The sequence below is a fragment of the Maritalea sp. S77 genome, assembly GCF_049801075.1.
GTDB lineage: Bacteria > Pseudomonadota > Alphaproteobacteria > Rhizobiales > Devosiaceae > Maritalea.
Genome location: NZ_JBNAGG010000006.1, coordinates 56461 through 147500, shown reverse-complemented (window position 1 = coordinate 147500; position 91040 = coordinate 56461). Strand labels below are relative to the sequence as shown.

Genomic DNA, 91040 nt, shown 5'->3' with positions numbered 1-91040 from the left:
AGCCCATTTTCAAAAAGATGAACTTTTTTTGACATACCCCACAAAACCCCCGAAATCCGGGCGCTTTATCTCTTCTTTTATACCGACAATCTCCGCTGAGTTCAAATGACCCCCATTCCACGCCCCAATCGACTGATTTTTGCCTCATTTACCCAGCAAAAGAAGAGCCACTTTAGGGCACTCTATATATAAGAGCTCACATGAGTTTGCGCCCTGCCTCAAATATGTGCCATATAAAAGCGCCTAATTTGCGTAGCTAAAGGAGCGGACCGCGTGACACCTGTGCAATTCAAACAGCATAAGATGCTTTTGAAATCTGCTGGCTATCGCGATGCCCCAGCGCTGACACTCAATTCACCCAATGGCCACATGCCCCACGGGCGCGAGATTTCGCTCTCTTGGTTGAGCGGCACGATTCTAACCGGCGTTACTGGCGTCCTGCTTATGGCCAGCGCCCTCTATGTCTCCTTTGACGGGCGCGGCACATTTGCGACCCCCTATTCGGCACTAGGACCGACCACAGTAGAAGACAGCGCTCCAAGTTCAGACGGCAAGCTTGTCACCAAAAAGACCGACCGTGTGCGCCCGGTGGCGGCAACCCGGTCTGATCGTGAAATTATTGAAGCCAGCATTCGCGAAAATGTTGACGGCGCCGATCGCATTCGCCGCCAACCGTTCGAGCGCATCAAAGCGACATTGGCCACTTCTGCTACGGCGCTTTCATCCGACATCCCTAGATATGACCCGATTGCGCTGCTGCGCAAAAATCAGCCTGTCGCACTAGCGGAAGATGCACGTACCATTAATACTGATATTTATGGTGCCGAGGTTGAAGGCGAGGTCACTGTTAAAGAGGCGAGCCTCAATATTAATGTGGCTCCCGCCCCAGCTATCAATGACCAGCTGGCCGCCGAATATGTGCGGACCACTGTTGAAGGCGCATTTTCCGGCAGTGATTCTATCGCGTTGGCCTATGCGCCAGAGAATGTGCCGGGCCTGCGAGAACTCTCCAGCGCATCTGAAGGCTTCACGTCCGTTGCACAAAACGTATCCGTTGTGCCGAAATCGCCAGCGTCCACCAACGAAACTGCGCGGACCGAGCGGATTATCTCAGTTAAGCAAACATCTCCCATCGCCGATGTGTTGGCGAAGAACGGTTTTACCAAGCAAATGTTGACCGCCATTGAGCGGACCATGCGTTCAGTAAACCCATCCACGGAAGTGCGCGAAGGCTTCCGGATGCGAATTTTGTTTGGCCTCGAGCCGGGCACGGAAACGCAAATTCCCTATCTGCTCAGCCTTTATAATGCCGATGAGCGCCACCTTGTGACCGTGGCGCGTACGGACCAAGGTCGCTATGTGCTCGGCGCGCCGCCTCCTGGCATTGAATTGCCCGAAGAAGATACCGAAGAGATTAACGTGGCAAACCTGCCATCGCTCTATCGCTCAATCTATGAGACAGGCCGCAAGATCGATCTGAAGGACTCAACGATTGAGCGAATCGTTGCAATGTTTGCCTATGATTTGGATCTCACCAAAAAGATCTCACCAGGTGATCAGATCCAGTTGTTGCAAACTGAGCCAGATGCCGAAGGCCATAGAGAATTACTTTATATTGGCCTGCAGCTTGCAGGCACCGAACGGCATATGTATCGCTTCCAGACCGATGATGGCGTCGTCGACTTCTTTGATGAAAACGGCCAGACCGGCAAGAAATTCTTGATTCGTCGTCCACTCAAAGGCGGCGGGCGGTTGCGCTCTAACTATGGCTACCGCATCCACCCCATCTTTAAAACGCGCAAGCTCCACTCCGGTGTTGACTTGGCGGCGCGGACAGGCACACCGATTTACGCGGGTGGCGATGGCGTCGTGAAACGTGCCCAATGGGTTTCAGGCTACGGCCGATATGTTGAGCTGAACCATGCCAATGGCTATCAAACCGCTTATGCCCACATGAATCGCATTGCTGATGGCATGAAGCCCGGCGTGCGGGTGCGGCAGGGCCAAGTGATTGGCTATGTGGGCTCCACCGGCTATTCAACTGGGCCGCACTTGCACTATGAAATCAAAATCAATGGCCGCACGGTTGACCCGCTTGGCGTGCGCCTCCCACGCGATAAATCATTGCCGAACCAATATCGCCCGAAGTTTGATCAAACCATGGCGCAGATCAATGATCTGATGGCCCGCGAAGCAAGCACCCCATTTAATGTGGCACAGGCCAGCCGCTAGGCCATCAATTCGGGTTTAAGAGGCGATGTAATCGCGCAAAGCGGCGGCTTCACGCTCGGCCTGCTCAATCTTGCGCTTCACAATATCGCCGATAGAAACCAAGCCGATAAGCCGATCGCTTTCTACCACAGGCATATGGCGAATGCGCCGCTTGGACATGGTGCCCATCACTTCATCAACGCTAATTTCGCGGGAACAGGTAAACGGATCGCGCGTCATGCATTTGGCCAGATCGCTTTCCAACGCCGCCGCGCCATGCTCGCGCAACCGCCGCACAATATCTCGCTCAGACAAAATGCCAACAACCCGATCACCAGCGCCGGTGATCACCACCACGCCAATATTGTTCTCACCGAGCATACTCACGGCATCAACGACTTTCGCCGCTTCTGACAGTGTGAACACTTTGCCGCCCTTTTCCTCTAAAATATCGCCAATTCGCATAGAATCCTCCTCATCCAGTGCGTTACTCAAAAAATCTTTTTAAACTCTATTTAGGCTTCAATGATGACGCAAAAGCATGGGCCTTGGCAAACCAAGGCGCCATGGCATCAATGTCCAATTGAAGCGATTTGGGCACCCGCACATAATCGCGCATCACTGCACCATATTGCACAAAGTCCCCGCTATCATATTGTCCGCGAAAATCCGCCTGATCCGCCTTGTCCAATCGAATGCCCAATGTGCCATCCTTTGCTAGAAGGCTGAACATATGTCCGTTGACGGAGGTGTAAGGTGCGGTTTTGCCTTTGCGCTCAATATCATCAAACCGTTCGACCAGCCGATCGAACGCGGCCAATTGCTGTTCTGGTATCTCAACTTTGGTCGATTTACCCATCCGGTTCCGCACTCCTTACCCGCAAGAATATGACGAATCGCGAGCGCGTGCAATTAGACTATTGCTTGGCCCAATCGCTTGACTTGCCGTGGACCTGTTTGACTGGCCCAAAACACAAAGCCAATTAACACAGCCTGATAAGGCACTCGAACCAACAAATAGGCCGGGCCCATTTCTGCCCCGCCAAACGGCGCATAAATTAGTGCCGCATAAACATTGGCTGGGAGAAAACCAAGCAGCATGGCCATAATGGCCAATCCGGCAAGCCGCTGCACCTTGGGCACCAAAACAGCCAACCCCAATGCAATTTCCAAAACGCCCGTCAACACCACTATTTCCACGCGCAACGGCAAAATCTCTGGTAGCATGGACGCCATTGCTGCGGGATCAGAAAAATGCGCGCTGGCGGTCATCATCAAAAAGTGTGCAATGCCCACGCGGCCCCAAAACTGCGGCATGATTGCCCGGCCAATGTTCGCCTGCCGGCACAAATAGGCCAGAAATGCGGGCCCAATCAACACGCCCGTGAGAAACAGCAGATTTTTAAAGGGCGACAACACCGCCCCAACTTCAGTTAAAAACATCCTCATACCTCGCAAACTCAAGCCGAGCTTGCGAGGTGCCGTGAAATTGCCACCTGTTAAAGTGCCCATTCGCCAATGGTCAAAATCATTCGTGATTCAAAAACACCCATTGGCGTGACGTGAGTTTATTCCTCGCCCTCAGCCCAAACCGCCAACACATTGCCGCCCGGCTCCTTGAATTGGAAACGGCGCCCGCCGGGAAATGAAAAGATCGGCGCAACAATCTCCCCGCCAGCCTTTTCAACTTCTGCCAATGCGGCGTCTAAATCATCAGCCTTCAGAATCACCAAAGGTTCTACTCTCGATTCGGTTCGTGACAATCCACCTGTGACGCCAGCATCGCGAATTTCAGAATAGTCTGGGCCATAATCGACGTAAGACCAGCCAAAAGCCTTTTCAAAAAATGACTTGGATTGCTCAAATTGCTCTGATTCAAACTCGATATAATCAATCTCTAACTTCATCAGACCTTCCTTAACATGTTCTTTATTTGTTCTAGTCCGAACCTTTCCCGGAGTCAATCTGGCAGCACAAACACCGCCGACACCAATTGGCGCAGCGTTAAATGTGGGGCACGAGGCGCAAACGGTCTCGGTCACATCGAATTAATAAATGAGACAATCAACGCCTCGTGCGGTTGGTTTTTGCACCTTATCTTGAGGGAACCGGGATGCTGACCCAATAGTCCCGCAATCTCAATGGATTGGCCCTCGGTGTCGGGCGGATATCAAGACAGGCGACAATGATTGCGTCCAAACATTGCCCCAACCTCTCCCCCATCGCGCAAACGATGCGCCGTCACTGCCCGTCAGCAGCCCACACGGCCAAAGGAAGATACGCCCATTATATATCTACCCCAGCACCCGGGGATAAGTTTATGCAATTTTTTTGCAACGTCGAAAATTACATATATATTTCAATGATCTAGAATTTCGCACTTTTTGCCAACCGGGAATAAGTATGAGTTTTGCATCATGTCTTGTTCCTGCAATCGGTCATCCAGCGCGAGTGCCGAGTATCCTCAGCCACAAAGTGATGGCGACAGCATTTCCCCATTGACAGTTAAGAAAAGAAAAGCTGCAATTAAGCATTCTTTTAAATGAGATTTGGGAGGTTTTAATGTCGAGATGGGTAACATCAACGCCTGATAGAGGGCGGGATTTTTCAGCAAAAGCTGAAGGGGAAGGCAGCGGCAAAAAGGACGGCGCAATTGACCGCATTGCCAAATATGTACCTGCAGAAGTTTTGGCGGCATTCACTGCGCTCTATTCCGCATTGATTGCCATGGCCCTAAGCGATGGCGAAAAACTGATCGGTGCAGCCATTTTGATTGCTGTCTTTTTTGCTGTCACCATCGCCTATGTGATCAAAAACACGCCAGACAGTGCCAGCAAAAAAGCCCATTTGGCGGTGACCCCGCTTGCTTTCCTAGCTTGGGCCTACGCAATTTCTTCGGCAGTGCTGGGCGACTATTATCTGCCCTTACTGGCATTCGTGGCGCAGGTCGTGGTCATCGCTCTGTCGATTATCGTTCAGCCGGGCGACTAGGCAGAAATTGGCAAAAAGAAAACCCGGCACATAAAGCACCGGGCTTCCTTCATCGTTGAGGAGGAGGTTTAGTTTATTGGGCGGCGTCGGGCACCTCATTGTGGTCAATGCTGGTGCCATCGACAGTGAAGGCGAGCTTGTCGCCTTCCACATCTACAGACACGCGTTGACCATCAACAATCTTGCCGCTCAAAATTTGCTCGGCGAGCTCGTCTTGCAGACTGCGTTGGATCACCCGCTTCAAAGGCCGCGCCCCATAAGCTGGATCATACCCTTCATTGGCAATCCAATCACGCGCGGCAGGGCTGAGTTCAATGGCAATGTCGCGCTCATCAAGCAATTTGCGCAAGCCTTTCATCTGAACATCAACAATGGCACCCATATCGGCACGGGCCAAACGGTGGAACAATAAGATCTCGTCCACCCGGTTCAAAAATTCGGGACGGAAATGAGATTTCACACTATCCATCACTTTGCCGCGCACCAGATCAACCGATTCGCCTTCTTGCTGATCAACAAGATATTCTGCGCCAAGGTTTGAGGTCATGATCACCAGCGTATTGCGGAAATCGACCGTGCGGCCTTGGCCATCGGTCAAGCGCCCATCATCAAGCACTTGCAGCAAAACATTGAACACATCCGTGTGCGCTTTTTCGATCTCGTCAAACAAGATCACCTGATAAGGTCGACGGCGAACCGCTTCGGTCAACACGCCCCCTTCATCATAGCCCACATAGCCTGGAGGCGCACCGATCAATCGGGCGACGGAGTGCTTCTCCATAAATTCAGACATGTCCAACCGCACCATCGCCGTCTCATCGTCGAACAGGAAATCGGCCAAAGATTTGGTCAATTCGGTTTTACCCACGCCGGTTGGCCCGAGGAACATGAAAGAGCCGATCGGGCGATTCGGGTCTTGCAACCCGGCACGAGAGCGGCGCACCGCTTTCGACACGGCGGCCACCGCTTCTTGCTGGCCGATCACCCGTTTGCCCAACTCATCTTCCATGCGCAGCAGCTTGTCGCGCTCGCCTTCAAGCATTTTGTCGACGGGCACACCAGTCCACCGACTAACCACATGTGCGATATGCGCAGGGCTAACCACTTCTTCCAGCATCGCTTCGGTGACATTGTCAGCTTCGGCATCATCTTGTGCCTCCGCAGCAGCAATTTTTTGCTCAAGCTCGGGAATAACGCCATAAGCTAACTCACCAGCACGCGCCAAATCGCCTGCCCGCTGGGCATTTTCAAGTTCAGTCCGCGCGTGATCCAACTCTTCTTTGAGTTTTTGTTCCGCACCTAACCGATCTTTTTCCGACACCCAACGCTGATTCAACGCACTGGCTTCTTCTTCCAAATCAGAAAGCTCTGCTTCCAATTTCTCAAGCCGCGTTTTTGAGGCGTCATCGGTTTCTTTTTTCAACGCTTCACGTTCAATCTTCAATTGAATGATGCGGCGGTCCAACTCATCCAACGCTTCGGGCTTGCTGTCCACCTGCATCCGCAAACGGGCAGATGACTCGTCCACCAAATCGATGGCCTTATCCGGCAAAAACCGATCTGTGATGTAGCGATTCGACAAAGTAGCGGCAGAGACCAAGGCGCTGTCAGAAATCCGCACCCCATGGTGCAGTTCATATTTTTCCTTCAGGCCGCGCAAAATCGAAATCGTGTCTTCCACGGTGGGCTCGGACACAAATACAGGTTGGAAACGCCGGGCCAAGGCCGCGTCTTTTTCAACATGCTTTTTATATTCGTCCAACGTGGTGGCACCCACACAGTGCAATTCGCCGCGCGCCAAAGCAGGCTTCAGCAAATTCGACGCGTCCATCGCGCCGTCGCCTTTGCCCGCGCCAACCAAAGTGTGCATCTCATCAATAAAGAGGATGATTTTCCCCTCTTCCGACTGCACTTCATTGAGCACCGCTTTCAACCGCTCCTCAAACTCACCACGATATTTCGCACCAGCAATCAGTGCGCCCATATCAAGGGAAAGGAGCTTTTTGTTTTTCAGGCTTTCAGGCACATCTCCATTGATGATTCTGAGGGCCAAACCTTCGGCAATCGCAGTTTTACCCACGCCCGGCTCACCAATCAAAACAGGGTTATTTTTGGTGCGGCGGGACAATACCTGCACTGCACGACGGATTTCCTCGTCACGACCGATCACAGGGTCCAAACGACCATCGCGCGCATCTTGCGTCAAATCGCGGGCATATTTCTTCAAGGCATCATAGCCATCTTCCGCGCTTTGGCTGTCAGCCGTGCGGCCTTTGCGCAAATCATTGATGGCATCGTTTAGGCCATTAGCGGTGACGCCGCCCGCAGCCAAAACTTTGCCGGCATCCGTGTCTTTTTCAATGGTCAGCGCCAAAAGCAACCGTTCCACGGTGACATAGCTATCGCCCGCTTTATCCGCAGCCTTTTCGGCTGTTTCAAAAACACGCGCCATTTCGCGGCTCAAATAAAGTTGGCCACCATCACCAGAAACAGAAGGAATTTTCTTCAGCGCAGCTTCAGTTGCTGCATGGACGGCTTTCGGATCGCCGCCCGCCCGCTGAATCAGGCCAGACGCCATACCCTCATTATCGTCCAAGAGGACTTTCAAAAGGTGCAATGGTGAAAATTGCTGGTGACCCGCAGAAAGGGCGCCAGATTGGGCAGATTGTACAAAACCGCGTGCCCGCTCGGTATATTTCTCGATATTCATATCTCAACTCTCCATTTCTCGCCCATCTCAATCCGCCTAAAAAGCACGGGTTAAAACGTCTCGAAGCGTTGTTTGTTTCAACTTATCCTAAGGCGCCCACATTTGGCACGCCGGACTGTTGAATTAGATATAGGTACGCTTCGATGGGAAAAAAGAGCCAATGAGAAAATAAAGCGCTCTTTTCGCTCCCTTTTTAGAAAAAATGGGTAATGCCGCCAACAACAACCATGGCCGCGCCTAGCTTAAAAATCCAACCTGCAATCTGTTGTTGGCGATAGCCTTTTTGGCCTTTTTTCACCTCTTCAAAATTGCCCAAAACCGGCACTTTAGATGGGCCATCTTTAAACCCACCGCCAATCATATGCATCACGCCTCCCGCAAGGGCGACGATCCAACCGATCATAAATAAATTAAAGCCGTTGCTCTCCAACGGGGCCAGCAATGTTTCAAACATAATAATCTCAACTAAATTAAGGACGCCCCAGTTTACCGCGCTTCAAGGCAATGTGCCAGCCATTGGCAGAAATACACATATGCGTTAATATATCGCCACACGAATAGGTGGATGGATTAGCATGAACCAAATTTCCCCAATCCAGTCATCAGCGCGCCAAATGGCAGCCCCCAAAAAAGTCGCCATCTTGATCTATGACCAGCTATGTACGTTTGAATATGGCATTGCCGTGGAGATTTTTGACACGGTCCAATCCATAACCGCGCCGCTTTATCGCTGCGAAACCGTGCCCATCGAATCAGGTGAGCTGCAATTGGCCGGCGGGTTGCGCACCTCTTGCCATGCGCAATTGGATGATCTTTCTTCATTCGATCTCATCATCGTGCCCGGCTGGCCGCCACATAAAGTGATATCGCCCGAAATTGCTGACGCGTTGCAGGCCGCCATGAAGGCTGGTGCCCGTTTTATGACCATCTGCTCGGGTATCTTCTTGCTGGTGCGGGCCGGATTAACCCAAGGCAAAACCATCACCACCCATTGGCAATATATTGATCAACTAAGCGCTGAGGCGACCAACGCAAATGTGGAAGAAAACGTCCTTTATTGTGGGGATGCACAAATTATGAGTTCGGCTGGCTCCGCTGCCGGGTTCGACCTTGGACTGGAAATTGTGCGGCAAGATTTTGGCACCAAAGAAGCGAATCGTGTTGCCCAGAGACTTGTGCTGCCCGCACACCGAGAAGGTGGCCAAAAGCAATTTGTGCCACGGCCCATCGCCCACCCGCAAAAGGGAGGCCTGGCCAAGCATCTTGATCAGGTGCGGCAACAATTGAATGAACCATGGTCGGTGACGAAATTGGCCGCACTTTGCCACATGTCTGAGCGCACTTTGATGCGCCGTTTTCAAGAAAGTGTGGGGCTAAGTCCTAGCCAATGGCTTAATCGGGAACGTGTGTATTTTGCCCGCACCTTGCTGGAAAAAGACCATTTCACCATGGATGAAATTGCCCAAAAGGCAGGCTTCAACACGCCGGAAACCATGCGCCACCATTTCCGCACCCAACTGAAAATCAGTCCGGCGCGCTACCGTGGCCAATTTTTGGCAAAAATAAAGGACGGATAAACCGTCCTTCTTTTATTCTGCAGCTGCAGCTTTTTTGGCAGGCACCTCTTCGGCCACGTCATCGCCCACACTCAATTTGGGCTGGGGCGCATCGGCCAAATCGCCTTCAGCGACAGGCTTGCGACGAGGACGCCGCGCCCGCGGCGCGCGTTTCGGCTTTTCCTGCGCATCTTCATCATTTGCAGCGGGCTGCTCCGAAATCGCTTCTTCCTTAGAAGTGGTTTCTACCGCATCCTGCTCTGAAGACGTTGCTTCGTCTGACTTGTCGTCAGCATTCCGGTTTTCTGCATCACGGTTTTCGCCATCACGGTCTTGCCCGCGATCCTGCTCTTCCCGCTCCCTGCGCTGCTCTTGCCGCGCCTGATTCTGCGCTTGAGCTGCAGAAATGATCCGGAAATAATGCTCTGCATGCTGGAAATAGTTTTCGGCCATGACGGAATCGCCAGAAGCCTGCGCATCGCGCGCCAGCTGCACATATTTCTCAGCAATATGGGAGGCATTGCCACGCACCTTCACATCGGGTCCGTTGCTCTCATAATTACGGGAAAGCGGATTGACGTTTTTCCGACCGTTACCACGGCCGCGTGAACGCTTATTCTGTTGTCCAGGTCTCATACGATGACTTCAAACTTTTCTTAACTTTGCACCGAAAAAAAGCACACTAATCCGTAGCTATCACCCGCCCCAAACCTAGTGTTTGGATGTGACATCGATCGGTCGCTATATGCCGGCTGTCCAGCTCGCTGGGGGCAAATCCACCTTAGATTTTTAGGTAAAATATTGCAGTCAATGAATGAACATCAATCCCAACGCGCCTCTGCAACCTATATGCTTCGGAAAACTTTTCCAAGTGAAAAATTTTCACAAACGCACCTTATGCAGGCTTCTGCCCTATTTCACCAAGAAATCTGGGCAACTCTATTGTGCCCAGAAAGATCTTTGAAAAAGGTTACTTGCGTGGCCCCGGCCGATTTTGCAGCTTTTTCCAACTGGTCAGCTTGCCGAAAACCAATTTCAAACAACAGTTTGCCCAGAGGTTGAAGGTGAGTCCGCGCCACCGCCAAAATCGCAATATAGGCTGCCATGCCCTCCTCTTCCGCAAACAAAGCAGCATCTGGATCAAAAGAAAGTGCATCCGCATTCATAAGGTCCCGCTCGCTTTGAGCAATATAGGGTGGGTTGGACACGATCAGGTCAAAACGCTCGCCGTTTGGCACGGGGTCAAACCAACTGCCTGCCAGCAAAGCCAAGCGCTTCTCAACCCCATGGGAAGCTGCATTTTGGGCGGCCATGTCCAATGCCCTTGTCGCGATGTCCGTCGCCACACCAGAAATATCAGCACGTTCATGCAAGATGCTGATGGCAATACAACCTGTACCAGTGCCCAAATCGATAAAGTTTCCGCCTTGTGGCAGCAAGTTGATGGCATGATCGACCAATAACTCAGTTTCAGGCCGTGGCACCAATGTGTCTTTATTGACGCCAAATGAGAGGCCATAAAATTCCGCCCGCCCCAAAATCCGCGCCACGGGTTCATGCGCCAAGCGGCGCGCGCCAAATTGCGCCATCAGCGCCACAATTTCGGGCGGCACAAGGTCACGCTCTTTCGAAATCAATTGGGCTTGGTCAAGGCCCGCCGCCGCACACAATAACAGCCGGGCATCAAGCGCAGCGGTTTCAATTTGGCGTTGGGCAAATTGCTGCCGCCAATTTTGGCGCAACTGCCCAAAGCTAATCTCATCCATTTCAGGCTGATCAATTATTGTCTTCATCCATTGCCGACAATTGCGCGGCCTGATTCTCGGTGATCAGGGCATCAATCATCTCATCCAGCGCTTCACCAGCAATCACTTTGTCCAACTTATAAAGCGTCAAATTGATACGGTGATCTGTCACCCGGCCCTGCGGAAAGTTATATGTCCGAATACGTTCAGAACGATCACCGGAGCCAACCTGATCGCGCCGCGCTTCCGCCCGGGCGCTATCCCGCTCTTGCCGTTGCATATCAAACAGGCGTGCCCGCAAAACCTTCATCGCGTTGGCGCGGTTTTGGTGCTGCGACTTCTCAGATGAAATCACAACAACGCCTGTCGGAATATGGGTGATGCGCACCGCACTATCGGTAGTGTTCACGTGCTGGCCGCCGGCCCCGGATGCCCGCATCGTATCAATGCGAATATCTTCGTTGCGAATTTCAATGTCGATATCTTCCACTTCTGGCAACACGGCCACGGTGGCGGCGGACGTGTGAATGCGGCCACCAGATTCGGTTTCCGGCACGCGCTGCACCCGGTGCACACCAGATTCAAACTTCAAACGGGCATAAACACCATTGCCCTTGATGCTGGCGACAATCTCTTTATAGCCGCCCATATCGCCTTCACTTTCCTCCATGATCTGGACTTTCCAGCCATTGAGTTCAGCGTGGCGTTGATACATGCGAAACAGATCGCCCGCAAAAAGCGCCGCTTCATCACCGCCCGTGCCAGCGCGCACTTCAACGATAACCGATTTATCATCAGCCTCATCTTTTGGCAGCAGCATCAAGCGGATTTCTTGCGTCAGCTCTTCGATTTTGTCTTTCAGCTCATCGCGCTCAAGCTCGGCCATCTCGGCCATTTCCTTGTCGCCCGACGCCAAAATCTCATCGACCCCCTCAAGATCAGATTGCGCCGTTTTAAACTCGCGAATCTTATCTACATAGGGCTGCAGATCAGAATATTCCTTGGACAGCTTTACATAGGTTTCAGGATCGGGATGAGCAGCCATCTCGCCTTCAACCGTTTCAAAACGGTGCAACAAAGCATCCAATTTTTCTGCAGGTAGTTTCGCCATAACAGCTTAGACTTTCATTTAAAGGGGTAGATGTTGGCGGTCAGCCAAATCATAAATCAAATCGCGAATGACCAGCGGATCACCGCCCTCATCCAACGCGGCGCATATTTGCCCGCGAATGGCTTGAAGATCAAGAGACAAGACAAGTTCTTTGATCTGCCCAATGGAGGACGCAGCCATGCTCAACCGATCAATACCAATCGCCATCAGCGCCAACGCCTCAATCGGACGCCCGGCCAGTTCGCCACACATGGTCAGCGGCACATTATGCCTTTTTGCAGCATCCGCAACATGTTTGAACGCGCGCAAACGCGGGATTGCAATTGGATCATAGCGCCGCACCACCCGGGCATTTGCCCTGTCAGATGCAGTGAGGAATTGCACCAAATCGTTCGACCCGATGGAGACAAAATCCGTCATGGGCAGCAAATGATCAAGCTCGAACAACAGCGACGGCACTTCAATCATCGCGCCAAAACGCAGCTTGTTCGGTCGCTTATAGCCAGCATTGTCCAATCGACTCAATTCGACATCCAATACTTTGCGTGCCTCACGGAACTCTTCCGCGTCAGTGACCATCGGCACCAAAATATCCAAATCACGACCATTTGCTGCCTGCAGCAAGGCGCGAATTTGCGTGCGGATCAATCCTGGCCGATCCAGCGCCAGCCGCAGCGAGCGCCAGCCCATGGCCGGGTTCTCTTCGGCTTCGGCCCGCAAATAAGGCACAACCTTATCGCCACCAATATCCAACAAGCGGAACACAATCGGGCGGTCGCCCACCAAAGCCATTGCCTCATGATACAGCTCAACCTGCTCAGCCAAGCGCGGCAGTTTAGAGGCGATCATAAATTGCAACTCGGTGCGGAAAAGGCCAATGCCTGCCGCGCCCGTTTCTTCAATCGCAGGCAGATCCGCAATCAAGCCCGAATTGTGCAACAGGGTGATTTCAGCCCCATCACGCGTGATGGAAGGCTTGTCGCGCAGGGCGGCGAACCGCTCTTGCCGCTTGGCGCTCATGCGCACCTTATCGGCATAGGTCGCCATCACATCTACAGATGGACGCAAATGCACAATGCCTTGCTGGCAATCAAGGATCACATCATCGCCCGTCTCGCACATGGCGGCAATGTTTTCGACCTGGCCACACACATTCAACCCAAGCGAGCGCGCAACGATGGACACATGGGCGGTCATGCCGCCTTCTTCCAACACCACGCCGCGCAGCTTGCGCCGATCATATTCGAGCAGTTCCGCTGGGCCCATATTCCGCGCCACCAAAATGGCATTATCTGGCAATTCATGGCCAAACACCTTGGTGCCGCCGGTAAGCACCCGCAGCAAACGGTTGGCCAAATCATCCAGATCGTGCAAACGGTCACGAATGTAAGGATCGGTTTGGCGCATCATGCGCGCCCGCGTGTCGTTCTGCACGCGCTCAACCGCAGCTTCCGCCGTAAGACCCGCGCCCACCGCTTCGCGCAGCCGCCGCACCCAGCCCCGGTCATGGGCGAACATGCGATAGCTTTCAAGAATTTCACGATGCTCAGACCGCGCCTGCATGTCACCACGATTGAACATATCGTCAATCGTAACCCGCATGGTGCGAATGGCCGATTCAAGGCGCTCTTTTTCCTGATCCACATCCTCGGCAACAAAATTGGTCACCACAACCCGCGGATCGTGGACAAATACTTTGCCCAAAGCAATGCCATCCGTATAGCTCGACGCTTCCAGAGAACGCGGGCGCCGCAGTTCAATTTCCGACCCCGGCGTGATCAAGCTGTCAAATTCGGTGGTTGAGACCATTTCCGCCAGCAAGGTGGCAGTGGTCATCAAGGCTTCGGTTTCATCTTCGCGGTAAAGCCGGCTTTCCACCGACTGAACGTCCAACACCCCAAGGGTTTGGCCCGCACGCAACACCGGCACGCCCAAAAATGACAAATAGGGATCTTCACCCGTTTCAGGGCGATAGGCAAAGGCAGGGTGGTTTGGCGCATCGGCCAGATTAAGCGACATGGCTTCGGACGCGATAAGACCCACAAGGCCTTCGCCCAAACGCAAGCTGGTTTTGTGCACCGCTTCACGCTTCAAGCCATGGGTGGCAAACAGTTCGAGAGCACCGTCATCCCGCAAGACGTAAAACGAGCACACATCGGCCCGCATACTGTCCGCAATCAATTCAACAATCTTATCCAGCCGCTCTTGAATGCCCAATGGCTCTGCCATTGTTTCGCGCAATCTGCGCAGCAATTCACGCGGGCCAGCTATTGTATGTGCCATCCGCCCTCAACCCGCCGAAACGAGCTGCCTTTTTGGGCCAAATTGGCTATGCCTCTTCTATATCCAAGCCATAATAGGTGTGGAGTGCCCGCACCGCCAATTCGGCATATTCTTCCTCGATCAACACGCTGGTCTTGATCTCAGATGTGGTAATCAATTGTATATTTATGCTCTTGTCAGATAGAGCGCGGAACATAGACGCCGCAACGCCTGCATGGGACCGCATCCCCACCCCAATAACTGAAATTTTGGCTCCGCCTTTGGAACCGGAAATCGAATCAAATTCTAAACTTGTCTCCCCCGCTTCTTTAAGCACCGTCATGGCCTTGTCAAATTCAGCGTCAGGAATAGTAAAGGTGATGTCGGTGGATTTACCGTCATCAGAAATGTTTTGCACAATCATATCCACAACGATCTGCGCATCTGCCAACGGGCCAAAAACGGCAGCCGCCACGCCCGGATTGTCTTTCACGCCACGCAGGGTGATTTTCGCCTCTGATTTGGCGCAGGTTACACCGGAAACAATTTGCTTTTCCATAATCTCATCCTCATCACACACCAACGTGCCTGGACCCTGCCAGTCGCCATTCTCACCCAAAGGCGGCACTTGATCGGGGTCATCAAAACTTGAGCGCACCACAAGACGCACTTTTTTCGCCATCGCCAATTCTACTGAACGGGTTTGTAGCACTTTTGCCCCAAGGGAGGCCATTTCCAGCATTTCTTCAAAGCTGATCCGTTCAATCCGCTGCGCCTTTGGCACAATGCGCGGATCGGTCGTATAAACCCCATCCACATCCGTATAAATATCGCACCGATCTGCTTCCACCGCCGCAGCAACCGCCACCGCACTGGTATCAGACCCGCCGCGCCCCAAAGTGGTGATCCGGCCATGCGGCGACACGCCTTGAAACCCGGTGACCACACACACAAGCCCTGCATCCATACGATCAAACAGCAGCTTGGGGTCAATGTTGGTGATCCGTGCTGATCCATGCGCGTCGCTGGTCTCGATTGGCACCTGCCATCCGGCAAATGACCGGGCTGGCACACCCATCTCTTGCAACACGATGGACATCAAACCAGCGGATACTTGTTCGCCAGAGGCGACCACCGCATCATATTCGCGCGCATCATGCACCGCCGCCGCTTCGCGCGTCCACGCCACCAGCTCGTTGGTTTTGCCAGACATGGCGGAAACAACAACACACACCTTATGGCCTGCATCAACTTCACGCTTCACATGCCGGGCCGCATGTCTAATCCGCTCAATGTCGGCCACCGAAGTGCCGCCAAATTTCATCACAATTGTCGCCATGGCGCGCAGTTCCTAAATTTATTGTGCCCGATTGGCGTTGACGTGCCTCGGGTTGAGCTTGCGCATTACCAGCCCCGCGCCGACAATGCTTGCGCGCGTCAATTGCCATAAACTGGCGTTTTGATCAACTAAAACGGCGTCAAATTCGCGATTCGGGTACGATTGAAGCCATTTGTCATATTGACACTTGGCAAAATGTGACTGATTGATCCGAAAGCGTTCGGCACACCGTTTTGCATGTGTCGAGATAAAATTACGCCAATAAAGGACAGGAAAATGGCCCAAACAACCATCCACCAAGATGAAGTTGAACGCTTCAACGCCATGGCAGATGAATGGTGGGACCCGAAAGGCAAATTCAAGCCACTGCACAAATTTAACCCCGTGCGCCTGTCCTACATCCGCGAACAAATGATCAATCATTTTGGCCTCGACCAAACCGCCCGCGAACCCTTTAAAGGCCTGCGCCTATTGGATATTGGCTGTGGTGGTGGCTTGCTGTGTGAGCCCATGAAACGGCTCGGTGCCGATGTTGTGGGCGCCGATGCGGGCGAGAAAAACATCAAAATCGCGCAAATTCACGCAGAACGCTCAGAACTCGACATCGACTACCGCGCCACCACGTCAGAAGCCCTCGCCGAGGCCGGCGAGCAGTTTGATGTGGTGTTGAATATGGAAGTGGTCGAGCATGTGGCAGATATTGAGCTTTACCTCAAAAGCTGCGCCCAATTGGTAAAACCCGGCGGCCTGATGTTCGTCGCCACCATCAACCGCACCTTCAAAGCCTATGCCCTCGCCATTATCGGCGCGGAACATATCCTGCGCTGGCTGCCCAAAGGCACCCACTCCTACGACATGTTGGTGACCCCGGAAGAGATCACCTCCAACCTAAAACGCAGCGGCATGCAGATCAAAGATAAGCTGGGCGTGAGCTATCACCCCCTTGAAGATGCCTGGAAAAAATCAAAAGATATGAGCGTCAATTATATGATGCTGGCAGAGAAGCCCAAAAGCTAAACAAGGCCCAATATTCAAAAGGAAATTCGACATGAAAATTGCCAATATGAACTGGATGGATGTCGAAGCCTATTTGACGACGGACGATCGAGCCATTGTGCCGTTGGGCAGCACGGAGCAACACGCTTACCTGTCTTTGAGCACCGACAATATCTTGTCCGAGAAAATTGCCGTGGATGCGGCGGAACCATTGGGCATTCCCGTATTTCCAGTGCAGGCCTATGGCATCACGCCGAGCTTTATGGCCTATCCCGGCACCGTCACTTTGCGCATGTCAACGTTTTTGGCTGTGGTGCAAGACATTTTGACCAGTCTGCGCCAAACAGGATTTCGTCGGATCATGCTGCTGAACGGGCATGGTGGCAATATACCCGCAGGTAGTGCCGCATTGGAATGGATGGGAGATAATCCTGAGTGTAGCGTGATTATGCACAATTGGTGGATGGCCCCCAAAACCATGGGCAAAGTGAAAGAAATCGATCCGGTAGCCTCCCACGCCTCTTGGATGGAAAATTTTCCTTGGACCCGCTTAGATGGCGTCGAACTCCCTGCGCACCAAAAATCGATGGTGGATCTTGATCAATTGCGGCGACTATCGCCCGCCAAGGCGCGCACCTTGCTTGAGGACGGCAATTATGGTGGCTGCTATCAGCGCAGCGATGAAGAGATGAATATCATCTGGCAAACCGCACTTGCCGAAGTGCGCGAGCTACTCGATGGCAATTGGGCCGACCTCTCGCGATAGATTTCGTTGTCTACGGATAATCTTGGTGCAAGCGTGGTTGCAGCATAGAAACTATTCTACCTCAGCCAGCGTACTGCTGAAATGGAGTGCGGCAAATCTCAAGCCGTGCTAGTCTAACCGCGACACACTTTGTGCGGGCGCGACCATATGAGAAAGATCATTTTTGGCATTTTGCCGCTGCTCGTCGGCATTTTTTTCATCATGCTGGGCAACGGCATGCAGTTCACGCTTGTGGGTGTGCGCGGCGATATTGAAGGCTTTTCCGCAAGCGCGCTGGCGGTGGTCACCTCAGCCTATTTTGGCGGCTTTTTAATGGGCGCGCGAACCGCACCCATTATGATCCGCCGCGTCGGCCATGTACGAGTGTTTGCCGCGGTGGGCAGTTTTATGTCTGCCGGGCTGATCGCTTTAACGCTGATTGTTGAGCCGTGGGCGTGGATTTTGCTGCGCGTGCTGATCGGGTTTTGCATGGCGGGCATTTATGTCACCGCCGAAAGCTGGCTCAATGCAGAGGCCACGAACCAGAACCGCGGCCAAATATTGTCTATCTATATGATAGCTCAAACGCTTGGCGTGATTGGCGCCCAAGGGCTGCTAGCGCTCGGCGACGCGGCAACGGCATCGCTATTTATCGTCGCCTCCATTTTGGTGTCGATTTCATTCGGGCCAATCCTGTTGTCCGTTTCTCCCACGCCCGCCACCGAAACGTCGCGCCCCATGCCGCTGCGCGAACTTTTCCGCGGCTCCCCGCTCGGCACCGTTGGCATTTTCTTTCTTGGCACCATTTACGCGACCCAAGCCGGGATGAGCCCTGTCTATGGCGCGCAAATTGGGTTTTCGCCACCGCAAGTTGCCCTGTTCATGGCCATGCTGTTCACCGGCCCGCTGCTGATGCAAGTGCCCGTGGGGTGGATATCTGACCGGGTGGACCGGCGCTATGTCATTTTTGCTACGTCGGGTCTTGGCGCGATCTTTTGTTTGATCGGCGCAACTTTGGGCAACCAGCAACCCGCACTTTTGGCCATCGCCTTTCTATCTGGCGGCGTAACCATGCCGCTTTATGCCCTACTGCTGGCTTATGTGAATGACGCGCTGCCAACTGAAGACATGCCCGCAGCTTCCGGCGGACTTTCGCTGACCTTTGGCCTGGGGGCCATAATGGGTCCACTGGCCGCAGGTGCCGTCATGCAGATGTTTGGCTCCCAAATGTTCTGGATCATGCTTGCCACCACCTGCCTATGCATCACCTTGTTTGCGCTCTATCGGATGACACAAAGCACAGTGCTGCCGCCCAGCGAAACGGAAAGCTATCTCGCCGTGGTACCGTCGGCCTCGCCTATTGCTGTGGAAGCCGCTGGCCAGTGGGTGACGGAGCAGGCAAGTGAGGAGAACGAAGAGTGAGGGAATGGGCTTAGAGTTGCATCGCCCAATGCCACCGCGACATGGATGACCGGATCAAGTCCGGTAACAGTGTGAGAGTGGGGTGCTTCGCCCTGCACAGCACAAAAACGGGGCACCCAATGGTGGGGGTATCGGGGTAGTAAGCGCAACGAACGACGGCGGCGCGTAAGAAATGCCCTAATTATGCTCTTCCGGCAGGCGCGGTAGGGGCATAAAATCAATTTCATCTTCAATCAATGAAGTGACTTCTTCAGCGGTGGCTTCACCGTAAATACCACGCTGTTGCTCCGTATCATCGGCCATTTTGCGAGCTTCTTCAGCGAACCGATCACCCACATATTCTGCTTCGCTTTCCACCTTTGAGCGCAAGCGACGCAATGCTTCGCGCACTTCTTTTTGCTCAGGATGTCCGGCAGATAGGGCCATGGTTTTTTGAGGGGCAGCTTCTTCTCTTTGATTGGACTTTTTGCCAACAGCAGGCGCCATCAAAGCTTTATTCACCTCACGCGTGCCGCAAAGTGGGCATTCCAATACCCCTTGCTGCGCCTGCGCATCATAGGCGTTCGCATTTTTGAACCACGCTTCAAATTTATGATCATTCTCGCAAATGAGCGAATACTGAATCACGGAAGTTCACCCTTCAAAAAAACAACATATTTTGTTTATGACATATGTCGGTTAACGCTTAACGAAAATTCCCGGCGATTGGCAAGTGTTGGCAACCGCATCCGGGCTTCTTTTATAAGGTTTAAATCAAGCGGTGCAATAATCAACCCCGGCTCCGTATCGGCCTTTTCGGCCAAAACACGGCCCCACGGATCAATGATCACCGAATGACCATAGGTGTTGCGACCATTTTCATGGGCACCGCCCTGCGCCGCTGCCACCAAAAAGCTGCCCGTTTCAATCGCCCGCGCCCGCAACAACACGTGCCAATGGGCTTCGCCAGTCGGCACAGTGAAAGCAGCAGGCACAGCCATCAAATTGGCATCAGCTTCCCTGAGCGCGGCGTATAGATGCGCAAAGCGCACATCATAGCAAATCGAAAACCCGAGATTCAGCGCCCCCACCGGGGTCACCACCGCTTCTTCGCCGGGACGATAATTGTCGCTTTCGCGATAAGGCTCATCCCCTTCAACATCCGCATCAAACAAATGAATTTTGTCGTATGTGTCCAGCAAGTCGCCATTGGGCGAAAACAGGAAGGAACGGTTGAACAACCGCCCGTCACCCGCCGGCACGGCCATGGAACCAATATGCAAGTAAAGCGCATTATTGCGGGCAATATCGGCCAACGCATTGAGCGTTTGCGCAACATTTTCATCGGTCGCCCAAGCGTCCAGCTGCGCACGCTTTTCGGCAAACATCACCGACATTTCCGGCGTTTGCAAATAGATCACGCCCTGCGAAGCGGCCGCTTGTGCCGCCTGCGCAATGGCATCAATATTTTGATCAACCTGAATAGAGCTGCACATTTGCAGCGCGGCTATCTTCATGGGTTTCACCTCAATTAAGAGGCGGCACGATCCTCAAGCAATGGGTCTAGTTTGCCCGCGCGATCTAGCGCCACAAGGTCATCATAACCGCCAACATGATATTCATCGATAAAGATTTGCGGCACAGTTTGGCGTCCACGCGCCCGCTGAATCATCTTTTCCCGCTCTTGCGGGTGCCCCACCACAGTAATCTCGGTAAAGCTAGCGTCCTTTTTGTTCAACAACGCCTTTGCCGCCAAGCAATAGGGGCATGTCGGCGTTGTATAAAGCTCAATCTTAGGCATATCTCACTTCTCATACTGTTGGTTTGCGCCAATCAGGGTTGGGAGGTGACCCGCGCAAAACAAATAACATCAACCTGACTGATATAATGGGAACGAAGCAATTTGGCTAGAGCTGTGATCGTGGCCCCGGTTGTCATCACATCGTCAACCAAAATGATACGATCGCTCGAGCGCTTGGCCAACGCCTCTTCATTCACCGCAAATGCCCCGCGCACATTTTGCGCCCGCGCTTTGGCCGAAAGCCCCACCTGTTGCCGGGTGGGTTTGATGCGCTTGATCATACTAAAATCCACAGGCAAACCCGCATGTTGCGCCAATGCGCGGGCCAACAGGCCAGACTGATTGTAACGCCGCGTCAATTGCCGTCGCCAATGCAACGGCACGGGCACCAACACCCCCGGTTGAGCCCAAAATTCTGGCGCAGCCTGCGCCATCATTCCAGCGCAAAATCGCGCCATATCGTGGCGATCACGATATTTCAAATGATGGACAATTTCCCGCGCTTTGGCGTTAAACTGCACCGCATAGCGCGCCCGATCAAATGCGGGCGGCTGCGCCAAGGCCTCTGCGCTTTTTGCACCAGCGCCAAGATCCATGGCAAATGGCAGCCCCAAAACCGGGCACAGCGGCGCGGTGATCGGCGCGAGTTGGGCCCAGCAAGGGCCACACAAATGCTGATTGTCAGAAATGGGTGCATCGCAGGCTAGACACACTGGCGGAAAAACCCTATCCAACAGCGCAGGCGGCCATGCTTTTAGCGCACGGCCAAGCCCACCCATTTCGGCGCGCAATCTGCCTATACCGGTCCAACGCCCTGACATGAAAGGTCTTCCAATGGCACAAAATAATCAGGTTAAAAAATTGTTTGATCGGGAGCTTATTGCAAAACGCCTGAACAAGGCCAGCATTTTTCAAACCGCCAGCGGCCCCGACAATTTCATTGCCGAATTGATGATCAATGATCTCAAAGACCGTTTGATCACCATCACCCGCACCTTTGAGAAAGCCTTGTTGCTCGCGCCGCATCCTGACTTTTTCGCCAGCGACATTGCCTCGGGAGAGGGCGAAATTGCCTTTGAGTTTGGCCTGACCTTGCCCGTCAAAAATGCCGATAAATACGCGGTTTACGATCCAGCGCATTTGGATTTACCGCACAAAAATTATGATTTGATCGTCTCATTGGCCGATTTGCAAATGCTTGACGATGTGCCAGGATTCTTCGCTCAAGCTCAACGCAATCTCAAGCCAGACGGGCTGTGCGTGGTGGCAACGCTTGGCGGCGATAGTCTCACCGAATTGCGGCAAGCCTGGTTGAATGCCGACATCGCACATTCCGGCGGGGCCTATGCCCGCGTGGCCCCTTTTATCGACATTCGCGATGGTGGTGCTTTGCTGCAACGTGGTGGGTTCGCATTGCCTGTTAGCGATCTGGAACATCATGTGGTGCGCTATAGCCACCCCATCGCATTGATGGAAGAATTGCGCCAGTTTGGCGCGTCCAACCCGCTGATTGATCGCCCGAAAAATTTTGTCAGCCGTAGCTTGCTCGGCAAAGTGGTTGAGGAATATGCCACCCAGTTCACCGATGATGATGGCAGATGCCGCGCCACGCTTGATCTGTTGTGGCTGATGGGCTGGACCCCGCATGAAAGCCAGCAAAAACCGCTGCGCCCCGGCAGCGCCACAAAGAGTCTTAAAGATGTGCTCGGCGATAAATCAGATAATTAGCTCGAGGCAACTGCGCTCGTAAATGATGTTGAGATATAGTTGAACATATCGCTCATCTGACCCGACATGGTGGTCACAACACCAACAATAACGGTAGAAATAAGCGCAGCGATCAGGGCATATTCGATAGCGGTTGCACCGCTCTCATCTGCAATAAACGCTTTCAGCATGCCCAGCTCCCGCCATTCTTCTGCCCTACAGTAGATCGCACAAATGGGCGATCAATGGTTCATCCGCCGGAGGCATATCATAGTCACGCATTTTTTGCGGACGCACCCATTTAAGCGCCTGATGTTCCAACGCTTGCGGGGTGCCTTGCCATTTCCGACACACGAACAGTGGCATCAGAAGGTGAAAATTTTCATAAGAAAAGGAAGCAAAAGTCAGCGGTGCAAGACATGCTTCTTGCGTTTCAATCGCCAATTCTTCACGCAGTTCGCGGATCAGCGCTTCTTCAGGGCTTTCACCTTTTTCCAGCTTTCCGCCGGGGAACTCCCAAAGGCCACCCATATTTTTATCTGCCGGACGCTGCGCAATCAAAACGCGCCGATCTGCATCGATCAGCGCGCAAGCCACGACGCATAATAGCGATTTATCAACACTCACAAACTCAGCCCACCCTAACTCTTTTTCTCAGCTTCAACATAAGCGCCAAAATTATCCAAAATCGCTTGCCATCCAGCGCGCTGCATTTCCTGAGAATTTTCCTGCTCTGCATCGAAGGTTTCAACCACTTTAACTTGGCCATCAATAGCGCTGAAAAGCACTTTCACTTCACGGCCATCTTCAAGCACATAGTCAATCAATTCATGCGGAATGATTTGGACATAGGTGCCAACAAAATCAAAACCCATGCTGCCATCTTTGGCTTCCATGCGTGATTTTTGTTGCCCGCCTTCGCGCAAATCAACTTCTGCGCTAACCGTGTGCCAATCATCAGACGCCGCATTCCATTTCACAATGTCATCTGGATTATTCCAAGCACTCCAAACGGTTTCAATATCGGCTTGGATTGTCGTTTCAACCGTGATCTTCATGATGGGTCTCCGTCACTGAATTAGCTACGATAATCCCCATTGATGCTGATATAGCCATGGGTCAGGTCGCAGCTGTAAATTGTTGCTTTGCCATCCCCTAGTCCCAAATCTACACCGATCTCAATCTGATCATTTTGCATATAGGCAGAGGCATCTTCTTCCTTATAACGAGGAGAGCGCTGCCCCAGTTCCGTCAATAGCAAGTCGCCAAAGCGAATTTGCAATTTATCGCGATCAGCAGGTTCGCCCGCTTTCCCCACGGCCATCACCACACGTCCCCAATTGGCATCTTCCCCCGCCACAGCGGTTTTAACCAAAGGCGAATTGGCGATTGAACGGGCGATCACATCGGCGCTCGCATCAGAAACTGCGCCTTCCACCTTCACCGTGATGAGTTTTTGCGCCCCTTCACCATCGCACACAATTTGCAATGCCAAATCATGCAGTACCGCATTCAACGCATCCCCAATCAAAGCGCAGCGCGGGTCGCTTATGTCATTGATCGGGTCAATATCGGCCTGCCCGGTGGCAAACAGCAAACAACAATCTGATGTAGACGTATCACTATCCACAGTGATGGCATTAAAGCTAGCCGCATTGGCAGGCTTCAGCAAGGCGTTCAACACCTCAGCCGAGATCGGCGCATCTGTGAACACATAAGCCAGCATCGTCGCCATATTGGGAGCGATCATGCCGGAGCCTTTGGCAATGCCGGAAATATTGATATCAACACCGTCCACATCCAATACCGCACCTGCGCCCTTGGCGTAAGTATCGGTGGTGCGAATGGCGTTGGCTGCGGCCTCATAGTCGCCAAGGCGGTCCTCATTCAATTCCCCAATGGCGTCCATCATCGGCGCCGGGTCAAGCGGCTCACCAATCACGCCGGTAGAGGAAATGAAAATTTCTTGCGGCGTGCAGCCAATGAATGCAGCCGCAGCTTGCGCGGTTTTCTCAACCGTTTCAGCCCCCACTTTGCCCACAAAGGCATTGGCATTGCCCGCATTGACCAAAAGGCCGCGGGCAGCACCAGAACCAATATACGCCTTACACCAATCAATTGGCGCCGACGCACATTTTGAGGTAGTGAACACCCCCGCCACCTGCGTGCCCTCACATAGCTTGGCCAGCAATAAATTATTGCGGCCCTTATAGCCGATCCCGATCGGGGCGGTGAATAAATCAACCCCTGCGACCGGGTTCAGTTCAGCAAATTGCTCGGGTGCCAATGGCGAAGTGCTCAATTCCATCTAAAGGTCCTATTCCACAATCTCGATGGTGATTTCTGCTTTGTTTTTCGCAACGATGTCTTCAAACTTTTTCGCCAAAACGCGCTGACGCACTTGCTGGCCAACTTGCGCCAATGCAGGTGGTTCGGACTTTTTGCGATCTTCGAGCTTAATCACGTGCCAACCAAATTGAGACTGCACAGGTGCAGAGATGTTGCCCACTTCTAGCGCATTTGCAGCTTCGTAAAATTCCGGCACCATTTCACCGTCAGCAAAATAACCAAGATCACCACCTTGCGCCCCAGATGGGCCAGTGGATTTTGCTTTTGCAGTTTCTGCAAAGTCAGCGCCATTGTTCAGCTCATCCACAATGGCTTGGGCTTCTTCTTCAGTTTCCACCAAAATGTGACGGGCACGCAACTGATCCTGACCTTCAAAATCTTTGAAAATCTCATCATATTCTGCTTGCACTTCTTCATCCGTGATGGATTTGGCCACAACGTCTTCCAAATATGCCCGGCGCAGCGCACGGTCTTCCAAATAGGCTTTGCGACGCGCAAACACTTCACTGTCCGCCATGCCTTCATCGCGCGCAACCTGTGCCATCACCTTCATGTCCACCAGCATTTGCACCACAAATTGGCGACGTTGTTGTGGAGGAATTTGTGCAATGTCCTGCCCCAAATCTTCAATGGCATAAACAAGATCAAGCTCGGTGATCTGCTCATCGCCGACTTTGGCAACAACTTTGTCCGGGTCAAATTGCGGCGCTTGCTGTTGTGTAGCATCTTGAGCCAAGGCACCTGAAACAGCATAGACCGAACCAACGGCAACAACCCCTCCCAAGACAAGCGCAGAAGTAAAGTTTTTCAGTTGGTGAATCATTCCGGTCATATGACGTTCCTTTTGTTTGTGTGACCGACATTTTCGGCCAGATACAATCAGTTGTGAGGTTTGCGTGATTTGTGAAGCGTTGACAAGACACTTTGCCAGCACTACATCTCCCAACGCCGCTTTTTAGTGGCTAAATGTGGCATTTGATCGTGCGGCATTAGAAAAACGAACACATTCCTGTCGCCTTAAGGGCCTAAAACCCGATTTTAAGGCATCAATAAGGACATTTGTCATGGCGTTAGCTGCACTGGCTAAAAAAATCTTTGGTTCTGCGAATGATCGTCAGGTCAAAAAATATCGGCCACTGGTCGATGCGATCAACGCATTGGAGCCTGAAATCGCAGCGCTGAGCGACGATGAACTGCGCGCGAAAACGGAACAATTCAAACAAGAATATAAAGATGGCAAATCGCTAAAAGACCTTTTGGTCCCCGCTTTTGCTGTTGTTAGGGAAGGTGCCAAGCGCACACTTGGTCAGCGCCACTATGATGTGCAGCTGATCGGCGGCATGGTGCTGAACGACAATTCTATCGCAGAAATGCGCACCGGTGAGGGTAAAACCCTTGTGGCCACCTTGGCGGTATATCTCAACGCGCTCGCCGACAAGGGCGTGCATGTGGTGACCGTCAACGATTATCTGGCCAAGCGTGACGCGGAATGGATGGGTCAAGTCTATGGCTTTTTGGGCTTAACCACTGGCATCATTGTTCATGGCATTTCAGAAGACCAACGCCGCGCCGCATACGCAGCAGATGTGACATATGGCACAAACAACGAGTTTGGCTTTGATTATCTGCGCGACAACATGAAATATTCGCGCGAGCAAATGGTGCAACGCGGCCACAATTTCGCAATCGTCGATGAGGTGGACAGCATCTTGATCGATGAGGCGCGGACACCATTGATTATTTCTGGTCCGTCCGAAGATCGCTCTGACCTCTACATCAAAATCAACGCCCTAATCCCGTTGGTGGAAGAAGGCGATTATGAACTTGATGAAAAGCAACGTTCTGCCACCTTCACCGACCAAGGCATTGAAAAGCTGGAAGAGGTGCTGCGCAAAGAAGAATTGATCAAAGGTGAAAGCCTTTATGACACGGAAAACGTGTCAATCGTGCACCACCTCAATTCTGCCCTGCGTGCCCACAAGCTGTTCACCCGCGATAAAGACTATATCGTGCGCAACAATGAAGTGGTGATCATCGACGAGTTTACGGGCCGCATGATGCCGGGCCGTCGCTTTTCAGAGGGCTTACACCAAGCCCTTGAAGCCAAAGAAGGCGCTGAAATTCAGCCCGAAAACCAGACCTTGGCGTCAATCACCTTCCAAAACTACTTCCGGCTCTACAACAAGCTTGCAGGCATGACCGGCACAGCCTCAACAGAAGCCGAGGAATTTGCCGATATCTACAAACTGAATGTGGTGACCGTTCCCACCAACCGCGAAATCTCTCGGGTGGATGAGGAAGACGAAGTTTACCGCACCCAAGAAGAAAAATATCAGGCGATCGCTAAAGAAGTGGCCGAATGCCAGAAGAAGGGCCAGCCGGTTCTTGTGGGCACAACTTCGATTGAAAAATCTGAGCTTTTGGCCAGCATGTTGGAAAAAGAAGGCGTGAAAGACATCAAAGTCCTCAACGCCCGCCACCATGAGCAGGAAGCGCAAATCATTGCTAACGCGGGTATGCCAAATGCCGTGACCATTGCCACCAACATGGCGGGCCGCGGGACAGACATTCAGCTTGGCGGCAATTTGGAAATGCGCGTTGACATTGAATGTGGCGACCTTGAAGGCGAAGAGCGCGACAAAAAGATCGAAGCCATCAAAGCCGAGATCGAAGACTATAAGCAAAAGTCACTCGCCGCTGGCGGCCTTTATGTTGTGGGCACAGAGCGCCATGAATCGCGCCGGATCGACAACCAGTTGCGTGGTCGTGCTGGTCGTCAAGGTGACCCAGGCCGTTCGAAATTCTACTTGTCACTGCAAGATGATTTGATGCGGATTTTTGCGCCAGAGCGCATGGAATCCATGCTGACCAAATTGGGCTTGGAAGATGGCGAAGCCATTTCGCACCCATGGGTATCGAGTGCACTTGAGCGCTCGCAATCTAAAGTGGAAGCGCGCAACTTCGACATTCGGAAAAACATCCTCAAATATGATGATGTGATGAATGATCAACGTAAGGTGATCTTCGAACAACGCTTGGAATTGATGGACGATGACAATGTCAACGAAACCATCACCGAGATGCGCCACGATGTGGTTGAAGATATCATCCAGCGCTTTGTACCTGAACGTGCTTACCCCGAACAGTGGAACACAAAGGGCCTCAACGAAGCCGCGAAAACTTATCTCAATGTCGATGTGCAAACCGACAAATGGGCTGAGGAAGAAGGCATCGACGTGGCCGAGGTCACTGAACGCCTGACCCAAAAGGCCGACGAAGTGGCAGCCGCCAAAGCCGCACAAATCACGCCAAACATCATGCGCCAGATTGAGAAGCAACTCTTGCTGCAATCTTTGGATGGTTTGTGGCGCGAGCACTTGGTGACACTTGATCACTTGTCAAAAGTGGTTGGCTGGCGCGCGATTGCCCAACGCGACCCACTGAACGAATATAAGCAAGAAGCTTACGAATTGTTCCAGAACCTGTTGGACAGTCTGCGTGAATTGGTGATCACCCAGATCAGCCATGTGCAGCTTCAACAGCCTGAAGAGCCTCAAATGCCGGAAATGCAGGAAAGCCATATCGATCCGCAAACCGGCAAAAATGAAGTGGGCGACGACAGCGACTTGAACATGGACAATTGGGGCAAAGTGCGCCGCAACGATCCATGCCCTTGTGGGTCTGGCAAAAAATATAAGCATTGTCACGGCGCTTACTAAGCGACCCAATGCAAATATCTGAACTCAAAAGGCGCTTTATTCAAAGCGCCTTTTTTGCCTTGAGGGAAAGCCAATGACCGCTACAGATTTCGATAAGCTCGCAAAGATCTATGAAGCCGAAAAAATCAGCCCCTGGAACGATCTTTATGAACGTCCAAACTCGATCCAATTGATGGGCGAAGTTGATGGGTTGACGGTGCTGGATGCAGGCTGTGGCGGCGGCAAGCATTGTGCCGATCTGTTGGCCAAAGGCGCCACAATGCACGGCTTCGACATGAGCGAAAAAATGCTCGCCTTCGCCAAGGATGCGCTGGGCGATCAGGTTGAGTTCAAAGTAGCGGATTTATCGCAACCATTGCCCTATCAAGAGGGCCAATTTGATCGCATCTTGTGCGCCCTCGCCCTGCACTATTTGGAACATTGGAGCACACCATTAAGCGAGTTTTATCGCGTGTTAAAACCCGGCGGCAAAGTGGTGATCTCTACCCACCATCCCTTTATGGATCACGCGCTGGCAGGCGGCGAGGCTTACTTCGCACACACACTCATTGAAGACAGTTGGAAAAAACCTGATGGCACGCTTTATGTGTGCTATTGGCGTCGTCCCCTAACGCAAATGATGGACGAGATAAAGGCAGCAGGCCTAGAAGTCGAGACCATCCAAGAGCCTATGCCGGTGCCGGAAACAGAAGAACAATTTCCAGACGCCTATAAAAAGCTCACAACCCAACCGCGCTTTATTTTCTTCGTGCTGAGAAAGCTCAGCTAGCTATTGCGCAGACGCGGCGGCCGCTTCTAAATCAGCGATCACGATCTTACGCATTTTGAACATGGCCTCTGTTGCCGCTTTCGCGACCACAGGATTTTCATTGCCCACCAAGAAGCCCAATTGTTTCGGGATCACCTGCCACGACACACCAAATCGGTCCTTCAACCAGCCGCACATGCTCTCCTTGCCCCCATCAGCCAAAAGAGCGTCCCAATAGCGATCCAGTTCAATCTGATCATTTACTTCGATGAAAAAAGAAAAGCTTTCGCTTTGCGGATATTTTGGGCCACCATTTAACCCCAACACCTCTTGTCCGTTCATGCGCCACCGCACCATAATCGGCTGATGGCCACCCTCGGGTGTCGGCGTTGCTGGATGCAACATTTCCGCATCGTCAAAAATTGAACAGTAAAAGCGCGCTGCCTCTTCCGCGTTATGGTTGAACCAAAGGCAAGGTGTTGGTCTCGGCATCTTGTCACCCTCAATTGTGAAGGCTGAATGATAGGCGAAAATCGCGCCAGCGCCAATCATGTCGCCCGCCCGAGCTAGCGTGGATCGAAACGATATTCTTCAATATGTTGCTCAAGCGCGCCCACATCAGCGATTGGCGCGGGGTTAAAAATCGCCATACGGCCCACCATTTGAACCTTGGTCGCAAACCGTTCCACAATTTGATAATACGGCCGATCTTCATAATCATCAAAAACGATCACGCTATTGGTCGCCCCCTGCAAAGCCTTGATCGCTTTGAGAAAACAGGCAACACGAAAACGCCCGTCAATCAACACAAGGTCCGGCGCTGTCTCAAACGCCGGGAAATCGGAGTAAGCGTCGAACTTTGCCAAACGCTTTGCATTTGGTTGCCGCAACCCTGCTGGGAACCCCCAGCTCGCGGTGATGCCGATATCTGCATGTTCAACGCGCTGATTGGCTCGTGCCAACCCGGCCCGTTCAATCGTATTGCGCACACTGTAGCAAAAACGAATATCGCTCTCTTTGCTGACAAAGTTCAAACCCAATTGCGCGGCCGCATAGGTGCTGCCACCACTGCCAAATTCAACATAGTTTTTGGCTCGTTTGAGCTGACGTAAGAACCAACTGGTTGAGCTGTCTTGGTCAAAATAGGGCGCAGTGCCTGTCGTAAACAAAAACGGCGCTGTAAGGCGTGGATCTAGATTAAGCCCCTTCACGACACCGTAGAATGCTGATGAGCGAAACCGTGGTGATTTTATGAAGATAGACAATGAACACGGTTCCTCAAACTGGGTAACACATCCGTCTCAAACCACGGATTGCGCCGCAACCAAATATTGTTGCGCGGGCTAGGATGCGGCAAAACCATATGGCGAGGTTCAAATTCACGCCAATTCTTCACCGTATCCGTGAGGGTTTTATATGCACGTCCGCCCAAATGATAGTCAATGGCATAGGCACCAATAACGATGATCAATTCCAGCTGATCCATTTCTTGGAAAATTCGATCATGCCACGTCGCGCGACATTCTGGCCGGGGTGGCAAGTCGCCGGATTTACCCGTGCCCGGAAAGCAATAGCCCATCGGTACAATGGCGAATAGATCAGGATTGTAAAATTGATCCCTATCGACCCCCAACCATTCGCGCAATCGATCGCCGCTTTGATCGTTAAACGGCACCCCCGTCTCGTGCACGACGCGGCCCGGCGCTTGCCCTGCAATGGCAATTTTGGCCCTTTTGCTCAGTTGCACAACTGGCCGCACCCCATGGGCCAAATGCGGCAAACAAAGCGTGCAGGCTGCAATTTCTTTTTTTAGGCATTCAACCATCAATAATTTTTGTTTCCCTTTGCAATTAGGGACAAACTTTCCCGTCAAAAGACTGGTCACACGCGTTGTACTTTGCCATCATGCGCGCAAATTGACAAAGGAAAGTGGCAAGTTGGGAGCCCCCTTGTATGACGCTCGATCAAATCATTCTGTTCAGCCTGTTTTTCCTGGTTTTTATCGGACTGCTTTGGGGGAAATGGCGTTATGATCTGGTCGCATTCACCGCACTCATTGCGGGTCTGATTGCAGGCGTTGTGCCCACAGAAATTGCCTTTGAAGGATTTGGCCACCCGGCAACGATCATCGTTGCTTTGGTGCTTGTGGTGTCTCGGGGACTAACCAATTCCGGCGCTGTTGATTTGATCACCAGATCAGTGATTGACCATTCCCGATCCATTGGCATGCACATCACCCTTTTAGGGGGCATTGGCGGCATTCTCTCTGCCTTTATGAACAATGTTGCCGCACTGGCATTGTTGATGCCTGTTGATATTCAGGCGGCCCAAAAGGCTGGCCGCACACCCGGCCAAACGCTCATGCCCCTGTCCTTCGCCACTATTTTGGGCGGCTTGATCACCTTGATCGGCACGCCGCCCAACATCATTATTGGCTCTTTCAGGGAAACCGCATTGGGCGAACCTTTCGGTATGTTTGATTTCGCGCCGGTGGGGCTCATCGTCGCCATTATCGGCATTGCCTTTGTCGCCACAATCGGGTGGCGACTTATCCCTGAACAAAAGAAAAAGAAAAACTCACCAAAAGATTTGATGGAGCTTGAGGGCTATGTCGCCGATCTGGTGGTTGCTGAAGGCTCGTCCGCAATCGGCCAGCAGGTCAAAGACCTCGATGCCATTGCAGAAGAAAATGACTGTATCATTTTAGGGCTATCCCGTCGTGGCAAACGCCTCGCGGGCCGCGCACGCAACGAAGAAATTAAAGAAGGCGATTCCTTAATCATCGAAGCCACTCCAGCAGCCATCAACGCACTGGTGGGTGCGCTTGGCCTTCAATATCAAGGCCAAGCCTCGTCGTCCAAAAACGCCCTTTCCGGCGATCTGGTGCTGGCCGAAGCCGTGGTGGGGAACGACAGTCGCCTGATCGACCGCACGGCCATGAATATCCGCCTTCTCTCTCGCTATGGCGTTTCGCTTTTGGGCCTATCGCGGCAAGGCAAAACCCAGCGCGAACAGGTGCGCAAAACCAAACTGCAAGCTGGTGATATCTTGCTGTTGCTCGGTCCGCCCGATGCCATCGACGATGTGATCCCGCGCATGGGCTGTTTGCCATTGGCAGATCGTGGCTTGCAGGTCACCCAATATGAACGCGCCGGGCTGGCCATTGGCCTTTTCGCAGCAGCGCTGATCGCTGCGAGCATTGGCTGGCTCTATCTGCCCGTTGCCCTAGCGCTGGTAGCCGTGGTGTTCGTCTATACCGACATTGTGCCCATCCGTGAACTCTATGACACCATTGAGTGGCCCGTGGTGGTCCTTTTAGGATCGATGATCCCCCTCGGTAGTGCATTAGAAAGTTCAGGCGGCACGCAATTGATCGTCAATGGCTTGGCCGCAGTCACCGCAGACCTGCCCGCATGGGTAGCATTGACGCTGCTGATGATCGTGACCATGACACTGTCAGACGTGCTCAACAATACCGCCACAGCCATTGTCGCCGCTCCCATCGCCGTGGGCTTGGCCAGTCAAATGGGCGTCAATCCCGATACATTTTTGATGGCGGTCGCGATCGCGGCAAGTTGCGCCTTTTTGACCCCCATCGGCCATAAAAACAATATGCTGGTGCTTGGCCCCGGCGGCTATTCCTTCGCTGATTATTGGCGCATGGGCTTACCGCTTGAAATCCTAATCGTGGCCATATCCGTGCCCGCCCTCTTGGTCTTCTGGCCATTATAAAATTTGCTGAGGAGCATTTATGAGTGAGACAGAATTTGAACCTGCATTGATGGAAGCGGTGCGCACCCTCAACAATGAACATGAGGTCGAAACCTCATGGTTGGAACCTGAGGATTTGCAGAACCTTGTTGACCGCGCTTATTTCGTAGAAGTGGTGGACGAAGCAGATGCATTCCTGATCGCCATGAATGAACTCTCCGCTCATGACGGCATCAACTATGCTTGGTTTAATGAACGCTACGATCAATTTGTCTATATTGACCGGATTGTCACTGCCGGCCGCGCCCGTGGACAAGGCCTTGCCAAAAGTCTTTATGAAGCACTGTTTGAAGCTGCAGCGGCAGATGGGCAAGAGATTGTGGGATGCGAAATCAATCGCGAACCTCCCAATCCGGGATCGGAAGTGTTCCACACCAAAATGGGCTTTGAAATGATCGCGGAGCGCGAACTGACTAACGGCAAAACTGTCGGCTATTGGGTTAAAAAAATCAGCTAAGATTTAATTGCGCGCAGGCGGTGTTGGGGCGTTCGGATCGGTTTGCCCTGCACCATTATCGCTGCTGTTGTCTCCGCCGCCGAACAAGCTGCCAAACCAACCAGTGATCTTTTCGTTTCGCTCTTCAAGCGCCTGCTTGGCTTCAACTTTCGCCTGCGCTGCAGCTACCTCATCCAACTTGGCCTGCTTGATATTTGCCCGCGCCTCTTTAAACGCAGCTTCGTCCTGAGCCTGTCTGGCTTTTAATGCTGCAACCACAGTAGGGTCCAAGGTGGATGCGCCACACGCCCCGGAACGGTTAAAGCTATAGTCGCCTTGGCACACATCCCATTTCGGCTTGGTCTTGGTGATTTCGAAAATATCATGGCCTTCTTTGATATTTTTCCAAAAATCCATGTGTTCGCTATTGGCGAATTTCGCCAGATTTTTGCCATTCATGCGGAATGGATAAACCTGCACCTGCACAGAACGATTGCCGCCCTTATGGCTTTCGCGCACCAAGGCATAAATCTCGCCAATCTGATCGTCTGTCATGGCATAGCAACCGCGCGACGAACAATCACCATGCACCATCAAGTTTGAACCTGTGCGCCCGTGCGAGCGGTCAAACTTGTTGGGGAAGCCCAAATTGAACGAAAGGAAATAGTTTGAGCGCGGGTTCATATGCCCCGGCGTCACTTCATAAAATCCTTCTGGAGATTGACGGTCACCTTCGCGGAATTTCGGGCCAACTTCACCAGACCATGCGCAAATTTTGTAAGAGCGGAAAAGCTCAAATTTGCCGGAAGCTTTCACCTGTTTCCACACTTCCAATTCGCTCGATTGCTTGAAAATGCGGATGATCATCGGCGCGCCGGGCGAAGAACCCATGCCGCTTAGCTTCGCTTTGGTGAAGGAGGAAAGAGGGATATTGCCACGATCTTCGAACCCGGTGGTACACGCCGCCAGAATAAAAAGCGATGACAACAAAATCATCAATTTGATGCTATGCAATGCCTTAGCCACACAAAGTCCCCGGATAAAATGTGAGGCCGCTCCCGATTGACGGCCTCTACACCAACTTATTGGTAAATTCTTTACACTTAATTTGGCGTAAACGTGAAGCAAATGCACGCCTCACCGACATCACAATCAAGTGAGTTTTGAACCAATAGACAGGAACTTTTCGCGCCGCTCTTCGCGAATTTCCAAGCGGCCCTTGCCCTCATAGCTTTTCAAGAATTTACGCACCAAATTGCCAGTGGCCTCGATCACCTGTGCGGAATGACGATGCGCACCGCCCGCAGGTTCTGGCACGATATGATCAACCACACCAAATTTCAGCAAATCCTGCGCGGTGATTTTCATGGAGTTCGCAGCCTCTTGCGCCTTGCCAGCATCGCGCCACAAAATTGAAGCAGACGCTTCTGGTGAAGCCACAGTGTAGATTGAATGTTCAAGCATCGCCACTTTCGACGCAGCAGCAATCGCAATCGCGCCGCCTGAACCGCCTTCACCGGTGATCACGGCCATATTAGGCACGCCCAACTGCAAGCACATCTCTGTTGACCGGGCAATTGCTTCGGCTTGACCGCGTTCCTCAGCGCCAACACCAGGATAGGCGCCAGCCGTATCCACCAAATATAGCACCGGAATATCGAACCGGTCGGCCAATTCCATGATGCGCACAGCTTTCCGGTAGCCCTCGGGCCGCGCAGATCCAAAATTATGCTTGAGACGCGATTCCGTATCAGAACCTTTTTCGATGCCGATCACCGCAATGGACTGTCCGTCAAAACGGCCAAAGCCAGCTTGAATAGCCGCATCTTCTGAGAATTTGCGATCACCCGCCATCGGCGTGAAATCCGTGATCAGCTCTTTGACATAATCCACAAAGTGCGGGCGCAACGGATGGCGCGCAATTTGCGTTTTCTGCCAAGGTGTCAATTTGCTGTAAATATCGCCAAGTGCTTCATCGGCGCGTTCCTGCAGCCGCTTGACCTCATCTTCAATTTCGACCGCCTCACCGCTTTGCGCGAGCGATTTCAACTCTTGTACTTTTGCCTGCAAGTCAGCGACAGGTTTTTCAAACTCAAGATAAGATTGCATATTTACCAGCTTTACTATGTCCGTTTTGCGCCCTTCGCGCCATTTGGCGCGGAAAGTGGCGATTTGCCCCTAAAATGTCAAGCACCCAAAGGCGTCGCGTTCAACTCTTCTGCGCCAAAGGATGGTGTTTTTCAACCAGCTGCGTCAAGCGTTCATCCAATATATGGGTATAAATTTGCGTGGTTGAAATATCCGCATGGCCCAGCAGCACTTGAACGACCCGAAGGTCCGCGCCTCTTTCCAACAAATGTGAGGCAAAAGCATGGCGCAAAATGTGCGGTGATATTTTCGACGGATCAATGCCTGCATCAATCGCGATCTGCTTGAGTTCACGCGCAAAAACCTGCCGCGCCAAATATCCCTCTTTGGTGTTGGCGGGAAACGCAAAACGCCCCGGCGGCAGCTTCTTTAAATAGGTCAGTAACGCATCTTTCGCCCCATCATTGAGGGGCACCATGCGCTCCTTATCACCTTTGCCGCGCACCACCAGCATCGAGGCATCTTTTACAATGGCTGAGCGCAACAAGGCCACAAGCTCTGAGACGCGCATACCCGTGCCATACAAAAGTTCCAGCAACACAAAGTTACGCTCGGCTTTGAGCTGTGCCTTTGGCGACAGGTTCGGTTGCGCCATCGCCGCCTCCGCGGCTGCAAACAGCTGATCCACTTCTTCAATGCTCAAAGTTTTGGGCAAGCGCTGCCCCGCCTTTGGCGCTGGTACAATGGCCGTGGGATCATCCTTACGTAAATGCTCTGCGACCAAAAACCGATGAAATTGTTTGATGGCGCTTAAATGCCGAGCCTGTGTAGTGGCGGCAAATCCTTGGCTTTCCAAACCCATTAAATAAGCCTGCACCCCATTGCGATCCACATCGTCAACAGGCGTGCGCACCCGCGCCAAATGGCCAACATATTGTTCTAAATCGCGCCGATAAGCTTCAAGCGTATTCTGTGCCGCGCCGCGCTCAGCGCTCATCATATCCAGAAACAATTCTAAATATTGCCCGGCTTTATCGCTCATTATGTGTTGTTGCCAAATAAATCTCGAGCGGGAATACGCTCGGTCATTTCCCGTGGGGCTGGGTCTACAAACACGGTCAACGCCACCATGGACCCAAAAACCAACGCCGCCAAAAACGCTAAAAACACAATAAACCTAATCAAGGTCGGCATATCGTCACCCTCCGTTGGCCTCTTTTTCGCCCATTTAGCGCGCAATTTCAAGAAATTACCCGCATCGTGCTTAAAACAGCGCCCACGGGCCTTGCAACAACAAGACTTGACATTAAACCCAACAAATGGCTTCAAACACGTGAACGGATAAGGAGACAAATGTGGACGACGGGCTGACCAGCACGGATGTGAACAAAAACAGCAAACTGGTCAACCAAATGCTTGGCACCAAGCCAATTGTGCTTATTGGTTTGATGGGTGCTGGCAAATCCACTGTGGGCCGACGGATTGCCCAATATCTCAACCGCCCCTTTATCGATAGCGATAGCGAAATCGAAAAAGCAGCAGGCATGCCCATCCCCGATATTTTTGAAACCCACGGCGAAGATGAATTTCGCGCTGGCGAGGTGCGGGTGATCTCGCGGCTGCTAACGGAAAACAATAATGCTGTGATCGCCACTGGCGGCGGTGCGTTCATGAATGAAGAAACCCGCAAAAATATCGAAAATCACGCAGTCTCCGTTTGGCTGGATGCAGACATCAACTTGCTTTTTGAGCGCGTATCCCGTCGCAACACCCGCCCGCTATTGCGCACCGCAGACCCTTTCGGCACGCTAAAAGCGCTTTATGATCAGCGCAATCCCACCTATGCTCTGGCCGATGTGAAAGTGACCTCTTTTGACGGCACCCACGAAGCCGTCGCGGCCAAAGCCATTGATGCATTGGCCACTTACCTGAACGCCTAACGCTCGAGAAGAAACCTATGTCGACCCAACACGCCCCAGAACCCATTATTGTGCCCATCGATTTGGAAGATCGCGCCTATGATATCGAGATCGCGCCCGATGTGCTTGATCGTCTGGGTGGGATTTTGAAGCAAAAATTTCCGGGCGCTCGATTTGGCGTGATCACTGATTTGAATGTTGAAAAGGCCCAATGGGAACGGCTGAAAAAAAGCCTTGAAGCCAATGGCTTGGACTATGCAATCATCTCTATCCCTCCGGGCGAAAATGCCAAAAGCATGGCCCGCCTAGACAGCGTGGTGTTTGCCCTGCTGAAAGAAAAACTAGAGCGCAACGACATTATTCTCGCCTTCGGCGGCGGGGTGATTGGCGACCTCGCAGGGTTCGCTGCTGCCATTATGCGGCGCGGCATGGATTTTGTGCAAATTCCCACCTCGCTTTTGGCGCAGGTGGATAGCTCAGTCGGCGGCAAAACCGGGGTAAACTCCCCCCACGGCAAAAACCTCATCGGCGCATTTCATCAACCGCGATTTGTAGCGGCAGATTTGGGTGCACTCGAAACCCTGCCCGAACGCCAATTTCGCGCGGGATATGCCGAAGTGGTCAAATATGGCCTGATCGATGATGAAGAGTTTTTCTTCTGGTTGGAAGCAAACCAACCTGAAATTTTCGAGGGCGGCCCAGCGCGCGCCGAAGCCATTGCCCGCGCGTGCCGTGCGAAGGCCCGCGTGGTCGTGGCAGATGAGCGCGAACATGGACAGCGTGCCCTGCTCAATCTCGGCCATACTTTTGGCCACGCGCTTGAAGCCGCCACGGGCTATTCGGATCGATTGATCCACGGCGAAGGCGTCGCCATAGGCATGGCACTGGCCCACCGCTTCTCCACCAAGCTTGGCCTATCCAACACGCAAGACGATGAGCGCGTGGTGGCCCACTTGAAAAAAGCGGGCCTACCGACCAAGTTAAGCGACATTCCGGGCGAGCTGTCCTCCACTGAGGAATTGCTGAACCATATCGCGCAAGACAAAAAGGTCTCGCGCGGCGCATTGACCTTTATTTTGACAAAAGGCATCGGCAAGGCTTTCATTGAACAAAATGTCAATCCTGACCACGTGTTTGAATTCTTGAATGAAGAACGGCAAAAATGACCGAGTTAACCCTGACCTTTTGGATTTCTGTTGGCGCCATCATTGTGCTGCTGGCCCTATCCGGCTTTTTCTCTGGCTCTGAAACCGCACTGACGGCGGCCAGCCGTGCGCGCATTCACCATTGGGTGAAAGCGGGAAAAAGCGGTGCATCCATCGTGGAGAAATTGATCGCCGATAAAGAACGGCTGATCGGGGCGCTCCTGCTGGGCAACAATTTGGTCAACATCCTCGCTTCATCTTTAGCAACCAGCGTGTTGATCTCGCTGTTCGGTGACACTGGCGTGATTTATGCCACCTTGGTGATGACCCTTCTGGTCGTCATCTTCTCAGAAGTTTTGCCAAAAACTTGGGCCATTTCCAAACCCGATGAATTCTCATTGGGCGTCGGGCGTTTCGTGCGCCCCGTGGTGCTGATTTTTGCACCCATCACTTTTGCCATCCAAAAGCTGGTCAATTTGCTGTTGCGCATGTTGGGCGCCCGCTCAGAAGATGATGAATATGGCCTCACCGGTCATGATGAGTTGCGCGGCACGGTGGACTTGCTGCACCGCGAAGGCGAAGTGATCAAGAACGACCGCGACATGCTGGGCGGCATTTTGGATTTGAGCGAACTTGAAGTGTCTGACGTGATGGTGCACCGCACCAAAATGTTGGCCTTTGATGCCGATCTGCCGAAAGAACAATTGGTGCAGGACATTTTGGAAAGCCCTTACACCCGCATTCCATTGTGGCGCAATGATCAGGACAATATTGTGGGCATCGTGCACGCCAAGGATTTGCTGCGCGCCTTGTTCCGCGCAGGCGGCGACGTGGAAAAGCTCAACTTCTCAAAAATTGTTTCTAAGCCATGGTTCGTACCTGATACCACACCCGTGCAGGCGCAACTGAACGCCTTCTTACGCGAAAAAGCCCATATCGCCATGATCGTGGATGAATATGGCGAAGTGGAAGGCTTGCTGACCCTTGAAGATATTTTGGAAGAAATCGTGGGTGAAATTGCCGACGAGCATGACGAAATCATGGAAGGCGCGCAAAAACAGCCTGACGGCAGCTATATTGTTGATGGCTCCGTGCCGATCCGCGATTTGAACCGGACATTGGATTGGCACCTACCGGATGAAGATGCCAACACCATTGCTGGTCTAATCGTGGAAGAAGCCAAAATGATCCCGGAAGTGAACCAAGTGTTCACCTTCCACGGCTTTAGATTTAAAGTGCTGAAGAAGGAACGCAACCGGATTACGGAAATCAAAATCATTCCGTAAAACGGGACTATTGCTGCACTTTAATCACAAGGGCATGTACCTGCTCGACCAGCTCTTCCGCCAAACAATCATTGATGGCGCGATGCTGCTCCACACGGTTTTTGCCCTTTAAACTTTCGGCGCCAATAATCACCCGAAAATGAGTTTCGCCGCCTTCGCGCCAACCGCCATGACCACGGTGATGCTCAGATTCATCGATCACCTCGAGATGTTGCGGAGAAAATGTCGCATTTAATTTCGAAATAATCGCATCTTTTACCAACATAGGGGTTTTTCTCTTTTCCGTTTTTGCGCTAAAAGGGTTCCCCCTTCATAAACCAATTGAGCTGAGAAATTGCAATCCAAGCTGTTCGATAAAATTCGTGTCAAGAAAAGAGCCTCTTCTGCCGCAAAGCCAGAAGATGATTCACCACGCTGCGCATGGAAAGGTTGTGAGGAACCCGGCACCCATAAAGCGCCCAAGGGGCCAAACACACCCGGCCACCACCAATTCTGCCTGGCCCATGTGCGCGAATATAACAAAAATTACGACTTTTTCTCTGATCTGGGCGACGACGAAATCAAGGACGCTATGACCGATCGCTCTGGCGGACGTCCCACTTGGGATGTGCGTGGTGGCAACCCAGCCCCCAAAAGCGCCAGCGATTTGCCCCCGCGGACCAAAAAGAAAAAGCGCCACGATCCGTCAAATGTGTTTGCCCGCTATGCCCGCATGCAAGGCAAGTCCGGCGGCCCAAATCGTTCAGCAGACCGCAAAGTGCTTGAAGCAGATCGCAAAGCGCTTGAAATGCTTGGCGTTGGCCCAACCGACGGCCCAGACACCATCAAAGTCGCCTATAAAGATCTGGTGAAAAAGCACCATCCGGACATTAATGGCGGCGACAAAAGCTCGGAAGAGCGTTTGCGCAATATCATCACCGCCTATAACCATTTGAAAGCCAAAGGGTTCGTTTAACCACATTAGCCCCTTGGGTGCGCCACAATTTGCTGTTATAGAATTCTCAACTAAAACCTTACCCGCCATTTTCGGCACTATGCCGTGCTTCGGCCAGACCTGACGAAGGCATCCGCTATGACTGAACAAACCGCTCCATTGCCAGATACCGAATATAATGTTCGCGAAACTTTCGGCATTGATACTGACCTTGTGGTGAAGGGCTATAAAGAACGCACAGAACATGTGCCGCCGCTTGACCCCGACTATTTGTTCGACAAGGCCACAACATTGGCCATTTTGGCTGGGTTTGAACATAATCGCCGCGTGATGGTGCAAGGCTATCACGGCACGGGTAAATCAACCCACATCGAGCAAGTTGCAGCGCGTCTGAACTGGCCTTTGGTACGGGTAAACCTCGATAGCCACGTCAGCCGGATTGATTTGGTGGGCAAGGATGCGATCGTTTTGAAAGACGGGAAGCAGATCACTGAATTCCGTGATGGCATTTTGCCTTGGGCATTGAAAAACAATATCGCCATCGTGTTCGACGAATATGATGCAGGCCGCCCGGATGTGATGTTTGTTATTCAGCGCGTTTTGGAAGTGTCTGGTCGCCTGACCCTGTTGGACCAAAACAAAGTGATCGAACCTCACCCTGCGTTCCGTTTGTTCGCAACCACCAACACCATCGGTTTGGGCGACACTTCAGGCCTTTATCACGGCACACAACAGATCAACCAAGGCCAAATGGACCGTTGGTCCTTGGTGACCACGCTGAACTATCTGCCGCACGAAAAAGAAGTGGGCATTGTGTTGGCCAAAGCCAAACAGTTCCAGAATGAAGAAGGTGAGAAAACCGTGTCTAATATGGTGCGCTTGGCCGATATGACACGTCAAGCCTTCATCAATGGCGACCTGTCAACGGTGATGAGCCCACGGACTGTGATCACTTGGGCGGAGAACACCCAGATCTTTGGCGATATCGGCTTCGCGTTCCGCCTTACCTTCCTCAACAAATGTGATGAGTTGGAACGTGCCGTTGTGGCGGAATTCTATCAACGTGTATTTGGCACCGATCTTCCAGAATCTGCGGCCAATATTGCGCTGAGCGCCTAACCGCAAATCCAAAGAGGCACCATGTCTTTATCCGGGAAAAAGCAAAACCGGGCCGACCCGACCGCCAAGCTGAAAGAAGCCATTGGCGCCACGGTACGCACCGTTTCTGGCGAACGCGAATTGGAGGTGGCCTTCACCTCCGACCGGCCGCTTTTGACCAAAGACAAAGCGCGACTGGCAAACCTGCCCCGCGTGCCCAAAGCAGAAGACATTGCCATAGCACGTGGACAAGGCGACGCCATGTCCATGCGTTTGGCTGCCCACGACATCAAAAAACACAATCGCTATGCACCGCAAGACCCCGAAGCCCGGGCCGTTTTTGATGCGCTCGAGCAAGTGCGTGTGGAAGCCCTTGGCGTTGAACGCCTGCCCGGCATGAAAGACAATTTGTCTGCCATGCTGGAAGACAAAATGTTTCGCGCCAACTATTCCAACATCAAAGACATTGCGGACGCGCCATTGGCCGAGGCCATGGGGCTGGTGTTGCGCGAAAAAATCGCAGGCATGAAAGTGCCGCCCTCCGGTGAAAAGCTGGTGGATTTTTGGCGCGATACGATTGAGGAAAAAGTTGGCGATAGTCTCGACGATCTAAGCGCGTATTTGGATGATCAGGTTGAGTTTTCCAAACTGACCCGCAATGCGTTGCGCAATCTCGACATGATGATTGATGCCGACCCCACCGATTTGGACGGGGACGAGGACGAGAGCGGCGAAGACGCAGATCCGCAAAACGCACCGGATGAGAACGCGGATAAGCAGGATGGTTCCGCGGATCAAGAAGAAATGGAAATGGACGCCGAGCAAGCGCCTGGCGACACGGAGGAAGAGGGTGAGACCGAAGGGCAGGATGCCAGCCTTGAGGAGACCGAAGAGCAGGAAGCCCCGATTGAACAGGGCGACGACGCGGCCAACACCCCGCCACAAAATGACATTCCAGATCAGTTCCGCAATATGCCGGAATATAAGATCTTCACCACCAAATTTGATGAAGTTGTGGGCGCGGCAGAGCTGTGTCCGCCAGAAGAGCTCGCCCAATTGCGCGCCCTGCTCGACAAGCAACTGGATAGCTTGACCGGCGCCGTGGCGCGCTTGGCCAACAAATTGCAACGTCGCTTGATGGCACAGCAAAACCGCTCTTGGGAGTTTGACCTTGAGGAAGGGTTGCTCGACACATCGCGGATCACCCGTGTGGTCACAGACCCGTTGCAGCCTTTGTCGTTCAAGATCGAAAAAGACACCGATTTCCGCGACACAGTGGTAACGCTGTTGATCGATAATTCTGGCTCCATGCGTGGCCGCCCGATCACTATTGCCGCCATTTGCGGCGACATTCTTGCCCGCACGCTGGAGCGTTGTGGTGTAAAAGTTGAGATTTTGGGCTTCACCACCCGCGCCTGGAAAGGCGGCAAATCTCGCGAAGCCTGGATGCAAGCTGGCCGCCCGGCAAATCCTGGTCGGATCAACGATGTTCGCCACATCGTCTATAAAGCCGCTGATGAGCCATGGCGCCATGCCAAGGATAATCTTGGCCTGATGATGCGCGAAGGCTTGCTCAAAGAAAATATAGATGGCGAAGCGCTGCAATGGGCGCATAAGCGCATTTTGGGCCGGCCCGAAAATCGCCGCATATTGATGGTGATTTCTGATGGTGCCCCGGTGGATGACAGCACACAATCTGTCAATCCGGGCAACTATTTGGAAAAACACCTACGGTTCGTCATTGAAGATATTGAAACACGTTCGCCTGTTCAGTTGGTGGCCATCGGCATTGGCCACGATGTTACCCGCTATTACCGTCGGGCGGTCACCCTGCTCGATGCGGAAGAACTGGCCGGGGCACTTACGGACAATCTGGCCGATTTGTTTGACGAAGAAGCCCCATCGCAAGCCCGTGCGCGACGGCGCTAAATTTTTCAAATCCATGCTTTTGGTCGTCGGTCTTTGGGCCGGCGACAATTTGGCCATGGCCCAAAGCATTCCGCTTGATCTGCAATCAATCGACTATTTTCAAGGCCGCAACAAAGGCGACAAGATCGGCAAGCTAATCTGGCGCGGTGGCTTTGTACTGCATAATGAAAATGAGAATTTTGGTGGCTTTTCAGGCATCACCTTCACGTCTGCAGATGGCAAATTTGCCGCGGTGAGCGACCGGGGCTATTTCTTAAACGGGCAAGCCTTTTATGATCAAAAAGGCAATTTAAATGGCCTTGATAAACTTACGCTACGCTCCATCAAAAACTCCAAAGGCGACGATTTACCCACCGCCTTTTCCCGTGATTCTGAGAGCATCGAAACCATCTTCCGCGATGGTGTGCCCGGTGCGGTGCGGGTTGGGTTTGAACATCTCACCCGCGCGGCAGATTTTGAGTTGACCAATGGATGGCCGCAAGGCGCAGCAAAGGAAGTCGCTATTCCAGATTGGCTACGCCGCAATCGCCACAATGGTTCGTTGGAAGCGCTGTGCATTGCGCCACCTGCCTCGCCCATTGCGGGCTCCACCCTTATGCTCACGGAGAATGTGAAAGCCAAAGGCGGCGACCATGCGGCATGGCTTAAAGGCAATAAAGATCGCGGCGAACTCAGCTTCGCCCGTGAAGGTGGATATAAACCCACTGCATGTGCCTTCTTGCCCAATGGCGACTTGCTGATTCTCAAACGCGATGTGGGACTATTGGGTTTCACCATGCGGCTCGAGTTGATCACCCGTGATCAAATCAAGCCCGGCGCCCGCATTGAGGGGGAAACCATATTGTCAGCAGGCGGCCTCGCAGTGGACAATATGGAGGGAATGGCGGTGAGCCAAGGCCCCACAAACCTGCCACGCGTGACGCTGATCTCTGACGATAATTTCAATGGATGGCAACGTACTCTAATATTGCAATTCGATATACAATATTAAAATTTCGACAATTGCTTGAGTTTGCCGTAAATAGAAGTAACCTGTTCCGCCAGAGCTGGGGTCTGACCCCTAGGGCTCCCCGCCAGAACAACCAACGACCATAATAAGGGATATTTAGATGAACATCGACCTACTCAAACGCCTTTGCGAAACGCCAGGTGTGCCAGGACGCGAAGATCGCATTCGTGATTTGATCAAAAAAGAAATTGATGGGCTTTTTGATGAGGTCTCCATCGACCCAATGGGATCCCTTTTGTGCAAGCGCAACCCAACCAAAAAAGGCAAAGGCACTCCACAAAAAGTCATGCTGCTTTGTCATATGGATGAGATTGGCTTTTTGGTGTCGCACATCAGCGACAAGGGCCATATCTATATCGACCCTGTTGGCGGGTTTGATCCACGCAACTTGTTCTCTCGCCGTGTTTTGGTGTGCACCGATGAGGGTGACTATAAAGGCGTGATGAACCCAGGCGGCAAGCCAATCCATATTCAAGAGCCTGGCGATGCCAAAAAGGTTCCCGGCCTTTCTGAGTTCTTCGTTGATCTCGGCATGGGCGAAAAAACCAAAGACAAAGTAAAAGTCGGCGACTATATCGTGATGGATGAGCCATTGCTCGATCTTCAGGACAAAGTTGTGTCCAAAGCGCTCGATAACCGTGTGGCCTGTTGGTTGGGCATCGAATCAATTCGCAAATTGATCAAAGATGGTGGCGAGCATGAATGTGAGATCCACGTTGCTTTCACCACCCAAGAAGAAGTTGGCCTGCGGGGCGCCCGCACTGCCGCTTACGCCATTAAGCCGGATATTGGCCTTGGCATTGATGTGACCCTTGCTTGCGACACACCGGGTGTGCCTGAGCATCAGCGTGTGACCGTGCAAGGCGAAGGCGTTGGCCTTCACATCAAAGATTCAAGCTTCATCGCCGATATTGGCCTTGTGCGCGAGATGGAAGAGCTGGCTGAAAAGAACAAGATTCCTTATCAACGCACCATTTTGGCCCGTGGCGGCCAAGACGGTGCGGCGGCACAACAAGCCGCTGCCGGCGCAAAAGCCATCGGCATTGTGGTGGGCACACGCTATGTGCACACCGTAACTGAAATGGTCGACAAAACTGACCTTGGCGCTGCGCGCGATATTTTGGCGACTTATTTGGCCGCACATTAAACACAAGCGCTTTGCTGAATCACAAAGCCCGCGACGCAAGTCGCGGGCTTTTTTGTGTGGTTAAGCACGTGCCATATCGTCCGGCCACGTCCAAGCCAGATATGCAATGTATAGCATTGCCAACACTTCGACCGAGGCGAACAAAATGTAGTGTGGCGCAAGTGAGCCACCGCCGACAACAAACAAAATGGTGAGCACCACAGCCACCCAATTGGCAATGCGACAGCTTCTGCGTGGCAAAGCCCGCGATAAGAAAATCATCACAATCGCGATCTGGGCAAAGATGGCCGCCAATAGAATGAACATGGGTGTGATGGTAATGCCATCAATCACCCCAGTGGATGCTTCTGCCAAAAAGCCGGGGCTGATGAAAGACAAAACATCGGCAAAGACCATGTTGAACATGACCACGATCCAAAGGGTGGAGATTTTTTCAGAAACAGACATTGCGCCTCCAATCGGCTAACTAACTTGCATTATATATACAGCGTATATTTGACGCCGACCAGCTATAAATATACGCTGTATATGAGTCAAGCCCCTTGTGAGTTCGAGTAAAGTTGATTGCCCATGAGCCAGACATCCCAAATCGATAAACGTCGCACCCTAAACGCGCGAAAAATATCCGAAGCCGCAATTAAATTGGCTGATGGCCAAGGCATTGAAGCCCTTTCCATGCGCAAGCTCGCCACCAATTTGGGGGTAACAGCCATGTCGATTTACAACCATGTGGCAAATAAGGATGATTTGATCAGCCTGATGCTCGACCATGTGGTGACCGAGTTTGAACGCCCGCAAACCGATGGAGAATGGAAAGAGATGATGCGCAGGCGAGCGCATTCCATGCGCCAAGCCTTTCTAAAGCACCCATGGGCACCTTCATTGCTGATCTCCACCATCACCAATGGCGAACAAACCATGCGCGATGGCGACGCCACTTTGGGCTGTTTGATCAATGCGGGCTTTACCTACGCCGCCGCAGACTGGGCGCGCAATGCCATTGATAGCCATACTTTTGGCTACACGATGCAGGAGATAAACTTCCCGGTGGAGCCAGATGAATATCGCACCGCCGCCTCCCACTATCTGCCCATGATCAGTAAGACCGACTACCCCTTTCTTCATGGGGCAACCACGGCGCTGATTAATGAAGAATATGATGGCGTAACCCAGTTTGATTTTGGGCTCGAGCTCATTCTTGACGGGCTAGAGCGACAACGAAACACTGCCATTTAGGTGTCACACAACAATTAGAGCAAATTATTATGCCCGTGATCGAATATGCCTACTCCGTCCATTCTGCCTTTGCCTATATTGGCTCGGCAAAATTACAAGAAATCTGCGCTAAACATAGTGTCACCCTGATCCATCGTCCTATGTTGCTTTCTCCAGTGGTGCAGCAACAACGCAGCCCGACATTCAGAGCGCGGACCCAGGCAAACGTAGATTATTTCTTTGGACGTGAAATTGAACGTTGGGCCGAATATCGCGACGTACCGATCATCAAATATCGCCCGACATTTCACGATGAAGATTATGGCCTAGCCTCCGGCATGATTCTCGCTTTGGGTGATCGTGGGGCTACCATCGACGCCATGTCACACAAATTGCTGGAAGCGCATTGGCGCGATGATGCGGATCAATCTGACCTACCGACGCTGCATCGACTAGCCACCGAACTGGGCCATGACGCTGATGCCTTGCTGGCGGCGGCGGGCACGGAGGCAATTCAGAAAAAGCTGCAAGCCAATACCGAATGGGCCATTGCCAACAACATCTTTGGCTCCCCCACCTATATTCTAGATGGAGATCCCTTTTACGGCCAAGACCATTTGGATTTGGTCGAGCGGGCGCTCACCACCCCCTTTGCCCCATCCAGTTGGAAAAATCCGCCCGTTGCAGCCCTCAATAGGCAAAAATAAACCCCAAGCACAATTTACAATGCTTGGGGTTCGCTCACGATAAACGCTGCGCAAAGTGCAGCGTTTTGAATTTCAACTATGCCGCTGCCGGTTCTACTCGCGATGCAATCGCGCGCCGCAGCGCCTGATACGGCAACAAGAGCGCGACAACGGCCAAGGCCTTCACCAACATGTCGCCAACGGCCAATGAAAGGTAAAGCGGCGTTTCTGCGCCAAAGCTGAGGAATGGAACTGGGAAGCCCAAAGAGCTGTCTTCCATGCCAAACCAACCATCGATAAAGGCAAAGGCCGGGGCCATCGCCAATGAGAAGAACAGCAATGTGTCAATCACAGAAGCAATGCCTGAAGACACCAGCGGTGCTTTCCACCATGCGCCATTGCGCAAACGGTCAAAGATAGACACATCAAGCAGTTGCGCTGTCAAAAACGCGGTGCCCGATGCAACGGCAATACGCGGCGTCGCCAAAAAGATCGACATCAACACAGCAGTCGCAAAGCCAACAAACACGACAATCCGTGCTTTTTGCGGTCCGAAAAAGCGGTTGGTCAAATCTGTAACAAGAAAAGCGAAGGGGTAGGTAAAAGCGCCCCAGGTGAGGATGTCGGCCAAATTGGCAGGCCCCAATTGCGCTTGTACGGGAAATTGAACCAAATAGTTCGACGCTGTCACCACAACAGCCATGGCCAAAACGGCCACAAAAAGACGAGTGAGCACCATTTCATGCACCTCTATATAAGTGGCTAGACCGGCAGGTGACCAGCGCCACATCCAACAAAAAGCACCGCGCAAAAACTTTGCGCGGCACCAACGAAAATCTTCAAATTTTCAAGCAGCTCAAGCCGAAAGACTTAAGACGCTTCAGCAAGTGCCTTGCGCACTTCTTTTTTCACGGTCAATGCGCGTGGAGACAATTCAGTGTCTTTTGCTTTCAGCAAATAGGCATCCAAACCACCACGGTGCTCAACGGTGCGCAATGCAGAAGCTGAAACTTTCAGTTTCACACCTTCGCCCAACGCCTCAGACATCAAAGTCACACTGCACAAGTTAGGCAAAAACTTGCGACGAGTCCGGTTGAGCGCGTGGCTCACATTATTGCCTGACATCACGCCTTTGCCAGAAAGTTCACAACGTCGTGCCATTTTACTCACATCCTGTTCGGTCAACACCGACAAATCCGCTCTAAAGGCGGCGCCTTGTCGATCTCATATTAATGAAAAGTCGCGTCTAATTAGAGAACTTAGCCCCTTTAGTCAAGCACCTCAGTGCTGATTTGTCCCATTCTTGCCTTGAATCCTCCCCGATCACCGTCCAGTGTGAAGAAAAACTGATTCGAAGCGGCCAGTCGGCCAAGATTTTGTTTAGGGAGCATGGGCGAAACGTGGCCTTGAAACTGTCGACCGTCAAGCGCTTTTCCGCGCATTTATGTGGCAACTTCATCGCGGCGACAGCCGCCCTATTTTGCGCCGGCACCCTAAGCGCAGCAGCATTTGAAGCTGACGCCAATTACGTGGTGACCCTGCGCGGCGTCAATATTGCCCAAGTCAGTGTCGATTTTGACAATAATGGCCAATCCTATGCGGTTAATATTGATGGGCTGGTCTCCGGTCTCGCCAGTCTGGTGGCGGCGGGTACGGCCGATCTCAATTCTAACGGCAAAGTTGGGGCAAACGGACTACAGTCCGAACAATTCACGCTGGCAACAAAGGCCAACAACGAAACCTTCAAAGTGAAGTTTCAGGCGCAAAACAGCAACGTCACCAGTTTTCAAGTGACCCCCGAACTCACGGACAATGTAAACCGCGTGGAAGTAACTTCTGGCCACCGCAAGGGCATCAACGATCCCGTTGCGGCATTTCTGATCAAAGCCGATAGCCTTTCACCCGCCATTTGCAACCGCAGCATGGATATTTACACCGGCATTGAGCGGTTCGATATCGACATGAGCTTTGCAGAAAATCAAACCGCCACGTCCCAACGCACAGGCTATCAGGGCCCCGTTGTGCTTTGTAAATTGCGCTACAAGCCAATTTCTGGACATTTCAGCGACAGCGCAAGCACCACATACATGAAAAACAACCAGCGTTTTCTCATGTGGTTTGCGCCCCTCAAAAACACGGGATATGCGATTCCTTATCGCGTTTTGATCGGCACCGCATTTGGTGACCTTTCTATGGTTTTGACCCGCGTCAGCGTAAAATAAGCAAGTCTGCGCTTCCAATCTTGAGGGCACGATTCCTTTGCGCGCCCAATCCCAAAATGAAACGGCAATAGCTTTTTTGTAAATTTTCGCGAAAAAGCGCCTTATTTTCGGCGTTCAAAACGTTAAGATCGCAATTAATTTCAGGCCCTTGCGGTTCACACAAAAACAAGGCAGGTAAACAAAGTTACAATTTTAACCAATCCTTCATCATTCTAAACGGAAAAAGCCGAAATTATGGTAAAGTTTTGATTAAAAGTTTCAAAATTGTGGGCTGACCACCACTGCCCTACTATATACAGTATAGAACGAAATCAGAATATGGGGAAAAGCGCGATTCGGACTTTGTTTGTTCGCATTTTGTACTATTCGTAAACAGCACTGGCACCATCATCCCAACATGTTTCAAATTGAAACCGACATAAAGCGCGGCTAAAGCCACTTTTTGAAACTGTTTGGCCCAAAGAATCTATGAACGCACCTCACCATTTCATCCGCCCGGCAAAGGGCCCCAATCTCAAAGCCATTCTGGGGCCGACCAATACCGGCAAAACCCATTATGCGATTGAGCGCATGCTGGCCCACCGGTCGGGCATGATCGGGCTGCCCTTGCGGCTATTGGCGCGTGAGATTTATCAAACGCTGTGCCAGCGTGCGGGCAAAGAACATGTTGCCCTGGTGACAGGTGAAGAGCGAATCGTGCCAGACAAGGCACGCTATTGGGTGGCCACCGTTGAGGCGATGCCAACTGAACTGAGCGTTGAGTGCGTGGTGGTGGATGAAATTCAGACTGCCACCCATCTCGATCGTGGCCACGTTTTCACCGACCGGATTTTACACAGCCGCGGCACGCAAGAAACCTTGCTGCTGGGCGCGGGCACAATGGCCCCAATCATCTCGGCCCTGCTGCCCGATGTTGACATCATCATGCGCCCCCGCTTCTCAAATTTGGACTATGTCGGGTCAAAGAAAATCACGCGCCAGCCCCGACGCTCAGCTATTGTCGCCTTTTCCGCAAACGAAGTTTATGCCATCGCTGAACTGATCCGCCGCCAGCGCGGTGGTGCGGCAGTGGTGATGGGCGCGCTCAGCCCGCGCACACGAAATGCGCAAGTCGACCTTTATGAAAATGGCGACGTAGACTTTCTGGTGGCCACAGATGCTATCGGCATGGGGCTCAATCTCGATATTCACCATGTGGCCTTCGCCGCGGACATGAAGTTTGACGGCAAGCAATTGCGCCCCCTTACCCCGGCAGAGCTGGCGCAAATTGCCGGCCGCGCGGGACGGCACAAACGCGATGGCACATTTGGCATAACCGGTGGCTTGGAGCCCTTTGCCGATGAAGTGATCGAGCAATTAGAAACCCACCAATTTGCCCCGGTTAAAGTGATGCAATGGCGATCACGTGATTTCGACCTGCGATCGCTCGAAGCTTTGCAACAATCATTGGAAGTACCCGCACAGCATAAATTGCTGACCAACATCCCCACCGCCAAAGACCAAATTGCTCTCGAATTTTTGCAGCGACACCCCAATATCGGCGAAGTTAGAGGCCGTGAACAAACCAGTTTGGCATGGGAATGCGCGCAGATTCCGGACTATCGCAGCATTTCACCCGCACAGCATGGTGAGATAATTGCCACAATCTTTCAAAATCTTGGCACCAATGGCTATATTTTTGAAGACTGGATGGACGAACAGGTCAGCTTTTGCGACAATAGCGCTGGTGACATTGACACATTGTCCAACCGAATTAAACAAATTCGGACTTGGACTTTTGTCGCAAATCGTAAAAACTGGCTAAAAGATCCGACCTACTGGCGTGAAAAAACAAGTGAAATCGAAAACAATTTATCAGATGCGCTCCATGAGCGACTTACCCAAAGATTTGTCGATCGGCGCACCAGCGTCCTTCTGCGCCATTTAAGAGATAAGAATATGACGACACCTGAAATTTCCCAAAGCGGCGACGTATCCCTTGAGGGCCACAAAATCGGATCTATCGAAGGCTTTCGCTTTAATCTAAGTCCCGGCGAAGGGGGAGATGCAAAGAATTTGCGCACCGCCGCCGGCGTGGCCATTGCACCTGAAATTAAAAAGCGCGCTGAAAAAGTTGCAGATGCGCCGAATGATGAATTTGTGCTGGCGACAGACGGTTTGATCCGCTGGCGCGGCGAAATCATCGCAGATCTAGCACAAGGCGACGAACTGTTCCGCCCGCGCGCCGTGATCTTAGCAGATGAGAGCCTGAACGGCGCTGAATTAGAAGCCGTACAAGAACGGGTGAGCCTTTGGCTCAAGCATCATGTGAATACGCTGCTGGAGCCTTTGCTGCAATTGCGTGAACCAACCGAATTGGATGGCACTGCCCGCGGTGTTGCCTATCAAATCGCCGAAAAACTCGGCGTGCTGCCCCGTCAAGATGTGGCGCAAGAGGTTAAAGGCCTCGATCAAGACGTGCGTGGCGTGATGCGCAAAATGGGCGTCAAATTTGGTGCCTACCATATCTATGTGCCGCTTTCCCTTAAGCCTGCCCCGCGCGAGTTGGCGCTGGTGTTGTGGGCGCTGCAAAATGGCGGCGTGCGCCAGCCCGGCGTTTCAGAACTGCCGCAGGTTATTCTGTCTGGCCGTACATCCATCGATGTAGACCAAAACTTTGCCAAAGAGCTGTACGAAATTGCAGGCTTTAAAGTGGTCGGCCCACGCGCTGTGCGTGTCGACATTCTTGAGCGCTTGGCGGATTTGATTCGCCCCTTGATCAGCTTTGATCCCGCACGCAATCAAGACACTGAAGCACCCGATGGTGCAGCACCCGGCAATGGCTTCCGCGTTACTGTGGAAATGACATCTTTGCTGGGCTGCGCGGGCGAAGAGTTCAACGCCGTACTGAAAAGCTTGGGCTATCGCGTTAACCGCACAAAGATTGAACCAACGCCTGAAGCGGCAACAGATGCAGCCCCCGCTGCAGATGCTGAAACCACCGCAACGCCAGAAGAAGCAGCCGCAACCGAGGCCCCTACAGAAACACCGGAAGCGAGCGCAGAACTCGCTGAAGCCAAGACGGAAGCAGCTGAACCGGCAGAAGCGGAAGAACAGTTTGACGAAATCTGGTTCCCAGGTGGGCGCAACAATAACCGCAAGCCGCATGGGGCCAAGCAAGGCGCTAAACGCCCTGCAAAAGGCCAAAAGCGCGGCAAGCCAAATCAAGGCAAAGGGCCTAAGCGTCACGCCAACCAAAATCAACGCCCTGAGAAAAAGCAAAAGCCTATCGATCCCGATTCGCCTTTCGCCGCGTTGATGGCCCTCAAAAAACAATAAATGAACACGCCAGCGGGCAAACAACGCATTGATAAATGGCTGTGGTTTGTCCGCTGCGTCAAAACGCGCACCCTTGCGCAAAAGCTGGTTAATGGCGGCCACGTTAAAATCAATAAAGAGCGCTGCAGCGATTGTGCGCATAAAGTGAAGGTGGGCGACGTGCTCACCGTCACCCTTCCCCGCCAAATCAAAATCTATCGTGTTGTCGAATTGGGCGAGAAGCGGGGGTCAGCTACGCAAGCGGCTGAACTATATGAAGATTTAAGCCCGCCCCCACTGCCCAAATCGGACGGTCCTCGACCACTACCGCAAGCCGTGCGCGAAAAAGGCGCGGGCCGCCCCACCAAGAAAGAACGCCGCCAAACCGAGACCCTGTTGGGCAAAGAACCGCTCTGATTCTGCAACCATTTTGTTTTTGCGGCAAAAACAACTTGGCTTTTTCAAAATTCGCCAAACTTTGAAAAAGGAAACCCCGTTTCATGACTTGCACTTTTTGGGAAAAGGCTTTAGCCAATAAACCCATTCTGAAACCGTTTTTGTGCGGTCAAATAACAAAGTGGAATTGGCTACATGACCTATATCGTCACCGACAATTGCATCAAATGTAAATATATGGATTGCGTAGAAGTTTGTCCTGTTGATTGCTTCTATGAGGGTGAGAACATGTTGGTGATCCACCCTGATGAATGTATTGACTGTGGCGTGTGTGAGCCTGAATGCCCAGCAGAAGCCATTGTGCCGGACACTGAGCCTGGCCTTGAGAGCTGGTTGGAGCTGAACACCAAGTTTGCTGAAGTGTGGCCAAACATCACTGAGAAGCGCGACGCCCCGTCTGACGCTGAAAAGTTTGATGGTGAAAAAGGCAAGCTTGAGAAATACTTCTCAGAAGCACCTGGCGAAGGCGACTAGACTTCACTAAATTAGTGCCTCTTTTACTATAAAAAATTGCTGGACAAGTCCTAATGCCGCCAAAATTGATTCTGGCGGCATTTTGTGTTACAAATAGATAACAGTCGCGAATTTATTCTAACCAGCCGTGCCGGAGGGCACGTTTTTTTTGCCTCACAAGGACAGGATTAACAATTTGGTAACCAATGAGAATTGGTGCCTAATTCTTGTGTCAGAATAAACAGCGACTAGGGGCGATAAAAGCCTAACAAACGTGGGAAACGTTTGGGCGTCAACAGGAGTACCATTATATGGCAACTAAAAAATCAGTACAACGTCAGGGGTTTAAAACAGGCGAGTTCGTTGTTTACCCATCACATGGCGTTGGCCAGATTACCGGCATTGAAGAGCAAGAAGTTGCAGGTCTTTCCCTAGAACTTTTTGTTATTAATTTTGAGCAGGATAAGTTGACCCTACGTGTGCCGCTAGCGAAAGTTAAAACCGTTGGCATGCGCAAATTGGCAGACGAAGCAACAGTCGAAAAAGCACTAACAACAGTTACTGGTCGCGCCCGCGTGAAGCGCACCATGTGGAGCCGCCGGGCACAAGAATATGAAGCCAAGATCAACTCAGGTGACTTGATCTCAATTTCAGAAGTTGTGCGCGACCTGTTCCGTTCTGACGACCAGCCTGAGCAGTCATATTCAGAGCGTCAATTGTTTGAAGCTGCGATCGATCGCATGAGCCGTGAAATTGCTGTTGTTAACCGCATTTCATTGACAGAGGCGGTCAAGCTTATTCAGAAAAACCTCGCGAAAAGCCCACGTCGTGGCGCAAAATCAGACGAGGCTGGCGAAGAAGCTGCTGCATAAGGCAACCAAGCCAATCAGATCAAAAAGGCCGTTATCCTTCGGGATCACGGCCTTTTTTATGTTCGCAAGCATCTATTCAGGGCTAATAATTTTGTAGCCCTGCCCGGCCACCAATGGATCGCCCGGATAAAGACCATTCAAAATCAAGAACAAATCATCGCGACGTTTTACACCCGCCATCATGGCAGACAAATCGCCCGCGCGTTGCCCCTGCTTTGCGGTCACAATATCAATCTCAAAATTCTGGATCAGCTTTAGATCACCGGCTTTCACTCGGCGGAAACTATCGATGGTGCGCTCAAACTCTTGCTTAAAGCTCTTGCTGTCGCGCTCGGCCGCAAAGATGAATCGATAAACACGATCATCAAACCGCACTGCCGCAATGCGGAAAAACCACTTCTCGGTCGTCGCCGTTGCGGTGACACGATCAACGCCATTTTGCCGCCCCGCACGAACGGAATCAGCATTCAAACCAGCCACCCAGCCCGAGCGCAAATAGTCTTCCAATGATAGAGTGGCGGGCACTTCAGCGCTATCAAAGCGCAATGCAGTGCCGCTTTCAGCCACAGCAACGACCGATGCGGCACCATTGCTCAACTGATAGCTGTTTGGCACAGCAAATGTAAACTTAAGCGCCGGATAGATAAAACGCTGGCCAACAATTGTGCCATTTTCGGGATTGGGGCCAAAGGCCAACCCATCAATGGCACGTTGATAGCGTGCACGCTCCGTTTCACCAATACCGGGCGCACCCAATTGCCGGGCAGATTTCACTGCCTCTTCAATACGCGATGGCGTTGAGGGGTGGGAGGATAAGAAGTCATCGCCACTTTTGTCACCCTCGGTGAAGGCCGCAAACCGCCCCATCTGCGACAAGAACCGCGCAGCAGCATGTGGATCATACCCCGCCGCACCAGCCACCAAAACGCCCGCCCGGTCCGCGGCTAATTCCTGCGCCTGCGAGAATGCCGCCAATGAAAGCTTTGACCGCGCCAAAGACTGATCCGTGTCCGGGTTGGCCCCTAAAATGCCAGAAATTACCCGATCAACAATTTTGCTGGTACGTTCCCGATTGGACCGCTCGCGGGCATGGCACAATGTTAAGTGCGCGATCTCGTGCGAGATCACCGCAGCCAGCTCTGCCTCATCGCTCGCAAGCGCCAAGATACCCCGTGTCACATAAATATAGCCGCCCGGCAGTGCAAAGGCATTCACTTCAGGAGAATCCAAAATGGTCACCGTGAGGCTCTGATTTGGCTGCTCCGCCGCCACCAGCAATTTACCCGCCATGCGAGCCAGCATAATTTCTGCTGGGCGATGGTTATAAACCCCGCCATAAGTGGCAACAATTTTTGGATGTTCGCGCTGGCCGATGATATTATCGCTCGGATCTGCGCCTGCCGGCACACGATCAGCCGTGCGCCCGCCCAATTGCGAAGTGCCGACACCGCCAGTAAAAACGCTAGTGCAGCCGGACAAAAGACCAGCCACCGCCACGGCAACGAAAATGTGACGTCTTTTCATATTTTTACCTACTGCGCCGCCAATATTTCAATCTGCTCTGGGTGCGTAACATCAATGCGCGGCCCGTCGTGATCATCCACCCAACCGCGAACCCGAATTAAGGCATTGCTGAGTTTTCTGGGGTCAAAATCCGCCTTTTTAAAGGCACTTAGCGCCCCTCTTTGGATTACAACAGTGAAATCTGTGTCCCAATCGCGGCCAAAATTCAAATATACCCGCCCGTTGGATTCGCCTACATCAAAAACGCGGCCTTCCACCAATTCATAGCGCCCCGCCAGCTTCACCAAACGATCAGGCTTTTCAGCTTGTCGGATTTGATAATAATCCAGCGCCCAAATGCCTTTGCGATCAACGCGAGCTTGCCGCTCTGCGGTATAAAGCTCGTCCAAACAATGGCGATTATCATCGAACGAATAAACGCGGGCCAGCCCATTGCTGATCACCGCCTTTTGCGCCCACTTTTGCCGTTCGCCATCCACAAACACATGCCCCAGCACCCGGCCATGCCGATCCTTGCGGGTCGACCCATAAAAAACCTGAACATCCTCACCAAGGGCAAAATCTGCTAGAAAATCTTTTGATTCTTCAGCCAGCGGCCATGTCTCAAAGCCAATACGACCAAGGGGCAATTTGGGTGCCTGCATCCCGATCAGGCGCACCTTTTGGCTATTGTCCAAGATCAACGTATCCCCATCGGTGATTTCCACCACACGACCTTTGGGCCCCGGCGTTAATGTTTCACACGCATAGGCTGACATTGTGCAGCCTGCCACTGAAAGAACACCCGCCACTAAAACCGCTCCAAACTTACTGGAGAATCCCATAAAGACCCCGCTCAAAAATATCAAAGAAGATGTTGCACCAAATTAAGGCGAAAATCATCCCCGCAAACCGCTTTTCTCTTTGCAATTGTTTGGGTAGATTGCACCCGTGGTCCCGTAGCTCAGTTGGATAGAGCACCAGATTCCTAATCTGGGGGTCGCGCGTTCGAATCGCGCCGGGATCACCAGCCAAACATGCGAATATGTTGTAAAAATATCGCAACTATAAGTTGCTATACACTTGCCATATTCACTTAACAATTTAATGTTGTGACACATCATCTACTATTGTCGGGGACAATAACTTGATTAGAATATTTTATGTCAGCACTGCTATGCCTAACCTGACTGAAACTGAAATTACACAGATTGTTGCTACCGCGAAGCAGCACAACGCAAAGTTCGAAATCACAGGGGCGTTGGCCTATAATGGAGTCAATTTCGCCCAAGTGCTGGAAGGTGATGAAATCCACCTCGAGCAACTGATGGACAACATCAAAAATGATGAACGCCATTCAGGCGTTATTGAAGTAGCACGAACATCAACTGAAAAGCGCGCCTTTGAAGGATGGCACATGAAGCATATTGAAGGGCTCAAATTTGATGAGCTTGTTCATGCCATGAGCGCCTAAGAAGGAGCTGATCTACCTCTAATCCTGTTTTCAGGATTAATTTAGTCTCAGCGGTTAAACTGGATTGCATTGCAAACCAAAAAACTGCTGAGGCACCATGATTAGACTTCTCTATGTCAGCACGGCTCTCGACAATTTAGACTATAAAGATATTGCCGCCATCCTGGAATCGGCCCAATCAAAGAACGCCGATAAAGAAATAACCGGCGCTCTCGCCTATAATGGCAAAATCTTTGCCCAAGTCCTTGAAGGCGATGAGGCAGAAATCGATAGATTGATGCGAAAGATCAAGGATGATAGCCGCCATGCCAGCATCATTGAATTGATGCGCAAACCGATCACCGAACGTGCCTATGGCGACTGGTCGATGAAGCTAATCGATAGCAAGGATTTTGACGAGTTGATTGGCGCCATGTCGCTTTAGGCAATCGAGACGATTCCCAAAATCACCAGCAGGAAGACAACAAGCACAAATCCGATAAGGACTTTTGCGCCAGTCATCGCTAAGCCTGACAATGTGCTAAGGCCCAAAAGACCTGCTACCGCCGCAACCACAAGTAAAATCAAAATCCATGAAAGCACAATTCTCTCCTGTCACTCTTTGCGCGGAGAGAAACATTCCCCGCTGTTCAAAGAGATAACAGCAGCACAGGCGAATTGGTTCCCAAATTGGCGATATGTATTAGCTCAGCTCCAGCTCAGCACCCGCCAGCCAAGGCTTCACATCGTCAAGCAAACCAATCAACGCCAGGCCATGGGCAACAGATTGAAATTGATTGCCATCTGCCAGCTTTTCGGGCCCAAACCGATCCGCAAATAACCGCTTCACCGCAGGGATGAACGACGATCCACCCGTGAGAAACACATGGTCGATATCTTCAATTTTGATGTGCTCACGCGCAAACAAACCATCAACCGCCTGACCAATCTGTGCCAAATCCTTCTCGATCCAATGCTCAAAATCATTGATCTTGATCACCTGGTCGATTTGAATTTTGCCCAGTTTAATCTGAAGCTTTGCGGTAGGGTTGGAAGACAATTCTGCTTTGGCACCGGACACGGCGCGATAAATATCAAAGCCGCGATCATCCATAATCGTATCGATCAGAGCCTCCAACTTGTCAGGCGCAAGGGATGCGTTCCAAAGCTCTTCCAATTCATTCATATTTTGCGGCGTTTTCAAAACGGCAAGCTGGTGCCACCGCGCAAAATTGGCGAAATAATGCTTTGGGATCTCTAGGATTTTATCAAAGGATTTATATTGCGTGCCCCTGCCCAATTCCGGGCAAATCACTGCATCGATAATACGATAATCAAAGCTGTCGCCAGCAATGCCCATCCCGGCATAGCCCAAAGGATGCGCAATCACCTTATCGCCATGCCGCTCAAACCGAATGATCGAAAAGTCACTCGTACCACCGCCGAAATCGCCCACCAAAACGGTCGCATCTTTCTTCAATCGTTTGGCATAGGAATAGGCTGCGCCCACTGGCTCATAAACATGTTGCGGGGTGGGAAACCCAGCCTGCTTATAGCCTAATTCATAGCGTTCCATCGCCAATTGATCATCAGGCGAAGCACCCACAAACGCAACAGGACGGCCAGAAATAAAGGTGGTGCCCATCTCGTCTAGCCCGCTAGCGGCACTATTGCGCGCCGTTTGCAGAAACGATGCCAGCAAATCTTCAAACCGATATTTTTGACCAAACACCCGCGTTTCTTCAAACAAGCGACTGGCCGCATGGCTTTTAAAGGATTGAATAAATCGGATTTCTGACAAGGCCGACAAATAGGATTTGATCGCCTCAAGCCCCGCGCTTACTTCCACATCAAATGAGCGTTCGCGCTCGATTTTCTGAAAGCACAGTACGGACCTATAAACATCAGACATCTGGTCGCCCATGCCAAACTGAACGGTGTCCACATCGCCATTTTGGCTGGCCCGAGCGATCACCGTATTGGTCGTGCCGAAATCAACACCATAGGAAAATTGAGCGCCCATATACCCCTCCAAAGAACGTAAAAATCCTGCCGGGATCGCGACGGCTTATCCCTGCAAGATGACAATCTGATAAAATGCGGACGCGCTTCCTATCAGGCGTGGGGCATAATGGCAAGCAAAGGAAGGGGACTTAGGCGCACTTGGCGCAAATACCGCGAATTTCAAGGCTGGTTTTGATCGGCGTAAAGTCACGCTCTTTTGCCCAAAGGTCGAGGCGCTTGCTCACCTCTTCGTCAGAGAATTCCCAAACCTTGTTGCAATTTTCGCAAATGCCAAAGGCGATCAGTTCATTTTCATGACAGTTGGGATGAGCGCAGGCCACAAAAGCGTTTAAGCTTTCGAGACGATGGGCAAGGCCCATTTCAGTGAGTTTATCCAGCGCCCGATAAATTTGCAGCGGCGCTTTTAAGCCCTTTTCGCGCAATTTATCCAAAAGATCATAGGCGCTCATAGGGGTTTTGGATTTACCCAATTGATTGAGCACGAGATCCTGATTTTTAGTCAAGTTTTGCTCAGTCATGATGCGCCTCCGCAGATTGGTTTTTGGCCCCGAACATATTTTTCGGCACCAATGAAATCAAAAAGATGATCAACGCCGCCACCACAATAGAAGGGCCAGAAGGCGTGTCATAATATAAAGAACCATATAGGCCGCCAATCACCGCGACAACGCCAAAAATGGAGGCCAGCAAAGCCATAATCTCCGGCGTTGCCGCAAAGCGGCGCGCCGTAGCTGCTGGAATAATCAGCAAGGCCGTGATCAACAAAATCCCGACAATTTTCATGGCAATGGCGATCAACAACGCCAAAAGCACCATCAAGATAAAGCGGCTGCGCTGTGGCTTCATATTTTCCGCTTGCGCCAATTCCACATTCACCGTTGCCGCCACCAAGGGCCGCCAAAACCAAATCAGAATTGCCAAAACAATCGCGCCAAGGCCATAGACCATTTGAATATCAACGGTGGTGACTGCAAGGATATCGCCAAACAATAATCCCATCAAATCAATGCGGACGGACGTCATCAGGCTGACAATGACCAAGCCCAACGCCAGCGTGGAATGCGAGAGAATGCCTAAAAGCGCGTCAGCTGATAGCGATTGCCGCTTTTCTAAGATCAACAAGGCAAAGGACACCATCAACGCTACCGCAATCACGCCAACCATCAAATTGAGATTAAACACGAAACTCAACGCAACACCTAGCAAGGCCGAATGGGCCATCGTGTCACCAAAATAGGCCATGCGCCGCCACACAATAAAGCAACCCAATGGGCCAGTGACCAAGGCGAAGCCAATGCCAGCGATTAATGCGCGCATGAAGAAATCATCAAAAATACCCATTAGTGATGCTCCTTTTGATGCGGCGTGTCATGGGCATGGTCACAATGATCATGAATGGTGCCATCCGCATGCATCACCCGCCCATCCGGCAGATGTGTGTGGTCATGATCATGCTGATAAACCGCCAAACTTTGCGCGGCCCGTGCACCAAACAAACGCTTATATTCGTCGCTCTCCGCCACCAATTTCGGCGTGCCGCGGCAGCATACATGCCCGTTCAAACAGATCACCGTGTCAGTCTGCGCCATCACCACATGCAAATCATGAGAGATCAGCAGAATGCCACACCCCGTTTCGTCGCGAATTGTTTTGATCAAATCATAAAGCGCGATCTCGCCAGCAAAATCGACGCCCTGCACAGGTTCATCCAACACCAGCAAATCCGGCTGCATCAACAAGGCACGCGCCAACAAAGCGCGCTGTGTTTCCCCGCCGGACAGCGATTGCATATTGGCCGACTTTAGGTGCAAAATTCCAACCAGATCCAAAGCCCGCTCGATTTCAGCGTGTCTATGCTTCTTGGTCAAATTCATCATGCGCTTGACGGGCAGCGGCAATGTCCAATCCAACGCAAATTTTTGCGGCACATAGCCGACTTGCAAATCGGGACGCCGATGCACCTGACCTTCAGTCGGTTGCAACACGCCAAGAGCTGTTTTCACACTCGTGGATTTGCCCGAACCGTTTGGCCCAATCAGCGTAACAATTTCTTTCGGATGCACATCGAAAGTGACGCCGCGCACCAGCCATTTGCCGTCGCGATAAACGCCAACTTTGTCTAAACGCACCAGCGCATCTTGCGCTTTATTTTGGTCGGACACGAATTTCCACTCAGCTAAAAAGAACGGTTGCACCTCTTTTTGCCATACGTTATATCGTTACGCAACAATGTTATGTTATTACATTTTGGAGATGAAGATGCGAACGAAATTAAGCGCTAGCGCCCTAGCTCTAAGCTTAGCAATGACAGGTGTTGCAACGGCAAGTGAACTCAATGTGGTGACGTCCATTCGCCCACTTCATTCACTGGTGGCCAACGTGACCCAAGGGGTCAGCACACCCATAAACATCGTGCCAGCCAATGCATCACCCCATGATTACGCGCTCAAACCTTCAGACGCGCAAGCCCTGCAAAATGCAGACATTATCTTCTGGGTGGGTCATGAACTTGAGAGCTTCTTGGCAAAATCGATCACATCTTTGCCGCAAGAGGCAAAAGTGATCGAACTTCAAGATCATGAGGATCATTTCCATTTTCTGCCCATACGCGAAGTCAGCCTAGACGATCATGACCATGATGCGCATGATCACGAAGAGCATGAGCATGAAGACGACCACGGGCATGATGATCATGAACACGACCATGACGATGAGCACGCTCATGAAGACGAACATGGTCATGACGACCATGAGGGTCATCACCATGGCGATACAGATCTTCACATTTGGCTTGATGTCGAAAACGCCAAGCATTTCGTCGAACTGGTCGCTGAAGAGCTAAGCACTGTCGATTCAGAACATGCCGCGCAATACCAAGAAAATGCCGCAGCTACGCTTGAAAAGCTAGACGCCCTCAACGCGGAAATCAAAGCGCAATTGGCTGGACTGGAAGCGCATAAGTTTGTGACCTTCCACGATGCCTATCAATATTTCGAAGCTCAATATGGTCTGACCAACGCAGGCACCGTTACGCTGAGCCCCGAAATCAAGCCGGGTGCAAAACGCCTGACCGAATTGAAAGCACATTTGAAGGAAGATCAAATCAGCTGCATTTTCGCAGAGCCTCAGTTCGATGCAAAACTGGTTGATCTAGCCGTAGAAGGCACCAATGTGAAACAGGCCGTGCTCGACCCGCTTGGCGCAGAGCTTGAGGACGGACCAGAGCTTTATTTCAACCTGATCCGCGATATGGGCAACAGCTTTGCTGATTGTTTAGGCGAATAGCCTAATCTAACATTTCATCCTGGGCGCGACGCAGATCAACGATCTTCAAGCTCGCGTCCGGGGTGGTGTTTTGCGTGGTGATCAGCTCACCTTTTTTAATCGGTGCCACCACTTTGCCGCCTTCGATCAACCCCACTGGATGCGCAGCCTTTGCCTTGGCATCATCGCGCGTCATGGTGAAGGAGCGATAGCAATATTGCCCAATCGCATCCAATGTTTCACCCGGTTGCATATCCTTTTTCGCAACCGCGCATACATCCGCAACTGGCCGATCCATTGGCACCATATCTGACTGGCCATAAAGCGCGATGCGCGCGCAAGTCAGCGGCACTTCCAAACTTGTCAAATGGAACGGACGATAAAGTGTGAAATAAGGCCCGCGCCCTACTTTCAAATCCGCCATACGCTCATGAATACGCTCATGCGGGGCCTTCACCACCACAAAAACACCCGGCGCCACGCCCTTTCCGATGGTATAATCCACTTTGCCCGCACCAGAGAGGATGCCGCCATCTTCCTCTGGGATCAAAATGTCTTCTAGCGTATCAATGGTCGCTTCCGGCCCATGCATGCCCGGCACATCGGGCACGAGACCAGTGGCATTGGCCAGCGCCGCCATTTCGACCATTGTTTTGGAGCCATCGACAAATTCAACAAGCATGCGCGGGTTCATATTGCGCGCGAAAGCTTCTTCTTCATAATCCGCAGGCACCGCGTCAAATTTGAGCGGGTTGTTTTTACCCTTACCGGCAGAGATGATCGGCAATTCCAACGCATTGGCAAAATCGATCAGCTCCATGATAGAGGATGGTTCATCCCCTGCTCCAACAGAATAAACAAGGCCAAGCTCCTTGGCGCGACGATGCAAATAGGTGCCAACAGTCACATCGGCTTCCACATTCATCATCACCAGATGCTTGCCCGCTTCCAGCGTCAATAACCCGATTTCAGCGCCCACGCTTGGCTTGCCTGTCGCCTCAATCACTTGGCTAACATGCGCATTTTGCGCCACCAAACGCGCATCGCCACAAACGGCAATCTTGCCCATCTCAACTGCGCGGGAAATGGCCGCATCATTTTCGCACACCACAGCATTTTCGCGGTCGCCATAAGCAATCTCAACGGCTTTCAGCGCGTTATCAATATTGCGGACGGCGACGGCGCCGACGCGCATACCGCGCATTCGGCCGATTTGCAAAATCAAATCGGTGCCCATCTCCCCAGCGCCGATCAAACCCACAATGATCTCTTTGCCACTATCCGCCAATTTATAGAGATCGCGAGATATACCCGTCATGGTCTCGCGGTTCATGTGAAAGGGTTTGAGCGTTTCAATGGTCATAGGTGCGCCAACTTGAAATTGATTTTGCGCCTTACTAGCGCAAATTGACACGTAAAGGCGACCCCAAACGTCACATCAAGTTGATTTTCTCAAAAGATCAGATCAATCTAATCTCCTCACAAAAGGAGCGCTTATGACTGTGACCGCAAAAGACATTATTCAATTTTGGTTTGTCGACCATAGTGAAGAAGATTGGTTCACGGGCGGAGAAGCCTTCGATGCCAAAATTATAGAGCGCTTTTCGGATGCGCACCTTGAAGCCGCACGCGGCGATCTGTTTGATTGGCGCGTGGATGCTGAAGGTCGTTTGGCCGAAATCATCATCCTTGATCAATTTAGCCGTCAGATTTTCCGCAAAGACAAACGTGCCTTTGCATCAGATATGCAAGCACTAACCCTCGCACAGGAAATGGTGGCTCGTGGTGATGATCAGGATTTAGAGCCACGGATGCGCACTTTTGCCTATATGCCCTATATGCACGCAGAAAGCCTGAAAGTGCATGATGAAGCGGTGAAACTGTTCAAAAGTTTGGATAATGAAAACAGCCTTGAATATGAAATCAAGCACCGCAACATTATCGAGCAATTCGGCCGCTATCCCTATCGCAACGAAGTGCTTGGACGCAAAAATACGCCGGCAGAGGAAAAGTTCCTCGCCGGCGAATTTGATAGTTTTGGGCAGTAAAAAAGTCCGTTTATCGGGCTTCCTCACCGATCAATTTTGACCGGAGATGGTTGGAAATATTGTCAAAGACAAACACGACGATCAGGATCAAAATCACCATATAGCCGACATTTTCCCAGTCGGTTCCGGTGCGCATGGCCTCGAGCAATTTAAGGCCAATGCCGCCCGCGCCCACCGCGCCAATGATGGTGGCTGAGCGGGTGTTTGATTCCCAGAAATAAAGCGCTTGTGACGCAAATAGCGGCAGCACTTGCGGCACCACGCCAAAGCGCTGCACTTCAACCGGAGACGCCCCAAGCGATTTCACGCCTTCGCGCTGCTTGTCGTCCACATTCTCCAAAGCTTCGGAATAAAGCTTGCCGAGCGTGCCTGTGTCAGTGAAGAAAATCGCGGCAATACCAGCGATTGGCCCCGGCCCGAACGAGCGTGTGAAGAACAGCGCCCAGATCAACATATCCACTGAACGCAGGAAGTCGAACGACCGCTTCATCAACCAGTTGGCTGTGTTCGAACGGGTAATGTTACGCGCGGCGATAAATGCCAGCGGGAAGGCAAGGATGGCAGCAAACAAGGTGCCAACAAACGCCATCACAATGGTTTGCAGCAATTTCACAAACACGTCGGCATGTTGCCATTCCGCATTATAGAGAAAATCATTGATTGCGACGCTTAAATTGCTTTGGCCTTCCTCGATCTGAGGGCCTGCCGCGATCATACCAATCACTTCAAACCCATTCATGCCCCAATAGGCGGAGCCAGGATCGAAGAAGAAATTCTCCCACCCCCAAAAACGGCGCCACACGCGCACTTGGGTGTTGCGAATTTCAATATTGCCCGCAAACCCAAAGCTAAGTTTTACGCGACCATTGCGCTCTTCAAATTCGCTTGTGGCATTTTCTGGCAAAAGCGCAGCATCATCGGTGATCACCACATCATAACGCTGACCGCCTTTTTTGATCTCCACCAAGCCTTCGTGCACAACGATAAAATTGCCGTCACCAAAATCTACCCGAAACGCATCACGCGCGTCGTTGGCGGTGACCCAATCCGGATTCGGATTTTCGCCAAGCGGCGAAAAGCGCGGATATTGAAGCTCGATTCCATCATCACGGAAGCGAATTTTAGGCTGTGCCTGCCAAGACACCCAGTCGGCCATGTAAAGGCCAGCCCGGTCCCATTTCGCGTCTGAAAAGACCTGCGGAATATTGAAGAAAAAGAAGCAGGCCACCAAATAAGCCATAAGCGCGGCTACAATGGCAATCGGACGAAACTTCTTCACCGGATCTTGGTGAAACACTTCAGGATATTGCGCTTTCAGCTCAGTGCGACGCTCATCGGTGAGTTGAGATGTCATATTCATGTTCAATCTCCCTATGCGCCGAACTGGAACGCTTGATCGCCGACCATTTTGCGGCGCAGCCAGCCCGAAAGCTGATCGACGGCAACAATGGTGACAAAGAGCAAAAGGATGATGGCGTAAGTTTTTGCCGCATGATCGCGCGATAAAGACAAGCGAAACACTTCGCCAATACCGCCGCCGCCCACTGCACCAATAATGGTGGAAGCGCGCACATTAATCTCCGCCCGCAACAAAGCGTAAGAGGTAAAGTTTGGCAAAACCTGCGGCACAATGGCAAAGCGCACCCGTTCAATCCAGCTGGCGCCCGCGGCTCGCAAACCTTCATCCGGCTTCATGTCGGCATTTTCGACCACTTCAAAAAACAGCTTACCCAATGAGCCGATGGTGTGGATCGACACGGCAGCGATCGCCGCGATCGGGCCAAGCGACAAGATAGCCGCCAACAAGCCCGCAATGACAATTTCAGGAAATGCACGCAATAATTCCATGATACGGCGCACCACAAAGCGCACAGCTTTCGAGCCAACCAAATTGGACGCCGCGAAAAAGCAAAGAACAAAAGCAATGCCGCCACCCAACAGGGTCGACACAAAAGCAATATTAAGCGTGACCAGCATTTCATAGAAATATTCAGGCAGATAAAAATCGCCGAACAAATAATGCCGTCCCTCTTCATAATCATATTTCAAAGAGCCATCCGCATAGGGGGAAGGCAAATCAAAGAGCGCCCGGAAAATCTCCAATGGATCATCGGGCAGAAAATTCAAAACAAAGTCGAAAAAATACGGAATGCGATCAATAAATTTGCCGGAATTTGAGGCATTGGCAAACCATAAGGCCGCCACAAGAATGGCACCCAATATACCGATGGTGAGAAAGCTATAGAGCTTTTTGGTCCGCGCCAGCTCTTGATAATGTTGATGCACCTTGGTGGTGGCATCAGAAAGTTTTGGCGGTGAAGATTGGCTAACAGCACCCATCAAATCGCGCTCCACATAGATATGCAAAAGGACCGATCAATCTGACCGGTCCTTTCAACGAGGTTCTTAAAATTAGCCGCCGATTTTGGCTTTACGGGCAGCAACGATTGTTTCGTAGAATGAGTGATCTACTTCAACAAAACCGTTATATGTGCCGCCTTGGATGGCAGAGAAACAATCAGGATTTGATTCTGGTAAGTTCATCATAAAGTCTTTGAACTTGGCGCGAACATCTTTATCCAGGTCAGCGCGAACAACGATTGGGCCGTTCGGGATCAAAGGCGAACGCCAGATCTCTTTAACGTCTTCCATGTCCAAAAGGCCTTTATCAACCATCTTGCGGATATTGCCTGATGTGTAGCCTTCAGAATATTCGCCAACACCTGATGACCAAGTTACGCCACCGTCAACTTTGCCATCGAGCACAGCCAAAACGTTGTTTTCGTGACCGCCATTGAATGATGTTTCTGAGAAATACTCATCCAGCTCAACGCCCAATTCTTTTGGCAAAGCAACTGAAGGAACCAAGAAGCCTGAAGTTGAATCTGGGTCAGCAAAACCAAGATGCTTGCCCTTCATGTCTTCAAGATTTTCAATGCCGCTGTCTGAGCGAGACAACATGATTGAGTGATAGCCAGTTGCGCCATCTGTTTGTTCTGTTGTCAAAATCGGATCAACAGCTTTTGGGTCTTTCAAATAAACAGCAGCATAGCCAGAAGCGCCCAACTCAGCATAATCAAGCGTACCGCCCAAAAGGCCTTGGATCACGCCGTCATAGTCAGCCGCTGGGAACAATTTCACTTCATTTACGCCAATGGCTTCAGGCAAAAGATCAATCAGGCATTGGTTGTTGCGCAAACGGTCGGCTTCGTTTTCGCCGCCCAAAATACCAACGCGGAAAGTATCCAACGCCATTGCAGTAGATGTCATCGCAACCAAAGCTGCTGCAGACAAAAGACCAGTACGGATCGCATTCATGGGATTCTCCTAAAATTATGCGGTTTACCGTTGAAATTCATTGCTGCGCATCCAGCGCATCAATTCAGTGTCACGTGTGCGTCGTCTGCATCACGATAAGGCCCGCGGCGCTTATCCGCGGGTGTGTCGTCATCCTCATCCAATGATGTGGAAGTCATGCTTTCGCTAAAGGCATCTTTCAGCCCTTCAGCACCATAAATGCGCCGCGCGACATCTGTGGTCAGCGCTTCTGGTGGGCCATCAAAAACCACTTCGCCATGCGACATACCGATGATCCGCTCGCAATAAGTGCGGGCCGTATCTAATGTGTGCAAATTGGTGATGACAGTGATGCCATCATCTTCATTAATGGCCTTCAAACTATCCATCACAACCTTCGCGTTGCGCGGATCGAGCGAGGCAATCGGCTCATCCGCCAAAATCATTTTGGGCTGCTGCATCAAGGCGCGGGCGATGGCCACGCGCTGCTGCTGACCGCCAGACAATGTGCCGGCACGCTGCAAGGCAGTTTGCGCAATGCTTAACCGCTCCAGCGCTTCAAGCGCTTCAAGCTGCTCTTCTTCTGAGAAACTTTTAATAAGGGAAGAAAATGTGTTGCGCCGATTCAAGCGCCCCAACATCACATTGGTGAGCACATCCAAGCGCGGCACCAAGTTAAATTGCTGAAAGATCATGGCGCAATCGCGCTGCCAATTGCGCAAGTCAGCACCTTTAAGGCTAGACACTTTCGTCCCATCAAATTCGATGGTGCCATCACTCACGCCGATCAATTGGTTGATCATGCGCAATAGTGTGGATTTGCCTGCACCAGAGGAGCCAATCACCCCCACCATTTCGCCAGAAGCGATAGAGAGGTTGATATTTTTAACCGCCAACTTGTCCCCAAACCGACGATTTACACTTTGCAGTTTCAACATTTAAAGATGTGCCCCATTTCAATTCGGGCTCATCTCTATTGCGGCTGGTTAACACAAAAATGTCGGTTTCGTGTCAGATTTGTGAAAGTCCCTATCGCTAGACAAATATAAGTGGAAAAGCCAGCATTTCCCTAGCTTTCAATCTCAAGCTGAACGCTTTCACCGCGGAATCGCGAACGGGTATATTGCAAAGGCTCACCTGATTCTGACACATTCACACTAGTGATCTGCATCAGTGGAAAGCCAATTTCCACTTGCAACAAGCGTGCATCATGTGTTGTGGCAGCAATCGCCGTGACCCAGCTTTTATCTCGCTTGTAATTTTCATATCCAGCGCGCGCCATTGCTTTAGATATAGAACCCAGCTCCGCATAATGCGGCACTAGATCCGGCAACAAGTCTTTGCGAAACCAAATGGTCGCCACTGTGATCGGCACACCATCCGCAACCCGCAATGTTTCGATCCGCAAGACAGGATCGCCTGACTCTATGTGCAAATGTTTGGCAATCTCTTCATCCGCAACCTCTTCAGTAGAGGAGATCAGCCGCCCGCCCGGCTGCCGCTTTTGCGCACTTATAATTTCAGAAAATCGCGTGCGCGCGGAAATCGGATAGGTGATTGGCGCGTCTGCCACAAATGTGCCCCGCCCGCGCGTCGCCGTTAAAAATCCATTCTCTGTGAGCGATGCAATCGCCCGCCGCACCGTGTGGCGATTCACTTCATAATCATTTGCCAATTCGATTTCGGTCGGCAATTGCGTACCTGGTTTGTAGGTGCCTGCAACAATTTCATGCTGCAAACGCTCAGCAATTTGCCGCCAAAGGGAAACGCCCCGTCCACGTTCAATCTTATTCAAACCCTGCACTCCCAAGCCTTTGGTGCCGTCATATGGCTGCAACAATTTCGCACTTTAATAAACCATACAAACAAAAGTATACAAATATATACAATTAGTATAGACAAATTTTTTGAAATGCTTTAGGACAGCACCCGTTCTGATCTTTCAAAAACTGAAAAGAGCCAATTCATGACCGCGCCTTCCTCCCCCGACAATAAAGCTGAAAATGCTGAGGTGATCGCTCGCCAGCGCGTTATGCGCGTTTTGGCGCAAGCGCCCGACCAACAACTTGAAGATCTGTATGAGAAATTTGCTGACAAGCCAGACTGGACATTCGCCCGCAAGCCCGAGACGGGCTTAGTGATGACACGCGGGCGGATCGGCGGCGGCGGGGCACCGTTTAATCTGGGCGAAATGACTGTGACCCGCGCCGCCATTCAATTGGAAAGTGGCGAAGTTGGCCATGCATACTGCCAAGGCCGCAATCAACGTAAAGCCGCCATCGCTGCCTTCTTCGATGCCGTCTGGTTGAGCGAAGCGCACAAGCAAAGCGTTGAAGCCAACATCATCGCACCGCTGGAGCAAGAGCAAGTCACAGCCAAAAAAGACAAGCTGAAAAAAGCCGCAGCCACAAAGGTCGACTTTTTCACTATGGTGCGGGGAGACGGATAATGACAATGCCACAACAAGCTATCGCACAGGGTTTCACCGACCTCACCCATCAAAGTCAACAGAGCTTTAAAGCGATTATGGATGCCATGGCGCAGCCGGGGAAAATCTATGATGCGCCGCATAAAGTGGACAATGCCGGCGCCCTCAACCCTGTTGCCGCCATGGCTGCCCTGACCCTATGTGACGCAGAAACGCTGATCTATCTTGATGAGGCACTCAATACGACCGAGACACGCCAATTCTTAGCGTTCCACACCGGCGCCGCCACCACAAGTGATCCACAAAAAGCGCAATTTGCCTTTTTGAGCAGTGCAGGCCCCTTAGAAGGCGACCACGCTTTCAATATGGGCAATCATGAATATCCTGACCAATCCACCACGGTCATCATCGCCGTGAACGATCTGGCCAATCAGGCGGGCGCAACGCTTTCCGGCCCCGGCATTGAAACCAGTCGTGCTTTCGCCTCCTCCAGCTTGAGCGAACAATTCTGGCAGCAGGCTGAAGCCAACAATGCGGAATATCCATTGGGCATCGACCATATTTTCGTGACCGAAACGCAACTGGCTGCCCTGCCCCGCTCCACCAAAATCAATCTCGATCCGGCGCAAGGAGAATAGACATGTATGTTGCTGTAAAAGGTGGCGAAAAGGCCATCAAAAACGCCCACACATTGTTCGCCGCCAAACGTCGGGGCAATGAAAATGTGCCCGGCCTGCGTCTGGACCAGATCACTGAGCAATTGTCATTCGCCGTTGATCGCGTGATGGGCGAGGGCTCGCTTTATGATCCAGAATTGGCCGCCATGGCCATTCGGCAAGCGCAGGGTGATTTGATCGAGGCGATCTTTTTGATCCGCGCTTATCGCACCACCCTGCCGCGCTTTGGCTATGCAGAACCCATCGAAACCGGCAAGATGGCCATCGAACGCCGCATCTCGGCAACCTTTAAGGATTTGCCCGGCGGCCAGGTGCTTGGGCCAACCTTTGACTATTCGCATCGCCTGATAAACTTTGATTTCGACGCCGAAGCGGCACCCGAAACACCCCCTTCAAGTGACGAAGACATTGATCTGAACGCGGAAGTACCGCGGGTTTCCGACATTTTGGGCAAGTCCGGCATGATCGAGCCAGACCATCAATTTGACGAAGGCCATGAAACAGGCGACTTAACCCGCACGCCAATCGATTTTCCAACCGATCGCGATGTGCGGCTGCAAAATCTGGCCCGCGGCGATGAGGGTTTCTTGCTGGCGCTCGGCTACTCAACCCAGCGTGGATATGCCCGCTCACACCCTTTCGCCGGCGAAATTCGCTTTGGCGAAGTCGAGGTAGAGTTCTTTGCTGAAGAACTTGGCTTTGCCGTGCCCATCGGCACCATGGAAGTGACCGAATGCCAAATGATCAATCAGTTTAAAGGCAGCGCCAAAGCGCCACCTGCGTTCACCCGCGGCTACGGCCTGGTGTTCGGGCAAGCGGAACGCAAAGCCATGTCGATGGCACTGGTGGATCGCTCGCTCCGCTGGAAAGAGCTGGGCGAAGAATTTTCCGCCCCGGCACAAGATCAGGAGTTTGTGCTGTCACACTCCGATAATATTCAAGCCACAGGCTTTGTGGAGCATTTGAAGCTGCCGCACTATGTGGATTTCCAAGCCGAATTGGACCTGATCCGCACCATGCGCAAGGAATTTGACGCGCAGCAAAAGGAAATTGGCGACGACGACGCGCCAAAAATGGAGGCGGCCCAATGAGCCTTGATCAATTGACCAATGAGGCCCCGGCCTACAATTTTGCCTATCTCGATGAACAGACCAAACGCATGATTCGCCGCGCGATCCTGAAAGGCATCGCGGTGCCCGGCTATCAAGTGCCATTCGCTGCGCGCGAAATGCCTATGCCCTATGGCTGGGGCACCGGCGGCGTGCAGGTCACGGCCTCAGTTTTGGGCGAAAGCGATATTCTTAAAGTGATCGACCAAGGCGCGGACGACACCACAAATGCGGTCTCGATCCGTAATTTCTTCGCCAAAACCGCCAATGTGGACCTAACAACCCACACCAGCGAAGCGACCGTGATTCAAACTCGGCACCGCATTCCGGAAGAGGAACTGCAAGAGCATCAAACGCTGGTTTATCAAGTGCCCATTCCCGAGCCGCTGCGCTTTTTGGAACCACGGGAAACCGAAACCCGCAAAATGCACGCCTTGAGCGAATATGGCCTGATCCATGTGAAGCTTTATGAAGATATCGCCACCCACGGCCACATCGCCACCACTTATGCTTATCCTGTGATGGTGGAAGGTCGCTATGTGATGGACCCGTCACCGACACCCAAATTCGACAACCCGAAAATGCACAAATCCAAAGCCTTGCAATTGTTCGGTGCAGGCCGCGAAAAACGGATTTACGCACTGCCGCCTTACACCGATGTGGTGAGCCTCGATTTTGAAGATCATCCCTTCACCATTCAGGAATGGCCCGACACCAAATGCGCCATGTGCGGCGCAGAAGGCGTCTATTTTGACGAGGTGATTTTGGATGATGCAGGCAACAATATGTTTGTGTGCTCGGACAGTGATTATTGCGAAACCCGCCAGAGCGAAGGCCATCTTGGCCCGCTCAATGCCGACTATAAGGAGCGCATGCAATGAGCCTTGATCAAGACTTGCCTTTGTTGAGCGTGAAAAATCTATCGCATTTTTATGGCCAGCATCTGGGCTGTAAGGATGTCAATTTCGACCTTTATCCCGGCGAAGTGCTGGCGATTGTGGGCGAAAGCGGCTCGGGCAAAACCACCCTGCTCAATTGCCTTTCCACTCAAATCATCCCGACCGACGGGGCGGTCTATTATCGTGGCCGCAAGGGACAGATGGACAATCTGTATGAGATGAGCGAAGCCCAACAGCGCATTTTGCTGCGCACCGATTGGGGCTTTGTGCGCCAGCACCCCCGCGATGGGTTGCGCATGAATGTGTCGGCCGGTGCCAATGTGGGTGAACGCTTGATGGCACTAGGCGACCGCCATTATGGCAAGATCCGCGACACCGCCCTCGACTGGCTGGAGAAAGTGGAAATTCAAGCGGATCGTATCGACGATGCCCCCCGCACTTTCTCAGGTGGCATGCAGCAGCGGCTGCAAATTGCCCGCAATCTGGTGACCAACCCACGTCTGGTGTTTATGGACGAGCCAACTGGTGGTCTCGACGTATCGGTGCAGGCGCGCCTGCTCGATTTGATTCGTCGTTTGGTCTCGGAACTTGGCCTCTCCATCATTATCGTCACCCACGATCTGGCCGTCGCACGTTTGTTGTCAGACCGCATTATGGTGATGAAAGACGGCAAGGTGATTGAGCAAGGTCTAACCGACCAAGTTCTAGATGACCCGCACCAAGCCTATACGCAATTGCTGGTGTCATCCATTCTGCATGTGGGGAGTTAATCCAATGCAACAAAAGATTTTGAGTGTTCAAAACTTGACCAAATCCTTCGTGATGCATTTGCAAAATGGCTTGCAATTGCCCGTTATGGACGGGGCAGGATTTGAAGTTTTCGCTGGCGAATGTGTGGTGCTTGGCGGCCCGTCAGGCGCGGGCAAATCCACCTTGCTGAAAATGATCTATGGCAACTATGCTGCCGATGCAGGCGAAATCATCATTGCCCATGGCGATCAGCACACCGATTTGGTCACCGCCTCACCGCGCGAGATCTTGCGCTTGCGCCAATCCACTATCGGCTATGTGAGTCAGTTCCTCTCGGCAATTCCTCGCGTGTCTGCCCTTGATTTGGTGGCACAAGTGGCCCGCCAATGGGGGCACAGCGAAGAAGTTGCCCAAGAAAAGGCCGCCAAAATGCTTAGTCAGCTCAATATCCCTGAGCATTTGTGGGGCCTGCCCCCCGCCACTTTCTCTGGCGGCGAACAGCAACGGGTGAACATTGCCCGCGGCTTTATGGGTGAGCACAAATTGCTGCTGCTCGATGAGCCAACAGCTTCACTTGATGCAGCCAATCGGCAGGTTGTGCTGTCGCTAATTGAAGAACGCAAAGCCAATGGCACCGCCATGCTGGGCATTTTTCACGATGCGGATACGCGCGACAAGGTGGCAGATCGCGTGATCGATGTCACCAAATTCGCGGTGCAACGTGCAGCATAAATTGGCGAAATAAATGACTGTCAAATTGCTGACATTTAAATAGACTATGCGAAGGCGCGAGTTCACGCCTTCCAATTCTTAAGGTCCCTCATGTCTGAGCGTTATGCGATATATTATGCGCCAGCCACAAATGACTCTTTGTGGCAAAAAGCCAGCCAATGGCTTGGGCGCGATTGCCATCAAAAAGGTGAGTTGGCGCAGCCATCAATCAACGGCATGACGCCAGTTGACCAATATCGGTTTACGGCCTCGCCGCGGCGTTATGGCTTTCATGCCACCATCAAAGCACCGTTCCATTTGGCCCCCAACACCAATATCGATTCGCTACGGCGGGAGCTAAGAGCATTTGCCAATGTGCAAAAACCTGTCGAAATCGGCGCGCTAAAACTGCATCAAATCGGCAAATTTATCGCCATGGTCCCTGCGCAACAAAGCGAAGAATTGACCAAATTTGCGCAAAAAGTGGTGCGCCATTTTGATCGCTATCGCGCGCCACTTAGCCAAGAAAAACGGCAAGAACGCATCGCTTCTGGCCTCAATGAACGCCAGATCGAGCTACTGGATAAATGGGGTTACCCTTATGTGAGCGAGCAGTTCAAAATGCATTTGACCCTAACGGGGCAAGTGGATGAACTGGCAGGCAAGATGCTTTTTGAAGCCGCGCAGCATTGGTTTGCGGAAGAGCTGGAACGCACCTACACCTTCAACAATTTGGCGCTATATCACGAGCCAGAACAAGGCGCGCCTGTTGTTCGATTAGAAGATTTCCCTTTAAAGGGCTGAACGAAAGCTGAGATGAAATGAATGAAAATCTAAGCATTAAAAATGCAAAGCTGATCCTTGCAGACAGCGAAATGACAGGCGCCTTAAACGTTCAAGACGGTGTGATCGCCGACATGGCAAGCACAGGCGACACTGGCCTCGATTTTGACGGCGACTATCTGGTGCCGGGCCTGGTTGAATTGCATACTGATCATTTGGAAAGCCACTACCGCCCCCGGCCCGGTGTATTCTGGGACCCGATGGCCGCGTTGCATGCCCATGATGCGCAAGTCACTTCATCAGGTATAACCACCGTGTTCGACGCGGTGCGGATCGGCTCTGATACTGATATGAAAAATATGGGCGAGCACGTCGATGTGTTGGTGGGCGCCATCACCAAGGCCAAGGCGGAAAAACGCCTCCGCTCAGATCACTTGATCCATTTGCGCTGCGAATTGTCCAGCCATGATGCTTTGGAGCAGTTTGAGCAATATTGCCAAAATGAACTGGTGAAACTGGCCTCCCTGATGGACCACACGCCGGGCCAACGCCAATTTATGCAGTTGGAACAATATTACCTTTATTACCAAGGCAAAACCGGCATGAGCGATGCGGAGATGGAACATTTCATCGCCGCACGTATCGCCGAGCATGAGCAATTTTCTGCGCCGAACCGCCAGGCAATTGTTAAACGCGGGCATGAGATTGGCTTGGCCCTTGCCAGCCATGATGATGCGACAGCAGAACATGTGGACGAAGCCAAACGTGATGGCGTAGCCATTGCCGAATTCCCAACCACCATTGAAGCGGCGAAAGCCTCTCGCGATGCGAACCTAGCGATCCTGATGGGTGCACCAAACGTGGTGCGTGGCAAATCGCACTCAGGCAATATTTCCGCCACCGATTTGGCCAAAGAAGGTTTGCTGGACGTTCTAAGCTCAGACTATGTGCCCTTCTCCTTGATGCAAGGTGCGTTCAAACTGGCAGAGAATGTAGAGCAAATCAGCCTGCCCCACGCCATTGCCAAAGTCTCGCTCAACCCTGCCCGAGCTGCAGGCCTTGACGACCGCGGTGAAATTGCTGTGGGCAAAAAAGCTGATTTTGCCCGCGTGCATTTGCCTGAAGATGGCGTGCCGATCGTACGTGCGGTATGGCGCGACGGCCAACGCGTAATCTAAGGAACGCAATATGTCGGACGCTTTTAAGGGCATTTTGATTTTTGTCGTTGGCCCTTCTGGCGCAGGCAAAGACACTTTGATGGCGGGCGCGGCCGACGCGCTCAGCCAAGATCCCAATATCGGCTTTGTGCGCCGCCTAATCACCCGTGAGGCGATGGCTGAACTGGAAGATCACGGCACCATCAGCGAAACCCAATATGAAGAGATGGTGCAGCAGGGCGATTTCGCTTTGCACTGGCGCGCCCACGGCCTCGGCTACATCATCCCGAAAACCATTGAGGATGAATTGCGCGCTGGTAAAACGCTGATCTGCAATACGTCGCGCAAACAATTGCCGATCGCCCATCAAAAATATCCAATCCACGTGATCAACATCACCGCGCCACTGGCCTTGCGTGCCGAACGCCTTGCGGGCCGTGGCCGGGAAACCAAAGAAGAAATCACCCAGCGGCTCAACCGCAAAGTAGACGACATCGACCCCAGCTTGCCGCAAACCCAGATCATCAATGATCAGTCCTTGGAGATTGGCGTGGCCCGATTGCTCGAAGCAATCAACGAAGCGAAAACGCAAAAAGTCGCAATGTAAAAATCGGGTCGAGTTTCGACGCACCTTGCGCAATTTTCCTTCAAAAAGGAGCATATATATGTCGATCAAATTCACCGCGATTCCGACCGAAATAGCCAACAACTGGCGCAATGGCGGCACCGACGCTCACGGTCTTCTACCAGAACACCGCATTTCTGACGGCGGCGCGCCCTGTCGCCATTGTCTGAAAAACATCCCCGAGGGTAAGGGCGTTCTGCTCGGGGCTTACAAGCCCTTTCAATCAATTGGCGCTTTCTCTGAGATCGGTCCGATTTTCATCTGCGAAGACAATTGCCAGCGTTTTGAAGATAAAAATGGCGCGCTGCCACCCGTGATTGCCGAACGCGAGCAGTTTCTGATCCGAGGCTATTCGGCAGATGAGAAAATTGATTATCGCACGGGTCAGATCGTGAAGGTGAAGGAATTACTGGAACAAGCCGAAAAGATATTTGCTTATCAGGATGTTGCCTTCATCCACATTCGATCTGCGGCCTATAGTTGCTTTACAACCCGCATCGATCGCGCCAGTTGATCATCTCATTTCCGCCGCACTTATCAGGCAATTTTGCCGCAGCCAGCAAAGCTTTGCTGGCTGTTTTTTGTGGGTTCTGATATGAGCCATTTGCGATGATGCGGTTGGGAGTTTTTATGCGTAAATTATTGCTTGGATTAGTTTTGATGTTGCCATTGGCAGCCTGCACCACCATGACCAGTCAATTGCCAGCGGCTTTGACAGCGCGGATGGACACAAACAATCCGCAATTGGATCGGCAAGCCGCGCTGAACCTAATCAACCAATATCGCACAGCCAATGGCCTCAACATGCTGACCTTGGACGCAAATGTGCAGGTGAAAGCACAAGACGCTGCCGTGGCCTACGCAAAGAACGGCAACAGCCAAGCGGCCACTAAGCCTTTGAATGTGCCCGGCGAAACAGCCAGCCTCACCAGCGCGGGCTATGCCACCTTTGCTGACACATTTTCCGGATGGCGCAACAGCGCCAAGGACTCAAAAGTCCTCTTGAACCCATTCGCTTCCAAAGCAGCCATCGCCGTGCATTATGATGCGAACTCGACCTATGGCACCTATTGGGTGCTTGGTCTCGCAAAATGAGCGAGCGGCTCGTTGATACAAGGGGGCTAAACTGCCCCCTGCCTGTTATAAAAGCAGAGAAAGCATTGGCCGAGATTGCGGCCGGTCAATCAATCACACTCTTAGCAACCGACCCGTTGGCGTCCATCGACATTCCCAATATGTGCAACAAGCAAGGCTTCACCCTTACTGAACACAGCACGGAAGATGGCGTAATCCGTTTTCTGATCCAAAAATAATTAGACGCCCGAATTGAGACAGACCTGTCACAAATCTTACGATAAGATGTGACCATGCTATTTCAATTACCAAATGACGATCAACTTTATCAGGCCCTTCTCAACCGCGATCCATCCTATGATGGTCGTGTGTTTGTCGCTGTATCTTCCACGGGCATTTTCTGTCGACTCACCTGCCCGGCACGAAAACCAAAACGCGAAAATTGCACCTTTTTTGAAACCGCAAGCGAAGCGCTTGAGATGGGGTTTCGCGCATGCAAAAAGTGCCATCCCACCACCAGCGAAGCTGAGGGCAACAAAGCCATCCGCACATTGGTAACGGCGCTTGAAGAGCGTCCCGATCATTTTTGGCAGGAAAGCGACATCACCCGTTTGGGTTTTGACCCCTCTACCGTGCGGCGTGCGTTCAAACGCCAGTTCGGCATCACTTTTTTGGAAATGGCGCGGCTGACCCGCCTGCGCAACAGCTTCACCACGCTGAAGGACGGCGGCAAGATGATCGAAGCTCAACTGGATGCGGGCTTTTCATCGCCCAGCGCGTTCCGCACCGCCTTTGCGAAAAATATTGGTCTAAAGCCAAAAGACTTTAGTGCCGATGCGCCGCTTAAAGCAGATTGGTTCGACACGCCCTTGGGCACCATGATTGCCGTGGCCGACGAAGCTCACTTGCATTTGCTGGAGTTTCACGACCGCAAAGCACTGTCCACCGAATTGAAGAAATTATTCAAAGCCGCCAAGGGGCAAATGGGCTTCGGCACAACGCCGATCATCGAGGAAACCCAGCGACAAATGCTGGAGTTCTTTGACGGTAAACGCCCCACATTTGACCTAAAACTAGCCCTACATGGCTCCGCCTTCACCCAAACAGTGTGGCAGATGTTACAGACAATTCCTGCCGGAGAAACCGTAAGCTATGGCGCATTGGCGAAACGCTTGGGCAATCCCACTGCGGCGCGCGCCGTTGCTCGCGCAAATGGCGCCAACCAAATTGCAGTGATCATCCCCTGCCATCGCGTGATCGGGGCGGACGGACAGCTCACTGGTTATGGCGGCGGCCTCTGGCGGAAGCAAAAGCTGATCGAGTTAGAAATGCATTATCGACGCGAAAAATCAGCGTAGAACCACTGGTCGAGGGCGTGGCAATTCAATCGGCTTTGGCACAAAGGCATAAGCAGGCCGAGGCCGTGGCAATTCCACATTCACCAACTTACCCAATGTGGTCACCCGCACCACTTTGCGCGGCACGTCATCGTTCAAATAGCTGATCTGACCTTCCAACCCAAAAGGAAATGCCGCTTTGCGGGCCGTCAAATATGCCTTCGCATCAGCGCCACACATTTCCGGGCGGCGGTCCGGAGGCGACATGGCCAAATTTGCAATGGCCGTCACACTTTTGCGGGTGCCGCCATAGCGCCCTTGAAAGCCACGTTCCAACAACAGCGCAGCCAATTCGCCACGTTCACGCGCCGAAACGCCGCCAAACACAACCGCCATTAACTCGCGACCATTGCGCTCAGCCGTGGCAACAATATTGAGCCCTGATGAACATACATAGCCGGTTTTCATGCCTGTGGTGCCGCGAAACTTCTCCAGCAGCACATTGAACGATTTTAAGGTCGAATTGCCGAACTTAATCGCGCGGGTCTCAAATATTTCATCATATTGCGGATAGCGAGATCGGATCACAAAGGCCAAAATTGCAATATCGCGCGCGGAGGTGACTTGGTTTGGATCATGCAATCCATGTGAGTTGGCAAAGCGCGTGGCAGTTAGCCCCAGATTGGCGGCATGGCTGTTCATCAGGCGCACAAAATCTGGCTCCGAACCGCCGATGGTTTCGCCAATGGCGGTGGCCACATCGTTGGCTGATTTAACCAACATCAAATAAAGCGCATCTTCGAGCGTAACCGCTGTTCCGACGGGAAAACCCATTTTACTTGGTGGTGCCTTAAGGGCGTTTTCACTCATCACCACGGGTGTATCGAGCGTCACCCGCCCAGAGGCAATCGCCTCAAAAGCGGCGTAGGCCGTCATCAATTTGGTCAACGAGGCAGGATGCCAAGGGCGACCCGCTTCGCTTTCAAACAAAACCTCACCCGTGCGCATATCCAATAGCAATTGCGGCAAAGCAAAGCTTGGCCCTGCGCCCAACAAAAATGTCAAGACGAGCAAAATGACACGGCAAAAAGAACGCATGAAAACCCCGACCCAAAAATATGTGGCACCAGTTCTAACCTTGGCGGCTCCGGCATGCAATCACTGCCGGGCGATTGCGACATTTTTTTGCGCCAATCGCCACAAATATAAGCAAGGCGGGCAAAATCTACCTGAAACCATTTGACGGTTTGCCGAAAGCCGCTCCAAACTAGCTGTGGAGCTGGGGATATCAAGGATAGGGGAAATATTGTGACCGTCGAATTTATGTTGATCGCATTCATTTTGTTTTTGTCGGGCGCGATTTGTGTTCCCATTGCAACGCGCCTTGGGCTGGGGTCGGTGTTGGGATATCTGATCGCAGGCATCATCGTCGCTCCCATTCTGAGTTATGTTGAAGCAGACATCACCTCACTGCAGCACTTCGCCGAATTTGGCGTGGTCATGATGTTGTTTATTGTTGGCTTAGAAATGAGCCCCAAAAGCCTATGGGAAATGCGTGGGCAGATATTTTTGCTTGGCGGCGCACAAGTTTTACTCACCGCCACCGCTATCGCTGGTGTGTCGCTGCTCATCGGCGTTGCGTGGCAATCTGCCATCGCGATTGGGCTTATTTTTGCGCTTTCATCCACCGCGATTGTCAATCAAACGCTGAATGAAAAAGGTTTAATGCGCAGCGATGGCGGGCGCGCGAGCTTTTCAACTTTGTTGTTCCAAGACATTGCGGTTATCCCCATGCTGGCCTTAATCCCCCTACTCGCCCTGCCCGAGCTGATGTCGGCGGGGCACCATGGCGACGATGGGCACGGCGAAAGCCTGAGCCTTGTGAGCGGCCTTGAAGGTTGGCAAACCGCACTGGTGACGCTCGCGGCCATTGCCGTTGTGATCATCGGCGGTGTTTTGCTCACCAATCCTATTTTCCGCTATGTCGCAAAAGCCAGATTGCGGGAGCTGTTGATCGCAACCGCCCTGATGTTAGTGCTGGGGATCGCCCTGCTCATGTCATTGGTTGGCCTGTCGCCAGCTCTCGGCACTTTCCTTGCTGGCGTGGTGATGGCGAACAGCGAATATCGCCACGAGCTCGAAAGCGATATTGACCCATTTAAAGGTCTTTTCCTTGGTGTGTTTTTCATCACCATTGGCGCGGGGATCAGCTTTGGCTATCTCGCTAATAATTTCGCGCTGATTATGGGGCTGACACTGGGCCTGATTGCGCTGAAGATGATTGTCATGCTTGCGTTGGCACGGTTGTTTGGATTGAAGGGCGAAAATAAATGGCTTTATGGCCTAGGCTTAGCCCAAGCCGGTGAATTTGGGTTTGTGCTACTTTCCTTCTCCGTTTCAAACTTCATCCTGTCTGAAGAACTATCGCAAATGCTCCTGATGGTGGTGGCACTATCCATGATGCTCACCCCCTTCATTTTCATCATCTATGACCGCGTGATCGCGCCGATTTATGCCCGCGGGCAAGATCGGCCCGCTGATGAAATTGAAGAAACCAACGGTGTGATTATTGCAGGGCATGGCAGATTTGGCGGTATCGTCAACAGAGTATTGCGGGCGGCAGGTTATCAACCCACCGTGGTGGATTACAGCTCAGAACAATTGGCGATGCTACGGCAATTCGGCTTGAAAGTGTATTTCGGCGATGCCACGCGGCCCGACCTTATGCACGCAGCAGGCATCGAACACGCGAAAATGTTGGTCATCGCAATTGATGACAAGCAAGCCATCACGGACTTGGCCCATTATGTCATCAAAAATTATCCGCATGTGCATGTGATTGCCCGCGCCCTTGATCGGAACCATGTTTACGACCTCTGGGCACATGGATGTCGCGACATTATTCGCGAAACCTATGACAGTTCTATCCGCGCCTCACGGTCGAGCTTGGAAGCCTTGGGACACAAAAGGGATATCGCCCAGCAAATGGTTGATGAATTTGAAAGCGTAGACCGCAAATTTATGGTGGAAATGGCAGAACTCTGGCAAGTCAATGTGCCCGCCACCGAGAATGAGCAATATATGACGCGCGTGAGGGAATCCGTTGACGAATGGGAGAAAAAGGTGAGCGAGAGCATGAGGGAGATTGCATCGCAAAAGTCCGACTAATTGGCTCTGCGGCACTCGCGCCTAAAAACTGTGCTATGAGGATTTCAGCGGGCTTAACCCCAATGTCACCAAATGAAGAGGCGCACCTTCCTCTTCTTCTAGCTCACTGGTGAACTCATCCACCACTGCATTTAGCCGTGACAACAAACGCTGTCTCTGTTTATCATTCAAAGGCACCGTGAACTGCAAAGAAGCAATGTTTGCTTCGCCCGGCTGCCGTTTAGCCAACCCATGCTCCAATGCGAACGTTGCAGCTTTCCCTGCGCGGCGAAAATCGGCTCTTGCATTCTCTGCAATAGCGGCCAGATAGTCTGGATCATCATTATCCGGATCTGTTTGCAACAAATGTGCGACTGGTCGATAAAGTTGCTCTGTGCGTGCGCCCGATCGGCGTTCACCAGCTGGCAAAACCAGCCCCACATCCACCAGCTTTTCAATATGGTGATATAGACTATGCGGGCTTCGACCAATCGCCCTGGCAATATCTGCCACGCCCCCCTCACGGATATTCAACAGCCCGATAAAAACATCATGCGTGGCTGTCGCCCCCAGCACGCGCAATTGCTCTGGCCGATCTAAAATAAATGTATCCGGGCGATCTTGAATAGGCGGCTGACTCATATTAAATAACTTTCATATATTTTAATATAAAACAATTACTTAAGGCAAAAATGATGTACTTATCCAAAATTCCCCAGCTAATTCCCCTGATTTTTATTACTACATTAAGCTCGAAAGGCCTGTTCATGAGCGCTCATGCCCAAGATCAAAACACAAATGCAAATCTGCAAAAAATGATGGATGACCGCTTGCCTCAGATTCTGCAAGATGCCGGACAAATCGGCAATGGCGGCGTCGTGATGCAGAATGGCAATATTGTCGCCGAGTCGCACAGCGGACTTCAACGCAAAGACACAGAATTTTCTATTGACGCAAATGATGTTTGGCATATCGGCTCCATCACCAAATCCATCACTGCGACTATGATTGGCCGCTTGGCCGATCAGGGTAAGCTAAATCTTTCCGATAGCATTACAGATTTGTGGCCTGAGCAAGCTGAAAATTTTGACCCCGCTTGGCGCACAGTCACCATGAGCCAATTGCTGCATCACACTAGCGGCGCAAAAACAAATTTTGGGCTGAAAGTTCTCGCCAATCGAGATTTCGAAAACCAAGCTGAACTAGACAGTGCAAGGCAAGACGCTGTGTTGAGCATTTTGCAAAAAGCACCAGAAACTACCCCCGGCACAAATTTCGAATATTCCAATGTTGGCTACACCATCGCTGGGCAATTGGCAGTGCAGCGAGCCGGAAAATCGTGGGAACAATTGGTGCGAGAGGAAGTGTTTGAACCACTGAAATTGACCAGCGCCGGCTTTGGTCCACCTCAAGGCCAAAACCCGTGGGGCCATGCCAAAAAACTGATGGTGTTGACCCAGGCGATGGACCCGACCTCTTCCAATGCTGACAATTCAGCCATTATGGGGCCTGCAGGCATCGTACATATGAGTTTGGCAGATCTGGCAAAATATGGCCAAGCTCATCTGGCCATTGATGCAGGCACAAGCGACTATATTTCCGCTGAAACGGCAAAAGCGCTGCACACATCGCCACAGCAAATAAACGAAAATCACCCGCCTTACGCGGCAGGCTGGATTTGGATGAGCTTTAGCGAAGATGGGCGATTAAGCCTGTTCCACAACGGTTCAAACACAATGTGGTACGCCTTTTTGGTCAATGATCCCAAAACCAACGCATCCTTCGCGTTCGCAACCAATATCGGCAACATCAAACGGTCAGAATTTGGCTTCGGCAAACTGACCCATGACATGTTGGGCGCGCTCAACGAGCAATAAAAAAGCCCCTGCAAAGTTGCAGGGGCTTCATTTCATTTAGCGGCGGGCAACGGGGGAGACCAGCGGCGTAATCCGCTTAATGGTCACCCGTCTGTTCCGACGGTCCGCTTCTTGCGTACGCACTTTCAAATAGCGCTCGCCATAGCCTTGGGTTGCCAAGTTCTCTGGCGGAATGCCGAAGGCCTGGGTCAAGATCACCGCGACGGTCTCCGCACGACGGTCTGACAGCTCAAGGTTGTAAACCTCACCACCAACAGCGTCCGTGTGCCCTTCAATCAAGAAGGTTTCCGCAGGGTTTTCATCCAACAAATCAAGCATCGCATTGGCCACATTGGTCAAACTATCGATTTGATTGGTAGAGATCGTGGCTTTCGCTGTATCAAAGGTCAGACCACCGACCTCTAGGCGACGCACCATATCCCGAATACGCGCAGAGCGTTTTACTTCATTGATGGAATATAGACGCTGCACACGTTCCAGTGGCGGCTGATCAAGGAATTGAACCAACTCGTCTTCATCTGCCTCGTCTGCATCCAACACATATTCTGACACTGGGATATCGAGACGCAATGGACCAAGATCAAGTGCAGGGTCACGCCATTCCAGCAAGTCTTCCTCATAGGTCTCGTCCACATAGACAAGCACATATTCACGACCATCTGGCGCAAAACGCGAGCGGCGAATAATGTCCCCATTGCGGTTGTAGATGGTCACGATTTCTGTGGCATCAGCACGCACAATGGTTTCGCGGGTGCGGCCATTGCGCAAACGCTCGATATAAGTCTCGTCAGAGCCTTGCTCCAACCGCTCATTATCTTTGTTCTCGACAATCACCTGGTTGTTGAACTGGAACACAATCCGGAAATCAGAGTCGTTTTCCTGCACAACTTTCGCATCTTTAGGCGCACTGCGTGCCGCGGCAGCTTCAACTTTCTCTTCCTCAGAAACCCGCTCACCTTCTTCCGCGGTGATTGAAGTAATTTCTTTCGGCGCAGCTTCCGCTTGGGCTTCAGCATCATCCTGTGGCGGTGGCGCATCGGCTTTCACCTCAGCATCAGCGTCTGTTTCAACCGCAGTTTCACCATCGGTTTCTGCCTCAGCATTTGCATCCGTTTCAGCTTCTTCAGCAGGCACGGGCGCAGGCTCTTCCTTCGCACTATCAAGCACAGGGGCAACGTCTTCTTCAGATGTTTCCTCGCCTTCAACTTGCTCCAACGGCTCAGTTGGCTGCTCTTCTACAGGCGCTACTTCGCCTTCAGTAGCCGCCTGTTCGCCTTCCTGAACATCAGCTTCTTGCGTCTGCTCCTCTGAAGTGGCCTCACCGGAATTCATCTCAAGCGGTGCCAAATCATTTGGCAAACGCATCTCAGCAGGCACATATTCATCTAGGCACGCTGCAAGGTCCGGCGCGCCCAACTCAGCACAAATTGCTTCAAGGTCTAAACGCGCATTAAGCACAGCATCCGCTGCCGCTGAACTGTCTTCGCCAGCCGCATCAGCTTGAGTGGATGAAATACGTGCAGCCGCATATGCCTCATACGCCGCGATAAGTTCCGGCGCACTGTCATCAGCGCTCATTTCATCTTGGCTTTCAACCGGCGCCTCTTCACTTACAGGCTCTTCAACAGCTTCCGCATCCGCTTGCACTTCTGTCTGTGCGTCACTTTCTGCATTAGCTTCAGGCGCGGCCTCTTCGCTTTCCATCACTGGCTCAGGGTCGCTTTCCATCACCGGTTCAGGTTCAGATTGCGTCTCAACCGGCACTTCCGCTTCAGCTTCTGGGGTTGGCTCGATATCGATCGGCGCCAAATCATCTGGCAGGCGCATTTCCGGTGGAATATATTGATCCAAACAAGTCGCCAGATCAGGTGCCTCTAAAACACGGCATGCATCGCTCAAATTTTCACGTGCCATACCCAAATTGCTGGCAGCAACGGCGACATCGCCACCGTCGGCCTGCACTTCGGTAAGATTGATCCGTGCTTCAGCATATTGTTCATACGCCACCATCAGTTCAGCAACCCCAGCTTGGTCCTGCATATCTTGTGCAGGTGCTTCAGTTGCTTGTGTTTCTTCAGCTGGGGCTTCTTGGGCTGGCACGTCCTGGTTGGGTGCATCCTGTGCTATGGCTTGCATAGGCGCGATGCTCAACATCGCCAGCATGGTATTCTTCAAAATCGCGTTGCGCATTGGCACGCTCCTTATGGTTTCGAGAAGTCATCCGACTCATATGCGGGCTCGCCGAAACAACCTGTCTCGCATGTCACAATTCTGCATATGATCTGATATGCAGATGTCCATATAAGAATGTTTCGCGGGGAGTTCGGTTCCATAAAGGCTTCGAATTTATGGCCAAGGATCACCAAAACGCCCTGTTTTCCGTCGCATATTTACCGAGCCAATTGGCTCTGCCTCTCACATAAAGAAGTGAACCTGAACAGCACATGAAGGCCAGATGCAGCCTTCGCACGCACAAAAAGTGCAAACGCAGCGCAAAACAAAACCCAACGCGACAAGCGTTTGTTTTATTTGTGTTTTAGGAGAAATTTAAAGAAGAGATATATTGGTGCGGGTGGAGGGAATCGAACCCCCACTCCCGAAGGAACGGGATTTTGAATCCCGCGCGTCTACCAGTTCCGCCACACCCGCACTAAGGTGTTGGGCATGCGAAATATCGTAAAGTTTCGCCCCCGTCAATCACTGATTGACACTAAATTGAAACTCTTTACATCTAAACCCACTTTTCACCCGATTTCTCGGGCAGAATTTAAGGATGCATGCGTGATTAGAAAACTTTATGACTGGGTCTTGGCATTAGGCGCCTCAAAAGATGCGCCAAAGGCGTTGGGCGCAATTTCATTTGCGGAAAGTTCTTTCTTCCCGATTCCCCCAGACATCATGTTGATTCCCATGGTGCTCGCCAAACGCGAATCCGCATGGCGCTTTGCACTCATCTGCACCATCACCTCCGTTCTCGGCGGTCTATTGGGTTATTTCATTGGCGCTTTTTTGCTGGAAGCCGTGGCACAACCCATCCTCGAACTTTATGGCTATTGGCATAAATTCGAGGCTTTCCAAGAAGCTTTCAACGAATGGGGTTTGCTGATTGTCTTCGTTTTTGGCCTCACACCTTTCCCCTATAAAGTGATCACCATCGCCTCTGGCGCAACTGGCCTTAATCTGCCCATATTTATCTTGTCTTCCATAGTAGCGCGCGGCCTGCGCTTTTTCATTGTGGCGGGGCTTCTTTATTTCTTCGGCCCACCCATCAAAGAATTCATCGAAAAACGCTTGGGCCTCATGTTCTTTTTGGGCTGCGCCTTGCTGGTGGGTGGCTTTATAGCTGTCAAATTCTTGTTCTAATGGGGGAAAATAGGCCATGAACAATCTAAGTGTGAAAAATCTTACCGTCTTAGGTTTTGGCCTGTCGACACTGACAATTATCAGCGTCTATTTCTTCCAATATGTGATGAATTACCAGCCCTGCGAATTGTGCTATGCCCAGCGCAATCCCTATTACGTTGCCATCCCGATTTTGCTGCTGGCGCTGATTTTTTGGAAAAAGCTCTCAAAAATCATGATCACTACACTGGTCTCGGCCATGTTGATCATCTTTTTGTGGAGCACTTATCAAGCGGGCTATCACGCAGGTGTGGAATGGGGTTTTTGGCCGGGACCAGATACCTGCACCGGCATTGGCGGCGGCATCAGCCTTGACCAGCTAAGCGATATTGACGGCTCACGCGTCGTGCCATGTGACCGCGCAAGCGTGCGCTTCTTCGGCCTCAGCTTTGCCGGCATGAACGCAATCGTGTCGCTGGTCATTGCCGCTATCTTTGCGCTGGCGACCAAAAAGAGCGTGCAAAAAATCGCCTAAGGCTCGAGCTCAATATCCCAATAAAGATAATCCATCCAACTCTCATGCAAATGGTTGGGTGGAAATTTGCGGCCATTGGCCTGCAAATCAAAAGTGGTCGGCCGATAAGGCATTTGCGTCGGCCACATATTGATGTCTTTCGGCATCTTATTGGCTTTGCGCAAATTACAGGGCGAACAGGCTGTCACCACATTGTCCCAAGTGGTGCGCCCACCCCGTGAGCGCGGGATCAAATGATCAAAGGTCAGATCATCCTTTGAATGACAATATTGACATTCAAAATGATCGCGCAAAAACACATTAAAGCGCGTAAAGGCGGGATTACCTGTTGGCTTTACATAGGATTTGAGGCTCACCACGCTAGGCAGTTGCATCTCAAAACTTGGGCTTTTGATCACCCGATCATAGTTGGAAACAATGTTCACACGTTCAAGGCAAACAGCTTTAATCGCGTCCTGCCAGGACCATAGAGACAGTGGATAATAACTCAGGGGCCGATAGTCAGCATTGAGTACCAGCGCCGGAAGAGATTCGGGTGACACATGCAGGGTCACGCCTTCCTCCTTAAAATGGAATCACTCGTTATGAACTTGCCTTAACTATTGTAGGCAGAACATGTCATATATGTGAAGTCTTTGTTCCATTTTTACGACGATGCTGCTTTGCACTGCTATAGAAATCAGCCCATCAACTCAATTGCTTGCTTAAAAACTCTGCGGCAAATTCAAGCCCATCCATGGAAATACCATGTCCTGTGCCCGGACATTTCTTCAAACGCACATCAAGCCCTTGCGCTTCCAAAGCAGACGCAGCCTCAACACTGCCAGCAATCGGCACAACATCATCAACTTCGCCATGCACAAGGCAAACAGGCGGTTTGGATTTAATGGCGTCAGCCGCATTTTCCACATCAACCATTTTGCCGGAGAAGGCAAGGATGCCCGCCAGCGGCGTTTCAAACCGCAAACCGGTGTAAAGCGCCATCATCGCCCCTTGGGAAAAGCCAGCAAGAACCACATCGCCAAGCTTCAGCCCTGCTTCTTCAGTCCGCGCCAACACATAGTCACGCACAGTCGGATAAGCGCTTTCTGCGCCGCGCGTATAATCTGCGCCGATCCGCTCCACATTAAGCGGAAACCATTCATACCCCATCGGGTTCATGCCGCATCGATGCGGTGCATTGGGCGAATAAAATCCCACATGCGGAAAGGCATTCGCCCAATATTGCCCAAGCCCGATTAGATCTTGCCCATCTGAACCATATCCATGCAGCAAAATCACAAGCTTTTTTGCAGGCGCCCCATTTGCAGGGGCCAAAGTGGGGCCAGACAATTCAAGTGATGAACTCATAAAACAATACCTTCTTTATCTTTCAGCACAGCGAAATAGCGCCACATTAATCGCGATGCCGCCCCGCGATAGGGCGACCAGATTTCTGTTAGCTCGCGCGTTTCTTTTTCTTTTGGCACATCTTCAAGCCCATTGATATGCCCCACCATTTTTTGCAACGCCAAATCACCCGCGGGGAAAATATCGGGGTGCCCCAAGCAAAACAGCAAATAGATTTCTGCCGTCCATGGGCCAATGCCCTTCAGCTTGGTGAGTTGTTCAATCGCCTCCTGAGGCGGCAAATGCACAAGCTGGT

At 51.9% G+C, this 91040-nt stretch carries 97 protein-coding genes and 2 tRNA genes (1 of these 99 running past the window's edge); 48 read left to right on the top strand and 51 right to left on the bottom strand.

Annotation, left to right across the window (positions count from 1 at the left end):
* Positions 1-273: 273 nt before the first annotated feature.
* On the top strand, positions 274-2232 hold the full coding sequence (locus ACP15Y_RS16315) for a M23 family metallopeptidase (protein WP_424984179.1): 1959 nt from the start codon (positions 274-276) through the stop codon (positions 2230-2232).
* Positions 2233-2247: 15 nt separating this feature from the next.
* Here ACP15Y_RS16315 and ACP15Y_RS16310 read toward each other — a convergent pair whose 3' ends face one another.
* The 4 genes from ACP15Y_RS16310 to ACP15Y_RS16295 form a co-directional block, all read right to left on the bottom strand.
* Complete coding sequence (locus ACP15Y_RS16310) at positions 2248-2676, bottom strand: CBS domain-containing protein (protein WP_424984178.1); 429 nt, start codon at positions 2674-2676, stop codon at positions 2248-2250.
* A gap of 46 nt (positions 2677-2722) precedes the next feature.
* The gene (locus ACP15Y_RS16305) at positions 2723-3070 is read right to left on the bottom strand and encodes a hypothetical protein (RefSeq protein ID WP_424984177.1); all 348 of its coding nucleotides are present in this window, start codon (positions 3068-3070) and stop codon (positions 2723-2725) included.
* A gap of 53 nt (positions 3071-3123) precedes the next feature.
* Entirely contained in the window at positions 3124-3654 is a 531-nt protein-coding gene (locus ACP15Y_RS16300) for a DoxX family protein (protein ID WP_424984176.1), read from the bottom strand.
* A gap of 125 nt (positions 3655-3779) precedes the next feature.
* Positions 3780-4118 (bottom strand): VOC family protein, encoded by a 339-nt coding sequence (locus ACP15Y_RS16295; RefSeq protein ID WP_424984175.1) that lies wholly within the window; start codon positions 4116-4118, stop codon positions 3780-3782.
* A 655-nt stretch (positions 4119-4773) separates the two neighbouring features.
* Between ACP15Y_RS16295 and ACP15Y_RS16290 the strand changes: the two genes are divergently transcribed.
* Positions 4774-5202 carry a hypothetical protein gene (locus ACP15Y_RS16290; RefSeq protein ID WP_424984173.1) on the top strand — a complete coding sequence of 143 codons (429 nt, stop codon included), beginning with the start codon at positions 4774-4776 and terminating at the stop codon, positions 5200-5202.
* 73 nt (positions 5203-5275) lie between these two features.
* On the opposite strand, the gene clpB is transcribed toward ACP15Y_RS16290, so the two are convergent.
* Both clpB and ACP15Y_RS16280 read right to left on the bottom strand, forming a co-directional pair.
* Positions 5276-7912, bottom strand: a complete 2637-nt coding sequence (clpB, locus tag ACP15Y_RS16285; RefSeq protein WP_424984171.1) for an ATP-dependent chaperone ClpB — start codon at positions 7910-7912, stop codon at positions 5276-5278.
* Between the two features lie 193 nt (positions 7913-8105).
* Positions 8106-8366 carry a hypothetical protein gene (locus tag ACP15Y_RS16280; protein ID WP_424984170.1) on the bottom strand — a complete coding sequence of 87 codons (261 nt, stop codon included), beginning with the start codon at positions 8364-8366 and terminating at the stop codon, positions 8106-8108.
* Between the two features lie 121 nt (positions 8367-8487).
* Here ACP15Y_RS16280 and ACP15Y_RS16275 point away from each other — a divergent pair, with 121 nt between their 5' ends.
* A complete protein-coding gene (locus ACP15Y_RS16275; RefSeq protein ID WP_424984169.1) occupies positions 8488-9489 on the top strand; it encodes a helix-turn-helix domain-containing protein in 1002 nt (333 codons plus the stop codon).
* A gap of 12 nt (positions 9490-9501) precedes the next feature.
* Here ACP15Y_RS16275 and ACP15Y_RS16270 read toward each other — a convergent pair whose 3' ends face one another.
* The 5 genes from ACP15Y_RS16270 to ACP15Y_RS16250 form a co-directional block, all read right to left on the bottom strand.
* Complete coding sequence (locus ACP15Y_RS16270; RefSeq protein WP_424984168.1) at positions 9502-10104, bottom strand: DUF4167 domain-containing protein; 603 nt, start codon at positions 10102-10104, stop codon at positions 9502-9504.
* A gap of 281 nt (positions 10105-10385) precedes the next feature.
* On the bottom strand, positions 10386-11261 hold the full coding sequence (gene prmC / locus ACP15Y_RS16265) for a peptide chain release factor N(5)-glutamine methyltransferase (protein ID WP_424984167.1): 876 nt from the start codon (positions 11259-11261) through the stop codon (positions 10386-10388).
* Positions 11245-12324: a peptide chain release factor 1 gene (prfA, locus tag ACP15Y_RS16260; protein WP_424984166.1), complete on the bottom strand. Its 1080-nt coding sequence runs from the start codon at positions 12322-12324 to the stop codon at positions 11245-11247. The genes prmC and prfA overlap by 17 nt, the downstream gene beginning before the upstream one ends.
* Before the next feature lie 18 nt (positions 12325-12342).
* Complete coding sequence (ptsP, locus tag ACP15Y_RS16255) at positions 12343-14607, bottom strand: phosphoenolpyruvate--protein phosphotransferase (protein ID WP_424984165.1); 2265 nt, start codon at positions 14605-14607, stop codon at positions 12343-12345.
* A gap of 46 nt (positions 14608-14653) precedes the next feature.
* Complete coding sequence (locus tag ACP15Y_RS16250; RefSeq protein ID WP_424984164.1) at positions 14654-15925, bottom strand: aspartate kinase; 1272 nt, start codon at positions 15923-15925, stop codon at positions 14654-14656.
* 276 nt (positions 15926-16201) lie between these two features.
* On the opposite strand from ACP15Y_RS16250, the gene ubiG reads away from it, so the two are divergent.
* The 3 genes from ubiG (at position 16202) to ACP15Y_RS16235 (ending at position 19088) form a co-directional block, all read left to right on the top strand.
* Positions 16202-16942, top strand: a complete 741-nt coding sequence (gene ubiG, locus ACP15Y_RS16245; RefSeq protein WP_424984163.1) for a bifunctional 2-polyprenyl-6-hydroxyphenol methylase/3-demethylubiquinol 3-O-methyltransferase UbiG — start codon at positions 16202-16204, stop codon at positions 16940-16942.
* Between the two features lie 31 nt (positions 16943-16973).
* Complete coding sequence (locus ACP15Y_RS16240; protein WP_424984162.1) at positions 16974-17687, top strand: creatininase family protein; 714 nt, start codon at positions 16974-16976, stop codon at positions 17685-17687.
* 147 nt (positions 17688-17834) lie between these two features.
* Positions 17835-19088, top strand: a complete 1254-nt coding sequence (locus ACP15Y_RS16235) for an MFS transporter (RefSeq protein ID WP_424984161.1) — start codon at positions 17835-17837, stop codon at positions 19086-19088.
* A 177-nt stretch (positions 19089-19265) separates the two neighbouring features.
* On the opposite strand, the gene ACP15Y_RS16230 is transcribed toward ACP15Y_RS16235, so the two are convergent.
* From ACP15Y_RS16230 to ACP15Y_RS16215, 4 genes are read right to left on the bottom strand one after another with little or no spacing between them, the layout of a single operon-like run.
* Positions 19266-19715, bottom strand: coding sequence for a DUF1178 family protein (locus ACP15Y_RS16230; RefSeq protein ID WP_424984160.1), 450 nt, complete (start codon positions 19713-19715; stop codon positions 19266-19268).
* A gap of 35 nt (positions 19716-19750) precedes the next feature.
* The gene (locus tag ACP15Y_RS16225) at positions 19751-20584 is read right to left on the bottom strand and encodes a carbon-nitrogen hydrolase family protein (RefSeq protein ID WP_424984159.1); all 834 of its coding nucleotides are present in this window, start codon (positions 20582-20584) and stop codon (positions 19751-19753) included.
* A gap of 14 nt (positions 20585-20598) precedes the next feature.
* On the bottom strand, positions 20599-20868 hold the full coding sequence (gene grxC, locus ACP15Y_RS16220) for a glutaredoxin 3 (protein ID WP_424984158.1): 270 nt from the start codon (positions 20866-20868) through the stop codon (positions 20599-20601).
* 32 nt (positions 20869-20900) lie between these two features.
* Positions 20901-21689 carry a ComF family protein gene (locus tag ACP15Y_RS16215; RefSeq protein WP_424984157.1) on the bottom strand — a complete coding sequence of 263 codons (789 nt, stop codon included), beginning with the start codon at positions 21687-21689 and terminating at the stop codon, positions 20901-20903.
* 13 nt (positions 21690-21702) lie between these two features.
* On the opposite strand from ACP15Y_RS16215, the gene ACP15Y_RS16210 reads away from it, so the two are divergent.
* Positions 21703-22596, top strand: a complete 894-nt coding sequence (locus ACP15Y_RS16210) for a methyltransferase domain-containing protein (RefSeq protein WP_424984156.1) — start codon at positions 21703-21705, stop codon at positions 22594-22596.
* Here ACP15Y_RS16210 and ACP15Y_RS16205 read toward each other — a convergent pair.
* The 5 genes from ACP15Y_RS16205 to ACP15Y_RS16185 are packed head-to-tail and all read right to left on the bottom strand — an operon-like array spanning position 22593 to position 25756.
* The gene (locus tag ACP15Y_RS16205; protein WP_424984155.1) at positions 22593-22766 is read right to left on the bottom strand and encodes a Flp family type IVb pilin; all 174 of its coding nucleotides are present in this window, start codon (positions 22764-22766) and stop codon (positions 22593-22595) included. The genes ACP15Y_RS16210 and ACP15Y_RS16205 overlap by 4 nt on opposite strands.
* Positions 22767-22791: 25 nt before the next feature.
* Positions 22792-23202: an 8-oxo-dGTP diphosphatase MutT gene (gene mutT, locus ACP15Y_RS16200; RefSeq protein ID WP_424984154.1), complete on the bottom strand. Its 411-nt coding sequence runs from the start codon at positions 23200-23202 to the stop codon at positions 22792-22794.
* Between the two features lie 14 nt (positions 23203-23216).
* Positions 23217-23633, bottom strand: coding sequence for an SRPBCC family protein (locus ACP15Y_RS16195; RefSeq protein ID WP_424984153.1), 417 nt, complete (start codon positions 23631-23633; stop codon positions 23217-23219).
* Between the two features lie 20 nt (positions 23634-23653).
* Positions 23654-24883, bottom strand: a complete 1230-nt coding sequence (gene argJ / locus ACP15Y_RS16190) for a bifunctional glutamate N-acetyltransferase/amino-acid acetyltransferase ArgJ (protein WP_424984152.1) — start codon at positions 24881-24883, stop codon at positions 23654-23656.
* Between the two features lie 9 nt (positions 24884-24892).
* Positions 24893-25756 (bottom strand): peptidylprolyl isomerase, encoded by an 864-nt coding sequence (locus ACP15Y_RS16185; protein WP_424984151.1) that lies wholly within the window; start codon positions 25754-25756, stop codon positions 24893-24895.
* Positions 25757-25988: 232 nt separating this feature from the next.
* Between ACP15Y_RS16185 and secA the strand changes: the two genes are divergently transcribed.
* Complete coding sequence (gene secA, locus ACP15Y_RS16180; RefSeq protein ID WP_424984150.1) at positions 25989-28643, top strand: preprotein translocase subunit SecA; 2655 nt, start codon at positions 25989-25991, stop codon at positions 28641-28643.
* Between the two features lie 73 nt (positions 28644-28716).
* Positions 28717-29412 (top strand): class I SAM-dependent methyltransferase, encoded by a 696-nt coding sequence (locus ACP15Y_RS16175; protein ID WP_424984149.1) that lies wholly within the window; start codon positions 28717-28719, stop codon positions 29410-29412.
* Here ACP15Y_RS16175 and ACP15Y_RS16170 read toward each other — a convergent pair whose 3' ends face one another.
* The 3 genes from ACP15Y_RS16170 to ACP15Y_RS16160 are packed head-to-tail and all read right to left on the bottom strand — an operon-like array spanning position 29413 to position 31216.
* Positions 29413-29943, bottom strand: a complete 531-nt coding sequence (locus ACP15Y_RS16170) for a VOC family protein (protein WP_424984148.1) — start codon at positions 29941-29943, stop codon at positions 29413-29415.
* A 14-nt stretch (positions 29944-29957) separates the two neighbouring features.
* Positions 29958-30656, bottom strand: a complete 699-nt coding sequence (locus ACP15Y_RS16165) for a hypothetical protein (RefSeq protein WP_424984147.1) — start codon at positions 30654-30656, stop codon at positions 29958-29960.
* Positions 30641-31216, bottom strand: coding sequence for a uracil-DNA glycosylase family protein (locus ACP15Y_RS16160; RefSeq protein ID WP_424984146.1), 576 nt, complete (start codon positions 31214-31216; stop codon positions 30641-30643). Before ACP15Y_RS16160 ends, ACP15Y_RS16165 begins: the two co-directional genes overlap by 16 nt.
* A 128-nt stretch (positions 31217-31344) precedes the next feature.
* Here ACP15Y_RS16160 and ACP15Y_RS16155 point away from each other — a divergent pair, with 128 nt between their 5' ends.
* Both ACP15Y_RS16155 and ACP15Y_RS16150 read left to right on the top strand, forming a co-directional pair.
* The gene (locus tag ACP15Y_RS16155; protein ID WP_424984145.1) at positions 31345-33123 is read left to right on the top strand and encodes an SLC13 family permease; all 1779 of its coding nucleotides are present in this window, start codon (positions 31345-31347) and stop codon (positions 33121-33123) included.
* A gap of 19 nt (positions 33124-33142) precedes the next feature.
* Positions 33143-33619: a GNAT family N-acetyltransferase gene (locus ACP15Y_RS16150; protein ID WP_424984144.1), complete on the top strand. Its 477-nt coding sequence runs from the start codon at positions 33143-33145 to the stop codon at positions 33617-33619.
* 3 nt (positions 33620-33622) lie between these two features.
* Here ACP15Y_RS16150 and ACP15Y_RS16145 read toward each other — a convergent pair whose 3' ends face one another.
* From ACP15Y_RS16145 to ACP15Y_RS16130, 4 genes are all read right to left on the bottom strand, one after another.
* Positions 33623-34624, bottom strand: coding sequence for a L,D-transpeptidase family protein (locus tag ACP15Y_RS16145; RefSeq protein WP_424984143.1), 1002 nt, complete (start codon positions 34622-34624; stop codon positions 33623-33625).
* 126 nt (positions 34625-34750) lie between these two features.
* Complete coding sequence (locus tag ACP15Y_RS16140; protein ID WP_424984142.1) at positions 34751-35707, bottom strand: acetyl-CoA carboxylase carboxyltransferase subunit alpha; 957 nt, start codon at positions 35705-35707, stop codon at positions 34751-34753.
* Positions 35708-35807: 100 nt separating this feature from the next.
* Entirely contained in the window at positions 35808-36728 is a 921-nt protein-coding gene (locus tag ACP15Y_RS16135; RefSeq protein WP_424984140.1) for a site-specific tyrosine recombinase XerD, read from the bottom strand.
* Positions 36728-36880: a hypothetical protein gene (locus ACP15Y_RS16130; RefSeq protein ID WP_424984139.1), complete on the bottom strand. Its 153-nt coding sequence runs from the start codon at positions 36878-36880 to the stop codon at positions 36728-36730. The genes ACP15Y_RS16135 and ACP15Y_RS16130 overlap by 1 nt, the downstream gene beginning before the upstream one ends.
* Before the next feature lie 161 nt (positions 36881-37041).
* Here ACP15Y_RS16130 and ACP15Y_RS16125 point away from each other — a divergent pair, with 161 nt between their 5' ends.
* From ACP15Y_RS16125 to ACP15Y_RS16115, 3 genes are read left to right on the top strand one after another with little or no spacing between them, the layout of a single operon-like run.
* Positions 37042-37626 carry a shikimate kinase gene (locus ACP15Y_RS16125; RefSeq protein ID WP_424984138.1) on the top strand — a complete coding sequence of 195 codons (585 nt, stop codon included), beginning with the start codon at positions 37042-37044 and terminating at the stop codon, positions 37624-37626.
* A 17-nt stretch (positions 37627-37643) separates the two neighbouring features.
* Complete coding sequence (gene aroB, locus ACP15Y_RS16120; RefSeq protein WP_424984137.1) at positions 37644-38771, top strand: 3-dehydroquinate synthase; 1128 nt, start codon at positions 37644-37646, stop codon at positions 38769-38771.
* Positions 38768-40036, top strand: a complete 1269-nt coding sequence (locus ACP15Y_RS16115) for an HlyC/CorC family transporter (RefSeq protein ID WP_424984136.1) — start codon at positions 38768-38770, stop codon at positions 40034-40036. The genes aroB and ACP15Y_RS16115 overlap by 4 nt, the downstream gene beginning before the upstream one ends.
* 7 nt (positions 40037-40043) lie before the next feature.
* Here ACP15Y_RS16115 and ACP15Y_RS16110 read toward each other — a convergent pair whose 3' ends face one another.
* The gene (locus ACP15Y_RS16110; protein ID WP_424984135.1) at positions 40044-40301 is read right to left on the bottom strand and encodes a BolA family protein; all 258 of its coding nucleotides are present in this window, start codon (positions 40299-40301) and stop codon (positions 40044-40046) included.
* A gap of 69 nt (positions 40302-40370) precedes the next feature.
* Between ACP15Y_RS16110 and ACP15Y_RS16105 the strand changes: the two genes are divergently transcribed.
* The 5 genes from ACP15Y_RS16105 to ACP15Y_RS16085 all read left to right on the top strand — a co-directional run bounded on the left by ACP15Y_RS16105 (position 40371) and on the right by ACP15Y_RS16085 (position 46153).
* Positions 40371-40991, top strand: coding sequence for a J domain-containing protein (locus tag ACP15Y_RS16105; protein WP_424984134.1), 621 nt, complete (start codon positions 40371-40373; stop codon positions 40989-40991).
* A gap of 117 nt (positions 40992-41108) precedes the next feature.
* Entirely contained in the window at positions 41109-42089 is a 981-nt protein-coding gene (gene cobS / locus ACP15Y_RS16100) for a cobaltochelatase subunit CobS (protein WP_424984133.1), read from the top strand.
* Between the two features lie 21 nt (positions 42090-42110).
* Positions 42111-43997, top strand: coding sequence for a cobaltochelatase subunit CobT (gene cobT / locus ACP15Y_RS16095; protein ID WP_424984132.1), 1887 nt, complete (start codon positions 42111-42113; stop codon positions 43995-43997).
* The gene (locus tag ACP15Y_RS16090; protein WP_424984131.1) at positions 43954-44988 is read left to right on the top strand and encodes an esterase-like activity of phytase family protein; all 1035 of its coding nucleotides are present in this window, start codon (positions 43954-43956) and stop codon (positions 44986-44988) included. The genes cobT and ACP15Y_RS16090 overlap by 44 nt, the downstream gene beginning before the upstream one ends.
* A 118-nt stretch (positions 44989-45106) precedes the next feature.
* Positions 45107-46153, top strand: coding sequence for a M42 family metallopeptidase (locus ACP15Y_RS16085; RefSeq protein ID WP_424984130.1), 1047 nt, complete (start codon positions 45107-45109; stop codon positions 46151-46153).
* Positions 46154-46213: 60 nt separating this feature from the next.
* Here the strand turns inward: ACP15Y_RS16085 and ACP15Y_RS16080 are convergent, their stop codons facing one another.
* On the bottom strand, positions 46214-46600 hold the full coding sequence (locus tag ACP15Y_RS16080) for a DUF6326 family protein (RefSeq protein ID WP_424984129.1): 387 nt from the start codon (positions 46598-46600) through the stop codon (positions 46214-46216).
* Positions 46601-46723: 123 nt separating this feature from the next.
* Between ACP15Y_RS16080 and ACP15Y_RS16075 the strand changes: the two genes are divergently transcribed.
* Both ACP15Y_RS16075 and ACP15Y_RS16070 read left to right on the top strand, forming a co-directional pair.
* Positions 46724-47389: a TetR/AcrR family transcriptional regulator C-terminal domain-containing protein gene (locus ACP15Y_RS16075; RefSeq protein ID WP_424984128.1), complete on the top strand. Its 666-nt coding sequence runs from the start codon at positions 46724-46726 to the stop codon at positions 47387-47389.
* Positions 47390-47418: 29 nt separating this feature from the next.
* A complete protein-coding gene (locus ACP15Y_RS16070) occupies positions 47419-48075 on the top strand; it encodes a 2-hydroxychromene-2-carboxylate isomerase (protein WP_424984127.1) in 657 nt (218 codons plus the stop codon).
* 76 nt (positions 48076-48151) lie between these two features.
* Here ACP15Y_RS16070 and ACP15Y_RS16065 read toward each other — a convergent pair whose 3' ends face one another.
* Complete coding sequence (locus tag ACP15Y_RS16065; RefSeq protein WP_424984126.1) at positions 48152-48793, bottom strand: queuosine precursor transporter; 642 nt, start codon at positions 48791-48793, stop codon at positions 48152-48154.
* Between the two features lie 131 nt (positions 48794-48924).
* Positions 48925-49215, bottom strand: coding sequence for a 50S ribosomal protein L28 (rpmB, locus tag ACP15Y_RS16060; RefSeq protein ID WP_424984125.1), 291 nt, complete (start codon positions 49213-49215; stop codon positions 48925-48927).
* Positions 49216-49454: 239 nt separating this feature from the next.
* On the opposite strand from rpmB, the gene ACP15Y_RS16055 reads away from it, so the two are divergent.
* The 5 genes from ACP15Y_RS16055 to ACP15Y_RS16035 all read left to right on the top strand — a co-directional run bounded on the left by ACP15Y_RS16055 (position 49455) and on the right by ACP15Y_RS16035 (position 55354).
* Positions 49455-50276 (top strand): DUF3108 domain-containing protein, encoded by an 822-nt coding sequence (locus ACP15Y_RS16055; protein ID WP_424984124.1) that lies wholly within the window; start codon positions 49455-49457, stop codon positions 50274-50276.
* 468 nt (positions 50277-50744) lie between these two features.
* Positions 50745-53594 carry a helicase-related protein gene (locus ACP15Y_RS16050; protein WP_424984123.1) on the top strand — a complete coding sequence of 950 codons (2850 nt, stop codon included), beginning with the start codon at positions 50745-50747 and terminating at the stop codon, positions 53592-53594.
* Positions 53595-53990 (top strand): RNA-binding S4 domain-containing protein, encoded by a 396-nt coding sequence (locus ACP15Y_RS16045; RefSeq protein ID WP_424984122.1) that lies wholly within the window; start codon positions 53595-53597, stop codon positions 53988-53990.
* Between the two features lie 174 nt (positions 53991-54164).
* A complete protein-coding gene (fdxA, locus tag ACP15Y_RS16040; RefSeq protein ID WP_424984121.1) occupies positions 54165-54503 on the top strand; it encodes a ferredoxin FdxA in 339 nt (112 codons plus the stop codon).
* A 290-nt stretch (positions 54504-54793) separates the two neighbouring features.
* Positions 54794-55354: a CarD family transcriptional regulator gene (locus ACP15Y_RS16035; RefSeq protein WP_424984120.1), complete on the top strand. Its 561-nt coding sequence runs from the start codon at positions 54794-54796 to the stop codon at positions 55352-55354.
* A 72-nt stretch (positions 55355-55426) separates the two neighbouring features.
* On the opposite strand, the gene ACP15Y_RS16030 is transcribed toward ACP15Y_RS16035, so the two are convergent.
* Both ACP15Y_RS16030 and ACP15Y_RS16025 read right to left on the bottom strand, forming a co-directional pair.
* A complete protein-coding gene (locus tag ACP15Y_RS16030) occupies positions 55427-56878 on the bottom strand; it encodes a M48 family metalloprotease (protein ID WP_424984119.1) in 1452 nt (483 codons plus the stop codon).
* An 8-nt stretch (positions 56879-56886) separates the two neighbouring features.
* Positions 56887-57669, bottom strand: a complete 783-nt coding sequence (locus ACP15Y_RS16025) for a thermonuclease family protein (protein WP_424984118.1) — start codon at positions 57667-57669, stop codon at positions 56887-56889.
* 141 nt (positions 57670-57810) lie between these two features.
* On the opposite strand from ACP15Y_RS16025, the gene ACP15Y_RS16020 reads away from it, so the two are divergent.
* The 3 genes from ACP15Y_RS16020 (at position 57811) to ACP15Y_RS16010 (ending at position 58755) form a co-directional block, all read left to right on the top strand.
* Positions 57811-57887, top strand: a tRNA-Arg gene (locus ACP15Y_RS16020).
* Positions 57888-58004: 117 nt separating this feature from the next.
* Positions 58005-58331 (top strand): BLUF domain-containing protein, encoded by a 327-nt coding sequence (locus ACP15Y_RS16015; protein ID WP_424984117.1) that lies wholly within the window; start codon positions 58005-58007, stop codon positions 58329-58331.
* 97 nt (positions 58332-58428) lie between these two features.
* Positions 58429-58755, top strand: coding sequence for a BLUF domain-containing protein (locus tag ACP15Y_RS16010; RefSeq protein ID WP_424984116.1), 327 nt, complete (start codon positions 58429-58431; stop codon positions 58753-58755).
* Here ACP15Y_RS16010 and ACP15Y_RS16005 read toward each other — a convergent pair.
* The 5 genes from ACP15Y_RS16005 to ACP15Y_RS15985 form a co-directional block, all read right to left on the bottom strand.
* Entirely contained in the window at positions 58752-58913 is a 162-nt protein-coding gene (locus ACP15Y_RS16005; RefSeq protein WP_424984115.1) for a DUF1328 domain-containing protein, read from the bottom strand. The two genes, ACP15Y_RS16010 and ACP15Y_RS16005, sit on opposite strands and share 4 nt — an antisense overlap.
* A gap of 100 nt (positions 58914-59013) precedes the next feature.
* Positions 59014-60333 (bottom strand): Hsp70 family protein, encoded by a 1320-nt coding sequence (locus ACP15Y_RS16000; RefSeq protein WP_424984114.1) that lies wholly within the window; start codon positions 60331-60333, stop codon positions 59014-59016.
* Between the two features lie 130 nt (positions 60334-60463).
* Positions 60464-60853, bottom strand: a complete 390-nt coding sequence (locus ACP15Y_RS15995) for a Fur family transcriptional regulator (RefSeq protein WP_424984113.1) — start codon at positions 60851-60853, stop codon at positions 60464-60466.
* Entirely contained in the window at positions 60846-61676 is an 831-nt protein-coding gene (gene znuB, locus ACP15Y_RS15990) for a zinc ABC transporter permease subunit ZnuB (RefSeq protein ID WP_424984112.1), read from the bottom strand. Before znuB ends, ACP15Y_RS15995 begins: the two co-directional genes overlap by 8 nt.
* Positions 61676-62497 carry an ATP-binding cassette domain-containing protein gene (locus ACP15Y_RS15985; protein WP_424984111.1) on the bottom strand — a complete coding sequence of 274 codons (822 nt, stop codon included), beginning with the start codon at positions 62495-62497 and terminating at the stop codon, positions 61676-61678. Before ACP15Y_RS15985 ends, znuB begins: the two co-directional genes overlap by 1 nt.
* 97 nt (positions 62498-62594) lie before the next feature.
* Between ACP15Y_RS15985 and znuA the strand changes: the two genes are divergently transcribed.
* Positions 62595-63620 carry a zinc ABC transporter substrate-binding protein ZnuA gene (gene znuA / locus ACP15Y_RS15980; protein WP_424984110.1) on the top strand — a complete coding sequence of 342 codons (1026 nt, stop codon included), beginning with the start codon at positions 62595-62597 and terminating at the stop codon, positions 63618-63620.
* A 1-nt stretch (position 63621) separates the two neighbouring features.
* On the opposite strand, the gene ACP15Y_RS15975 is transcribed toward znuA, so the two are convergent.
* Positions 63622-64932, bottom strand: a complete 1311-nt coding sequence (locus ACP15Y_RS15975; protein WP_424984185.1) for an NAD(P)H-dependent oxidoreductase — start codon at positions 64930-64932, stop codon at positions 63622-63624.
* Positions 64933-65095: 163 nt separating this feature from the next.
* On the opposite strand from ACP15Y_RS15975, the gene ACP15Y_RS15970 reads away from it, so the two are divergent.
* A complete protein-coding gene (locus ACP15Y_RS15970; protein WP_424984109.1) occupies positions 65096-65647 on the top strand; it encodes a DUF924 family protein in 552 nt (183 codons plus the stop codon).
* 10 nt (positions 65648-65657) lie between these two features.
* Here the strand turns inward: ACP15Y_RS15970 and phnE (ACP15Y_RS15965) are convergent, their stop codons facing one another.
* From phnE (ACP15Y_RS15965) to phnF, 5 genes are all read right to left on the bottom strand, one after another.
* Positions 65658-67007: a phosphonate ABC transporter, permease protein PhnE gene (gene phnE / locus ACP15Y_RS15965; RefSeq protein WP_424984108.1), complete on the bottom strand. Its 1350-nt coding sequence runs from the start codon at positions 67005-67007 to the stop codon at positions 65658-65660.
* Positions 67008-67018: 11 nt separating this feature from the next.
* Entirely contained in the window at positions 67019-67987 is a 969-nt protein-coding gene (gene phnE, locus ACP15Y_RS15960) for a phosphonate ABC transporter, permease protein PhnE (protein ID WP_424984107.1), read from the bottom strand.
* A gap of 72 nt (positions 67988-68059) precedes the next feature.
* Positions 68060-68965, bottom strand: coding sequence for a phosphonate ABC transporter substrate-binding protein (phnD, locus tag ACP15Y_RS15955; RefSeq protein ID WP_424984106.1), 906 nt, complete (start codon positions 68963-68965; stop codon positions 68060-68062).
* 59 nt (positions 68966-69024) lie between these two features.
* Positions 69025-69882, bottom strand: coding sequence for a phosphonate ABC transporter ATP-binding protein (gene phnC / locus ACP15Y_RS15950; RefSeq protein ID WP_424984105.1), 858 nt, complete (start codon positions 69880-69882; stop codon positions 69025-69027).
* Positions 69883-70013: 131 nt separating this feature from the next.
* Positions 70014-70748, bottom strand: a complete 735-nt coding sequence (gene phnF, locus ACP15Y_RS15945; RefSeq protein ID WP_424984184.1) for a phosphonate metabolism transcriptional regulator PhnF — start codon at positions 70746-70748, stop codon at positions 70014-70016.
* 162 nt (positions 70749-70910) lie between these two features.
* Between phnF and phnG the strand changes: the two genes are divergently transcribed.
* The 13 genes from phnG (at position 70911) to ACP15Y_RS15880 (ending at position 80515) form a co-directional block, all read left to right on the top strand.
* Positions 70911-71393: a phosphonate C-P lyase system protein PhnG gene (gene phnG / locus ACP15Y_RS15940; RefSeq protein ID WP_424984104.1), complete on the top strand. Its 483-nt coding sequence runs from the start codon at positions 70911-70913 to the stop codon at positions 71391-71393.
* Entirely contained in the window at positions 71393-72010 is a 618-nt protein-coding gene (phnH, locus tag ACP15Y_RS15935) for a phosphonate C-P lyase system protein PhnH (protein WP_424984103.1), read from the top strand. Before phnG ends, phnH begins: the two co-directional genes overlap by 1 nt.
* A 2-nt stretch (positions 72011-72012) precedes the next feature.
* The gene (locus ACP15Y_RS15930; protein ID WP_424984102.1) at positions 72013-73140 is read left to right on the top strand and encodes a carbon-phosphorus lyase complex subunit PhnI; all 1128 of its coding nucleotides are present in this window, start codon (positions 72013-72015) and stop codon (positions 73138-73140) included.
* Positions 73137-74039, top strand: coding sequence for an alpha-D-ribose 1-methylphosphonate 5-phosphate C-P-lyase PhnJ (locus ACP15Y_RS15925; protein ID WP_424984101.1), 903 nt, complete (start codon positions 73137-73139; stop codon positions 74037-74039). The genes ACP15Y_RS15930 and ACP15Y_RS15925 overlap by 4 nt, the downstream gene beginning before the upstream one ends.
* Positions 74036-74827: a phosphonate C-P lyase system protein PhnK gene (gene phnK, locus ACP15Y_RS15920; protein ID WP_424984100.1), complete on the top strand. Its 792-nt coding sequence runs from the start codon at positions 74036-74038 to the stop codon at positions 74825-74827. The genes ACP15Y_RS15925 and phnK overlap by 4 nt, the downstream gene beginning before the upstream one ends.
* A 4-nt stretch (positions 74828-74831) precedes the next feature.
* Complete coding sequence (gene phnL / locus ACP15Y_RS15915; RefSeq protein ID WP_424984099.1) at positions 74832-75539, top strand: phosphonate C-P lyase system protein PhnL; 708 nt, start codon at positions 74832-74834, stop codon at positions 75537-75539.
* 90 nt (positions 75540-75629) lie between these two features.
* A complete protein-coding gene (locus ACP15Y_RS15910) occupies positions 75630-76322 on the top strand; it encodes a DUF1045 domain-containing protein (RefSeq protein ID WP_424984098.1) in 693 nt (230 codons plus the stop codon).
* Positions 76323-76339: 17 nt separating this feature from the next.
* A complete protein-coding gene (locus ACP15Y_RS15905) occupies positions 76340-77479 on the top strand; it encodes an alpha-D-ribose 1-methylphosphonate 5-triphosphate diphosphatase (RefSeq protein WP_424984097.1) in 1140 nt (379 codons plus the stop codon).
* 10 nt (positions 77480-77489) lie between these two features.
* Positions 77490-78065, top strand: a complete 576-nt coding sequence (gene phnN, locus ACP15Y_RS15900; RefSeq protein WP_424984096.1) for a phosphonate metabolism protein/1,5-bisphosphokinase (PRPP-forming) PhnN — start codon at positions 77490-77492, stop codon at positions 78063-78065.
* A gap of 58 nt (positions 78066-78123) precedes the next feature.
* Entirely contained in the window at positions 78124-78597 is a 474-nt protein-coding gene (locus ACP15Y_RS15895; RefSeq protein ID WP_424984095.1) for a DUF1203 domain-containing protein, read from the top strand.
* Positions 78598-78713: 116 nt separating this feature from the next.
* Entirely contained in the window at positions 78714-79178 is a 465-nt protein-coding gene (locus ACP15Y_RS15890) for a CAP domain-containing protein (RefSeq protein WP_424984094.1), read from the top strand.
* On the top strand, positions 79175-79396 hold the full coding sequence (locus ACP15Y_RS15885; RefSeq protein ID WP_424984093.1) for a sulfurtransferase TusA family protein: 222 nt from the start codon (positions 79175-79177) through the stop codon (positions 79394-79396). The genes ACP15Y_RS15890 and ACP15Y_RS15885 overlap by 4 nt, the downstream gene beginning before the upstream one ends.
* Before the next feature lie 54 nt (positions 79397-79450).
* Positions 79451-80515: a bifunctional transcriptional activator/DNA repair enzyme AdaA gene (locus ACP15Y_RS15880; protein WP_424984092.1), complete on the top strand. Its 1065-nt coding sequence runs from the start codon at positions 79451-79453 to the stop codon at positions 80513-80515.
* Here the strand turns inward: ACP15Y_RS15880 and ACP15Y_RS15875 are convergent.
* Positions 80507-81592: a D-alanyl-D-alanine carboxypeptidase family protein gene (locus ACP15Y_RS15875; protein WP_424984091.1), complete on the bottom strand. Its 1086-nt coding sequence runs from the start codon at positions 81590-81592 to the stop codon at positions 80507-80509. The genes ACP15Y_RS15880 and ACP15Y_RS15875 overlap by 9 nt on opposite strands.
* A 210-nt stretch (positions 81593-81802) precedes the next feature.
* Between ACP15Y_RS15875 and ACP15Y_RS15870 the strand changes: the two genes are divergently transcribed.
* Positions 81803-83662, top strand: coding sequence for a monovalent cation:proton antiporter-2 (CPA2) family protein (locus tag ACP15Y_RS15870; protein WP_424984090.1), 1860 nt, complete (start codon positions 81803-81805; stop codon positions 83660-83662).
* Between the two features lie 33 nt (positions 83663-83695).
* On the opposite strand, the gene ACP15Y_RS15865 is transcribed toward ACP15Y_RS15870, so the two are convergent.
* Positions 83696-84283, bottom strand: coding sequence for a hypothetical protein (locus ACP15Y_RS15865; protein ID WP_424984089.1), 588 nt, complete (start codon positions 84281-84283; stop codon positions 83696-83698).
* A gap of 125 nt (positions 84284-84408) precedes the next feature.
* Here ACP15Y_RS15865 and ACP15Y_RS15860 point away from each other — a divergent pair, with 125 nt between their 5' ends.
* Positions 84409-85518, top strand: a complete 1110-nt coding sequence (locus tag ACP15Y_RS15860) for a serine hydrolase domain-containing protein (protein ID WP_424984088.1) — start codon at positions 84409-84411, stop codon at positions 85516-85518.
* Between the two features lie 36 nt (positions 85519-85554).
* Here ACP15Y_RS15860 and ACP15Y_RS15855 read toward each other — a convergent pair whose 3' ends face one another.
* Entirely contained in the window at positions 85555-87708 is a 2154-nt protein-coding gene (locus tag ACP15Y_RS15855; protein WP_424984087.1) for an OmpA family protein, read from the bottom strand.
* Between the two features lie 374 nt (positions 87709-88082).
* Positions 88083-88167 (bottom strand) — tRNA-Leu (locus ACP15Y_RS15850).
* 132 nt (positions 88168-88299) lie between these two features.
* Between ACP15Y_RS15850 and ACP15Y_RS15845 the strand changes: the two genes are divergently transcribed.
* Together ACP15Y_RS15845 and ACP15Y_RS15840 are read left to right on the top strand one after the other, a co-directional pair.
* The gene (locus ACP15Y_RS15845; RefSeq protein WP_424984086.1) at positions 88300-88881 is read left to right on the top strand and encodes a YqaA family protein; all 582 of its coding nucleotides are present in this window, start codon (positions 88300-88302) and stop codon (positions 88879-88881) included.
* 16 nt (positions 88882-88897) lie between these two features.
* Positions 88898-89395: a disulfide bond formation protein B gene (locus ACP15Y_RS15840; protein WP_424984085.1), complete on the top strand. Its 498-nt coding sequence runs from the start codon at positions 88898-88900 to the stop codon at positions 89393-89395.
* Here the strand turns inward: ACP15Y_RS15840 and ACP15Y_RS15835 are convergent.
* The 3 genes from ACP15Y_RS15835 to ACP15Y_RS15825 form a co-directional block, all read right to left on the bottom strand.
* A complete protein-coding gene (locus ACP15Y_RS15835; RefSeq protein WP_133573277.1) occupies positions 89392-89949 on the bottom strand; it encodes an HNH endonuclease in 558 nt (185 codons plus the stop codon). The genes ACP15Y_RS15840 and ACP15Y_RS15835 overlap by 4 nt on opposite strands.
* A 133-nt stretch (positions 89950-90082) precedes the next feature.
* A complete protein-coding gene (locus ACP15Y_RS15830; RefSeq protein ID WP_424984084.1) occupies positions 90083-90745 on the bottom strand; it encodes an alpha/beta hydrolase in 663 nt (220 codons plus the stop codon).
* A protein-coding gene (locus ACP15Y_RS15825; protein WP_424984083.1) for a DNA-3-methyladenine glycosylase family protein crosses the window boundary here: on the bottom strand, positions 90742-91040 show its 3' end. The gene runs 349 nt beyond the window's last position; only the last 299 of its 648 coding nucleotides appear in the window; its start codon lies off the right edge, out of view; it ends in the stop codon at positions 90742-90744. Before ACP15Y_RS15825 ends, ACP15Y_RS15830 begins: the two co-directional genes overlap by 4 nt.

What these genes read in the sequence shown, in the direction of transcription:
- ACP15Y_RS16310 (WP_424984178.1), bottom strand. Translation starts at nt 2,676, where the DNA reads ATGCGAATTGGCGATATTTTAGAGGAAAAGGGCGGCAAAGTGTTCACA.
- ACP15Y_RS16305 (WP_424984177.1), bottom strand. Translation starts at nt 3,070, where the DNA reads ATGGGTAAATCGACCAAAGTTGAGATACCAGAACAGCAATTGGCCGCG.
- ACP15Y_RS16300 (WP_424984176.1), bottom strand. Translation starts at nt 3,654, where the DNA reads ATGTTTTTAACTGAAGTTGGGGCGGTGTTGTCGCCCTTTAAAAATCTG.
- ACP15Y_RS16295 (WP_424984175.1), bottom strand. Translation starts at nt 4,118, where the DNA reads ATGAAGTTAGAGATTGATTATATCGAGTTTGAATCAGAGCAATTTGAG.
- ACP15Y_RS16290 (WP_424984173.1), top strand. Translation starts at nt 4,774, where the DNA reads ATGTCGAGATGGGTAACATCAACGCCTGATAGAGGGCGGGATTTTTCA.
- clpB (WP_424984171.1), bottom strand. Translation starts at nt 7,912, where the DNA reads ATGAATATCGAGAAATATACCGAGCGGGCACGCGGTTTTGTACAATCT.
- ACP15Y_RS16280 (WP_424984170.1), bottom strand. Translation starts at nt 8,366, where the DNA reads ATGTTTGAAACATTGCTGGCCCCGTTGGAGAGCAACGGCTTTAATTTA.
- ACP15Y_RS16275 (WP_424984169.1), top strand. Translation starts at nt 8,488, where the DNA reads ATGAACCAAATTTCCCCAATCCAGTCATCAGCGCGCCAAATGGCAGCC.
- ACP15Y_RS16270 (WP_424984168.1), bottom strand. Translation starts at nt 10,104, where the DNA reads ATGAGACCTGGACAACAGAATAAGCGTTCACGCGGCCGTGGTAACGGT.
- prmC (WP_424984167.1), bottom strand. Translation starts at nt 11,261, where the DNA reads ATGAAGACAATAATTGATCAGCCTGAAATGGATGAGATTAGCTTTGGG.
- prfA (WP_424984166.1), bottom strand. Translation starts at nt 12,324, where the DNA reads ATGGCGAAACTACCTGCAGAAAAATTGGATGCTTTGTTGCACCGTTTT.
- ptsP (WP_424984165.1), bottom strand. Translation starts at nt 14,607, where the DNA reads ATGGCACATACAATAGCTGGCCCGCGTGAATTGCTGCGCAGATTGCGC.
- ACP15Y_RS16250 (WP_424984164.1), bottom strand. Translation starts at nt 15,925, where the DNA reads ATGGCGACAATTGTGATGAAATTTGGCGGCACTTCGGTGGCCGACATT.
- ubiG (WP_424984163.1), top strand. Translation starts at nt 16,202, where the DNA reads ATGGCCCAAACAACCATCCACCAAGATGAAGTTGAACGCTTCAACGCC.
- ACP15Y_RS16240 (WP_424984162.1), top strand. Translation starts at nt 16,974, where the DNA reads ATGAAAATTGCCAATATGAACTGGATGGATGTCGAAGCCTATTTGACG.
- ACP15Y_RS16235 (WP_424984161.1), top strand. Translation starts at nt 17,835, where the DNA reads ATGAGAAAGATCATTTTTGGCATTTTGCCGCTGCTCGTCGGCATTTTT.
- ACP15Y_RS16225 (WP_424984159.1), bottom strand. Translation starts at nt 20,584, where the DNA reads ATGAAGATAGCCGCGCTGCAAATGTGCAGCTCTATTCAGGTTGATCAA.
- grxC (WP_424984158.1), bottom strand. Translation starts at nt 20,868, where the DNA reads ATGCCTAAGATTGAGCTTTATACAACGCCGACATGCCCCTATTGCTTG.
- ACP15Y_RS16215 (WP_424984157.1), bottom strand. Translation starts at nt 21,689, where the DNA reads ATGTCAGGGCGTTGGACCGGTATAGGCAGATTGCGCGCCGAAATGGGT.
- ACP15Y_RS16210 (WP_424984156.1), top strand. Translation starts at nt 21,703, where the DNA reads ATGGCACAAAATAATCAGGTTAAAAAATTGTTTGATCGGGAGCTTATT.
- ACP15Y_RS16205 (WP_424984155.1), bottom strand. Translation starts at nt 22,766, where the DNA reads ATGCTGAAAGCGTTTATTGCAGATGAGAGCGGTGCAACCGCTATCGAA.
- ACP15Y_RS16195 (WP_424984153.1), bottom strand. Translation starts at nt 23,633, where the DNA reads ATGAAGATCACGGTTGAAACGACAATCCAAGCCGATATTGAAACCGTT.
- argJ (WP_424984152.1), bottom strand. Translation starts at nt 24,883, where the DNA reads ATGGAATTGAGCACTTCGCCATTGGCACCCGAGCAATTTGCTGAACTG.
- ACP15Y_RS16185 (WP_424984151.1), bottom strand. Translation starts at nt 25,756, where the DNA reads ATGACCGGAATGATTCACCAACTGAAAAACTTTACTTCTGCGCTTGTC.
- secA (WP_424984150.1), top strand. Translation starts at nt 25,989, where the DNA reads ATGGCGTTAGCTGCACTGGCTAAAAAAATCTTTGGTTCTGCGAATGAT.
- ACP15Y_RS16175 (WP_424984149.1), top strand. Translation starts at nt 28,717, where the DNA reads ATGACCGCTACAGATTTCGATAAGCTCGCAAAGATCTATGAAGCCGAA.
- ACP15Y_RS16170 (WP_424984148.1), bottom strand. Translation starts at nt 29,943, where the DNA reads ATGATTGGCGCTGGCGCGATTTTCGCCTATCATTCAGCCTTCACAATT.
- ACP15Y_RS16160 (WP_424984146.1), bottom strand. Translation starts at nt 31,216, where the DNA reads ATGGTTGAATGCCTAAAAAAAGAAATTGCAGCCTGCACGCTTTGTTTG.
- ACP15Y_RS16155 (WP_424984145.1), top strand. Translation starts at nt 31,345, where the DNA reads ATGACGCTCGATCAAATCATTCTGTTCAGCCTGTTTTTCCTGGTTTTT.
- ACP15Y_RS16150 (WP_424984144.1), top strand. Translation starts at nt 33,143, where the DNA reads ATGAGTGAGACAGAATTTGAACCTGCATTGATGGAAGCGGTGCGCACC.
- ACP15Y_RS16140 (WP_424984142.1), bottom strand. Translation starts at nt 35,707, where the DNA reads ATGCAATCTTATCTTGAGTTTGAAAAACCTGTCGCTGACTTGCAGGCA.
- ACP15Y_RS16135 (WP_424984140.1), bottom strand. Translation starts at nt 36,728, where the DNA reads ATGAGCGATAAAGCCGGGCAATATTTAGAATTGTTTCTGGATATGATG.
- ACP15Y_RS16130 (WP_424984139.1), bottom strand. Translation starts at nt 36,880, where the DNA reads ATGCCGACCTTGATTAGGTTTATTGTGTTTTTAGCGTTTTTGGCGGCG.
- aroB (WP_424984137.1), top strand. Translation starts at nt 37,644, where the DNA reads ATGTCGACCCAACACGCCCCAGAACCCATTATTGTGCCCATCGATTTG.
- ACP15Y_RS16115 (WP_424984136.1), top strand. Translation starts at nt 38,768, where the DNA reads ATGACCGAGTTAACCCTGACCTTTTGGATTTCTGTTGGCGCCATCATT.
- ACP15Y_RS16110 (WP_424984135.1), bottom strand. Translation starts at nt 40,301, where the DNA reads ATGTTGGTAAAAGATGCGATTATTTCGAAATTAAATGCGACATTTTCT.
- cobS (WP_424984133.1), top strand. Translation starts at nt 41,109, where the DNA reads ATGACTGAACAAACCGCTCCATTGCCAGATACCGAATATAATGTTCGC.
- cobT (WP_424984132.1), top strand. Translation starts at nt 42,111, where the DNA reads ATGTCTTTATCCGGGAAAAAGCAAAACCGGGCCGACCCGACCGCCAAG.
- ACP15Y_RS16085 (WP_424984130.1), top strand. Translation starts at nt 45,107, where the DNA reads ATGAACATCGACCTACTCAAACGCCTTTGCGAAACGCCAGGTGTGCCA.
- ACP15Y_RS16080 (WP_424984129.1), bottom strand. Translation starts at nt 46,600, where the DNA reads ATGTCTGTTTCTGAAAAAATCTCCACCCTTTGGATCGTGGTCATGTTC.
- ACP15Y_RS16075 (WP_424984128.1), top strand. Translation starts at nt 46,724, where the DNA reads ATGAGCCAGACATCCCAAATCGATAAACGTCGCACCCTAAACGCGCGA.
- ACP15Y_RS16070 (WP_424984127.1), top strand. Translation starts at nt 47,419, where the DNA reads ATGCCCGTGATCGAATATGCCTACTCCGTCCATTCTGCCTTTGCCTAT.
- ACP15Y_RS16065 (WP_424984126.1), bottom strand. Translation starts at nt 48,793, where the DNA reads ATGGTGCTCACTCGTCTTTTTGTGGCCGTTTTGGCCATGGCTGTTGTG.
- rpmB (WP_424984125.1), bottom strand. Translation starts at nt 49,215, where the DNA reads ATGGCACGACGTTGTGAACTTTCTGGCAAAGGCGTGATGTCAGGCAAT.
- ACP15Y_RS16050 (WP_424984123.1), top strand. Translation starts at nt 50,745, where the DNA reads ATGAACGCACCTCACCATTTCATCCGCCCGGCAAAGGGCCCCAATCTC.
- ACP15Y_RS16045 (WP_424984122.1), top strand. Translation starts at nt 53,595, where the DNA reads ATGAACACGCCAGCGGGCAAACAACGCATTGATAAATGGCTGTGGTTT.
- fdxA (WP_424984121.1), top strand. Translation starts at nt 54,165, where the DNA reads ATGACCTATATCGTCACCGACAATTGCATCAAATGTAAATATATGGAT.
- ACP15Y_RS16035 (WP_424984120.1), top strand. Translation starts at nt 54,794, where the DNA reads ATGGCAACTAAAAAATCAGTACAACGTCAGGGGTTTAAAACAGGCGAG.
- ACP15Y_RS16030 (WP_424984119.1), bottom strand. Translation starts at nt 56,878, where the DNA reads ATGAAAAGACGTCACATTTTCGTTGCCGTGGCGGTGGCTGGTCTTTTG.
- ACP15Y_RS16010 (WP_424984116.1), top strand. Translation starts at nt 58,429, where the DNA reads ATGATTAGACTTCTCTATGTCAGCACGGCTCTCGACAATTTAGACTAT.
- ACP15Y_RS16000 (WP_424984114.1), bottom strand. Translation starts at nt 60,333, where the DNA reads ATGGGCGCTCAATTTTCCTATGGTGTTGATTTCGGCACGACCAATACG.
- ACP15Y_RS15995 (WP_424984113.1), bottom strand. Translation starts at nt 60,853, where the DNA reads ATGACTGAGCAAAACTTGACTAAAAATCAGGATCTCGTGCTCAATCAA.
- znuB (WP_424984112.1), bottom strand. Translation starts at nt 61,676, where the DNA reads ATGGGTATTTTTGATGATTTCTTCATGCGCGCATTAATCGCTGGCATT.
- znuA (WP_424984110.1), top strand. Translation starts at nt 62,595, where the DNA reads ATGCGAACGAAATTAAGCGCTAGCGCCCTAGCTCTAAGCTTAGCAATG.
- ACP15Y_RS15975 (WP_424984185.1), bottom strand. Translation starts at nt 64,932, where the DNA reads ATGAACCGCGAGACCATGACGGGTATATCTCGCGATCTCTATAAATTG.
- ACP15Y_RS15970 (WP_424984109.1), top strand. Translation starts at nt 65,096, where the DNA reads ATGACTGTGACCGCAAAAGACATTATTCAATTTTGGTTTGTCGACCAT.
- phnE (WP_424984108.1), bottom strand. Translation starts at nt 67,007, where the DNA reads ATGAATATGACATCTCAACTCACCGATGAGCGTCGCACTGAGCTGAAA.
- phnE (WP_424984107.1), bottom strand. Translation starts at nt 67,987, where the DNA reads ATGGGTGCTGTTAGCCAATCTTCACCGCCAAAACTTTCTGATGCCACC.
- phnD (WP_424984106.1), bottom strand. Translation starts at nt 68,965, where the DNA reads ATGAATGCGATCCGTACTGGTCTTTTGTCTGCAGCAGCTTTGGTTGCG.
- phnC (WP_424984105.1), bottom strand. Translation starts at nt 69,882, where the DNA reads ATGTTGAAACTGCAAAGTGTAAATCGTCGGTTTGGGGACAAGTTGGCG.
- phnG (WP_424984104.1), top strand. Translation starts at nt 70,911, where the DNA reads ATGACCGCGCCTTCCTCCCCCGACAATAAAGCTGAAAATGCTGAGGTG.
- phnH (WP_424984103.1), top strand. Translation starts at nt 71,393, where the DNA reads ATGACAATGCCACAACAAGCTATCGCACAGGGTTTCACCGACCTCACC.
- ACP15Y_RS15930 (WP_424984102.1), top strand. Translation starts at nt 72,013, where the DNA reads ATGTATGTTGCTGTAAAAGGTGGCGAAAAGGCCATCAAAAACGCCCAC.
- ACP15Y_RS15925 (WP_424984101.1), top strand. Translation starts at nt 73,137, where the DNA reads ATGAGCCTTGATCAATTGACCAATGAGGCCCCGGCCTACAATTTTGCC.
- phnK (WP_424984100.1), top strand. Translation starts at nt 74,036, where the DNA reads ATGAGCCTTGATCAAGACTTGCCTTTGTTGAGCGTGAAAAATCTATCG.
- phnL (WP_424984099.1), top strand. Translation starts at nt 74,832, where the DNA reads ATGCAACAAAAGATTTTGAGTGTTCAAAACTTGACCAAATCCTTCGTG.
- ACP15Y_RS15910 (WP_424984098.1), top strand. Translation starts at nt 75,630, where the DNA reads ATGTCTGAGCGTTATGCGATATATTATGCGCCAGCCACAAATGACTCT.
- ACP15Y_RS15905 (WP_424984097.1), top strand. Translation starts at nt 76,340, where the DNA reads ATGAATGAAAATCTAAGCATTAAAAATGCAAAGCTGATCCTTGCAGAC.
- phnN (WP_424984096.1), top strand. Translation starts at nt 77,490, where the DNA reads ATGTCGGACGCTTTTAAGGGCATTTTGATTTTTGTCGTTGGCCCTTCT.
- ACP15Y_RS15895 (WP_424984095.1), top strand. Translation starts at nt 78,124, where the DNA reads ATGTCGATCAAATTCACCGCGATTCCGACCGAAATAGCCAACAACTGG.
- ACP15Y_RS15890 (WP_424984094.1), top strand. Translation starts at nt 78,714, where the DNA reads ATGCGTAAATTATTGCTTGGATTAGTTTTGATGTTGCCATTGGCAGCC.
- ACP15Y_RS15885 (WP_424984093.1), top strand. Translation starts at nt 79,175, where the DNA reads ATGAGCGAGCGGCTCGTTGATACAAGGGGGCTAAACTGCCCCCTGCCT.
- ACP15Y_RS15880 (WP_424984092.1), top strand. Translation starts at nt 79,451, where the DNA reads ATGCTATTTCAATTACCAAATGACGATCAACTTTATCAGGCCCTTCTC.
- ACP15Y_RS15875 (WP_424984091.1), bottom strand. Translation starts at nt 81,592, where the DNA reads ATGCGTTCTTTTTGCCGTGTCATTTTGCTCGTCTTGACATTTTTGTTG.
- ACP15Y_RS15865 (WP_424984089.1), bottom strand. Translation starts at nt 84,283, where the DNA reads ATGAGTCAGCCGCCTATTCAAGATCGCCCGGATACATTTATTTTAGAT.
- ACP15Y_RS15860 (WP_424984088.1), top strand. Translation starts at nt 84,409, where the DNA reads ATGAGCGCTCATGCCCAAGATCAAAACACAAATGCAAATCTGCAAAAA.
- ACP15Y_RS15855 (WP_424984087.1), bottom strand. Translation starts at nt 87,708, where the DNA reads ATGCGCAACGCGATTTTGAAGAATACCATGCTGGCGATGTTGAGCATC.
- ACP15Y_RS15840 (WP_424984085.1), top strand. Translation starts at nt 88,898, where the DNA reads ATGAACAATCTAAGTGTGAAAAATCTTACCGTCTTAGGTTTTGGCCTG.
- ACP15Y_RS15830 (WP_424984084.1), bottom strand. Translation starts at nt 90,745, where the DNA reads ATGAGTTCATCACTTGAATTGTCTGGCCCCACTTTGGCCCCTGCAAAT.